Raw genomic sequence first — 115343 nt, forward strand, 5'->3', positions numbered from 1 at the left:
ACGTTACCGCAACAGACTCAAGACTCGCTTCAAATGCTGTGGTTAACAGCTTATTTGATGGGGCTTCCACCCACCGGACTATATACCCTTTGCTGGACGCACGGTCAGACCCCAATGTGGTCCAAAAGAACTGCCAGAGCAGTGCCATTTAAAAAGGAACAGAAAAAAGTGCCTCAAACATTGATGTAAGTATTATAGCAGGAACTCTGGCTTTTTTCTTCTCTCTTTCCACTCTATTTCCGATTTTATAATTCTTTTATAGATCTTTTAGCTCTGCTTTATCCTCTTTAGTTGTACTTCACAGAGTCAGACCCAGACGTTCACTCAATAGAACCATTTTATATTTATTCTAATCTTATCGTATTATATATTTACCTTTTATAAGGCGAAGGAGAATATAAACATAGCTGAATTCTCCTATCGCTTACTAAATCAATTTCTATTTTTTCTTCCCACTTGCCACTCTATATCCAGTTTCACAACTTCCTCGAAATCCGTAATATCGCTTCTCCCACTCACCTGCCACATACCAGTAATCCCTGGTTTTATCGCAAGTCGTGCTCGATGATGCAGTTCATACTTCTCCCATTCATCCAGTGTCGGTGGTCTTGTGCCTACCAGTGACATGTCTCCTTTTAGTACATTGAGGAATTGTGGAAATTCATCCAGGCTTGTTTTCCTAATAAAATTACCAATACCAGTCTTTTTTTCTCCATTTGGCAAGATTTTATTTCCTATTACACGTGGATCGAATTCCAGCTTAAACATCATACCGTCTTCAACTCTGTTGTCTTTCATCAGTTCTTTTTTCCGCTCCTCAGCATCCATGTACATGCTGCGGAATTTATACATCTTAAACTTCTTGCCGTTCTTTCCCACTCGAACCTGTGAGAAGAAAATCGGACCTGGCGACTGAATATAGATTGCAGGTGCCACAAATATGAAAATTATTCCTGTTAAAATACATCCTGCCAATCCACCTATAATATCCAGACTTCTCTTCATAACTGCCTGCTTCACAGTTGCATAGTTTATGCTGGTTGTCAATACTGTATAATCGCCCAGCTTCTCTACCAACTGCTTCTTTCCTATCGCATCTGCCATCTTTGCCAGATTTAAATGCACCGTCACACCTGTTTCTAACAGCTGATCTGCTAGCTTCTGTGGATAAGGGTATTTTTCAGAAATCACAAGAAAAACTTCATCAATCCATTCTCTGCAGACATAATTTGCCGCCTCTTCTTCATTTGCCAGAACAGGAATTCCTTCTATCTTTTGTCCTTTCATATCTTTGTCCACAAGCACAATTCCAACCAAATTAAATCGCTGGTAATTATGCTCCTGCATGCTGCGCACCACTTCAGCAGCAATATCACTGCTTGTAATAATCAGAAGTGAACGGTCGCCTCCATTTTCCATTCTTTTCTGCAAATGTTTCTTCCACAAAATCCTTGTCACATATGCAAATATTATATAGAACACAGCTGTAAAATACAAAACTGATCTGGAAAAAGAGGTTCCCTCTTGAATTGTAAATAAATATAAAACTGCCAGAAGCATTACCAGAATCACGTGTTTAACCGTCGCAGCCAGTTCCTGATAGTATCCCCGTCTCAATACGCCTTTTAAAGTCTCAAACAGAAATACCACAAAAAAATCGATAAATGTCAACATAAATGCCATATTTCTGTATAATAAATTCTTGTACGGATTTCCTATCCCATGACGACAAACATATGATAAAACGAATGCCAGATGCAGGCTGATTAAATCAATTAATATAAAATCAAAATGCTTCAGCCAACCTTTAGAACTTTTTCTATACATATTTTTCTTTTTCTTCTCTCCCTATTTTCATAAATCTATGTTTTCGCTATAGGTTATTCTACATAGTTCTACATAATTTGTCAATATTTTCTGTTTAAAACATTTCGTATTACTGAAAGCAAAGCATACAATAACTTTTTTCAGAGCATAAAAACAGCCGCCATTTCTGGCGGCTGCATTTTATTTCTAAATTACCGAATAATTATTCAGCATCTGCAACAACTGTGAAGAAAGCACCATCATCTAATGCAACTTCAAGAGTTTTGTTCTCTTTGTCAACGCTGATCGGATCAACGATCTGCCATTTCTTTGCATCTTCTTTGCTGTAAGCTACAAGCTGAATGTTCTCCATAGTATCTGTGATACTTGGAACAGAGATCTCAACTTCATATTTACCATCAGCATTCTTCTCTGCTTTGTCTGCATCAAGTACTTTGAATTCATCAAAACCTGTAACGAATTCTTTTCCGTCAAGTTTCTGAATGAGTTCATCGATAGCTGCTTTAACTTCTTCGTCTGTTGTCTCTTCTGAAAGAGTTTTCAGAACGTCAACGAAAGCAGCAACTTCCATTTTACCTTCGTTAACCTGTTTGAAAGCGTCAGCTACTGCCGGCAGTTCTGCCTGCAGATCAGCAAATCCTTCTGTTTCTTCGATCTTCTGAACAACTTCATAGATTGCAGACTGTTCAGCAGATACTGTAATTGCGCTTGTGCGGCTTCCTGCTGCACTGACACCTACAGTAGCACATCCTACTCCAAGGGCAGTTGCTAAAGCAAGTGTCATGAATTTCTTTGCAATTTTCATAATGCACCTCTCCTTTTGGATTATTTTTATATTGATAATCGTACAGGAAGTCTGTACGAATTATCTCTGAGTAACAATAACAGTACTAATGACTATTTATCACCATACAGTTTATTCCAAACCGGCTGTCTTCTAACCGGTTTATTGAATTTTCTCATAAAACATGGAAATAATCAAGTCCGACAGAGCATCTTTATCTACTTGATACTCATCAAAGTTCTTACCTTGCTTTCCCTCACCTGGTACAGTCTCTGTATCAGTGATGCCGTTTCCGGATGCTGTAAGCAACTTCGCAAATACATCATTTCCCATGTTTGTGACTGTATAGCTCTTAATACTGTCATAGAGGTCTGCCACAAATCCGGCATCCTCTCCTGCCTTCTCCTGCGCTTTCTGAATTAATGCCTGGAGATAGGTTTTCTGTCTCTCCTGACGGACCAGAGCACTCTGGGTTTTGTCAGTGTCTCGATATCGTACAAACTTTTCTGCGTTTTCACCTGTAATATTAACAACAGCACCCTCTTTAAATTCCGGATATGTATCTTCAAGGCTGTTGTCAGGCACTGTGATCTGAACTCCACCTACAAAGTCCGTAATCACCGGAATACCATCCATATTCATGGAGCAATATCCCTGAATCGGCAGTCCGTCCAGCAGATTGGATACTGCTGTCTTCATCAGTTCACAGCTTTTTTGCTTGCCATCACCAAATGCGTACTGTATATTGATGTGGTCTGTTGACTCTCCGAGACTTTTACCGGATGGATTGAAAACTTCAATCTCCGTCATAGAATCTCTTGGAATAAAGAGCACCTTAATTTCTTCTGTTGCCCTGTCCATGGAAACCACAAAAATCGCATCTGCCTGACCGGCATCTTCCTGTGTCTGATAGGTATCTACCGGATTTCTTGTATCAATTCCTAGAAATAAGTAGTTGCTGAGATGATCGTTATATTTATATGTCCCGCCCTTATATTCCACCGTGTCACTGCCTGATGTCTGGCTCGTTCGACTCTGGTCATCACTGTTCTTGCCGCTTGTCTTTTGGGATGCTGCTTTTGTCTGCATCATAAAATAATACCCGCCGCCCAAAACTGTAAGAACTATGATCAGGATAATTATCAGAATCATATAAATCTTTCGTTGTCTCGCAGCTTCTTTTGCTGTTTTTTTCATTTTCATTCCTTCAATCGTTTATTCAGCTCTGGCTGATATAGCCAAGCTCCTGCAATTTCTGGAACACTGCCTCTGCCATAGCCTGCTGTGCTTCATGAGTAGCAGACAGCTGCTGTGTCACATTTGCAAGACTGATATAATGTTCGCCCCACTTCTCGCTGAGCACCTGATCAAGTGCTTCAGAAGTCACGCTTCCATCCATAGGGCGTGTTCCCACAACAATGAACTGGTCTTTGTTCTGGAATGTATTTAAAATCTGTTCCTGCTGCTCAGCAAGCTCTGCAGGATCATGATTCCATCCGCCATAGTATCCCATGAAGATGACAGGTACACAGTCCATATCATTTCTGGTAGTCTGTTCTTCTGTAAGATCACGGATTCCTGTCTCTGTTACATTCAGCTGCGCACCATTTGCAGTCTGCTGATGTTTCGCAATATATCCCTGAAGAGTCTCATCACTTACACCGGCCATCTTCATCATGGAAAGTGTACCGCCGCCCTGAAGGGTCTTGTTGATCACTGTCAGGTTATATCCGTTGTCTGTCAGAAGTTTCTGAAGTACTGCCATGTAGGAATAGGTGTTGGATTCCTCACCATTGATCAGATCATCTCCCCAGCATACGACACCGGAAATTGTTCTCGGTGCTTCTGCTTCAGTAGTATCTTCTGCCTGTGCAGTCTCCTCTGCATCCTCTTCCCCGGCTGTGTCTTCTTTCTTCTTGCTCTTCTTTGTCTCACTGTTATCGGCATCTTCTGTATTCTCATCTTCGGAGGATGCCTTCTCTAACTGTGCAGCGTGTTCCTTTACTGCTTCATAATCTTCGATTCCGCTCTGCTGGTTACCTGCAAGTTCTGTCAGACGTTTGGCTTCTTCCTGCTCTGTATTATAGCTCATCACAAGAATTGTACCGAGAACCCCCACCAGGATAATACAGATAAAACCCAGCAAAATATTTGTCTTTTTCCCTTTTCTCTTCTTATTTCTGCTCACTTTTCCCAATTTTCCTTTACTGTTAATTATGGTTATGATATCACATCTAAACGATTATCAGACAGCGATATTATTTCTGGGACTCATCATCGCTTCTGCGATAGTATTCACCATAATGTTTGTAGTAAGAAGAGTAATATTTGTCGCCACTGGTGTCTATCTTATTCATAACAGCTCCCAGAACACGGCATCCGCTTCTCTCAAGCTGTGCAAATGCCTTCTGTGCATCTCTGTATCTGACGCTGCCTGGCTGGATCAGGAAGATTGCTCCATCACAGCATCTGCCGATTACCGCAGCATCGATTACAGTTCCGATCGGCGGTGTGTCAATCAGTATGTAATTGTAATATTCCCTGACTTCTTTCAGAAAAACCTTGAAAATGTTCTCGCTGAGAAGTCCTGAAGGGTTTGGTGCAGCCGGACCTCCGAATATAATGTCCATATTCTGGAAATTCGTCTCATAGATAATATCCTGCAGTCCTACCTGCCCACTGAGAAGTTGGGAAAGTCCTTTGACCTCTTCTTCTACTCCCAGTCGTCCTGCATAAGCAGTCTTTCTGATATCCGCATCCAGAAGAAGAACTTTCTTACCGATGCTTCCAAGCTCCTGTGCAAGGCTGAGTACTACATCACTCTTACCTTCATTTGGAAAGCAGCTTGTAACCAGAATTGTCTTTATGCTCTGACCGGACAGCTGGATATTTGTACGCAGCGTTTTAATCGCTTCGCTGTAGAAATAGTCCGGTTTTCTTTTATCTGTTAAGTTGAGTTTCTTCATTGCTCAGATTCCTCCATTACTCTAGCGACGCTTCTTGTTCTTCTTATTGCTCTTTGGTTTCTTGTTCTTCATGTTTACGTAGTCTTTTCTGTCAGGAACCTTGGCAAGTACAGAAACACCGAGATATTTCTCAATATCTTCTTCTGTCTTGATAGTATCATCCATTACAGCGTATACAACTACGATTGCCGCACATGCAAGAAATCCGAGTAAGAAGCCAATTACTGAGTTCTTCATTACACTTGGAGAAGTTCTCTCTGTAGCAATCTTACCAACTTCGATGATCTTAGGCGGAATAACCTCCATCTTGTCTCCGATATAGGATGAGGAAACATTCGCAATCTCATCTACGATCTTCTTAGCCATTGTAGAATCCGGATTATCAACAGTGATCTCAAGGATACGGGTATCTGTCGGATTATTAATCGTTACATCCTCTTTCAGATCCTCCGCTGTCATATCCAGGTTCAGATTTGTAACTACCTGTTCCAGTACAGGGGTACTTGTGATCAGTACTGTGTAATCACTTGTCAGACTGGCACCTAACTGCAGATCCGCCAGAGATGTCAGCGTGGTTTCCTTTGAGAGAACAAGCATACTGGATGTTGAACTGTAGATTGGTGTCATCAGGAACTGTGTACATGCAGCTCCGATACAGCCACCTATAAGAGCAACCATCAGTACCAGCAGAATTTTCTTTCTGAGTGCATGAAATATTTCCAGTAAATCAATTTCAACTTCATCGTCATTGACATCAAGTGCCTGCACCCTGCTGCTCTCAAATTTGCTGTTCAAATTGTCTAACATCTGATATTTTCCTTTTCCCTTTTTCATTGTAGTTTTTGTAATTATCCGACTGATTTATTTTACAGCAGACAGTTACAGTTTTACATAAACCGTATACATTTTACCGTAGTAAGTATAAAAAGTCAATTGCGAGTGACATTATTCTTTGAAATTCATTAAAATTCTTTAAAATCCGACCACAAAGTTAACTCGGTCAAAATCCATTAAAATTTATGATCTATGATTTTCTGCGGATTTCGAATGAAAAGCTGTTTCGCATAGTCTGTATCCATTTTCTTTATTACATAGCTATAGGCTTCCCCGATTCTGGAAATTCTTTTACTGCTGTCATGGCAGTCAGAACCTACAAAATGAACCAGGTCATTCTTCATCAGCTTCTGACAGTAGCGTTTTGTAAAAAAGCCGTCTTTTCCCACAATGCTGTCTGCATTGATCTGCATATAAGCTCCCATCTCTGTCAGTTCTTCTACAAAGTCCAGATCTGTACGGGTCGCTTCGTATCGTTCAATATGTGCAACAATGGGTCTGTACCCGCCGGAAAGCATTGCAGACAGGCGTTCTCTGATATAGGATGCCTCTGAATTGTGAGAGAATTCTACCAGCACATACCTGGAACCAGCCATGGTAGAAACTTTTTTCTCACGAAGCATAGGAAGCATCTCCATATTTGCATGAAATTCGCATCCGAGGTAAAGATGCAGATCTTTACTGATATCTGCTGCCGCCTCTTCTGCCAGACGGAATTGTCTCTGTACTTTTTCCAGAGGTGTCTCAAACATCCGGAAACGGAAATGAGGCGTCAGAATAATGTTTCTCACTCCCTGCTTATATTCCATCTCCAATAATTTTCTTGTTTCTTCAATATCCGCAGCTCCGTCATCCACTCCTGGCGCAATGTGGCAATGTATATCGAATATTCCTTCTTCGAGCATTCTTGTTATCCCTTCTGTCAACAAAACTGCCGGATATTCAGCAAGCAGCTTTCCATCCGGCAGTCTCTGTTATTCAACACAACTATTTTTGTTGTCTGTTATTATTCTTCTGTAGCTTCCTCAGCCGGTGCTTCAAGAGCTTTCATGCTCAGGCTGATCTTCTTGTCTTCGCCGTTGAAGTCAACAACTTTAGCTTCGATCTCCTGTCCGATTGACAGTACGTCTGCAGGTTTTGCAACGTGCTCTCTGGAAATCTGAGATACGTGAAGAAGTGCATCTACACCTGGTGCAAGTTCTACGAATGCGCCGAAGTCTGTCATACGTGCAACTTTACCTTTTACTACGTTTCCTACAGCGAAGTCCTCAGCTGCTGTGAGCCATGGATTTGCTTCCGGGAATTTGAGGGAAAGTGCAATCTTGTCTCCGTTGATCTCTTTGATAAGAACTTTAAGTGTTTCGCCAACTGTGAATACTTTCTTCGGGTTCTCTACTCTGCCCCAGGACATTTCGGAGATGTGAAGAAGTCCGTCAGCTCCGCCGAGATCGATGAATGCACCGAAATCTGTAACGTTCTTAACAGTTCCTTCAACTGTATCACCTACATGGATTTTCTCCATTAATTCTTTCTGTTTCTCTGCTTTCTCAGCAAGAAGAAGCTGCTTACGGTTACCGATGATGCGGCGTCTTCTCGGGTTGAATTCTGTGATTACGAATTCGATCTCCTGATCTGCATATTTGGAAAGGTCTTTCTCATATGTGTCGGATACGAGGCTTGCAGGAATGAATACTCTTGCTTCGTCTACGTTTACACAAAGTCCGCCATCGAGTACCTGAGTTACAGGAGCTTTTAATACTTCCTGATTCTCAAATGCTTCTTCAAGACGTTTGTTGCCTTTCTCTGCTGCCAGTCTCTTATAAGTAAGAGTTACCTGACCTTCTCCATCGTTTACTTTGAGAACTTTTGCTTCCATTGTGTCGCCAACGTGAACAGCATCAGTGAGTACAAGGCTTGCATCGTTAGAGTATTCGTTCTTTGTGATAATACCGTCTGCTTTATAACCGATATTCAGAATAATCTCATCTTCTTTTACATCGATGACAGTACCCTGTACAATCTCTCCATTTCTGATAGTTTTTACGGAATCTTCCAGCATCTGTTCAAAACTTAATTCTGACATGTTCTTGAACCTCCTCAATAATTTTGTTTGGGGTGGAAGCCCCTGCTGTAATACCTACATAACTACTGCATTGGAACATTTCAGAATCCAAGTCTACAGGTGTTTGTATATAGTAAGTATTTCCACATTCCTTTTTGCATATTTCAAACAGCTTTTGAGTATTGGAACTGTGCCGGCCGCCTACGACCAGCATAGTGTCTACCTCTCCGGCTATGTTTTTTGCTTCTCTCTGCCGTTCTTCGGTAGCATTACAAATAGTGTTTAAAATATTAAGAATATTTAAAACATTATTATCATACCTCTTTTTGCGGAGAATTTCAACTAAATCTTTAAATTTGTTGTAATTAAATGTCGTCTGGGACACAATACTTATTTTTTTCCCTTTCGGAGGCACAAATGCATCGGCTTCTTCCTGGTTTTTGATGACTGTGTACGGTCCCTGACACCATCCGCAGATTCCCTGTACTTCCGGATGGTCTTTGTCACCGATGATGACTACGTGGTTTCCGGCGAGACTTTCGCGCTCTACGATCCTGTGGATTTTCAGGACGAATGGACAGGTGACGTCTACGTATGAGATGCCTTTTTGTTTCAGTTTATCGTAGATTGACTTTCCTACGCCGTGGGAGCGGATCACTACGATGCCGTTCTGCTGATTGTTGTCCGGGGTGTCTAGGTCTGCTTCTGTGATGACCTTAACGCCTCTGGATTCCAGGTCTGCTACTACTTCTTCGTTGTGGATAATCGGCCCCAGGGTGAAGATTGGTTTCTGTTCGGTGTCGATGAGTTCGTAGACTTTGTCCACGGCTCTCTTAACTCCGAAGCAGAAGCCGGCTGTTTCGGCTACTTTTACTTTCATTATTTCTGCACTTTCTCCTTATAAACATCAAGGATTGCATTTACAACGTCGTCAATTCCCATCTCTGAAGAATCTACAAGCACCGCATCGTCTGCCTGTCTGAGAGGAGAAACTTCGCGGTTCATGTCGCGTTCGTCGCGCTCAATGATGTCCTTACGAATCTGGTCAAGGTCGAATGGTTCGCCTTTCTGCTCATACTCAAGGGCTCTTCTTCTGGCTCTGGTGTCAGCACTTGCTGTGAGATAGATTTTTACTTCAGCGTTCGGAAGGATCGTTGTGCCGATATCTCTTCCGTCCATAACGACGTCGTTCTTCTCTGCCAGAGTTCTCTGGAGTCTGAGAAGGTGGGCTCTTACGTTTGCGTTTGCAGAGCTCTTGGATGCCATATTTCCTACCTGCTCTGTGCGCAGCATGGAGTTGACGTTCTCGCCGTTTAAGATTACGATCTGTTCTCCGTTTTTGTATTCGATGGAGATATCTGCACCGGAACACTCTGCTTCGATTGCTTTCTGATCGTCTCCGTTTACTCCTTTGTTCAGAAGATATAAGGCCATTGCTCTGTACATGGCTCCTGTATCTACGTAGATAAATGATAATTCTTTCGCCACTTTTTTGGCGATGGTGCTCTTTCCTGCTCCTGCAGGTCCGTCGATGGCAATATTACATCCCATTTTCGCGGTTCCTCCTGTTTCTATTAATTACAGCAGTATTCTCTGCCTTTTAACTTTTAAGTTTTTAACCAATCACTGTATCGCCTGAGCAGCTAAATATGCGGTAGACCATGCGATCTGAAGGTTGTATCCGCCTGTCACTGCATCCAGATCCAGTACTTCGCCTGCGAAGTAGAGTCCTGAGATTTTCTTTGATTCCATTGTTCCCGGGTTTATTTCTTTTACGGAAACGCCGCCTTTGGTGATGATGGCTTCTTTGAATTCTCCCATGCCTGTGATAGTGAACGGGAAGGCTTTTACAAGATCAACGAAATGCTGACGTTCTTCTCTGGAGATATCATGGATTTTCTTCTCTGCCGGGATTCCGCCAAGTTCCAGCATTACCGGTGTCAGGGATGACGGGAAAAGTACTCCGATCACGTTCTTGAACTGTTTGTTCTGTCCTGTCTCGAATTCGCGCAGGATTCTGGCATCTAACTGTTCTTTGGTAAGAGCCGGTTTCAGGTCCAGGTATGCACAGAGTTCTCCGTTCTCTGCTTTCGCCAGTTTCGCTCCGATGTGGGCACTGGCAGAGAGAATCATCGGGCCTGTCACACCGAAATGGGTGAACATCATCTCGCCGAAATCTTCGTAGAGAACTTTCTTGCCGTTCTTTATGGTAAGTCCCGTATTCTTGAGGGAAAGTCCCTGGAGTTTCGGGATGTAGTCTTCTTTTGTCTTTAATGGGACTAAGGATGGGCTGATATCTGTGACTTTCAAGCCCAGTTCTCTTGCAAAACGGTATCCGTCCCCGGTGGAGCCTGTACTCTGGTAGGAGAAGCCGCCGGTGGCTACAATAACTGCATCACCCTCCATAAAGGTGCCATCCTCAAGAATGACTCCTGTGACCTTCTCCGCTTCCGGTTTCTTAACGATCTCTTTTACTGTAGTGTGCAGATGAACCTTCGCTCCGGCTTTCTTCAGTTCACGCTCCAGTGCACGGATGATGTCTGAGGAATGATCAGACTGTGGAAATACTCTGTTTCCCCTCTCTACTTTCAGAGGTACGCCTGCTTCCTCGAAAAAATTCATGACGTCCTGTGGACCGAATGAATAAAATCCGCTGTAGAGAAATTTCGGATTGCTCATGACTGCTGGGAAGAGTTCCTCTGTGTCGCAGGCGTTTGCTACGTTGCAGCGGCCTTTTCCGGTGATAAATACTTTCTTGCCGAGTTTTTCGTTTTTTTCTAATATATGAACTTCATGATGGTTGCGGGCTGCGAATACTCCCGCCATCATTCCGGCAGCGCCGCCGCCGATAATAAGTACTTTGCTCATGGAATGTTCCTTCCTGTATTTTTTGCGTTTATCCATACCCTGCTGACTGCTCCACTACGAAGAAGCTCCTGTCTTGTGGGTATTACATCTTTTTTATAATAACGCAAAGGAGCCTGCTTGCGCAAGCTCCTTTTTTCTTTTGTTACATATTTAATTAAACAGGATATGCTCCGTTCTTTTTGTCAGCTGCTTTCTCGTCAACTTTTGTTTTCTGAGCCTGACGATACTTGAAGAAGTCCATAGCTACCTGTGGGAACAGTGCGTATGTTAATACATCCTCATCCTGTTCTTTGTACTGGGCCATTTCACTCTCAAGTTTCTCAAGTTCGTTGTCAAGAAGGTCTGCCGGACGGCATGTGATCGGTTTCTCATCGCCGATGCACTTCTTCTGTACTTCCGGATTAAACGGTTTTACAGTTGCGCCGTATTTTCCTAACAAGATATCTTTTGTTTCTTTTGTAACCATTTTGTATCTCTCGCCCATAAGTACGTTGAATACAGCCTGTGTACCAACGATCTGGGAAGACGGAGTAACAAGTGGCGGTTCACCGAGGTCTTTACGTACACGCGGAACTTCCTCAAGAACATCGTAGAATTTGTCTTCTGCGTGCTGTTCTTTTAACTGGGAAGTCAGGTTGGAGAGCATACCGCCCGGTACCTGGTACAGTAAAGTCTTGATGTTAACACCAAGGTTCTTCGGATTAAGAAGTCCGCTGTCAAGAGCTTCGTCACGGATCGGACGGAAGTAGTCAGCGATCTCGGAGAGAAGTTTCTGGTCAAATCCTGTGTCGTATGGTGTATCCTTGAATGTCTCAACCATAACTTCTGTTGCAGGCTGGGATGTTCCCAGTGCGAATGGAGACATTGCTGTATCGATGATATCTACACCTGCTTCCACTGCTTTTAAGTAAGTCATGGAAGCTACACCGGATGTGTAATGTGTATGAAGGTCGATCGGGATGCTAACTGTTTCTTTTAATGCTGTAACAAGCTCTGTAGCTTTATTTGGAAGGAGAAGACCTGCCATATCTTTGATACAGATGGAATTAGCGCCCATATCTTCGATACGTTTTGCAATGTCTGTCCAGTATTCCAGTGTGTAAGCATCTCCTAATGTGTAGGAAAGAGCTACCTGTGCATGAGCCTTCTCTTTGTTTGCAGCGCTTACAGCTGTCTGAAGGTTACGAAGGTCATTGAGGCAGTCAAAAATACGGATGATGTCGATTCCGTTTGCAGCAGATTTCTGTACGAAGTATTCTACAACGTCATCTGCATATGGACGGTATCCAAGGATGTTCTGTCCACGGAAGAGCATCTGAAGTTTTGTGTTCTTAAAGCCGTCACGTAATTTACGAAGTCTTTCCCATGGATCTTCGTGAAGGAAACGAAGGGATGCATCGAATGTTGCACCACCCCAGCACTCTACTGCGTGATAGCCGACTTTGTCAAGTTTATCTACGATCGGAAGCATCTGTTCTGTGGTCATACGTGTTGCGATCTGAGACTGATGAGCATCACGAAGAATGGTTTCCACAATTTTAACAGGTTTTTTCTCTAATTCTGCCATTATTAAATCTCCTTTATAGTTTGTTTAATCGGATATTCGCAATCCGCTTCGCTACTTGCTCATAACCAAATAGCTGCTCCGCAGCTTATCAGAAGGAGTTGCACTCCTCCTGATACAAGCAAGATAGCTTGCTTGATTTGGTTATACTCCAAAAATAGCCATGAATGTTCCGGCTGCTACGGCTGTACCGATAACACCGGCAACGTTCGGACCCATTGCGTGCATCAGAAGGAAGTTTGTAGGATCTGCCTCTGCGCCGACTTTCTGGGATACACGGGCTGCCATAGGTACTGCGGATACACCTGCAGAACCGATCAGCGGATTGATCTTTCCATGAGTCAGTTTGCAGAGCAGTTTACCAAGCATACATCCGCCGAATGTACCGATTGCGAATGCAACAAGACCTAAAACTACGATCTTCAGAGTATCTGCGTTTAAGAATGCTTCTGCACTTGTGGAAGCACCTACGGATGTACCAAGAAGGATAACTACGATATACATCAGGGCATTGGAAGCTGTTTCTGTCAGCTGTTTTACAACGCCGCACTCTCTGAACAGGTTACCAAGCATGAGCATACCAACCAGCGGAGCTGTTGTAGGCAGGATCAGGCAGACAACGATTGTGATAACGATCGGGAAAAGAATCTTCTCCAGTTTGGAAACCGGACGAAGCTGATCCATTTTGATCTTACGTTCTTTCTCTGTTGTGCAGAGTTTCATAATAGGCGGCTGGATGATCGGAACCAGTGACATATAGGAATATGCTGCCACTGCGATCGGTCCCATCAATGCAGACTGTCCAAGTTTACCTGCAAGGAAAATAGAAGTCGGGCCGTCAGCACCACCGATGATGGAGATAGCTGCTGCTGCTTTTCCGTTGAATCCAAGGAAGATTGCAAGGAAGTAAGCTGCATAGATACCAAGCTGTGCCGCAGCACCCATCAGGAAGCTGATCGGGTTTGCGATAAGCGGACCGAAGTCTGTCATGGCACCTACACCCATGAAGATCAGGGATGGTAAGATACTCCACTCATCAAGGATGTAGAAATAATGAAGAAGTCCACCTACACCATTGGACATATCTTCCGGATTTGCCATAATGTCCGGATAGATATTTACAAGCAGCATACCGAATGCGATAGGAACAAGCAGAAGCGGCTCGAATCCTTTTTTGATAGCAAGGTAAAGGAATACGCAGGCTACTGCGATCATCAGGTAATTGCCCCATGTCAGATTGAAGAATGCTGTCTGATGAATCAGGTTGGACAATGTTTCTGTTACATAAGACATTTGACTACCTCCCGTCTTAGTTCATTGTTGCTAAAGTATCTCCGTTTTCTACAGAGGCACCTTCTGCAACATCAATGCTTGCGATAGTACCGTCCTGAGGAGCTACTACAGGGATTTCCATCTTCATGGATTCAAGAATAATTACGCTGTCTCCGGCTTTTACTGCCTGTCCAACGCTTGCTGCTACTTTAACAACTTTACCAGGTACGGAAGCAGTTACTTTTACTGCGCCTGCGCCTGCTGCAGGAGCTGCTGCTTTCGGAGCTGCTGCCGGTGCTGCTTTAGGTGCGGCCTTCGGAGCTGCTGCTGGTGCGGATACGCTTCCTGTTTCTTCAACAGTTACTTCATATGCTGTACCATTTACTGTAATTGTATAGCTTTTCATTTTAAAATCCTCCTAAATAAATAACAATTATTAGCGTTCATTACTTTCTCAGTAATGTAATCTACGATACGCAAAAATATTATCGGATGAACAGTGATTATCTTCTGTTTCTTTTTACTTTGCGGATGGAACGAACTACGAATCCGTCTGTTGTAGTTCCTTCTGCTGCTGCGATTGCTGCTGCGATAACAGCTACCAGTTCTCCGTCATCTGCAAGGTTCTCTTCTGCCTGTGCAGGTGCTGCCGCTGCGATTGCTGCTGCCTCTGCCTCTTTTGCAGCTTTGGCTGCTTTTGCTTCTGCTGCTTTCTTTGCTTCCGGATTCGGGATGAAACGGAACAGAGAAATCAGAAGACTTAATAAAATCAGCATTACGAATACAGTTCCAATACCCATCAGAGTATTAAGACCTGCTCTCTGAAGAGTCTTGCCCATACCATACTGTACATCTACAGTCATAGATGTCGGTGTTCCCTGTGAGTCAAAGACATATACAAAGTTTGCTTCTGCTTTCTCAAATTTAAGAGGAACAGTAACTGTGTACTGATCATCTTTGAAAACTACAGTAGCTTCACCATTGCTGTCCTTCTTTGCGCCAAGTTCATCCTTGGATGTCTGCCAGGACTGCATGGCACTTATTGTAAAGTCATTTCCTGAACTCATGTAATTCTCGATTTCTTCATCTTTAAGCTGGACAATGGTATCTGTCAGCCCCTCTGCTGTAGTTATCAGTGTGGACTTGACAGTATCATTAACCTCATCAGCGGCAAATACCGCAGAAGTGCTGCCGATCACCAGTGCAGCCATTACGAGAAATGTCATGAATACAGAAGTTATTTTTTTGATCATTTTCATATGCGTCACCCCGCTTAAATCGTTCCGTGTTTCTTGGACGGACGATCTTCCCTCTTTGTGAACAGCATCTCAAATGCACCGATTACATATTTTCTTGTGTCAGCCGGGCTGATCACAGTGTCAACATAGCCTCTTGCTGCTGCGGAAGCAACACCATTCTGAAGCTCTCTGTACTGAGCAGCTTTCTCATTCAGTTCAGCAGCATCTGCATCTGCGTACATGATCTTGGCTGCCAGGGAAGCATCCATCATACCGATCTCTGCGTTATCCCATGCATATACAAGGTCTGCACCGATAGATTTGCTGTTCATTGCCACGTAAGCTGTACCGTAAGCTTTGCCGATGATCACGTTTACCTTCGGAACTGTTGCGTCTGCGAATGCAGCTACCAGCTCACCTACGGATTTCGCCATCATCTTCTCGCTGCATAAAGTTGCCATGAAGCCTGTTGCGTTTGTAAGTGTAAGTACCGGAATGTCAAAAGCATCGCAGAATTTCACGAAGTCTGCTGCTTTTCTTGCACCTCTTGCGGAGATGCTTCCGTCAAATGTTTCTACTTTCTTGCCTTCTGCGTCGTATACTTCGCTTCTGTTTGCAACTGCACCGATGGTTGCTCCGTTTAAGCGGATAAAGCCTGTAACCATATCTTTGGCATAGTCTGCTTTTGTCTCGAAGAATTCGCCGTTGTCAGCGATCTGGGAAAGTGCGATTGCTGTATCACCTGCACAGTTTGCAAGTTCAGCGCATACACGGTTGAGATCATCTGTACACTCTGTGTAATTGTCTGTGTCTTCATTATTAGAAGGAAGAAGTGATACTAAAGAGCGGATCTGGCCAAGAACCTCTTCTTCTGTACCAACGCCATCGATCAGACCTGTTTCCTTGCTCTGGAACTCAGCTGCTGCTGTATCGCATTTGTCTGCGTTATTTCCTTCCAGTGCGTTCGGTGTGTTGATGAACATTTTTCCTTTTTTGGATTCGATAAATGTGAAGTCTGTCAGGGACGGGATAACTGCCATACCACCGCCGCATGTTCCGAAGATTGCTGTGATCTGCGGAATCACACCGGATGCCAGTGTCTGTTTCAGATAGATCTGTCCGAAAGCTTCCAGTGCATCTGTTGCTTCCTGAAGACGGATACCAGCACAGTCAACAAGTCCGATAACCGGAGCGCCTGTTTTCATTGCAAGATCATAAAGTCTTGTGATCTTCTTTGCATGCATTTCACCAACAGTACCGTTTAATACGGATGCATCCTGGCTGTATACATAAACCAGTTTGTCATCGATCACACCATATCCGGTGATAACACCGTCAGATGGTGCCTTGTTTGCAGTCATGTTGAAATCTGTGGATCTGGCTGTTACACCCTGTCCGATTTCGACAAAACTGTTTGCGTCAAGCAAAGAAGTAATTCTTGTGCCTGCTAAGCTTTGTGTTGCATTACTCATTCTTGTTTGCCCTCCATCTTTATGAGAATATTTAAAAGTTAACCCAAAAATTTAGCCGATTTTAATTTTACCTTTTCCGGCAGAAAATTTCAACATTTATTTGTCATTTTCGTTAAAAATATAGCAGAAAAATTTGTCAGGTTTCTCCAAATTTTGTTTTTTTGCGTATTTCTTCCTATTAAATAGAAGATATTACGGTTATTTTGCATTGTCCCGTATTTCACCCTCTCCTTTAAACCGGTACATCGTTTTCGAAATAACTATACCACTCGCTTGTTTGCGAATCCGATTGTACAGGTACAAAAGTCTCAGCGCAGCCCAGAGAAAAATACTATAGCCATGCCGGTTTGTCAGGTTTTTTACATGATGCAGCATGCGGTTATGAATGCTTTTCATTCAGTGCGTAGAAAACCATAGATGTTTTTTATTATATAGCACGAATTATCAATTAGATTTATGGATTATCCCGTTATATAATTAACACATCAAAGAAATTCAGGCCACAGCTAAAGCACTGAACAGTTATAGATCCAACAGAAAATTTCAGGAGGAAAGACGTAATGAAAAGCAATTACCAGCATATTTTCACACCACTCACAGTAAAAAATATGACTATCAAAAACCGTATTGTTATGATGCCTATGGGTACAAACTACGGTGAGCAGAATGGAGAAATGAGCTTTCTTCATATCAATTATTACAAAGAACGTGCCAAGGGCGGAACAGGACTGATCATTGTAGAGAACGCAAGTGTGGATTCTCCGCAGGGTTCCAACGGAACTACTCAGCTTCGTATTGACCACGACAACTATCTGCCGCGTCTGTACAAATTCTGTGAAGAGATTCACAAATATGGTACCTGTATTGCAATCCAGATCAACCACGCGGGTGCTTCCGCTGTTTCCGCACGTACAAATATGCAGTCTGTTTCCGCATCTGATGTTCCGTCCAAAGAAGGCGGAGAGATCCCGCGTCCGTTATCAGTGGAAGAAATCCATCACATTGTAAAGAAATACGGCGAGGCTGCAAAGAGAGCCCAGGCTGCTGGTTTTGACGCAGTAGAGATCCATGCGGGACATTCCTATCTGATCAGCCAGTTCCTCTCTCCTCTTACAAACAAACGTACAGATGAGTTCGGCGGATCTGTGGAAAACAGAACACGTTTCTGCCGTATGGTCATTGAAGAAGTAAGAAAACAGGTCGGACCTTTCTTCCCGATCATGCTCCGTCTCAGCGCAGATGAGCTGATGGAAGGCGGCAACACTCTTGAGGACACTCTTGAATATCTGGAATATGTTCAGGATGAAGTTGATATCTTCGATGTTTCCTGCGGTTTAAACGGTTCTATCCAGTATCAGATCGATGCCAACTACATGAAAGACGGATGGCGTTCCTATATGCCTAAAGCTGTCAGAGAGAAATTCGGCAAACCATGTATCTCCATGGGAAATATCCGTAACCCGAAGGTTGCCGAGCAGATCCTCGCTGACGGCGATGCAGACCTGATCGGTATGGGACGTGGTCTTATCGCAGAACCTGCATGGGTAAACAAAGTAGCTACAGGCAGAGAATGTGACCTTCGCAAATGTATCTCCTGTAACATCGGATGTGCAGGAAACAGAATCGGCTTTAACCGTCCGATCCGCTGTACTGTAAACCCGGCTGTTCTGGAAGGTGATGTTTATAAGAATCAGAAAGTGAACAAAAACTGTAACGTTGTAGTAATCGGAGGCGGTACTGCCGGACTGGAAGCTGCCTGTACAGCCGCAGAAGTAGGCTGTAACACCTTCCTTCTGGAAAAGGGTGAAACTCTTGGCGGTCTTGCTTCTGTGATCTCTAAGATTCCTGCAAAGAAGCGTCTGGCTGATTTCCCGAACTATCTGATTCACAGAGCAGAGCAGCTTGAGAATCTTTATATCTTCACAAACACAGAAGGAACACCGGAAAATATCCGCAAGTTCCATCCGAACCTGATCGTAAGCTCCACAGGTTCCGCACCACTGCTTCCTCCGATCAAAGGACTTCACGACCGCATTGACAAAGAAGGCAGCAAGGTCGCTTCTATCCTGGGAATGATTAATCACATCAATGATTATCCGGAAGATATGACAGGCAAGAAGGTTGTTGTTGTGGGCGGCGGCGCTGTTGGTCTTGATGTTGTGGAATTCTTTGCAGCAAGAAATGCTGAGATTTCTATCGTGGAGATGATGGATCAGATTGGACGTGACCTGGATCCTGTTACAAAGAATGACATGAAAGACCAGATGAAGAAACATCATGTGGCCCAGCTTACAAAGACAGCTCTTCAGGAAGTAAAAGACAGCTCTTTTCTTGTAAAAGATGCAGAAGGTGAACGTGAGCTTCCATTTGACTACGGATTCGTATGTCTTGGTATGAGAGCTCAGGGACAGCTTTTCGCAGAGCTTTCCGATGCTTTTGTTTCTGATGATGTTGAGATCCTGAACATCGGAGACAGCAAACGTGCAAGAAGGATCATCGACGGAACTCTGGAAGGAAGAAATATCCTTAATACACTGACTCAGATGGGATACCTTCAATAAAAACCTTTACAACAAAATACTTTACAACAAAATACAAAAGGGGATATTATAATGGCTGAAAGAATTACCGGACATACTGAATTAATCGGTCTGATGGCTTACCCGATCCGTCACTCCAGCTCTCCTGCAATGCAGAATGAGGCTTTTGCAAAACTCGGGTATGACTACGCTTACCTTGCTTTCGAGGTTGGCGCAGATGAAATTGAGGATGCAGTAAAAGCAATCCGTACTCTGAAAATGAGAGGATCCAATGTTTCCATGCCTAACAAAACTCTGGTTGGAAAATACCTGGATGAGCTTTCTCCTGCTGCAGAATTATGCGGTGCGGTTAACACAATCGTAAATGACAACGGCCATCTTACAGGTCATATCACTGACGGTATCGGATTTATGTCTGCCCTGAAAGATAATGATATTGACGTGATCGGAAAGAAAATGACCATCGTCGGTGCAGGTGGTGCTGCTACTGCTATCGAAATCCAGGCTGCTTTGGACGGCGTTGCTGAGATTACAATCTTCAACCGCAAGGATGAATTCTGGGATCGTGCAGTATCCACAGTAGAGAAGATCAACACAAAGACATCCTGCCATGCAGTTCTTTATGATCTGGCAGACCTTGATAAACTGAAAGCTGAGATGGATGACAGTTTTATCTTTGTCAATGCTACAGGTGTGGGAATGAAACCACTGGAGGGACAGTCCGTTGTTCCGGACAAATCTTACTTCCGTCCTGAGCTGGTCGTTATTGATGTTCCTTACTCTCCGCTGGAGACAAAGATGCGTTCCATGGCAAAAGAGGCAGGGTGCAAGACAATGAACGGTCTGGGAATGATGTTATTCCAGGGCTCTGCTGCATTTGAGTTATGGACAGGCGAACCAATGCCTATTGAACATATGAAAGAGATTCTTCACATCTCCTATGATGACTGATACCTGATGGTATCTTCAGTAATGATATCTTATATTGTGATGCAGAACAGATCATTTCACCGATCTTTCCACACATAATATTTGATATATACCGCTTTTCGGCGTACTGCAGGAGATGTACTGATATATTTACTCCGCGCAGAATGTGCATATCCTGCAGTTTGCTTTCAGGCGTGTATATGTATAGAATCAAAAGCCTGTTGATCAGGCTTATGTTACGGTTATTCTTATAATAGTTCTATGAAATACTGCGGATGCGGCTTATATTATAGCAAATCCCAGTCTACTGTTTATTGCTTTTTGCAATTAAACCAGAGGATTACCTGATTGGGTTAAAGCAAAGAATTTACCTGACCGGATTAGGTTCAGTATTTCACAGAACTTCCAATATAACAGAAAATATGAGGATAAACAGATGAACACAGTTCAGGTAAAAAACACTGTGATCGGTGAAGGCAGACCTAAAATCTGCGTTCCCATCGTAGGAAGAACAAAAACAGACATTCTCGAAGAAGCAAAAAAGATTACCACTCTTCCGGTTGATGTGGTTGAATGGCGTGTTGACTGGTTCGATGATGTCTTTGCTACTGAGAAAGTATTAGAGACCGCTAAAGAACTTCAGGAAGTTTTAAAAGACATTCCTGTTCTCCTTACATTCCGTACTTCTAAAGAGGGCGGTGAGAAGGATATCTCTGTAAGTGATTATGCTGCTTTAAATATTGCAACTGCACAGAGTGGTTATGTAGATTTAATTGATGTAGAAGCATTTACAGGCGATGATGTTGTAAAAACAATTATCAACGCTGCTCATGAGGCAGGTGTGAAAGTAATCGCTTCTAACCATGATTTCTTTAAGACTCCGGAGAAGGATGAGATTATCAGACGTCTTCGCATGATGCAGGATTTCGGTGCTGATATTCCGAAAATGGCAGTTATGCCGATTTGCAGGCAGGATGTTCTCACACTTCTCAGTGCTACTCTGGAAATGTCTGAGAAATATGCAGACCGCCCGATCATTACCATGTCCATGGCAGGAACAGGCGTTATCAGCCGCCTGACAGGTGAGACATTCGGTTCCGCTCTCACCTTCGGCGCTGCTTCCAAAGCTTCCGCACCGGGACAAATCGGTGTGAATGAATTAAAGCAGGTGCTGGATATTATTCACAGCAGTCTGTGATCTGTTGATGAATGATGTGATATCAGATGTTATTCTTGCCTATAGTCGCCTGGTATCACTCATATCCGGCAACAGATGATTGCTATCCCATGAGATATACGGCAAATAAATATTTGCTCAAATAATACTCCTTAAAATTCCCATGACAAAGAACCTGTCGAAACCTGACAGGTCCTTTGTTTTTATACTTTTTTCTGATCGATCATCAAATTCAGGATTGTAACATCTGTATCTTTCATTCCAACTCTTCCTACGTATCCCATATTTCGGATTGTATCCTCAACATTATCACGTACCAATCCCTCGCCTGCCTGAAAACAATGATCTGCATCCTCCAGAGCGTATGCCATAATTGCTGCATCTACTGCTGAAGCGATTTTAGCAGCACATGAAGACTTAGCTCCATCACATACAATGCCACTTGTATTTGCAAGAGCATTTGTGATTGTTTTAGATATTGCATTGTAATCACCACCGTTTAACCAGGATATGGCAGCTCCTGCTCCACATGCGGCACTTACTGCTCCACAGTAAGCTGACAGACTTCCAATATAAGTTTTCTGGTGAATCGCTATTAAGTTGCTTACAACCAGTGCACGATACATTTTCTCTTTAGAAACTTTAAGTTCTCTGGCGTATTCGATGACTGGTAGAGAACAGGTCATTCCCTGATTTCCGCTCCCGGAATTAATAACTACTGGCATAGAGCATCCATTCATTCTTGCATCAGATCCAGCTGCCGCCTTTGCTCTGGCACGTACTTTAACATCATCACCATATGCTCGAAGCAGGGTACGTCCCACTTCTGCTCCGTAATGATTACGCAGACCTTCTTCAGAAATTGCTGTATTCATGGCAATCTGGCGTCCTATGACTTCCTCTATCTCTTTTATATCCACAATTTCTGCAAACTCCAGAATATCTGCTACATTCAACAAATCTCTTTTATCCTGTTTTTTCTCTGTTTTTTTCTGCTGAAAGCCCCTCTTTTCCAACAGTATCTCATCGTCTTTTTTGATTAGGACAATATTCGTATGTTTATTTTCTATAACCACAACTGCTCTATGTCCATTTTGTGTAAGTTCTGCACGGATATAAAGATTCTCTACTCCTTCTTCAAGATAACATGTACAGAATTGTGTTTCGAGAAGTTTTGCTGTCTGAATGCGTTCAGTTTCTGTAATTCCTTCCAGTACTTCCAGTTTTCGTTCTGCCTGACCACCAACCATTCCAAGAACTGCAGCAGCTTCAATGCCCCTCATTCCTCCTGAATTTGGTACTGTAACACTTTTTACATTTTTTATTATATTTCCACTGCAATAAAGATTTAAATGTCCATCATATTTTTTATTTCCATCATCATCTGTTTTTATCACTTTTTCCAGCACAGAAGCTGCTGTTGCTGTTGCATATGCAATCGCAATAGGTTCCGTACATCCCAGAGCAGGAACAAGTTCTTCTCTGAGAATCTCCAGATAACTCTCATACACTTTTTTTTCCATGAATGCGCTCTCTCTTCTCCTAACTGTCAAGCAAAGTTCTTTACCATCTAATTTAGATGATATGTTTTTTCTTACGGCAGCATTTTTCCTGCTGCAAGATAAATTTCATACCATTCTTCACGGCTCAGAACAATATCGGATGCTTTACTTATATCCTGAATTCTTTTCAGATTTGTACTTCCTACAATTGTCTGGATTCCTGCAGGATGACGCATAATCCACGCAACTGCGATTGCATTCTGTGTTACCCCATATTTCTCTGCCAGACGATCTAACACATTATTCAGTTCCGGAAATTTCTCGTTTCCAATAAATATTCCTTCAAACATTCCATACTGGAACGGAGACCATGCCTGCAATGTCATTTTCTTCAGTCTTGCATACTCGATAATACCACCATCACGATTACATCCTGCATCATTATGTATGTTTACATTTAGTCCTGCATCAATAGTTGGACAGTGAACTGCTGAAAACTGTATCTGATTAATACAGATTTTTCCACCACAGTATTGATTTAATAATTCAATCTGCATCGGATTGTGATTGCTTACACCAAATGCTTTTACTTTTCCGCTTTTTTCCAGAATTTCAAATGCTTCTGCTACCTCTTCCGGCTCCATCAACGCATCTGGACGATGAAGAAGTAATATATCTACATAATCTGTTTTTAAACGTTTCAAACTTCCATCTACAGAATTCAGAATATATTCCTTTGAAAAATCATAACAGATACCCGGACGTATGGCACATTTTGTCTGAATCACCATCTTTTCACGCAACTGAGGTGTCAGCGCATTTCCAAATACCGTTTCGGCTTCTCCGCCTGCATAAATATCTGCATGATCAAAAAAGTTAATTCCACACTCCAGTGCTCCTTCAGTCAGACTCCTTACCGCTTTTTCATCAGATAAACCTGTAATTCTCATGCATCCAATTCCAATTCTTGATACATTGTTTATTTTGTCACTAATCTGAAACATTTTCATTTTTTGTATCCTCCTGTATTATACTTAATTTATGTATTTCTCTTTAGTTAACGTATTTCTTTTATTCTTTTGTCCAGTTTTTTAAGTGCAAAAACATATATTTTCACTGCATTCTTCAGATTTTCAAACAATTCCGCTTCATCTGCACAATGACAGTTTCCATGTCCTTTTGGAAGTCCGAGCCTGTCTAGATTTCGCTCCTGTCCAGGGCCAAATGCCACTGCATTGGGAATTTTCCTCGCATAAGTTCCTCCTCCCATAACAAACGGTCTGCCTTCAAGACCTGTAACCTCCCTCCATGCTTCCATCAGAGTCTGTATGAAAGGCTGTTCCGGATTCATATAATATGGTCTGCTGTCTTCAATACCAATGATGCGAATTCCTGATTTAGCAGCTTCTGTTTGCAGCTTCGGAAGAAAATCTTCTGTTTTTTTAGTAACTGGATAACGGATGTCAATCACTATTCTCAAATGTCCTTCGTGCAGAAATGCCTGACCTATATTGCATGTCAGTCTACCAGAACATTCATCAGAACAACAAATTTCTGTTTTTTCCCCATAACCGCCTTCTGAAAGTCTCTCCACAAATTCTAATGCTCTTTTTGTCTGTTTAGGAAAATTTTGCATTTTCAACTTTCCACAAAGTATACCTATTGCATTTTGAGTTCCATCCGGGAAAGCTGCATGTCCACTGATTCCCACTGCTGTTTCTTCGCTCTTTTGTCCTATTTTGTTCTCCGCAACCGCATGAGCAAAAGACGGCACGCTGTTAGGCGCAGTCCCTCCGTCAAATTCCAGAATCCCCTCTACTGCACTAACAGTTTCCATCAACACAATACAATGTCCTTTTTCTCCGCAACATACGGGAAATCCACAATCAGCAACAAAAGAATATTCCGGTGCTTTTTTGTATTTCAGATAATATTCTACATCTGTCATACCGCTTTCTTCTTGACATCCAAGAATCTGCCTTACTTTAATATTATTCAGAATTTCTTTTTCCCTGCAATATTTCATTGCATATAAAACAGCAACTGCAGGACCTTTATTATCCTGTACTCCACGCCCAATTAAATAGCCATCCTTTTCTGTACACGTATAGGGCGGATATATCCATCCTTTTCCTTCCGGAACTACGTCCAGATGATTCCATATTCCAATCTCAACATTCCCTTTGCCTGTAGCAATAGTCAGACAGTGTCCGTCTATATCTTCTGTCTCCATCTGTTCTCTCAATCCAAATGCTCGCATCTGTTCCAGTGCTTCCCTGCATTTTTTTCCATATGGTGCCCCCGGAATTGCATCCTGCTGATCAGCAATACTCGGGATTCTGATCAATGCTGCAATATCTTCTCGCATCTGATCTTCCTGTCTGGAGATCCATTGTTCTAATAATTCCATATCAAGCTGTGGCTTATTTTCTTCATTCCATTCAACTTTCCCTGGATTCATTTTCACTTCCTCCATTTTTCAGAAATATTCGGTATTTCTTTGGCGTCATTCCTGTTTCCTGCCGGAAAATACGTATAAATTGTGAGGTGTCGTTATAACCCGACATCAATGCAACATCTGTTACGGACCATCTCGCATCAGCCAGAAATTCCTTAGCATGACAAATCCGAATCATTCGCAGAAATGCAGAAAAACTAATTCCTTTCTTCTCAGCAAATAAATGGCTGATGTAACTCTGATTCATGAAAAATACATTTTCCGCAAGATTCCGGATTGTAATGTCCATATTGTAGTTATTGACTGCATATTCGCTCATCTTCTCCACAATGTCCATTCCCGTATTGGTCAACTCGTCTGATTGTTTCTGCGGCTGCATATGACAAATATTTTCCGCAATCCTCCTGAGATAGCTTTCAATCTCCAAAACAGAATCAAACTTCAAAAAACCTTCTGACAGATTGTCTAATTCTTTATCATGATTTTCCATTCGAATCGTTCTTCGGTATATAAGGATAATCTGTGAATACAAAAGTTCCAGACATTCTATTCGGATTGGGAGAACTTTCTCAATATCTTTAAAAAGTTTATCCAGCGTTGTCCCTGTTTTGCCTTCATTCCCTTCCTTTAGATATTGTTCCAGTTCTCTTTCTATTCCTTTTTCAAGGTAATATTCTGAAAAATCTTCCTGCTTTATTTCCTTCGCAAAAATCAGAGATTCCCCTTTGTAAATTCTGCTCTTTACTGCAGTAACCGCTTCTCTAAAAGCATCTAAAACAGAATCTTTTGCACCATACACATTACTGATTCCCATCTTAACCTGGGAATCCTCTTTCTCCAGCAGTTTTCTGATACGTCTCCAGAAAAACAGCATATCACCCTCCGGTTTTACAAGCAGTATCCACATATCCGGTTTCAATTCTACAAACCGAATCTTCGTCAGCATGATACTTCCGCAGCTTTCTTCCAATTCTGTAAGAAAGATTTCCTGTCTCGGCTTATCATGAAGAAACAGGAAAACACCTAGCTGATATTTCGAAAACACTCTTTCAAACATATTTTTCTCTATAAAACCGGAATATTTTGATTCCTGAATACTGTTCAAAATATATTGTGTTGCCATATCTTTTCTGGATAGCAAAGCTTCTTTTCGTTCTATTTTATGCTGAGTGACAAACTTATTCAGACATTCTGTCAGAGCCGTATCGTCAATTGGTTTCAGTAGATAATCTGAAGCTCCATTTACAATTGCACTGCGAGCATATTCAAAATCAGAGTAAGCACTCAGAATAATTACTTTTATTTCTAATTCATTATTGCGGATCTCCTGAAGAAGCTGTATCCCATCCATTTTAGGCATACGAATATCTGTCAAGACAAGTTCTGGTTTATATTTTTCGCAAAATTCCCAGCCTTCCTCTCCATTAGATGCCTCCGATATCTCAAAAAGTCCATCCTGATCATATTTTTTGATTTGTCTTATCATGGCTTTTCTTGCATAAAATTCATCTTCTACAACCAGCACCTTCACTTTTCATGATTCTCCTTTCGCCCGCAATATACTACTTCTACAGGATCAACCTTTTACAGATCCTGCTGTCAGTCCTTTGACTATGTATTTCTGTCCCATACAATAAATGATCAACATAGGCAACATAGCAAGTAAGTATGCCGTAAACGCCATTGTATAGTTAAAAGAATATTCTGTCTTAAAATTATACTGAAAAAGAGGAAGTGTCCAAATAGCCTGTGAACGGTTTAAAATTAGTAAAGGGAGCATAAAGTCATTCCAGATCCACAAAGTATCCATGATCAGCAACGTAGAAATCATAGGCTTTACCAGAGGAAGTACTATTTTTACATATGTCTGAAATACACTGCAACCGTCAATCTGTGCAGACTCCTCAATTTCGTAAGGAAGACCTCTGATATAATTTACAAACAGAAATACTCCCTGCGTCAGGCCAAATGCCGCATACAGAATAATCAGTCCCGCATGATTAAGCATATTTAACTTTGACATCATTTTGGTTACAGGCAACAATACTACCTGCGACGGAACAAATAACCCCATCATAATATAAAAATAAATTGTTTTGTAATACTTCCGGTTAAAGTTTCTTGCAATAGAATAAGAAACAGACGGAACAAAAATCAAAATCAAAATGATGGATATTACTGTTATTTTAAATGAATTTTTCAAAAAAATCCAGTAATTACTGTTAGTAAACAACTCAATATAATTTTCCAGATTCAGTTTTGAAGGAAGCGCAAAGAAATTTTTTCCGGCCTCCTCCAATGTTTTAAATGAGTTGATCAGCACCATCCAAAGAGGGCATAAAATCAGGAGTAATCCACCGATCAAAATAATATTTCTAAAAAAAAGCCATACTCTTTCGTCATTTCCTGCTTTTATCTTCATCAGTCCGTCCCTCCTTTACTTGTCAGTTTCAACTGCGTAAGTGAGAATATCGCAACAATCACAAATAATATACATGCTTCTGCATTTGCCATGGAAAATCGCATATTTTTAAACGCATCATTATATATCAGAATTCCTATTACTTCTGTTGCCCGGACAGGTCCACCTCCGGTAAGTGCGTACGGAAAATCAAATGAGGTAAATCCCTGTTTAATTGTAAGTATAAGATTTACTGTTACTGTTGGAAGCAAATAAGGAAATGTAACATACCTGAAACGCTGAAAAGCTGTGGCACCATCAATTTTGGCAGATTCATACTGCTCTTCTGGAATCTGCTGCAAACCGGCTATAAAGATTACCGTTGGCATCGCAACCGCCTGCCATATCTGTACAAATACAACTGCAGGCAACGCCGTATCTCCAGACATCAGAACGCTGTTAGATAACCAGGAAATTCCCAGTGCTTTCCCGATTACCGGAATCACTCGATAATAAATCTGATCCCAGATCAGTGCAATTGTAACACCACCAATCATTGCCGGAACAAAATACACGGATTTTACTAATGTCTTAAACTTTTTCAGTGAATTCAGTGAAATTGACAAAATCAGTGATATTACAATTACACCAATCACCAGCAATACACTGTAAATCACCGTTGTTTTTATAGCATTCCAAAAGTTCGGATTTTTGAGCAATATCTTATAATTCTTCCACCCGATAAAATTCATTTTCTGAGCCATTCCATCCCAGTCTGTAAAACTGTATCGAATACCATTGATTACAGATACCACATAAAAAAATGTATAAAGCACTACCGGTATCAGTGTAAACAGAAAAAACGTCACTCTGCCCGATAACTTTTTTCTTTTTGTATTATTCATATAGCACTCCTCTTAAAAGGCTTTGTTTATTATTATCAAATCCAGGTTCAAAAAAAGATTGCTGCCAATGAATCATTATTCTTACGCAGCAATCTTTTTTGAACGTATACGGTTTTTCTACATTGAGCCGTTTAATATTTTACTGTGCGCTTGAAATTTCAATTGATGCATCCATGTCTTTCATAACTGCATCTACATCTTTATTTGCCCAGAATCCCTGCACTACATTATAAAGGTCAGTAGTTACATTGTTATCAATTGTAGACGCCATCCAGTCATGTGTTTTTCCGGCATTAATCATATCTACCATAGGTTTGATTCCATCATCATTGCTTGTAACACCTGTGATACAGGATGGTGCACCGTCATTATCGCAGAATATCTGTGCATTTTCAGGATCAGCAAGATAAGAAAGGAATCTATATGCTGCATCTTTTTCCTTATCACTTGCCTGTGCAGATACACAAATTGCAGCATCAATACCGGATAAGCACTTAGTATCATCATAAGTATCATTTGGAAGTGGGAATACACCAATTTCCAGATTCGGGTTAATAGACTGGATAGTTCCTCTCGCATAAGAACCTGTAATCGTCATTGCATATTCACCATTTACAAAGTTTTCGTAACATGTTGTATCAGAAAGTGCCAGTGCATCTTCATTCGCATAGGAAAGAAGTGTGTTCATCTTTTCAAATACATTTTTAAATTCTTCGTCTCCTTCAATTTTTGCCTCTCCGGAAACAACTTTTCCGATAGTTTCCACACCATCCGGTGCCCATGCAACAGTTGCTGCCTGGAACAGATGTCCTACACGTCCCGGATCTTTTCCATGCATTCCAATAGGAGTAATTCCTGCCTCTTTTAACTTATCACATACTGCAGTAAACTCTTCCCATGTAGTCGGGATTTCTAATCCATTATCTTCAAAGGTCTTTTTGTTATAGTAAACTCCAATATAGTTTCGGCTGTAAGGAAGCGCATAATATCCACCATCTTCCTGTTTTGTCATTTCCAGTGCGGATTCATTGACGTTTTTTAGGAAATCCTGATCAGAAAGATCCTGTACATATCCATTGGCAACTTTCTGTTTAAACTGTGTCTGTGTTGGATAATCGGAAAAAATCACCGGAATATCACCAGAAGAAATTCTGGATGTAAGAACTGTTCCTGCATCCGGAACTGTATTCATTTCAATCTCTATATCTGAATTTTCTTTATTGAACTTATCAATAATCTCCTTATATCCCTTTTGAGGTCCTTCTTCTCCCTTCTGCTGAAAGAATTCAATTTTTAATGGTTCATCTGCCATTGCTGCTGTTGCAGGTAACATACATGCTGTCATTGCCATTGTTGCACAAAGTAATGCTGCCAAACTCTTCTTACCCATAATATATTTCTCCTTTTACTTTTTATTTCTTGTATGCATGTGCCGCTTCCACTGCTGTTTTAATCAGATCAAGGCTGATATTTTCGCCCTGAATCGTACAGTCAGCTCCTATCATAATTCCTTTTGTTCCAAACGCGTCCAAAATTCCTTTTACTTCTTCTCGGATTGCATCTTCAGAGCCATTCAATACATTACCCTTATTATTCATTCCACCAAGAATCGCGCTGCTGTAAAGTTCACGTCCCTGCTCCAGACTGAAATGATTATCTTTCACTGACCAATTAATCAAATCAGCCGGATAATTCTTAAACCATTCTACATGTGTTTCAAACTGATATTCCGGTTCACCGCAAATATGAAGAATATTATATTTCTCTGGCATTTCCTCTGCTACTTTTAAAATCTGAAGATCATATGGGCGCACAAGTTCTTCCCATTCATTTTTTTCAAATCTTCCGATTTCACCAAACTGTGCAGAATAATATATGCCATCTGCTCCTGCCTCCAGATATCCCTTTGTCCACTCTTCCAATGCATCTGCAATAATCTTAACACCAGCCGCAACTGCCTCTGGAGCTTCTTTACTGTATTTCATCAGAACATCATCACCAAAAGTCATAGATGCAGCTTTAAAAGGTCCAAACATTGTCTGGAAGATCAAAACATCTTTACCTGCTTCTTTTCTTATTCCTCTTATGATCTCTGCCATTTTTGCAAATTCTTCAGAGTCTGTTCCTTTTACCTGGATATGGTACCAGTCATCCGCGCAGGTTATCTTTCCAGAAATCGGATATGGGTAATCCTGCATAATTTTAATAATATCCATATCTGTAGTTCTGAATAATTTCATATGCTCATCAATCATCTGCTGCACTGTATAATCTGATTTATAATGAAACCAGAATCCAGCCGGAATCATATCCACCTGCTCTTTTTTCATTACTGCCAGTACACGCTCTTTCTTTGTCATCTTTCTCTAACCTCCAGAATTTTCTACTGTCTTCTACTTTGCAAAGTTCCCTGACCGTTGAAAACAGTATAATAAACTTCTTTTCAAAAAAATAGAAAGATTGTTTTATAAAAATAGAAAATTTCTTAGGATATTTTCTATTTTTTGTAAAAAATACATGTTATAATTCTTTAAAAATATTCTATCACAAATATCTGGAGGTTTTTATGAAAAAAATACATCAGTTATCTTTTCGTATGCAGATTTTTCTGTCATCACTTATTCTTGTTATTTTTCCAACGGTTCTTCTAAGCACAATAAATGCCATTTCAAAAACCAGTACAATTACTTCAGAATATAATACGTCTACTGCTGCAACACTGACGCAAATGAACCAGTCTCTTGATACGCTTCTTGAAAATGCACTAAAAATAGCAGATACTCCGCTTCTCAACGATGACGCACGTAAAGCCATGATAACTAATTACGAAAAAGATTATCTGTCATATGCTCAGGATTTCAATGTTTTTCGAAATTTAATGCGCCAAACAAATCAATTGAACAGTTCTATGCTTACCGTCTATTTTCAAAATAGATACGGTTACTCTTTTGAATACAATGTAAAGACATCGCAGCAGCGTCATACAATTGAATCTAATATGAAAAAATGGAAAAAACTAGCTGAAACTTCTAAAAACCGGACATATTTTGCCCCTCTGCAGACAGACTCCAGTACCGGACACAGTATTCTTCCAATGGTCAAAATTTTACTGGATAGATACGATTATCGGGAAACAGGACTATGTTATGCAGAAATAGATTTTACTCCAATTATGGAAATCCTATCTTCATCCTGCGAAACACAAAACACACTTTTAATCTATAATGCTGATAATAAACTTACATGCACAATTAATCTTGCATCTTTTTCAAAAGCAGATATATCTTCTTCTGTTTTGTCCAAACTTGAAGACTTCAGCAATACTCTAACTTCACAGGATGCAATCGATCAAAGTACTCTGAAGACATCTCTGGGGCAGTTTGTAATTAATGGATGCATTAATTACACTACCCAGTGGCATATTGTTCAGATTATAAGTAATGAAAAAATCACTCACACTTTTCATGACACTATCATCAGTTACCTGGGGATTTTTCTATTCTGCGCATTGCTTGGACTTATCCTAGCAATTTTCCTGTCCAGAATACTTACCCGTCCGGTTTCCAATCTATGTCATGAAATCGATATTTTGGATCCTTCCGATGGAGCACAGATTGATCTGAAATCCTGCGGTTCCAATCAGGAATTGTGTAAACTGATTGACAGCTTTAATGGAATGAGCCAACGTCTCTTTCTAAGTCTGAAACAAAATTATGAAATTCAGATTGCCGAACAACAAATGCGGGTCCAAATGTTGCAATTTCAGATAAATCATCATTTTCTCCATAATACTTTAAATGTTATCAAGTCACTTGCCGAAATTCATAATGTACCTGAGATTGAAACCATTGCTACCTGTATGTCTGAACTTGTACGGTATAATCTGGAAAAATTTCCTGTTGCAACTCTTCAGGAAGAACTCCAGCAGGTACAGCGCTATATGACTATCCAAAATATACGCTTTCCCGGAAAATTCTGCTATGATATTAATATCCCTCCGGAATTTCTGCAGATGAATCTTCCTGTATTTTTGTTCCAGCCACTTGTAGAAAATAGTGTGGAACATGGTTTTTCTAACAAAGAAAATGAATGTTATATCAGCATTTCCTGTCAACTTGAAAACGAATTACTTCATTTTCTGGTTGCTGATAACGGAAGCGGAATGTCGCCGGAACAATTAAAAGTTTTACAGGATTGCAACAAAACTTCTCCAAAAGGGCATCACTCCATCGGACTTGCAAATGTAAATCAAAGGTTACGCAGTTATTATGGAGAAGAATATGGGCTTTTGGTAGACAGTATACCTGGCGAAGGTACTATTATTGATATTGTACTGCCTTCCTCAGCCATTAATATAGAGCCTTCTTTTTTTCAACCTGAATTATCCAGAACCGTATCTTTGTCTCAGAATCCTTCACAATAATAAAAAAATACCAGCAAATAAAAGCTGGTATTTTTTAACAAAAATATCGAATTTCTCCAAAACGGTTTAACCACTCATCAATAATATCGGAACTATTGGCTTCTATCATTCTCATTAACCTTTTCAGTATCTTTTCCGGAATTTTAGAATTATTATTGCTGAGAATAGTTTTTCCAGTACTGGTAATCCATATTTTAGTAGCTATTGCACTGGCTCTTCCTTCTGATATCTGAACATAAATTGGTTCTAAGGGATCTCCTTCATTGGACCAAAAATAAATACTATATGGTCCAATCCTAAGAATTTGCGGCATTTAAAATGCCTCCTTCCTGCGAAAATTCAATAATAAGATGAGCATTATTTCTGATTAACTGCTTAAAATATGCCATCTCGGTATCGGAATATCCTTCAATATCCTCCCACCTATAATCAGGAAGCCAGCATGTAGCATTGTGGAATCCTCCAAATTCATCAGGAGTTTCTATATAGACTTTTACTTTCCCATCTGCTTTCATTTCCGAATGAGTAATTTCTGTATCATCATTCAATGTCATAAACGAATACATCATAATTGCATTCATCCCTTCTTCATTTAATTTACCTGATTATAGCACAGATTTCATTAATCATCTATGGTTTTTCTCAAAGGGGTTCCAGTTGGACAGAAAAATATTCAGTCCGAAGCCTACTGCCAGAGCCCATGCAGATGCCCATGCGGTTCCCTGAGTTGCGAGGACTGCTGCCATTACGCCTGCGATCATCTTGTCTCTGTCGCTCTTGCAATAATCCATACCAATTCTCGCACATACAAATGCCTGGAACATCAGAGTAATGGAAGATCCTACTCCAAAAATGGGGCGGAAGAAGCTTACTACCGGGATAATAAGCACGCTTAAAAATGTCGCCAGACGGAAAGAGGACATTCCTCCAAGAAGGGATTTCATTGCTTTCTTTCCTTCTTTGTATCTCATAGATACAGATACAGTCATCCCTACCCATAACGGACCGGAAAGTGGCGGAAATGGTGCAATGATGGAAAGAATCAGGTTTCTCAGACCGCTGATCATATTGGAACGGCTGGAATTGAAATCAATGTATTCATCATCACGAGCCTGCCGTGCTTCTGTAACCAGGGTTTCTGTTGTGACAAAATCACCAAATGCGATAACATAGCATACCAACGCAAGTGGTAAAGCCTTAATATACATAGAAAGCGGCGGGATACCCACACCAAAAATACTTACCTGATCAATAATCTCTTTAAACTGTGGAATCTTGATAAAAGTTCCGATCTCTAGACCTGGTTTGTCCAACTCTCCTACAAGAAGTCCCACCACCATAGCAATCAAGTACGGGAACAGATTTCCATATCTGGCAACCAGATCAAGGAATTTGTTTGTCTTTCTTTTCTCCTGATATTTGTCTGAGAAACTGATCAGGATCAGAAGTCCTACACCTGCCACAATTGCAAGTGGATATTTGTGCATGTTTCCGCCCTCTCCCAGCTGTCCTGCCATAACCGTAACAGGCGCTGCGAGGAGAATTCCACCTTTGACAGAATCGGGAACTGCGTGGACAAATTTATCTGCCAGTTTGGTCACACCCATGAAGATGAATACCAGACCTACCAGCATCTGTAATGCGATCATTGCCTGTATTCGCTCTTTTCCCATAGGGAAACCTTCCAGGAATACAATAGTTAATGGCAGTGTCGGTGTGATCCAGCCCGGTACGACCGGATCGCCCAGCAGACTGTGTAACAGGTAAAGAAATGTCTCAATGATTACACAGCTCCATGCCAGTTCATAAGGAAGCCCCAGATACTGCTCCAGATATGGAACAGCAGCCAGTGCCGTAACGCCCAGGATCAGACCCTGAATGAACTCAACAGATTCTATCTTATAGTGTATAAAAGGAAGTCTTATCTGAAATGGTCCAAAGGGGATGTAGGGCAGTTCATTTTCTCTTCTTTGCGCTCTTGTATGTGCCATACAATTTCTCCTTTAACATTATTTTGTTAGAATTTAGCAACTATTCAGCAACCTCCCGGGATAGCAGATTATTGAATATTTACAGAATATTTCTATATTTCAGCGTATGCTTTCTATCTTTTTTGTTAATTTTTAGACAATCGTCGCTTAAATGAAATCCAATCCGCTCAGAAACACATCCGAGCTGGGTTGGATTTCATTTCTCTCATGGGGTTAATTATTGACTTCTTATTTCAGCCACTATCGTCATAGCGTGTCTGAAATTGCTTTAATAAACTTGCTATATTTCTAAGCTTCTTTGTTTTTCTTTACAAAGATTGCAAGTAAAATACCTGCCACAGTAACACCTGCATTCAGAAGAAGGATCATTCTCGGGGCTCCTTCTCCGCCTACCTTAGTGATGTAGCTTGCAAGGCTTAAGATCGTGTAGTTAGCAATACTGGACGCGATCATTACCATGGAAGTTGCTGTCGCTTTGTTCTCCGGGAAGAACTCTGCAGTTGTGGAAGTAGCCAGCTGAAGAACACCGCCTGCTCCTGCAAAACCGATTGCAAATCCACCGATCAGACACATGGTCGGGCTCTGGATAAAGTAGCACAGTAACAGTGTGACAGTGGAAATTGCCGGATAAAGAATCAGGATGTTGATCTCTTTTAAACCTTTCTTGATAAGAACAGAGGAGCAAAGGATTGCTGCGAATGTTCCTATTGCATAGAAGGACTGGATCTTACCAGCCTGATCACTGGTCATTCCGTATAACATACCAAGTTCTTTGTTACAGTTTAGCCACAGCATAAATGTAGAAGAACTTGTAAATCCGATCAGGATCGCTGCCAGTGCAGCCGGTGTGATTTTTAATTTGCTCTTTGTCTTCTGTCCTGCGGCTGCTGTCTTGTTTCCTCTTTCCGGGAATGGGAGGAAAAGGATCAGGATACCATCGATAAAGATTGCAACACCTGCAACGATAAAGATCGTTCTGTAGGACATGTTTGCTGATGCGACAGCTCCGATCATATATGGCAGTAAGAACTGGCTGATACACATGGAGAATTTTGTAAACATGTTCGCTACGGAAGGATTATTTACATAAATTTCCATACAGGTCGGGCTTACGCAGGTATCCAAAAAGGAGTTTGCGATACCACCGATGATAGCAAATGCATAGGCAACACCCATGTTAGGTGCATAAGCGATTCCCATGAAATATGCTGTATAGCACAGAACACCAATGATACCGCTTAATCTACGTCCGAATTTATCAGAGAGAGGTCCGGAAAATGGCAGGGAAATCAGACGTCCAAGTCCCAGTGCTGCGATAACTGCTACAACACCGCTGATTTCAGATCCCCATGCTCCGGAAAGTTCCGGCTTGTACTGTCCCATAATGGACGCACCAAAACCGTGAATAAAATAAGTAAAGTACAACGCAATGGAAGTAACCACTAAATTTGTTTTCTTAGTCTTTCCCATTTCTAATTATTTCCCTTCGTTTTCCTTCTGAAACTTCTGGTATTCATCTGTAGGCATCTCAAGACCTGTGTAAAGTTTGTAAGCTGCAGCGCCCTGCCACAGAAGCATTCCTTTACCACCTACAGCAAGTTTTACGCCTGCTTCTTTTGCTTCTTTAACCATCTTTGTTTCTTCCGGATTGTATACACAATCAGCCACAACAAGGTTTGGATGGAACATAGACTTGTCAACCAGAGAAAGGTCATCGTGTGGTTTCATACCAGCCAGAGTACCGTTTGCAAGAATATCAGCGTTTGCGATCTCTTCTTTTAATTTATCCTGATCATCCAGACAATATACACTTACTTTGCAGTCCGGAACTTCTTTTGCAAGTTTTTCTGCTGTTCCTTTGGCTCTGTCAAGGAATGGATCATTCGGGTTGAAGATCGCGATGGATGCTGCTCCGTCAAGTGCGCACTGTACAGTAAGAGCTGTAGCAGCTCCGCCTGCTCCAAGAACTACCATCTTTTTACCTTTGATATCAACACCATTCTCTTTTAAGTTACGTACAAATCCGATACCGTCTGTGATATGTCCGATGAGTTTTCCGTCTTCGTTTACGATTGTGTTTACAGCGCCAACGATTCTTGCTGCCGGTGAAAGTTCATCCACACACTGAGCTACCTTATTCTTGCAAGGCATTGTTACATTTGCGCCTCTCATTTTGAACAGACGAATAGCATCTAATGCTGCCGGAACCTGATCTTCTTTGATGTCAAATGCCATGTAAGCATAGTCAAGGTTGTGATAACGGAAGCTGAAGTTGTACATTGCCGGTGATCCTGAATGTCCTACCGGGCTTCCGATGAGTGCCATTAATCCTGTTGTTCCTTTGATTCTCTGTTCCATTTCCTCTTGTTCCTCCTGAAATTTTCTTCTTGTTATCCAGATATACAAAAAGTATACCTGGATGTTTTTTCATTTGTTATCTGATTATAATGTAGAAGCTACTTCGTATGCTTCTTTTGTCGCATCGAGTGCTCTTCTTGCACGGATCGCATCACCGATCACATAAGTATCCGGTACAATTGTTTTGATTTCTTCGCCGAATGGATTGTAGTTTCTGAATCCCATGGAAAGGATAACAGAATCATATCCTCTGGACTCATGTCTCTGACCGTCGGCTGTCTCGTACTCTACGCCATCTTCATAGAATTTGCATACTTTTGCACCTGTGATTTCTTTGATTCCGTAATCTTCGAAGTCTTTCATCAGGTAAACTCTATGCTCGTGGATCACGTCTGCACCTACAGTATCTCTGAACTCGATAACTGTTACGTCATGGTTCTGCTCACCTAAGAATGCAGCTGTCTCACATCCAACCATTCCGCCGCCTACGACAAGAACTTTCTTACCTGCTGCTCTCTTACCATCAAGGAGATCAGATCCATGAATGATTGCAGGATTGTCGATTCCTTCAATCGGAAGGATCAGTGTTCTGGAACCGGAAGCAACAATTACGCTGTCTGGTTTTTCTTCCTTGATAAGATCCAGAGTTACTTCCTGATTCATTTTGATCGTTACGCCAGCTTTCTGACAGCGAACGATGTAGCTGCGGATCATGTTTGTGATGTCGCCTTTTCCCGGAGGATAAGCAGCCAGGCGCATATTTCCGCCAAGTTTATCACTTGCTTCATAAAGTGTTACCTGATGACCTTTTTCCTGTGCGATAAATGCAGCGCAAAGACCTGCAACACCGCCACCGATTACCATAACTTTCTTAGCTTTTTCTGCCGGAGCGATTCCCTCAGCTTCATGTCCAAGGAATGGGTTTACCAGACAGCAGATTGGATTTCCTGCATACATATTTGCAACACAGCCCTGAAGACATGCGATACATGGGATCATATCTTCCAGTCTTTCTTCCTGTGCTTTTAATGGCATATGTGGATCTGCAAGGCTCTGACGGCCGAAAGCAACCAGGTCGCAACGTCCTTCTTTTACCATTAATTCTGCAAACTGCGGTTCTGTATAACGTCCAACTGTGATTACCGGGATAGATACGGCACGTTTAATCTCTTCTACCTGAGAAGCGGAGAATCCACCATGTGTTACTGTCGGTGCCCACATAAATTCATCGCGGATATGAACGGCGCGAGATACATGGATCGCATCAAGTCCACATCCTTCCAGATATGCAGCGATTGCAGCGCTGTCATGCACATCAAGGCCACCCGGCACTTCATCACAGCTGTTGATTCTGGCAAGAACAGCGATCTTTCCTTCTGTCATCTTCTTAACTTCTTCAATGATCAGACGGGAGAAACGCATTCTGTTCTCAAAAGAACCGCCAAATTCATCCAGTCTTTTATTTGTTCTTGGGGAAAGGAAGGTACTTACCAGATATCCATGTGCCATATGGATTTCAACTGCGTCCACACCGGCTTCAATTGCTCTCTTTGCTGCAAGACCGTAGCCTTTTACCAGTTCATAAACTTCTTCTGTTGTAACTTCCTTCGGTGTGTCTCTGCCGCAGTCAGACGGAATGCTGGTTGCTGCCTCGATCGGTGCTCCTGCGTTCTTTGCGTTTCCTTCCGGGCCTGCATTCTGAAGCTGTACGGAAACCTTTGCCCCCTCTGCATGACAGGCATCTACTACCTTGCGGAAGCTTTCGATTGTGGAGTCATCATAAAGGCAAGGTTTACGCGGGCCGCCTTTTGCACCCTGATGTACAACTGTTGCTTCAATCGTGATCAGACCGAAACCACCTTTTGCTCTTTCGCGGTAATAAGCAACGGACTGGTCGCTCATGCTTCCGTCTGTGTTTGCGAAGTTGTTTCCCATTGGCGGAACTACGAAGCGGTTCTTTACTGTCATTGGACCGATGTTGATCGGCTGAAACATTGCGTTAAATTTCATGTAACCTTCTCCTTTTTCACTGGATTTTTTTATATTTTCGGTATTTTTATGTCAGATACTTACTGAAGTACTTCCGGCCATGCCTCTTCGAGTACTTTCTTTGTGTTTTCATAAGTATGATTTGCTGCGTATTCAAGTCCTTTTGCAAGGATTGCATCGCTGATAACCTCTACACCAATAGCGTTTGGTTTGATTCCTTTTGCTTTTACCATCTTAACAAAGTCTGCAGTGCATCCGATTCCTGTTCCAGGTGCCAGACGGTCATGCATGGATTCGTCTCTTAAGATTGTTGTTGCATATGGTCTTTCCCATACATCGTTGATCTGGATGGATACGATCTTGTCTGCCGGGATCTCTTCGATTACGGAAAGGTCGATCGGCTGATTTGCTCTTACCCAGTGCCATGTGTCCATGATCAGTTTTGCGTTTTCGCAGTCAGCTGCTTTTACAACTGCCCATCCTTTTTTCATATCCGGGATTCCACTATATGGCATTGGCTCTACACCAATGATATATTTTCCTGCTCTCTGGCATAATTCTCTTAATTTCTGAGCAGTATATTCTACAGAGTAGTTTTCCATCAGACCACAGTTAATCTGTTTTACGTCAAATAATTCACAGATATGGAAGCAAAGCTGTTCTTTGTATTTCTGCTCGTAAGAACGATGTTCTTCTGCCCACTGTACGATGTACTCAACCTCTGTTACTTTCATACCATGTTTGTCTAAGACAGCCAGAATGTCTTTGTCAAAAAGTCCTTCATTCAGCGCATCTACATAGGTTTCTGCACGAAGACCGATTCCTTCGTATCCGGCATTCTTTGCAGCGATGACCCTATCTTCAAATTTGCACTGATCTCCCAGTGTCCAGGAACTGATTGTAATTGGAAATTCTTTTGACATTTTTCGTCCTCCTCATAAAAATCGCATAATTTTATTACATATTTTGGAAATATTTTGTACCTTTTTGATATAAGCATTATATATCTTTGTTAAATATAAAACAAATTAGTTCTACCCTGTCAATCCATAGATTTTTTCAATACATCATGGTATAATATGCCAATATGACAAATACAGCGCGGACTATTTGTGCAAAAATAACTATATTTTCGGAGATTTTCATATGATCTAAAAAATATTAACCCGAAAATTTTTTTAATTATTTGCAGGTTACCGGGCACAATGTGAACAGTAGCCTTTACAGCAGCAGCGAATTACTGCTGTCAAAAAATTACATATGAAGAAAGGAGCATCTTTTTATGAATCTGTATCATCTGCGGTATTTTTCCACATTAGCTCATATCGAGCATTACACAAAAGCCGCTGATATTCTTGCGATCACCCAGCCTTCTTTGAGCTACGCGATCTCTACTCTGGAAGAGGAACTGGGCGTAAAACTATTTGAAAAAAATGGCAGAAATGTCACTCTTACCAAATACGGTAAGGTTTTCCTGAAAGATGTAGAAGAGATATTAAATCGTCTGGATTCTTCTGTAAACAATCTGAAGCTGGCAGGCAAAGGGGAAGGCTGTATCGATGTTGCATTCCTGCGTACACTGGGAATTGACTTTGTTCCGAAAATTATGCGGGGATTTCTTGAGACAAATCCGACGAAAAAGATCGATTTCAACCTATACTGTGACAAAGTTTTAACAGCTGATATTTTAAATGGGTTAAAAGAAAAGAAGTACGATCTTGGTTTCTGTTCCAAGATTGATAACGAGCCTCTGATCGAGTTTACACCTGTGGCCAGACAGGAGCTGGTCGTGATCGTGCCGCCGGATCATCCGCTGGCTGCGCAGGATGAGGTACGTCTGGAGGAAACGATTCCTTATAAGCAGATTATTTTTAAGAAACGAAGCGGACTGAGGCAGATTGTTGACGGACTGTTTAAATGTATCGGTCAGAGCCCTGATGTGTCGTATGAGATTGACGAGGATCAGGTTGCGGCCGGATTTGTGTCAAATGGATTCGGAATCTGTGTTGCACCGGATATTCCTATCCTGCAGTCTCTGAATGTAAAGATTCTTCCTCTTGTCTCTCCGAGCTGGCAGAGAAACTTCTATATGGCAATGCTGAAGGATGTTTATCATCCACCGGTTGTGGAAGCATTTAAGAAATATGTCATAGAACAGGCACAAGAGGAATGGGATTATAAGACAAGTTAGAATCAGATCAGGATTCCTGTTTATGGAATCCTGCATATCTATAAAAGATATAACTCTATAAAGTCAGAAATGGCATTTACAGGAAAGTTAATTAATTCCTGTAAATGCCATTTCTATTGTCTGTAGCTATTTCATATCTTTACAATATATCTGTTCATTTGTTATCGTGAGCTGCCCCTATTAACCGGATATGTCAAAATAACAGATTATTTTGAATAGCTATATTTATTTCTCATCCATAGCGCGAAGTCTGTGAACCAGTTCTTCACAGATTTCAAGCTCGCTCTTGCCATCTGTTTCGATGATAATGTCTGCTGCTGCCTCGTATTTTGCGCGACGTTTCTCCATCAGATCTGTGATGAACGGAACAGTCTTGTTGTTCTCGATCAGCGGACGGTCGTGGTTATCTTTGACACGGTCAAGGATTGTCTCTGGTTTCGCAGTAAGTAATACCACGCGGCCATTCTTCTTCATCTCAACTACGTTGCACTCTCTCATCGGAGTACCACCACCACAGGAGATTACTACATTGCTGCGAGACTGCATTTCGATAAGCAGGTTTGTTTCAAGGTCGCGGAAATACTGCTCGCCATATGTCTCAAAAATATCAGAAATACTCATTCCCTGTCTCTCGGCAATAATCTGATCCATCTCTACTATATCCATGGCAAATACTGTTTTAAGGAAATCGGAGATTGTAGACTTGCCTGCGCCCATAAATCCGATAAGTACGATGTTGTAGTTGAAAAGTTTTCTTGCCTGGATTCTCTTACTGTTGGTACGGATGCTGTCGAATACGTCTGCGACTTCATCCTTATGGCGTCTGCCTTCCATTCTCTTCTCCAGCCACTCTTTCTGCTTTGCTTCCTGCTCTGGCTGTAAGATCTGGAGTCCATTAGCCTCTTTGTATGCCATAATGTCCTCTACGATTCTGTTTCTCATAATAAGGGCATCCAGAATGATCTCATCACACTGTCCCAGGCTCTCTCTGAGTACTTCTAACTGATTCATATCTCTTTCCTCTGTCTTTCCTATGACAATTTACTTATTCTGCAAAATTGCCATAAACTTTTTCACGAACGGCTGATGTGTCACCAAACTATCAACTGGTTGATACATGAAATGCCGACTGTTAAGTTTTATTATATCAATGTTGCTTTTTCATAGCAACCCTTTAAATCATTAAATTGTTTCATTGATTCTATAGTTTTTTTCTATGAATTCAATAAATGATTCTATGGCAAGGCTCTGACCAGCTTTGGGATAAAATTGCGGCCCTGTGTGTGAATATATCCGATAATGTTTCCATCAAAAACTTTTGCTGCCTGTTTTGTACGTTTTATGCCTGTATTCAGGATATGAAGAGATTCCCTTACATACTTTAAGAAAATCTCTCCGTATTTATTATAGACATCCTTCTTCCTGAAATCAACCTGTTTTCGTTGTCTTTTTATCTCTTTTCCCTGCCTTTTCAGCTCTTTCATTAAGTTTTTTAATGGAAAAAATCGTGAAATACCTTTTCTGTATACCATTTAAAGCTGATCTTCTCTACAGATCTTTCCGCATAAACAGGATAGGAAGCGATCAGTTTTCCATCCAGATAATAAGCGATACGTCCCAGTTTCTCTCCTTTCAGAACCGGGGCGCTTACCTTCTGTGGAATTTCCGTCTTGCAGGTTACTGCCTCCCCTTTTTTGAGAAGTATTTCTTTTTCACGGTCCTCGGATGTTACGCTGCATTTACCCCTCAGATAGACTTTCTCACCTATATTCTGCATATTTTCCACCCCGTCTGTTACCAGAATCTTACTCGTATGTGGCTCCTGCCAGTAGGTTTCATAGTCATAATTATAGGCCCCGTAGCTTAGCAGTTTTTTTGTATCGCTCCATTTGTATGTTTTATGATTGGGCCATCCGCAGCCAAGAAGACTGACTACAAAAGTTTTCCCTTCCTCTTCCCAGGCGCACACATAGCAGTACCCTGCCTGAGAAGTATAGCCTGTTTTTCCTGCGAGAACACCGTCCATCATATCAAGCAGTGCATTGGCATTATGTACGGAGAAAGTCCGTTTTCCTGTGATTTCTGAAAAAGTGTAATCTCTGGTCTGGGAAATGTGCAGGAAAGTTTTATTTTTGATGGCATACCGCATGATCAGTGCCAGATCCTCTGCTGTCGTATGATGTTTGCCATTTTCGTCCTGCGCATCCAGACCGTTTGGCGTAATAAAGTACGTATCCTTACATCCAATCTGTTTTGCTTTTCGGTTCAGCATTCTGGCAAAGCCTTCCACTGTTCCTCCACAGTGTTCTGCGATGGCGACTGCTGTATCGTTGTGACTTTTCAGCATCAGAGAATATAAAAGATCCTCCAGATAGTACTGTTCTCCTTTCTGAAGTCCCAGCCTGACTTCCGGCTGGGAAGCTGCATTCTGGGAAACCTGTACATAATCGTCTCCCGGCGAACTCTCCAATGCCACAATACAGGTAAGTACTTTTGTTGTGCTGGCATTTGCAAGAGGTGTCTTTCCATCCTTTTCATAAAGCACTCTGCCGGAATCTCCATCCATCAAGACTGCCGATAATGCGTGTAGTTCTGACGGTTCCTCGATAGCCGGTGTCATATCTACCATCTGAGGTATCTTATTTTCTCCTCCTTGTACGGAAGCAGAAGTCTGTGTAAACAACAATACCGCCGTCACGATCGTGACAGCGGCAATATGTCTCATCCTCATATTCCACCTCACCTGCCTGGCATTTATTTATTAAATAACTTATGCCAACATGTCCGGAATATGACTAACCGATATGATATTTCATAAACGCCCGAATTATTTCGATATAATTGCCAATGTCTCAGCCATTATAGGTGCGATTCCATCGTGCGCTCAGATGATATGCACCTTCTCTTAAGGTATAAAGTTCCTTCAGATATTCTGCTGTTTCGGGGATTGCCTCCTGATACAGCCTCTTTAATTCAGGGATTGGCGCCTTTGCCTGTTCTACCGCCTCGGCGGTCATAAAGTGTTCGATTACGGAGCCGATGGATTTTCCTCCAAAGCTCAGGATTTTTCCAATGATTCTGCGTTTTCTTCCTTGGTCATCGCATACCATAAAGTTTGTAAGAATTTTCATCATTTTGACAGAAAGATAAATGTTTATGGTTTTTACAAGCGGAATAGCTCTGTGAATAACTTTTGCATATTCCATTTTCGGGACAATACCGCAAGCCGGGTAATAGTGGTCCGGATCTTTGCCGGTTTCTTCCATAAGCACACGATCAAATTCTTTCTCAAGAACGATATGAGGGACGACTCCTTCTGCGGCCATCTGGTTCACATATGGGTGGCATGCTGAGTCAAACATATAATGGCAGCCAAATCCCAGAAGATACGCAAGGAGCGCTTCATCATTGTTTCTGCGTACCTGGCGCATTCCTTCTTCGAAAAAGGCTCTTGCCTTCTCATGATGCATATCGATTCCAAACTGAGTAACCGGATTCTTTGAAACCATATAGTAGAACAGAATGTCCGGTCCATGCAGACCGATTCTGTAAAGATCTCCATGTCTGCGAATCAGCGCCTTCATATCTGACGGCAGTTTTTTGTATACTTCTTTTCCAAATAAATCGTGTGCATATGTGGTTGGCATAACCATCTTCTCCTTCCCGTATTTTCCTGAAATGCTATAATCTTAAATGTCCTTTGATACAGATAACCATGCCAGAGCGTATTCCCAAAATCATTCCTGTCGGTTAAACATCCAGTTTCAACTGGATTTCTTCTTCCGCCTCAGCCTTAAAGTCCTCAATCTGTACCGGATCGGGTACAGGCAGTGATTCCAGATCCTGAACGCCGAAACACCGCAGAAATTCTTCGGTAGTTCCAAATAATATCGGGCGCCCGGGGGCATCCAGTCTTCCAAGCTCTCTGACCAGACTGTATTCTACCAGCTTATTGATCGCGTGGTCACATTTTACCCCGCGGATCTTCTCGATCTCTACTTTTGTCACCGGCTGCTTGTATGCGATAATGGACAAGGTTTCCAGCATAACATCTGAGAGTGCCGGCTTCTGAGGATGCAGCGCAATATTGATCAGATATTCATAATATTCTTTTTTGGTACACATCTGAAAGGAATTTTCCAGTTCTATGATCTGGATTCCTCTGTTTTCTTCCTGATAGCGGTCCATCATATTGCGGATGATCCTTCCGGTTGTCTTCTCATCCACCCCGATGGCTTTGGCTATCCGGGGAAGTTCCACGGAACCGCCCATGGCAAAAAGTATCGCTTCGATAGCTGCTTCTGTCTCCTTAATCTTCACTCAGTCTTCCTCATTCCTTATCCTTTTGTTACGCATTTATCTTTTGCATACTGCGTATCCGTGCAGACACTGCCTGTATTTCTATTCCATTTTCTTACCCTTTCCTGTTACTCTTCTTCTGCAAATTCGGTAAGATTCTTCCAGGTATCCGGATCCGTCTGTACTTCTACAGAGATATCATCAAACAGTCCATCCTGCTCGACATGAATATGTCCCATTTTCATCAGCTCCAGTATCGACAGAAAAGTAACTATCACCTGTACTTTAGAACTCTGGCTTTCCAGAAGATTACGGAAACTGAACTTCCTGTGGGTACGCGCAAATTCTTTGATCTCGATCATCTTATCTGACAGGCTGACTTCTTCTTTTTCGATAGTTCCAAACTTGCTTCGAATCGGGTCAACCTTGTCCTCCTGTCTGCGGATGATCGATTTGTAGATAGCATTTAATTTCTCCAGTGTCAGTCCTGCCAGCAATTCTTTTGGATCTACCGGTTCTTTGTACTGCATGACCTCATCCGGCAGAGTTGGCTCTTTAAAAAATACATTGGCTGCATCATCCATTTTGTCTTTCAATTCATAAGACATGAATTTATACATCTTATATTCCAGAAGTTTCTCAACCAGTTCTGCACGTGGATCTTCCTCTTCGCCCTCTTCATTTACCTCTTTCGGGAGAAGCATTTTACACTTGATATCCAGAAGTGTAGCGGCCATGACCATGAACTCACTCATAACTCCTAAGTCTTCGCGTTCCATTGCATGGATATATTCCATATATTGGTCTGTGATCTCCACAATAGGAATATCATAAATATCTATTTTATTCTTTTCAATCAGATGTAACAGCAGGTCGAGCGGACCCTCAAAAACTTCCAGTTTTACCGGAATTCCCATACGAAAACACCTCTCATCTCAAATACGGTTTCAAATCTACAATCAGAACTTCTCTGGGATTATGAATTCTTACAGGAATCGTGTGTTCCCCGGCTCCGGCACTTACCAGCATGTGCTGACTGCCTCTGTGAAAATCCCCGCAGCAAAATGCAGGAAATGGCTGAAGCTGTGGAGAAAGCAGTCCTTTGTGTCTGTTCAGCCTCACAATTCCTCCATGATAATGTCCACTTAAAATAAGATCTGCTCCCCAGTCAAAATAAGTATCGCCGTATTTTGGACTATGCGCAAGCAGAATATTCAGTGAATCTTCAGAGGGTTCTCCAATCAGTTCTCTGACTTCCTCTGTGTGAAGTCTGGGAGAGAATGGTTTCTTGTAATAGATCAGCGGAATCTCCAGGCCATAAACGGTAATGCCGGTTTTTCCAACCTTTAATTTGCTGAAATCATTATGCAGAATTTCAACACCAGCTTCTCTCAGCTCATTTTCATACTCCTGATATTCCCCTGCAAACTCATTTTCTTCCGGGTTGCTCCGATACAGTTTATACTCGTGGTTTCCCAGTGCATAATAAACCGGATACTGCGCCGAAAATCTCTTCAAAAGTGATTCTGCCTTTTTCATAGACTCCGAATCATTTCTTACGATCATGTCCCCTGCGATAAGAATTCCATCCGGTCTGTATTTGTTGATTGTTTCGAGAAGCCGCTGATTATCAGGACCGAATTCCATACCGTGGAGATCTGCAATAACTGCGAATCGGACTCCTCTGGCATCTTTGATTTTCTCTGAATGAATCGTATAGTGTACGGTTCTGAATCTTTTCATCTGGTCTTTCCTTATTTCTCCTTATTTTCCAAATCCACAATTCGGGAAGGTACAGACATCACAATTCAGGCAGAGTCCGCCCTCTCCCAGCTGATTGATCTCTGATGCGGTGATTTCATCATCTGCCATCAGTCTTGGCAGTAACAGATCAAAAATCGTATTCTTCGCATACATCACGCATCCCGGAAGTCCCAGGATCGGAATCTGTTTTCCATCTTTCTCATAATAGGAAACTAGCATCATTGCCCCCGGAAGTACCGGTGCACCATAAGATACGATACGGGTTCCTGTCGCTTTGATCGCGCCAGGTGTTCTGTCATCCGGGTCAACACTCATGCCGCCGCTGCAGACTACAATATCTGCTCCATCCTCAATAAATTTCAGGATATCAGCTGTAATCTGTTCCATATCATCCCCTGGCGTTGTCTGTCCGAGAATCTCTGACGGAAATCTGGCAAATTTATCTTTCAGAACAGGGGTAAAGGTATCTGTGATCAGACCTTTCTGTACTTCGCTTCCTGTTGTCACGATTCCCACTTTTTTCTTCTTATATGGGAGAATAGAGAAAATCGGCTGGTCGCCTGCCACTTCTTTCGCGCGGTCCATTTTCTCTTTCTCGATTACTAACGGAATAATTCTGGTTCCTGCAAGCTTATCGCCTTTTTTTACCGAAAAATCTCCATGGCGGGACGCGATCATCATCTCTCCAAGTGAATTAACCGCAACCAATGCATCTCTGCGGATTTTAAGTACACCGTCAATGTCTGCGATCAGCTCAATCTTTCCTTCTTTGATATCAGATCCATGCATGGTATCTGAATCTCCGGCACAGATCTGATAAAGAATCTCTGCACCTTCGTTCTCGTGAAGGATTCCTTCCTTCTTCTCCCAGACATATAAGTGTTCTTTTCCCACAGAAAGTAAAAGAGGAATATCCTCTTCCCTGACAATGTGTCCTTTCTTAAAAAGCACCCCTTTTTTTACATCTTTGATAATCTGTGTGATGTCGTGGCACAAAATATGCCCCACTGCATCTTCTGTACGGATTTCTTTCATTGTATATACCTTCCTTTTTGTTTTTTGCCACCCGCAATACCCATTTGGATTTTATTATACATCCTGTCTATGTCTTTTGTCAAAGTTTTAAAAGCACTGTGTTACTGTTCACTCCGTTCCCAGTAACAACGCTTTTAAGAGCAGTACCGCGTAATGCAATACTGCTCTTAAATTACTCACTGCTATTTTACTGTAACTGGATTCCCCAGATCTTGCAGTCTCTGGTTCCAACGACCATATAATTATCATACACAGCCGGCGAAGCCTCGATGACGCCATCACTGATCGACACGGTATCCTCCAGTTTACCGGTCTTGCCATCCAGGAGACGGACATCACCGCTACTGTTACAATAAAGGACTTTTCCGCTCCCATCCTCGTTATAGACGCAGACCGGAGAGGACCATGCATAGGAAGAGGAATCCTCCCATACTTTGGAACCATCGGATTTTTTCAGGCAGGCAAGGACTCCGGATGCATTGTCAGAAGTCTTGGATACTGTCACATATATGTAATCGGAAAGTTCGTTCTTTCCACAGGCAATCGTGGACTGAACGCCACCGGATACGCCATCATCTGTATAGCATTGATAGTCTGTATGCCATACGATTTCTCCTGTCTCTGCATCGATCTTCCAGATTGGAATCGTCGCTGAATCATAGCTTCTCCAGCCAAGCCGGAAAGATGTGCTCACATACAGATACAGATGTCCATTTTCAATTTCCAGAACCGGTGTCGAGTTTGAATCATCAAGTGTATCCTGTCCCCATACAAGCTGCAGGGTATTTAAGTTCAGGCACATCAGATTTCCCCCGTTATCTGCCATAAATGCATAACCTTTATAAATCGCAGCACTATCTTCCATTCCGATCCAGAATGATTCTGTGCTGCTTCTGGTACCATAATAGCGCCATTTTACAGTCTTACCAGGGTTAATAGATAATGTGCCATTGTTCTGATCATAATTAGTATTCAGTTTGATCAGATATACGATTCCGTTTTCTCCAGGATAAATCAGGGTATCTGTCTCGGCATCTACAAGCGCCGATCCGTCAAAGAAACTCAGACTGCCGCGGAGCGAGAATTCATCATTATCTCCAAATGTATACATAACACTGCAATCCAGCAGGTTTACAACAAATACTCTTGCAGTTCCTTCGTTACTGTTGTATCCGGCACCGACATACATAATCGGATAGCCTCTCGGGTCCAGGGCACCTGCGCCTTTGAAAGTATATCCAAGATATAATGGATCGCGGGTTTTCTCTCCTGTTCTCAGATCCAGGAAATATACATATCCATCCATGCATGCATAGATCACCTCGACCAGATCATCGTCTGCCTTGGCTTTTTCTGTCATGTTCATATGAGCTTTCACTTCTTTTGGCCATTTTGCCATAAGCGGCTGTCCGGTCCATCCGCTTCCGGTCCAGACTGCACTGCCGGAAGAAAGAGAACCGGTATCTGCTGACCACAGTTTGTTTAATTTATAATTCGTCATATTTGCATATCCATATGTCGGATTATCACGGAAACTGTTTCCTCGGAATGTAACAATTCCATCTACATTTGTGTATTCCTGTCCTACATTAAATGTAATATCTTCATCCGGCTTATAGTCTGCAACATTTTCAAACAGGTTTCCATCCACTTCAATGTTTGTATAGCTGATGAGATTTTCCGGCTTCGTTGAATCTACGCAGTGCGGCTCAAAGAAGATTTCCTTACTCTCTTCCATTTCAACAAGGTCTTTTTCCTTCTTCGAACCTTTTGTTTTTTTAGTTCCTTTTGCTTTTTTTGCATTTGAGGACGATACTGCCTGTGCTTTGTCGCTGCCTGCTTTTGTACCAGATAAAAAGAGTCTGCTCCCTGCAAGCACAATCAATAATACAAGAATTATAATTCCACCGATTGTAATCTGTGGTTTCAGACGGAAACGCTTTCTTCTGCGTCTTTGTTTTCTTTTCTGTGTTTCTCGCTGCACTGTTGACTGAAGATATTCAGGTCTTGCAGATTTTTTCTTGTATCTGCTTTTCCTCAACTGTGATTTTCTTTTTTGATTCATACTTTTCCCTCAAAATTCATGTATATTCATATTCCAGAGTGTATTTAAAAAAGACTTTCTACAGGAATGATTTTTTCAAATGCTCTCTAAGACAGTTTATCATATATTGGCAGATAAAGTAAGGTGTCAATGTAAAAAAGCAGTTTATTGCCCATAAAAAATCACAATTTCTTCAGAAGTTCTTTCACGCAATCCAAATAGGTTGCCTGCCCTATTGTCCTGGCATAAAGAATCCGTACCCGGCCCAGCTCTTTTCCATCAGCAGAATAGATCATCTCTCCTGCCTGGCTTCCTTTCTTTAACGGTGCCTTTACCTCTCTGTGAATTCTCAGTTTCTTTTCTACTTTTCCAATAGTTTCCCCGTCTGTGTTCAGATATTGAAACTGCTTTTCATAAACTAACGGAACACTCTTCTCTTTTCCTTTTTTCACCGGAACTTCCGGTAAAGGCTGCATTTTTTCATCTATGTAAAGACTACATCTGGAGAAGCCATAATTCAGCATGGATGCCGCGTCCTTAAAACGCACCTTATAATCCGGTGCTGCCATCACCACCGCGATCAGAATAATCTTATTTCTTTTTGCCACTGCGCTGAGACAATATTTCGCCAGACTGGTGCTTCCTGTCTTTAAGCCCACACACCCGTCATAACTGCGAAGCAGCTTATTCGTATTTGTCAGTCCAAATTCTTTTGTTCCCTGTTTCGTCACATGTGTGATATTCTCCATCCATATGGAAGAATACTCCAGAATCTTTGGATACTTCGTAATCAGCTCTCTGCTCATAATCGCAATATCTCTGGCTGTTGTATAATGATTTGAAGAATCCGTCAGACCACAGCAATCTTCAAAATGTGTATTTTTCATTCCAAGTTCTGTTGCTCTTTCATTCATGTGGCGGACAAATTCCTGCTCACTCCCGCAGATATGTTCTGCCATCGCTACACTGGCATCATTTCCGGAAGCGATTACGATACATTTAATCAGCGTTTCTACTGTCTGGGTTTCGCCTTCTTCAAGAAATACCTGAGAACCACCCATGGATTTCGCATAGGCACTGGTAGTGACAATATCATCCAATTTCAGATTTCCCTTTTCCAGCGCATCAAAGATCAGAATCAGTGTCATGATCTTTGTAATACTGGCAGGGCTTCTCCTTGTATCCAAATCCTTCTGATAAATAACAGTTCCGGTCTGTGCCTCCATCAATACTCCGGATGGCGCCTGGATCAAATCGGCCGATTCCGTCTGCTGTCCGCTGTTCTCCTGTGTGGATTCATTTGCCGATTCATTCTGCCCTCTGGCAGTCAATGGCGTCAGAAGTATCGTAAAAGAAATAATCCATACACATATCACAGAAATCCACTTTTTTGCCATAATTTCTCTCCGGCATATTTATTCTATTTTATTATAAAGACCGTTTTATAAAAATATGCCAAAAGAGCTGTTGCCTTGCAAATTTTATTCGCCAAAGCAACAGCTCTTAAACTTTTTACAACATTGGTGCAAACGCGCGGAAAATATTCTGCATCATGCGCACCCCGATATTTCTGTTCAGACAAAATTCCAGTTCTACAGGATTGCAGTACTCCATTGTCTGCGTAAAGTCATCTTTAATGTCCTGCACAACTTTATTCTTATAAATCCATACGCCATCTTCAAAATGAAGATACAGACTTCGATAATCCAGATTGATCGTTCCCACCACGCCAATCTCATCATCACATACAAACGATTTCGCGTGGAGAAATCCCGGCTGATATTCATAGATTTTTACTCCTGCATCCAACAACTGTCTGTAATAAGACTGTGTCAGAAGAAATACCAGCTTCTTATCCGGAATTCCCGGTGTCATAATCCGCACATCAACTCCGCTCTTTGCTGCCAGGCAAAGTGCCGTCATCATTTCATTATCGATGATCAGATATGGGGTACAGATATATACGTATCGTTTGGCTTTGTTTATGATATTCAGATATACGTTTTCACCAACGATTTCTTCATCAAGAGGTGTATCACAGAATGGCTGGACAAATCCGTCACTTTCAAATTCTTCTTCGTGATATTTATGCGGAAAATATGCTTCGTAGTCGATACTCTCATCTGATCGTCCGACTACTGCCCACATATGAAGAAACATGGCGGTCATATTCCAGACTGCTTCACCTTTTAGCATAACTGCCGTATCTTTCCAGTGTCCGAAGCGTTCTTTCTGGTTGATATATTCATCTGCCAGATTGATTCCGCCGGTAAAACCTACCCAGCCGTCTATAATACAAAGCTTTCTGTGATCGCGGTTGTTCTGAATAATGTTCAATAATGGCCGGAACGGATTAAATACCTGACACTTAATTCCCTTTGCACGAAGTTCTTCATAGTATTTATGCGGCAATGTCGTAAGACAGCCAAATCCATCGTAAATCAGGCGCACATCCACACCCTCTGCTGCCTTTTCCTCAAGGATATGACGGATCGTTCGCCACATTACACCATCATTGATGATAAAATATTCAATAAAAATATATTTCTTTGCCTGTTTCAGTTCCTGTACAAGCACAGGAAACATATCATCTCCTACCTGGAAATATTCCGCGGTCGTATTCTCATGAACCGGAAATCTGGAAACATCCGAAATATATCGGGACTGGATCGCTGCTGACGGATCCAGCTCTTCCAGCTTCTGCCTTGTCTCCGGCCGGTCCCGCAGATATTCTCTGCTCTCTTCAATCCGCTGTTCAAAATGCTGCTGCATGATCGTCGCAATTCTGGAACGTCCAAACACAAAATACAGTACCACTCCAAGAATCGGCAGGATGAGGATGAGCATCGTCCACGCCAGCTTATATGACGGATTAATTTCTTTATTTAAAATCCAAAGTACAAGCACGACACCGACCAGTTTAATTACGATGTCCACATATCTGGAAAAAGCTGCCAGCCGCAATACCATCAAAAAGATCCAGCCAAGCTGTACAAGCATTGCCACTGCCACATAAAAAATTCTGTTAAAGAGAATCTTTGCCAGTTTCTTTAACAGTAACAGGATCCAGTTTTTCTTTTCTTTCAGTTTTTTGTTGTTCTCTGCCTTCAAGATTACTTCCTTCCCCTGATATCGTTAATAATTTCCTTTTTTTACACTTTCTAGAATAAATAGAAATTATTTTATCTTTCCCTATTATTTTTCTTTATTATGATAAAAATCCCTGACAAACTGCCAGGGATTTTTGCGCACAATTAATTATATTTACGTTTTCTTGCGGCTTCAGATTTCTTTTTACGACGAACGCTTGGTTTCTCGTAATGCTCTCTTTTGCGGATTTCCTGCTGAATTCCTGCTTTTGCGCAGCTTCTTTTGAATCTGCGAAGAGCGCTATCTAAAGTCTCGTTCTCTTTTACGATTACGTTTGACATAGACTCACACCTAACCTCCCTCCAGTTGTAGATTGTGCTAAAATACAACTGTCTGGGTATTTTTCTTGCACAAGTGATATTATATATCATTGTCAGTGGGTTCGTCAACATCTTTTTGGTTAATTTTTGCAGAAATTTTTGCAGAAATTTTATTTCAGCTGTCCTTCCAGGATTCCTGCTGCTGCATCTACAGCTTCCTGTGCCTTGGCCGGGTTCTTTCCGCCGGCCTGTGCCATGTTTGGACGACCGCCGCCGCCGCCACCTACGATAGCAGCTACCGCTTTGATCAGGTTACCTGCGTGAGCGCCTGCTTTCTGTGCAGCGTCTGTTGCCATAGCAAGAAGGTTTACTTTCTCTCCGTTTACTGCTGCCAGAAGGACAACACCTTCACCGAGTTTGTCTTTCAGCTGGTCTCCGAGGTCACGAAGTCCATTCATGTCAACTCCGTCTACTTTTGCAGCCAGAAGTTTTACGCCTTTGACTTCTACTACTTTATCCATAACATCTCCCAGAGCACCCTGAGCCAGTTTGCTCTTTAAGGATTCGTTTTCACTGGAAAGTGCTTTTACTTCTCCCTGAAGATGTCCAATCTTCTCTACGATCTCAGAAGGATTTGCTTTCAGAGCTTTTGCAGCTGCATAAAGCAGTTCTTCCTGTTTCTTATAATATTCCAGAACTCCGTTTCCTGTAAGAGCTTCGATACGGCGAACGCCTGCTGCGATACCGGATTCAGAAACGATCTTGAAGAGCATGATGGAGCTTGTGTTTGCTACGTGAGTACCACCGCAGAGTTCTTTGGAGAAATCGCCCATGGATACGACACGTACTTTCTGGTCGTATTTCTCACCAAACAGAGCCATTGCTCCGGATTTCTTTGCTTCTTCGATATCCATGACATCTGTATGAACTGCAAGACCAGCCTGGATTTCTTTGTTTACCAGCGCCTCAGTCTGTGCGATTTCTTCTGCTGTCATAGCCTGGAAGTGAGCAAAGTCGAAACGGAGTCTGTCTGGTGTTACCAGAGAACCTTTCTGTTCTACATGGCTTCCAAGTACAGTCTTTAATGCTTTCTGAAGAAGATGTGTTGCACTGTGGTTCTTCTCAGTGTCTCTTCTTGCAGCTTCGTTTACTTTCAGAGAAACAGTTTCTCCTGTGGAGATCATACCAGATTCCATATGTCCTACATGACCGAATTTGCCGCCACGGAGTTTGATGGTATCCTCTACTACGAATTTACCGTTTGCAGTCTCGATCACACCGGTATCTCCGACCTGACCACCCATTGTTGCATAGAATGGAGTCTGCTCTACGAAGATTGTTCCCTTCTGGCCTTCCATCAGAGAGTTTACGATCTCAGTCTCTGTTGTAAGAACAGTTACTTTGGAATCAAATGTAAGATAGTCATATCCTACAAATTCTGTTGTAACGTTAACATCGATATCATCATATACAGTTGCGTCAGCACCCATATAGTTAGTTACTTCTCGTGCGGAACGAGCTTTGTTTCTCTGCTCTTCCATGCATTTCTGGAAGCCATCTTCGTCAATGTCATATCCTTTTTCCTCGAGGATCTCTTTTGTAAGGTCCATCGGGAATCCGTAAGTATCATATAATTTGAATGCATTTTCGCCGGAAAGAGTTTTCTCTCCTGCTGTTGTCATTGCATCTTCCATCTCGCCAAGGATACGAAGACCCTGGTCGATGGTCTTATTGAACTGGTTCTCTTCGTTTGTAAGAACTTTGAAGATAAATTCTTTCTTCTCTTCCAGTTCCGGATATCCTGCCTTTGAACCGTTGATTACTTCTTCACTTAATTTGGCAAGGAATGGTCCTTCGATACCAAGAAGACGTCCATGACGTGCTGCACGACGGATCAGACGGCGAAGTACATATCCGCGGCCTTCGTTTGTAGGCATGATACCATCGGATATCATAAATGTTGCGGAACGGATATGGTCTGTGATCAGACGGATGGATACGTCATCATTGTAGTTCTTTTCATATTCTTTGCCGGAAATCTTGCATACAAGATTACGCAGGGAGCAGATGGTATCTACATCAAAGATAGAATCTACATCCTGAACAACAACTGCCAGACGTTCCAGTCCCATACCTGTATCGATATTCTTCTGTTTCAGGGTTGTATAGTTTCCGTTACCATCGTTCTCAAACTGGGTAAATACATTGTTCCATACTTCCATATAACGGTCGCAGTCGCAGCCTACTGTACAGCCTGGTTTACCGCAGCCATATTTTTCTCCACGATCATAGTAGATTTCAGAACATGGACCGCATGGACCTGCGCCGTGCTCCCAGAAGTTGTCTTCTTTTCCGAAACGGAAGATTCTGTCAGCCGGGATTCCGATTTCTTTGTTCCAGATATCGAATGCTTCATCATCCTCCTGATAAACAGACGGATAAAGACGGTTTGCGTCCAGTCCAACTACTTCTGTCAGGAATTCCCATGACCAGTGAATTGCTTCTGTTTTGAAATAATCACCAAAAGAGAAGTTACCAAGCATTTCGAAAAATGTACCGTGACGTGCAGTTTTACCTACGTTCTCGATATCACCTGTACGGATACATTTCTGGCAGGTACTTACTCTTGTTCTCGGCGGAATCTCTGCACCTGTAAAATATGGTTTCAGCGGAGCCATACCTGCATTGATCAGCAGAAGACTCTTATCTCCCTGTGGTACCAGGGAAAAGCTTTTCATTACCAGATGTCCTTTACTCTCCATAAAGTCGAGGAACATCTGACGAAGTTCGTTTACTCCGTATTTCTTCATAACCTTTTCCTCCTGAAATCGGATATGCAGACATTCTGCATATCCTGAGATTTATATATCATAATACTTTATGCATATCCCGCCCGGCGTTCATTCTTATCTATATAACGCTGCCAGATCATTCTATGCATTTTATTAACTGTATTATTTTGCAACAATCTTATTGAATTTCTTTTTGCCTTTCTTAAGCACTATACCATCTCCGGCAAGTGCATCTTTGGCAACTACATATTTCACATCTGTAATCTTCTCACCGTCGATGGAAACACCACCCTGCTCGATCGCGCGACGTCCTTCGGAACGTGTCGGAACCAGTCCTGTTTTTACAAGCATGGAGATCAGATCGATCGTTTCTTCTTCTGAGAAGTCCTCATCTGTAAGCTCTGTAGTCGGCATATGAGCAGTGTCAGCGCCGCCCGCGAAAAGTGCTCTTGCACCTTCCTGTGCTTTCTTTGCTTCTTCTTCGCCATGAACCAGATTTGTCAGTTCATATGCAAGGATTTCTTTTGCTTTGTTTAACTGGCTTCCTTCCCATTTTGCCATCTCATCGATCTGCTCTAATGGAAGGAATGTGAGGAGACGCATACATTTGATAACGTCTGCATCATCCACGTTTCTCCAGTACTGGTAGAAATCGAACGGAGAAGTTTTGTTCGGATCAAGCCATACAGCACCTGACTGAGTTTTACCCATCTTCTTACCTTCAGAGTTCAGAAGAAGTGTGATTGTCATTGCGTATGCATCTTTGCCAAGTTTACGACGAATCAGCTCTGTACCGCCAAGCATATTTGCCCACTGGTCATCTCCACCAAACTGCATGGTACAGCCATATTTCTGGTACAGCATGTAGAAATCGTAGCTCTGCATGATCATGTAGTTAAACTCAAGGAATGTCAGTCCACGTTCCATACGCTGTTTGTAGCATTCATGAGAAAGCATACGGTTTACAGAGAAATGTGGTCCAACATCACGAAGTACCTCTACGTAGTTTAAATTCATCAGCCAGTCAGCGTTGTTTACCATTAATGCTTTACCATCTGAGAAATCGATGAAACGCTCCATCTGTTTCTTAAAGCAGTCAATATTGTGCTGGATAGTTTCTACTGTCATCATTTTACGCATATCAGATCTTCCGGATGGGTCTCCGATCATACCTGTGCCACCGCCTAATAATGCGATTGGTCTGTTTCCAGCCATCTGCAGACGTTTCATCAGACAGAGTGCCATGAAATGTCCGACATGAAGGCTGTCTGCGGTCGGGTCAAAGCCAATGTAAAATGTAGCTTTTCCGTTATTTACCATTTCTTTGATTTCTTCTTCGTCTGTTACCTGGGCAATCAGACCACGGGCTTTCAGCTCGTCCCAAACTGTCATTGTTTGTTTCCTCCTCGTAATTACAATAATAAAACCCGGTCCTGTCCGTTTAGGACGAGAACCGGGTCCCGCGTTACCACCTAAATTCGCAGAAAACTCGCATTCTCTGCCTCTATAAGTAACCAATTGCAGCTTCTGTTATTTAACATAATCAGCAGTGCCCTGTTACTTAAGCATGTTAACGGATGCCACTCCGCTACAGCCTACTTACCTTCCAGTATATTGTTTCGCAAACAGGTTAATGTTATGAATCCAGGAACATTAACATTTCTTATCTGCGTAGTGTCGGTGTTCAGTGCAGAGCTCCGGGAGGTATTCACATAAGTTCCCCATGCGCCTCTCACCTGCCGGCTGCTCTCTGTATGCTTCCCTTACGTTACTCTTTCCCATCTGTGCTTTTTCATATCATATGGATTTCCAAAAGAACTATTATGAGTTATTATAAATTCTCTTTCAAATCCTTATATAATTGATGTCAGAGCCAAAAGGTCTTTTGCCTCTGACTTGATACTTGAAAGTATACAAACACAGATTTTATTTGTCAAGGAATTTCCTGTATATTCCGCCGTTATTTTATCAACTTAAAGCGTTAATTCGCCAGATATCAGCCGGAAATCCAGTCTACAAAGAACACATGTCCTTTATACTGCTCATACTCCAGTTTGCTGAAATTGAGGTTCTGTGCCTTAAATGCTGCCGGAGTCATAAAGAATTTGTAATTGAAATCCTTTGTTGTAAATCCTGGGAGTGATCTCTTCGTGCCACGATTTACGTAATCGTTAAACATTTCCATTGCTGCTTTTGCGGCTGCATAAGCATTTGTTCTGTCCTCAAACTGACCGTTCAGTCTCTTAAGCAGTGCACCGTCTGTAACGACCGCATACTGAGTTGGTTTTCCCTGATATACTACGTAACGAATCTGTGAAGGGAATTCCTTATACTCGTCAATCGTACAGTTTAATACGCAAAGGGCAACTGCTTCCATTCCAATCACACCCTGATCACCTGCCTCGGCGTCGCATACCGCTGCCAGCAGGTCAAGATCTGATACTGTTCCATCTGCAATTCCCGGATGCTGTATGAACTGCTTTTCCATATAATAGTATTTGCCATTCTTGGCGTCGTATACTTTAACGTAATTGCCGTCTATCGTATAGTTATCGGACGATGTCTTTGTCGCCACACCATTTGAATCAAACCGGTATGTAGTTCCATCAATAGCAGCAATCGTATCTGCCAGCATAACACCAGCGTCGTTAAAATAGTATTTCTTTCCATCCAGTGTCAGCCAGCCAGTCTTCGCTTTACCGTCTGATGGATCAAAATAATATTTCTTACTTCCAACCGTTCCGAAACCTTTCTGGTAGCGAACACCTGTTGACTTGGAAAAATAATAATAATCGTCATCTACTTTCTCCAGGCCCACATACATGATTCCATTGGAAGGTTTAAAATATCTGTAATTTCCGGCTGTGCTCTTTATCCATCCGGTGCACATACGCCCATTTGACTGGCTGAAATAACGTTTTTGCTCCTGTTTATTCTCTACCCAGCCCTTGGCCATGACACCGGAACCACTGTAAAAATAATACTTATAATTTTGAGAATCTGTCAGCCAGCCTCTTGTCATAAGTCCTGTTTTCTCATCAAAGTGGCGGGTGTTTCCTTTGGCATCTGTGATAAATCCTGTTACCATATATCCCGCACCACTGGTGAAGTATCTGACTATTTTCCCACTGGAATCTTTTGCCCAGCCTTTAAGCTGAACGCCGGTCGTCTTATTAAAGTAATATTTCTTGCCATTCAGTTCCAGCCATCCTTTTTGTTTGGAACCGTCTTTGTTTATGTAATAAGTCTTACCATTCTGAGTCACAAATCCTGTCTTTGTTGCCGCGGATACACTAAAACAGCCCAGTACAAGAACGGTTATTACCAAAAGGAGCAGATACTTTAACAATAGTTTCCCTTGTTTCTTCATTCTTATTCCCCGTTTCCTCTTTCTTTTTTACGTATTGTTTTACGTTTTAATTGGGTTATTGTTGCATTTCTTTCTCAATCATTACAGATTTGTTACGTGATATATTATATATGATTCTCATATTATTGTCAACTTGTGAAACTTTACCAAATATTTACTTCCCAGTAACACATTTCCACTCCTCACATATGATAAGAGTGTAAAGAAAATCTGGAGGATTTAACATGAGTGATTTAGCTGCTACAAATTGCGGTTGCGGAGAAGACAGAGGCGGATGTGGCTGTAACAATAACAATGGCTGCGGATGTGACAATGGATGTAATAACGGCTGGGGACTTTCCTGCGGAAATAATTCCTGCTGCAATATTCTTTGGATCATCATTCTTTTATGCCTGTGCGGAAATAATGGCTGGGGCTGCAACAATGGATGTGGTAACGGAGACAGCTGCTGGATCATTATCGTATTGCTTCTGCTGTGTGGCAATGGATGTGGCTGCGGCTGCTGATAATCATTATCTGCCGGCAGAGGGAAATTTCCCTCTGCCTTTTTCTTCTGTATTAGAAAGTACCTCTCTTCTGGTGGAATCAAATTTCAAATTGCAGCTATTTATGTCGCGGTCTGTTTTTTATATCTGAATATATTTTGTTTCTGCTGCTCTGTCTGTTTTTCTGTCTTTCCTTTTTTCTTACACATTCCAGATCTATCTCATAAAAGGCATTTCCTTCTATAACAAGCTTTTCTTTTTTTTCGTCAGATTCTGATTTCATTTTTTTGCTCCATTTTCCGATTTCTATAGTTTATTATATGTCAGAATCCTTTTCCCCGACATATTCTGTTAATAAAATCATATAATGGAAGCAGATATTATGAATGAGGAGCATATTTCCCAGACTCTGCTGGATCAGATGGTCAGTTCAGACCGCGGACAGATGATAAAAGCTGCCATTCCTTATCTCCCGCCAAAAGGCCAGCAGATTTTCTCTATCTATGAAAAAGCTGCTGAATTTCTCAATACCGTTTCTGTTTTTGGCAAGACAGGTTCCGGCAGTGATCTGTGTGCTATGAGTATGCCGGCACAGAGCCCTGTGGATACCATTAATGAGATCCGAAATTTCTGCTATGGTCCTAGCAGGGATAAATTAAATCAGATTGTGAATATGATGGCAATGATTCAGATGCTTCAGCTTATGAATCAGCCGGATAATAATCAAAAGGAGGAGTCAGATGAGTGACGACTGGCGCAATAACCCAAGACTTGCAGGTATGGACCGTTCCAAACTGGATATGCTGCAAAATCTCGCGGCACAGGGAAGTACCAAAGGAGTAAATGACATGATGCCTTTCCTGATGAACGCGGCGGCACAGGGAAAAAAGGGCGGGTTAAATTTTAATGCCGATGAAATTTCCGCAATCATAGATGTTCTTAAGATGGGAAAATCTCCGCAGGAAATACAAAAGCTTGATAAGGTGATCAATCTTATGAAAATGATGCATTGATTATCTGTACAACTATAAAAAGAGTACATTTAAGGAAATATTCATGTGTTTTTTATTTCCTCAATGTACTCTTTTCACACTCTTAATTCACAACATCCAGACAGTCCATCTTATCTTAATCAAGATGTCAGTTCTACCTGGTTTTTATTCACCGCACTCCAGCAGACTGTCGCGAATGAATGTCAACGCCTGAGCAACGGCCTGACCTCTGATGCGGCTTCTGTTGCCTGTAAAATGGAATTCTCTTGTAGTAGTTTTTCCGGCACAGCAACATCCCATAAATACTGTTCCTACCGGTGTCTCTTCTGTTCCGCCGCCAGGACCGGCAAGACCTGTAACGGAAAGGCAGACGTCAGTTTCAGCTGCTTTTGCACCGCCTTTTGCCATCTCTTTTGCACATTTTGCAGAAACAGCGCCTTCATTCTTTAATGTGCTCTTTTTTACCCCAAGACACTTTCTCTTTGCGCGATTTGTGTAGGTCACAAAGCCACACATCAACACTTCAGAAGCTCCTGGTACATTTACGATACGGGCTGCCACGGCTCCACCTGTGCAGGATTCTGCAAGAGATAAGGTCATATTTTTCTCTTTGAGAAGGTCTACGACTGCCTCTTCCAGTGTCTTCTCTTCTTTTGTTGCAAAGACATCCTTTCCAAAACGTTTCTTAAGTTCACGGACGATCGGCTTGATCATTTCTTTGCATTTTTTCTCATCTTCTGCTTTTGCAGTAATTCGAAGATGTACCTCTCCCGTCTTTGCATAAGGCGCAATCGTAGGATTTGTCTGCTTCTCGATCAGATCCTGGATTTCCTCTGCCACCTGACTTTCACCGATGCCACAGATTTTCACCATACGGGAATAAATAATCTCCGGCTGTTTCTTTCGCAGATATGGATATACGGATTCTTCAAACATTGGAACCATCTCATTCGGAGGTCCAGGAAGCAGGATCGCAGTTTTTCCTTTTTTCTCCATGATCAGTCCAGGAGCTGTTCCGTTGTGATTATCAAGAACGATAGAACCTTTCGGAACCATGGTCTGTTTATAGTTGTTCTTTGTAATGCGGCGCTGTGGATGATTTTTCTCATATTCTTTCAGATATGCTTCCATGAGTTCTTTGGTATGAAGATCTTCCACAAGCGGAAATCCCATTACCTCAGCTGTGATTTCTTTTGTCAGGTCATCTTCTGTCGGTCCAAGGCCTCCGGTAAGGATAATCACATCAGAGCGATCCAGAGCGGTTTTAATCACTCTTTTCATTCTGTCCGGGTTGTCACCAACTACAGACTGGTAATAAACTGCCAGACCAAGTTCTGCACATTTCTCTGACAGATATGCGCTGTTTGTGTTTACGATATTTCCAAGTAATATTTCTGTACCTACAGCAATTAGTTCTGTAACCATAATTATGCTTCCTTTCCGTCAGGGCAGGCCAATCAAAATCAGTCCTGCATAGACAGTACATTCTTATTCTGCCAGATATATGTGATCAGGGAAATAATGGTGAGTGCTACTGAAAGCCAGATGAAAATCTGTTCCAGAATATCAAATGCGCCTCCCAGATCGATCAGCAGTAAGATGATCATGATCATCTGAGATACTGTCTTGAATTTACCCCAGTAATTTGCTGCGATGACGATGCCGTTCTCAGCTGCGATCAGACGGAATCCGCTGATGATAAATTCTCTTCCTATAATAATGATAACGATCCACGCCGGGAGTTTGTCCAGTTCAATAAAGCAAATCATCGCAGAGCAGACAAGCAGTTTATCTGCAAGCGGATCCATAAATTTACCAAAGTTTGTTACCAGATTATATTTTCTGGCAAGCTTTCCATCAAACCAGTCTGTAACGCTGGCCACAACGAAAATAGCAAGGGATATATAGCGGTTCGCCTCGCCGCCCCAGTCTGTAAGCATAAACAGTACAAGAAATGGAACCAGGATCATTCTGGCTACTGTAAGTTTATTCGGTGTATTCATCTGCCAACTCTCCTATCAAATCATATTCCAGAGCACCGGTCACACGTACCTTTGCGAAATCTCCTGTCATCAGGAGTTCTCCTGTCTGCACAAAAATATAACCGTCAACCTTTGGTGCATCTCCATAAGTTCTTCCAATATATGCGCTCTCGTCTGCTACTTTTCCTTCGATCATCACAAGAAGTTCCTGTCCGATACGGTCTGTTCCTTTGTCATAGGAAATCTCCTGCTGGAGTTCCATAATCTCATCACGTCTCTCTTCCTTGACTTCCTCCGGAACCTGATCAGGCATTGTCGCAGCCGGTGTATCTTCTTCCGCAGAGTAAGTAAATACTCCCAGTCTGTCGAATTCCATCTCATCAACAAATCCCATCAGTTCTTCATGATCTTCCTGTGTCTCTCCAGGGAAACCAGAGATCAGAGTGGTGCGAAGCACAATGTCCGGGATTTCCTGGCGAAGTTTATTGACGATTGCCACCAGTTCTGCCTGTGTGGTTCTTCTTCCCATTCTCTTTAAGATGCGGTCGCTAGCGTGCTGAATCGGAAGGTCCAGATAATGACAGATTTTCTTTTCTTCTTTCATCGTCTGGATCAGTTCATCATAAATTTCTTCCGGATAGCAGTAGAGCACACGGATCCAGCGGATTCCCTTGATCTCACATAATTCTTTCAAAAGAACATGCAGGGATTTTTTTCCGTAAATATCGGTTCCGTATACGGTTGTCTCCTGTGCGACAAGAATCAGTTCTTTTACGCCTTCTTCCGCCATCTCTTTCGCCTGTTCTATCAGACGTTCCATCGGAACACTTCTGAATTTACCACGAAGTTTCGGAATGATGCAGTAAGTACAGTGTTTGTCACAGCCCTCTGCAATCTTAAGATATCCGAAATGTCCGCCTGTTGTCAGCACTCGTTTTCCAAGCTTCTCAGGAAGATAATCGATATCTTTAAATTCCTCGAAATGCTTTCCTTCCATTGCTTCGTTGATTGCTTTGAGGATATCTCCGTAAGAAGTAGTTCCAAGTACTGCATCTACTTCCGGTACTTCCTCAATAATCTCGTTTTTATAGCGCTGTGCCATACAGCCAGTTACGATAAGAACCTTACAGCTTCCGGCTTTCTTGTATTCTGCCATCTCAAGAATGGTATTGACACTTTCTTCTTTTGCGTCATTAATAAAGCAGCAGGTATTAACCACAATCGCCTCTGCTTCTGTTTCATCATCTACGATCTCAAACCCGTTGCCGGTAAGAAGTCCCAGCATTTCCTCTGAATCTACAAGGTTCTTGTCACAGCCTAATGATACGAATAATAATTTCATAAATTCTCCTATAAGAATGTGCCTGAAAATCCATCACTGTAATTCTCAGACACATTCATTTGACTCATCTATTGTGTTACCTGATCAGTTCTTTTCCAAACCAATCCTTTTTACAGATTATAATTTTTATAACTGTTATTGTATCCTTACAGTTATATTTATTCCTCTGTTGTTTCTTCAGTTGCTTCTGTTGCCAGAGCTTCTTCCGGGGCTTCAGCTGCTGCCTGAACCTCTTCTGTCTGAGCTGCTGTTTCTTCCTCTTCGTTCTCTTCCGGTGCAAGAATCTTTACTTTTCCTTTGTAAAGTTCATCGATTGCAACAGAAAGAGGTTTCTTACCTGCAGCACCCTCTACGAGCGGTTCAGATCCTGCGATGATCTGGCGTGCACGTTTACTTGCAGCAAGTACAAGGGAATAACGGCTGTTAAGGGACATTGTTGTATCGTCGTCCTCGCTGTTTGCATTGATTGCTTCAATTAATTCTGTATAAGACGGATGTATCATGTATTTTCTCCTTTCTTTTTAAGCGGCAAATACCGCGGGGTTATCTCTTCTCTGATAATACAGATATTGTTACTGTTCACTCTGTTCTCAGCAACACGTTTCCGGTTAATCTATTATTTCTGAAACGCTTTTGTCTGTTCCTGGATATCAGCGATAAACTCTGCATTTCTAAACGCTCTGGAATGCTCGCTTACGATGATCTGATGCAGATGGTCTACGCATTCCTCTACGGTATCGTTGACAAGGATATAATCATACTGCTCCATACCCTTTGCCTCTTCACCGGCTCTTGCAAGTCTGTCTGCGATCACCTGTGCAGTCTCTGTTCCTCTGCCTGTAAGACGTCGTTCCAGTTCCTCCACTGTCGGCGGAGTTACAAACACCAGAAGTGCTTCCGGTATTTTCTTCTTAATCTTCATTGCTCCCTGAATCTCGATTTCAAGGATCACGTTTCTGCCTGCCTGAAGCTGTTCCTCAACATAAGAGCGTGGAGTTCCGTAATAGTTCTCTACGTACTGGGCATATTCAAGCAACGCATCCTCTTCTATCAGCTTCTCAAATTCATCCCGTGTGCGGAAGAAATATTCTCTGCCGTCTTCTTCACCGGGACGGGGTTTTCTGGTCGTTGCGGAGACAGATAATGCATAGTCATCATATTTCTCCATAAGGCGTTTCATTACTGTGCCTTTTCCTGCGCCGGAAAATCCTGAAACCACTACTAAAATTCCTTTATTCATGGATCTCTCCCTTATCCTCATTATCATATATTTCCGCAAATCTCCGGGCGATCGTCTCCGGCTGCAATGCGCTGAGCACCAGATAATCATCGCTTGTGATGATCACTGCCTTTGTCTTTCTTCCCTGAGTTGCGTCAATCAGTGACCTGGTTCCCTTTATACTCTGCACCATTCGTTTTACAGGTGCCGCATCAGGGCTTACCACTGCCACGATTTTCTGTGAATTGACTACATTTCCAAAACCAATATTTATAAGTTTTGCCACTCTCTGTAACCTCTATTCTACATTCTGGATCTGTTCTCTGACTTTCTCGATCTCTGTCTTAAGATCAATCGCAATATTAGAAATCTCCAAATCACTTGATTTGGATAAGATCGTATTCGCTTCTCTGTTCATCTCCTGTGCCATAAAGTCAAGCTTGCGTCCGATGCCGTTCTTCTCTGTAGTCAGCATCTTCTTCATGTTCTTGATATGGCTGTGAAGACGTACAGTCTCTTCATCATTGCAGATCTTATCGGAGAACAGGATCACTTCTGCTGCGATTCTGTTGTCATCAATCTGTGTATCCTCGAGGAGTTCAGATACTTTTGCTTCCAGTTTGGCTCTGTAAGCATTTACTACTTCCGGAGAGCGGGCCTCTACACGTAAGACTTTCTCTTCAAGTCCATCCAGTTTCTCAATGAGATCTCTCTCGAGATTCTTGCCTTCTGATACACGTGTCTGGACAAATTTCTCACATGCTTCCCGAAGCGGCGGCTCGATAAAGCCCCAGAGCGCATCCTCATCAACAGACTGTTCTTCCATGACAAGTACTTCCGGATAGCGTGACAGGGTGCTGACTTTGACGTCGTAATCCAGGTCAAAGTCCTGTTTCATCTGTTTCAAACAGGTGATGTATTCGGTTGCGAGCTCTTTGTTGTATTTGAGGGCTCCGTTGTTCATTGTATAATCTTCATATGTGATGTATACATCAACTTTGCCTCTCTGGATGTAGGTTTTCATCAGGTTTCTGACGGCACCTTCCAGGAAGTTCAGTTTTCTGGGCATTTTGATGCTGAGGTCCAGATACCTGTGGTTTACAGATTTTAATTCGATGGTTATTTTTCTTTCATTGGTCACGACTTCTGCCCGGCCGAAACCAGTCATGCTTTTTATCATAGTTTTTCTCTCTTTGTCTGTCTTAATAGTGTCGAGGTACGTAATCTTGTTCTTGTTTACATACAGATTTATTATAGTTCATTATAGAGATGGAGTCAAACATTTTTTCGTTGATGGCGATAGGAAATGTGTGGTATACTGGTGGAAGGGACGCCGCAGGTGGGACGTAGGTGATATTTAAGTTTTATGTATTACCTGTAAATTATAAAATTGTTATCAGTCATATTGGGGACTGGGATTTTAATTATTGTGAGTATTATTTAAAAAGGAGTGTTTTTATATGGCTTTTGATGGGATTACGATTGCGGCTATGGTGAGGGAGCTGCATTTGAATTTAGATGGAGGACGGTTTAATAAGATTGCTCAGCCGGAGGCGGATGAGCTTTTGATTACTGGGAAGGGGGCGAATGGGCAGTGCAGGCTGCTGCTTTCGGCCAGTGCTTCTCTTCCGCTGATTTATTTTACTTCTAAGAATAAACCCAGTCCTATGACTGCACCTAATTTCTGTATGCTGTTGCGTAAGCATATCGGAAGTGCGAGGATTTCGGATATCAGGCAGCCGGGGATGGAGCGTGTGGTGATGTTTGAGTTGGAGCATCTGAATGAGCTGGGGGATCCTTGTAAGAAGGTGCTTATCATGGAGCTTATGGGTAAGCATAGTAATATTATTTTCTGTGATGATAAGAATATGATCCTGGATAGTATTAAGCATGTTTCTTCGCATATGAGTTCTGTGAGGGAGGTGCTTCCCGGGAGGGAGTATTTTATTCCGCAGACGCAGGATAAGCTGGATCCGCTGACTGTAAGTGAGGAGTTATTCCGTGAGGTTGTGTGCAGGAAACCTTGCAATATTTCCAAGGCAATCTATTCTTCTCTTACAGGAATCAGTCCTGTTGTTGCGGAGGAGGTTTGTTTCCGGGCTTCTGTGGATGGAAGTGAGGCTGCACAGGCTTTGGATGAGACTGCACAGGTGCATTTGTATCATACATTCTGCAGGTTGATGGATCAGGTAAAGGAGGGGGATTTTTCTCCGAATATTATTTATCGTGGAGAGGAGCCTGTGGAGTATGGGGTGTTTGCTTTCCAGCAGTACGGTCCGGAGTATCATTCTGTAGAGTTTGACAGTGTTTCTGAGATGCTGGAGACTTATTATGCGACTAAGAATACTCTGACTCGTATTCATCAGAAGTCTTCGGATTTAAGAAGGATCGTGCAGACTGCTCTGGAGCGTAACCGTAAGAAGCTTACCTTACAGGAGAAGCAGATGAAGGATACCGCGAAGAAGGATAAGTATAAGGTTTACGGGGAGTTGATTAATACTTATGGGTATGGACTTGAGGATGGATGTAAGTCGTTTAAGGCTTTGAATTATTATACGAATGAAGAGATTACGATTCCTCTTGATCCTACTATGACTCCGGCGGAGAATTCCAAGAAGTATTTTGATAAGTATGGAAAGCTGAAGCGTACGGAGGAGGCTTTGACGGAGCAGATTGCGGATACGAAAAGTGAGATTGAGCATCTGGAATCTGTTTCTAATGCTTTGGATATTGCTCTGGCTGAGAGTGATCTGGCGCAGATTAAGGAAGAATTGATGGAATATGGCTATATTAAGAAGCATTATGACCGAAAGAAAGGACAGAAGGTTCAGAGTAAGTCAAAACCGTTCCATTATGTGACTGAAGATGGTTATGATATTTATGTGGGAAAAAATAACTTCCAGAATGATGAGCTTACTTTTAAGTTTGCTACGGGAAATGACTGGTGGTTCCATGCTAAGAAAATGGCTGGATCTCATGTTGTTGTGAAGTCTAAGGATGGGGAGCTTCCGGATCATATTTTTGAGATTGCGGGACAGCTTGCTGCTTATTATTCCAAAGGACGTACCGCCCCTAAGGTGGAAATCGATTATATCCAGAAGAAGCAGGTGAAAAAGCCTGCAGGGGCAAAGCCCGGATTCGTGGTTTATTATACAAATTATTCGCTGATGGCTGAGCCGTCATTAAAGGGAGTCAGGGAAGTCTGACCACCCTGCCATTATATGATATCAGGGTCAAAAGGTCAAAAAGTCGTTCGTGCTTGCACGATAAGACTTTTGAACTTGGGACCCGCCAAACATGAGAAAGTAGCGATTTACGTAGTAAATCAGCGGATTTCGAATGTTTGAGAATTGCGGGAGCTGCTTTGCAGCGGAGCAATTCGTAGATATCAAGTTAGGGGCAAAATGCCTTTTGACCCTAACATCATTATATAACAATAATTAAGGAGAATTTCTTTTTATGAGTATTTTGAATGTAGAACATCTGACACATGGTTTCGGAGACAGGGCGATTTTTAATGATGTGTCTTTCCGCCTGTTAAAGGGCGAGCATATTGGACTGGTTGGTGCCAACGGGGAAGGTAAATCTACTTTCTTTAATATTGTAACCGGAAAGCTGATGCCGGATGAGGGTAAGATTGAATGGGCAAAGAACGTACGTGTCGGCTATCTGGACCAGCATTCTGTCCTTTCTCAAGGCATGTCCATCCGTGACGTGCTGAAATCTGCGTTCTCTTATCTCTTTGAGATGGAGGAAAGGATGAATGAAATCTGTGACTCTCTTGGCACTGCTTCTCCTGAGGAGATGGATACTCTGATGGAGGAGCTGGGAACTATTCAGGATACCCTTACCATGCATGATTTCTATGTGATCGATGCAAAGGTGGAGGAAGTTGCCAGAGCTCTGGGGCTTCTGGATATCGGACTGGAACGTGATGTTACAGATCTGAGCGGCGGTCAGAGAACCAAAGTTCTGCTTGGCAAGCTGCTTCTGGAGAAACCGGATATCCTGCTTCTGGACGAGCCTACCAACTATCTGGATGAGGAACATATTGAATGGCTGAAGCGTTATCTGCAGGATTATGAGAATGCATTTATCCTTATCTCCCACGATATTCCGTTTCTGAATTCTGTTATCAATCTGGTTTATCATATGGAGAATCAGGAACTGAACCGTTATGTCGGGGATTATGATCATTTCCAGGAAGTGTATGAGGTGAAGAAGGCTCAGCTTGAGGCTGCTTACAGACGCCAGCAGCAGGAAATCAGTGAACTGAAGGATTTCGTCGCAAGAAATAAGGCAAGGGTTTCTACAAGAAACATGGCAATGTCCAGACAGAAGAAACTGGATAAGATGGATGTGATCGAGCTTGCTGCCGAGAAGCCGAAGCCGGAATTTCATTTTAAATATGGACGTACTCCAGGGAAATATATCTTCGAGACGAAAGATCTGGTTATTGGTTATAATGAACCTCTTTCCAGACCTGTTACTCTCTCTATGGAAAGAGGAAATAAGATTGCGCTGGTTGGTGCAAACGGTATCGGTAAGACTACTTTATTGAAGAGTATTCTGGGATTGATTCCGTCTCTGAAGGGTTCCTGCGAACTTGGTGAGAATCTTCAGATCGGATATTTTGAACAGGAAGTCAAAGGTGATAATAAGACTACCTGTATCGACGAGATCTGGGCAGAGTTTCCGTCTTATACTCAGTATGAGGTTCGGTCTGCACTTGCAAAATGCGGTCTGACTACCAAGCATATTGAAAGTCAGGTACGTGTACTGAGTGGCGGGGAGCAGGCAAAAGTGCGTCTGTGTAAGCTGGTGAATAAAGAGACGAACATTCTGCTTCTGGACGAGCCTACCAATCATCTGGATGTGGATGCAAAAGAAGCTTTGAAGCAGGCATTGATCGAATATAAGGGAAGCATTCTCCTGATCTGCCACGAACCGGAGTTTTACCGTGATGTGGTTTCCCAGGTATGGGACTGCAGTAAATGGACTACAAAAGTATTATAATAAATGGGGTAAATGTACTGACAGGTTAACTTTTGAAATGTCACTTATTGGTACATGAAGGGTTATTACAAATGAGTAAAGCAAAAACTGTGGATCTGACTTCCGGTCCGATCCTGAAAACTCTGGCAGAGCTGGCTCTGCCTATCATGATTTCTTCCATGCTGGGAACAGCATACAGTATCATGGATATGGCATGGATCGGACTGCTTGGTGCGAAGGCGGTTGCAGGCGTGGGAGTAGGCGGAATGTATGTCTGGCTCTCCCAGGGTCTTGCATCCCTGTCAAGAATGGGCGGACAGGTAAATACAGCCCAGGCATGCGGGCGCAAAGATTATGACCAGGCACGTTCCTATGCTGCCGGTTCTCTGCAGCTCACTGCACTGTCCGGCATTTTGTTTGCTGCTGTCTGCGTTATTTTCATACAGCCTCTGCTGGGATTTTTTAATCTGACCGACGCAGAAACTTATACTGCTGCCAGATCTTATACATTGATCACCTGTGGGCTGATCCTTTTTTCTTATCTGAATCTGACGCTGACCGGACTCTCAACTGCACAGGGAGATTCCCGCACTCCCCTGCTTGCAAACTTTATCGGGCTTGCCGGAAATATGATCCTGGATCCACTGCTGATCCTTGGCATCGGACCTTTCCCGAGGCTGGAGGTTGCCGGAGCCGCTATTGCGACAGTAAGTTCACAGATTCTGGTTTTTGTGGTGATGGTTCTGCGTATCCGGCATTCCAGACTGGAGCCAAATGTTTTACAGCATCTGAATCTGCTGTCTGTTTTTCCAAAAGAATATTATAAGCACATCTTCAGAATCGGATTTCCCACAGCTATACAGGGAAGCATTTACTGCTTCATCTCCATGGTCCTGACCCGTATGGTTTCCGGTTATGGTGCTGCCGCTATTGCAACACAGCGTGTTGGCGGACAGATTGAATCTGTATCCTGGAATACTGCAGATGGTTTTGCTTCAGCATTGAATGCTTTTATTGCCCAAAACTACGGTGCACGAAAAAAAGGCCGTATCCGTAAAGGTTACAGTCTGTCATTTCGCGTCCTCACAATTTGGGGCCTGTTTGTCACTGCAGCTTTTGTCTTTCTTCCGGAGCCAATTGCAAGATTATTTTTCCACGAAAGAGAAGCGTTGGACACTGCTGTCAATTATCTGGTCATTATCGGATTCAGTGAAGTCTTTATGTCCATTGAGCTGATGACAGTGGGCGCATTATCAGGACTTGGACGCACCAGATTATCCAGTGTGATCAGTGTGATCCTGACAGGCTCACGAATCCCGCTGGCATTAATCCTGACACATGCGGGAATGGGATTAAATGGTATATGGTGGGCACTTACGATCTCTTCCATTGTGAAGGGAATCGTGTTTACGCTGACATTCCGGCATATCAGCAGGCGGTTACCTGAGGAACGCTCCTATAGCAATCCTCGTAAATAATGCATTTAAGGTTCGGTCATTTTTTCGGCAATTGTGTCCGGAACTTTTATCAGTCCCAATTTCCAGAAAATAGCATATATGTATGAAATCCCGCGGATATTTCCCAGTTTTTTGGGACCCGGAATTTCTTCAGAAATCTGTCTGGCATGTTGAAATGCAAGCACTACGCTGCTCCATGCCAGACTTTTGCTGTTCTCCCTGCGGTTTACCCATAGTTCTTTCGTTAATTCACCGTTTCTTCCTGTCTTCAGGCTATAATAAAAAGGAAGCCCGGATGCTGTATAAAATGGAAAGTTTTGAAAAGCTACTATTGCCTGCCAGAGATTTTCTTCTGTGCAGACGTTTTTTAAGTTTTCTATTGCATTTATTCTTTGATCATTTCTTTCATTTATCATAGTTTTATATCGAATTTTGTCGAATCCTTTCGATTTATTACTCATTATAATCAATGGCAGTTATATAAATACCATAAGTAAAAAGAGGACTGTTCAGAAAAGTTTCTGCCGGTCCTCTTTTTACTGTTTCTATTTTATTGTTCTTTATATTTATTTATCTGTATGATCGTGTGGTATATTATTTCGCAACAAAGTTTACGATCTTATTCGGTACATAGATTTCTTTAACGAGGTTCTTGCCTTCCAGGAAGGAAGCAATTCTCTCGTCTGCTTTGGCGATTTCGAATGCTTTTTCTTTTTCGCATCCGTTAGGGATTACGATTGTTCCTCTTACTTTACCATTAACCTGTACACCGATCTCAACGGTCTTGGCAATTGTTTTACCTTCATCGTATTTCGGCCATTCGGAAACTGCCAGTAAGCCTTCGCCTCCAATGAATTCCCAGATTTCTTCGCAGATATGTGGTGCAAATGGGCTGAGCAATTTTATAAAGATGGTAAGGTCATCTTTGCTCAAGTGTCTTTCTGCTGTGATCTCATTAAGGAGTGTCATCAGGCTGGCGATCGCTGTATTAAATTTCAGGTTCTCGATATCAGAAGAAACTTTCTTGATGGTACGGTGGAGTTTCATCTCCAGTTCATCAGATACGGATTCTTCAGAAAGGATATCTGTCAGCCCTGCAACACGGTCCAGGAACTTCTTACAGCCCTTTACAGAGTTCTCGCTCCATGGAGTAGCTGCCCCATAGTCACCCATAAACAGTACATAGGTACGAAGAGTATCTGCACCGTATTCTTCTACAATATCCAGCGGGTCAACTACATTACCCTTGGATTTACTCATTTTATCTCCGTCCGGTCCGAGGATCAGTCCCTGGATGGAACGTTTTGCGTATGGTTCCGGTGTATTTACTACGCCAAGATCATACAGGAAATGATGCCAGAATCTGGAGTAGATCATATGTCTGGTAACATGTTCCATACCACCATTGTACCAGTCAACAGGCATCCAGTATTTCAGTTTGTCCATATCTGCCAGTGCATTTGCATTGTGCGGATCTGTGTATCTTAAGAAATACCAGGAAGAACCTGCCCACTGAGGCATGGTATCTGTCTCACGCTTCGCTGCAGCACCACATTTCGGGCATGTGCAGTTTACGAAAGAATCAATCTTTGCAAGCGGAGACTGTCCGTCTTCACCTGGCTCGAAGTCCTTTACATCCGGCAGACGCAGCGGAAGTTCATTCTCCGGAACTGCTACAACACCACAGTTCGGGCAATGAATAAGCGGGATTGGCTCGCCCCAGTATCTCTGGCGGTTGAATGCCCAGTCTTTCATCTTATACTGAACACCGGCTTTACCGATTCCTTTTTTCTCCAGTTCTTCCAGCATACGCTCAATAGAATCTTTCTTCTTTGCATATCCGTTCAGGAAATCGGAATTTACCATTTCACCGTCACCTGTATAGGCTTCTTTGGAAATATCTCCACCTTTGATAACTTCGATAATGTCGATGCCGAATTTCTTCGCGAAATCATAGTCACGCTGATCGTGAGCAGGTACTGCCATGATAGCACCTGTACCATATCCCATCATTACGTAGTCAGCAATGTAAATCGGGATTTTCTTACCGTTAACCGGGTTGATTCCCTCAAGTCCCTGGATTCTCACACCTGTTTTATCTTTTACAAGCTGAGTTCTCTCAAACTCTGTTTTCTTTGCACACTCATTACGATATGCAGTAATCTCGTCCATGTTTGTGACTTTATCTGCATATTTGTCAATGATCGGATGTTCCGGTGCGATTACCATGAATGTTACACCAAACAGGGTATCCGGTCTGGTTGTATAGATTTCAAGTTTCTCGTCGATTCCGTCAACGTCGAAGTTAACGAAAGCACCTTTTGATTTTCCGATCCAGTGAATCTGCTGCTGTTTTACATTATCCGGATAATCTACATCTTTCAGACCTTCCAGAAGCTTATCTGCATACTGGGTGATTCTTAAATACCATACATCTTTGGATTTCTGAACAACATCGCTGTGACAGATATCACATTTACCGCCCTGGCTGTCCTCATTGGAAAGGACTACTTTACAGTGCGGGCAGTAGTTAACCAGTGTTCTGTCTCTGAATACAAGACCTTTTTCAAACATTTTCAAAAAAATCCACTGTGTCCATTTGTAGTAGTCTTCATCTGTTGTATCGATCACACGGTTCCAGTCAAAAGAGAATCCAACTTTCTTTAACTGATTGGAAAATCTCTTGATGTTCTCATCTGTGATGATACGTGGATGTGTTCCGGTCTTTACTGCGTAGTTCTCAGTCGGGAGACCGAATGCATCAAATCCGATCGGGAAAAGTACATTATAGCCTTCCATACGACGTTTTCTGGAAATAACCTCCAGACTGGAATATGCTTTGATATGTCCTACGTGCATACCTGCACCACTTGGATATGGAAACTCTACCAGGCCATAGAACTTAGGTTTATCGCTGTTATCTTTGGCTTCGAAGACTTTACTTTCTTCCCATTTCGCCTGCCACTTAGGCTCGATCTTTTTAAACAAGTATTTCATCTCTATACTTCCTCCAACATTTTGCTGTATGTGAACTACCCGGCAACAGAGTTACCATGGCATCTGACTCAAGACGAGATACCGTCTTTTCAGGGTGCGTCCATGACACCACTACTGTTTGCTCCACTGGGCTACACAGCTACTTTTATTATTTCCGGCGGTTTCAGTCCGATTATGGACATCTTATCCTAAAAATTTATTTTAATTCAACAAAGGCTGTTTGTCAATGTAACGTTTCGCAGTATCGAGTGTTTTTGCTTTAAAAATGGCACTTATTTCGCATTTTCGAGTAATACACTACGAGTTCTGTCAACAAAACGTAAAAAACAGGACATTCCGCATCTCTGCAAAATGTCCTGCCGTTTTTATTTCTTAACTATATTTTAATTCCTGCGCTGACACAAATTACTGCTCTGTCAGTAATTACCCTTTTTTATTCTTCCGCTTTATCTACCTTGCTTGCTCTGGCTTCAATTTCTTTTGCCTGAATATCTCCAGGAGCCTGCTCGTAGCGTGCAAATTCATAGGAGAATTCTCCGCTTCCACCTGTCATAGAACGAAGATCTGTGGAATATCCATAAATCTCAAGCTGTGGAACATCTGCCTCAATAATGGTATTGCCCTGATGATCAGGAGTCATACCAAGAACACGGCCACGACGTTTGTTCAGGTCACCCATAACATCACCGGTAAATTTATCCGGAACAGTTACTTTCATAGATACGATTGGCTCTAAGAGTATAGGTGATGCATCCATAAAGCCTTTCTTAAATGCAAGAATCGTTGCCATCTTGAATGCCATTTCTGAGGAGTCTACCGGATGATAAGATCCATCATATAAGGTAGCTTTCACACCAACTACAGGATATGCAGCCAGAGGTCCTTTTAATACGCATTCCTGAAGCCCTTTCTCAACTGCCGGGAAGTAGTTCTTCGGAACTGCACCACCAACTACAACCTGTTCAAATTCATAAGGTGTCTCCAGATCGCCTGATGGCTCGAAACGCATCTTAACATGTCCATACTGTCCATGTCCACCGGACTGTTTCTTATGTTTGCCTTCTACATCTGCATTCTTACGGATCGTCTCACGGAACGGAACCTTCGGTTTGCTCAGCTCAACATCTACTTTGTAGCGTTCTTTTAATTTATTCATAACGATATCGAGATGCTGATCACCGATACCATAGATAAGGCTCTGACGGTTTGCACTGTCATTTACTACACGAAGTGTTTTGTCTTCACTCATCATCTTCGCAAGTGCCTGGGAAATCTTATCCTCATCACCTTTCTTCACTGCTTTAAATCTCTTGCAGGTATATGGTGTGGAAAGGAGTGCCTTCGGATAAAGAATCGGATTTGCTTTTGTCGCAAGGCTGTCACCAGTCTGTACGCTGTTTAATTTGGCAATTGCACCAATATCACCGGCATGAAGTTCCGGAACCTCGATCGGTTTGGATCCTTCAAGTACATATAATTTATTCAGACGTTCTTCTTCGCCTTTCTCTACGTTTAATAAAGTGTCATCGGATTTGATAACACCGGAGCATACTTTAATAAGAGAATATTTGCCAAGGAACGGGTCTGCAATTGTTTTCCACACATATGCGGATTTCACTTTCGTGAAGTCGTAGTTTGCTTCAAAGATCTCATTTGTCTTCTGAGCGATTCCGTTGCAGGAACGTTTGTCCGGACTTGGGAAATATCCGCAGATGTCATCCAGAAGATTGGATACACCGCGAAGATTGATTGGTGAGCCCATGCATACAGGTACGATAGATGCCTCCTGTACGTTCATTGCAAGCGCCGCGGAAACCTCTGTCACTGAGAAAGTATCTCCTTCGAAGTAACGATCCATGAATTCCTCGCTGGTCTCTGCAACAGATTCCATAAGGATATCATGATATTTCTCCAGATATTCATCCAGGTATTCAGGAATCGGGCATTCCTCTTTCTTACCTTTATCTATGTATTTACGTCCTGCCTGTTTTACAACGTTTACATATCCTACGAATTTACCGTCTTCACGGATTGGGAAATGAAGCGGTGCGATCTTCTTGCCATAGAGTTCTGTGAGCTGCTCTACTACTTTACGATAGCTGACATCATCTACGTCCATGTCAGTTACAAAGATCATTCTCGGAAGTTTATATTTCTCGCATAAATTCCATGCTTTCTGTGTTCCGACCTGAACACCGGCTTTACCGGAAACTACAATGATTGCTGCATCTGCTGCACTTACTGCTTCTTCTACTTCACCTACGAAATCGAAATATCCGGGAGTATCCAGCACATTGATCTTTACCTTATCCCATGGTACCGGAATCAATGTGGTAGAAATGGAAAAATGTCTCTTAATCTCTTCTTTGTCATAATCGCTGACAGTATTTCCGTCCTCTACTCTTCCGAGACGGTTTGTCATTCCTGCTAAGTAAGCCATTGCTTCGGCCAGTGTAGTCTTGCCAGCGCCCCCATGACCTAAAAGGACTACATTTCTAATTCGGTCAGTTCTAAATACATCCATGTTGCGTACCTCCCTGTTTGTCTGTTATGTTGTCGCTGCTTATAACGCCCGCAGCAACGATATGGCTATATATTACTAAATTTTTTTGTATTTTTCAAGTATTTTATGAAATTTTAACATCTTTTTTTGTGAACTCTTTGTATTTTCATAAGCATTTTATATATTTTCAGTAATTTTTACAGATTTTAGCTGTGTAATTTGGCACAAATGTAATATCAGACGTATACAAGATTTTTATGTACTATTTATCTCTGGCAAAAAGTAAATGGATATTGTTCACTTCGTGCACAGTAATAGTAAACGTCTGACACTCTCATAAGCCCGTTTACTCTGTCGCTTTAAATTATTTATGTATAAAAGTCTCTCAACGAATTGACTTTTCAAATTATATCCTTTAAAATAGAAAAATATGATATGCAAATCGTATGAATTCACGCTGTATGTCTCTGGTTTTTTGGTATGAATATGTCAAAACGCCCCGCGAAATAGCAGCGTATGAACAGTAACAAAAAAAGCTATTTGAAAGGATGCAAGAAACCACTATGAAAACCATCGGTTTTATCGGTCTCGGACTGATTGGCGGTTCAATCGCCAAGGCCATCCGGAAATACCACGAAGATTACCGTATCCTCGCCTATGACCAGGATCGGGAAACACTTGCCACAGCAGTCAGCAGTAATATGATCGATGCCGTCTGTGAAGAACACGACGAGCGTTTCAAAGGCTGTGATTATATTTTCCTGTGTACACCTGTAGAATATAATGTAAAGTATCTGGAATATTTTAAAGAGAATATCGGTCCTGACACCATCATCACAGATGTCGGAAGTGTCAAGGGCATTATCCATAAAGAAGTTGAGCGCCTTGGCATGGAATCCCGTTTTATCGGCGGCCATCCAATGGCAGGTTCGGAGAAAACCGGATTCGAGGCTTCCAGTGACCGCCTGATTGAGAATGCTTATTATATCATCACTCCCGGCGGCGAAGTGCCATTAGAGAAACTGACTGACTTTACAGAAATGATTTCTTCCCTTGGAGCAATCCCTATGGTTCTTACAAGTGAAGAACATGATTTTATCACTGCCGGAGTCAGCCATCTTCCTCATATCATCGCTTCTGCACTGGTAAATCTTGTCAGCATGCTGGACAGCGACCAGGAATATATGAAAACGATCGCAGCCGGAGGTTTCCGCGACATCACACGTATCGCCTCCTCCTCTCCGATTATGTGGGAACAGATCTGCGTGGAAAACAACCAGAATATTTCCAATGTTCTGGACGACTATATCCGTCTGCTGGTGCAGATCCGTTGTTTTGTAGATAATAAAGACTCCAAGAGTCTGTATCAGATGTTTGCACACTCCAGAGATTATCGTGACTCCATCGATGTTGTGGACAATGGACTGCTCAAGAAAGCATATGTCCTGTATCTGGACATTGCTGATGAAGCCGGAGGAATTGCCACTATCGCAACTATTCTGGCTATGGAGAAGATCAGTATCAAGAATATCGGAATTATCCATAACCGTGAATTTGAGGAAGGTGTTCTTAAAATCGAATTCTATGACGGAACAGCTATGGAAAAGGGTGCTGCACTTCTTAAGAAACGAAATTATATCGTATACGAACGTTAAATAACTACATCAATTGAACAGGATACAGATTTGAATGTACAAACAGATAAATAGTGTAGTTATTTCAAACAGTGTATTGGCCGCTTGATATTCAGGCAAAATATTATAAAACAGGCAGGAGTCAAACATGGAAATCAAAAAACAGACACACCTCTCAGGAGAGCTGACTGTACCAGGTGATAAATCTATCTCCCACCGTGCGGTTATGTTCGGTTCTCTTGCACAGGGTACGACAAAAATCACACATTTTCTGGAAGGAGCAGACTGTCTTTCTACTATCTCCTGTTTCCAGAATATGGGAATTGATATTGAGCGAAATGCTTCAGAAATTCTGGTGCATGGAAAAGGCCTTCATGGGCTGAGCGCGCCATCTGAAATTCTGGACGTAGGAAACAGTGGAACTACCACAAGACTTATCTCCGGAATTCTGGCCGGACAGGCTTTTACCAGTGAATTAAACGGAGATGCTTCTATCCAGTCCCGTCCAATGAAGCGTATCATGACTCCTCTTCTTTCTATGGGAGCTGATATCGTAAGTCTCAAAGACAATGGCTGCGCACCTTTACGTATTACAGGTAAACCTTTGCATGCCACTCATTATCAGTCTCCGGTTGCTTCCGCACAGGTAAAATCCTGCGTACTTCTTGCAGGAATGTATGCAGACGGCATTACCAGCGTTACCGAACCGGTGCTGTCAAGAAATCATACTGAGATTATGCTGAATTATTTCGGAGCAAAGGTATCTTCTGCGGGAACAACCGCTTCCATCGAACCGGAACCAGTGTTAAACGGACGTGAAATTAAAGTGCCTGGAGATATCTCTTCCGCTGCGTATTTTATTGCGGCAGGACTTCTCACACCAGGAAGCGAGATTCTTCTTAAAAATGTAGGAATCAACCCTACCAGAGATGGTATGCTGCGTGTATGCAAAGCTATGGGAGCTGACATTACATTATTAAATGCAAGTACCGAAGGTGAACCTACTGCAGACCTTCTGATCCGCACCAGCAGCCTTCACGGAACCACTGTTGAGGGAGAAATTATTCCGACATTGATCGATGAGATTCCAATGATTGCCGTTATGGCCGCTTTTGCAGAGGGGACTACCGTCATTAAGGATGCGCAGGAACTGAAGGTTAAAGAATCTGACCGTATCGCAGTTGTAACAGAAGGACTGAAACGTATGGGTGCTGACATTCAGCCGACTGATGACGGAATGATCATTCATGGCGGTAAACCACTTCATGGTGCAGAGATCAACTCTTATCTCGATCACCGAATCGCTATGTCCTTTGCTGTGGCAGGAACAATCTGTGATGGTACACTCACAATTAAGGATGGCGACTGTGTTAAGATCTCCTATCCAGAATTTTATGAGGATTTGTATTCTCTTGGGAAATAATTTATAAGTAATTTTATACCATAACTCCCAACGAATGTTTTTGTTCAAACATTGTTGGGAGTTTTTATTGTATAAAACGGGAATACTTTTTTCTTTTTAGTACATACTTATCATTAGATAAACAATACTGTCATTTCCAAAATTTGTTATTTTGCATCTTGTAAACAAATTATTAAAATGAAATTTTGTATTTTTATTAATACTTGAGATTTTTTATCCAAAATACCCTTTTCTTTTTTCAGAAAATCATTTATAATGTGCCTCGTAGCATTGTTATTATTTTAACAACATAATATTTTTACGGTAATTATATTCAGATGCAAGCAAGTCCCCACCCACTGCTTATTGCTCTTCGCAATTGAAGCAGGAGACTTACTTGATTCAGTTAAAATACTGTATCTGATATATACCCGAACAGAGAGGAGCTAACTATTTATGAAAATTTTATTTTACGGCACTAAAAATTACGACGAGGAATTTTTCGAAAAGCTTCTTCCTTCCTATCCAGGTATTGAAATTAAATTTACAGAAGCAAATATTCACGAAGAAACTGCATCCCTTGCTCATGGCTATGAAGCCATCTGCGCTTTCGTAAACGCAGATCTGGGCACTCAGGTAATCGAAGGACTTAACGCACAGGGCGTAAAACTGATTCTTATGCGCTGCGCCGGATACAATAATGTAGATCTGGAAACTGCTCACAAATACGGTATAAAAGTTCTGCGTGTTCCGGGATATTCTCCGGAGGCTGTTGCAGAACATGCAATGGCACTTGCTCTCACAGCAAACCGCCACACACATAAAGCATACATCAAATGCCGCGAAAACAACTTCGCATTAAGCGGTCTGATGGGCGTAAACTTCTATCAGAAAACAGCCGGTATCATCGGTACAGGTAAAATCGGACAGGCAATGGCAAAAATCTGCAAGGGCTTTGGCATGAGAGTTATCGCTTACGATCTTTATCCGAATAAAAACCTTGATTATCTGGAATATGTATCTCTGGATGAGCTTCTTACAACCAGTGATCTGATCAGTCTTCACTGCCCTCTTACTAAGGAAACCAAGCATCTCATTAATGAAAAAACTATTTCTAAGATGAAAGATGGCGTGATTCTTGTAAATACTTCCCGTGGTGGTCTGATCAAAACAGAGGATTTGATTTCCGGAATCCGCGATCATAAATTCTTTGCAGTTGGTCTTGATGTTTATGAGGAAGAAACTGATTTTGTGTTTGAGGATATGTCCGAGCGTATCCTGCAGAGTTCTATCACTCAGCGTCTTCTTTCCTTCCCGAATGTAGTCATGACTTCTCATCAGGGATTCTTTACACGCGAAGCACTGGATAACATCGCAGAAACCACTCTGGAAAATGCAAAGGCATTTATGAATGGGGAAGAACTGAAAAACGAAGTTTTTTCTTAATTTGACGGAGTTTTCTTCAACAGAAATCAGGCAGGTATCTGCAATTGAAGCAGGAAGTTTACCTGATTCAAGTCAATCGGATATTCGCAATCCGCTTTCGCTACTTGCTCATAACCGAATAACTGCTTCGCAGTTTATCAGGAGGGGCTTGTACCCCTCCTGATACAAGTAAGTCCCCACCCACTGCTTATTGCTCTTCGCAACCTCCGCAGGGGACTTACTTGATTCGGTTAAATATTTACTTCTTCTAACGAAAAAAGCACTCCCACGAGTGCTTTTTTCATAAATCGTCAATCGGATATTCACAATCCACTTCCGCTGCTTGCTTATTATAAGCGGAAAATGATGTAGTATTCCTGACTATTTTGAAGTTTTTGTTGTATCTGAGGATGCAGCATCTTTTGCTGTATTTTCTGTTGTATTTTCTGTTTTCGCAGCATCTGCTGTCTCTGCGCTATCTGCATTTTCATCCTCAGGTTCGTCAATCTGCTTCATATCTTCATCAGAAGTGTCCGCATCCATTTCATTGAGTTCTTCTTCTGTCAGCGGCTGAAGGTCATCCTGATAGATTTCTTTGTTCGTAATATCATCTTCTGACTTTTTTCCACAACCGGCCAGGCCGATAGATGCAAGAAGCATACCTGTAATTATCATGTATCTAAATTTCTTCATTCTATTCATCCTTTCATCTTTAATTTAACTGCCAGTTCTTTTATCTCCTGTATCATATCATCCCTGTCTCTGACCGGCACTTTATCTGTACGGTTTACATACACCGTTCCCAGACTCTCACAGCTCATCTGGCGAAGCAGCATTTCTGCTGTGCTCTCTGCTTTCTCTCTTGGTCCGATACTTCCTGCAGCCAGAAGAACAGCTCCTGTTTTTTTCTTCGGAACCGGTTCTTCCTTACGGATATATCTGGCGCTGAAATAGGTCTGCAGCCTGCTCATCACTGCAAGAAGCATGCCCGTAACTTCTTCAAAATATACAGGGGAGGCAATAATAATGTGATCACATTCCTCAATATAGGAAAGAATCTCCTGCCACTCATCTTTAACCGCACATCCCGCATGGTCAAAACACCATCTGCAATCTATACACGGACGGATCTGTGCCCTGTATGCATCAACTACTTTGTACTCTCCGCCGAGATTTTCCTGCAATGTCCGAATCATATATGCAGTTTCGCCGTTTTTCCTCGGTGAACCATTAAAAATCAATGTTTTCATCCCTGTTTTTCCTCATATTCTTTCCTGAGAAGTGCAATCTCACGCGCCCACCCCTCATCATCGTTCGGTGTTTCCAGAATAAACGGAACGCCCTTTGTCGCGGGATGATTAATCACACGCACAAGTGCTTCCAGTCCAATCTCGCCTTCCCCGAGTCTGGCATGACGGTCTTTGTGACTGCCAAGACCATTCATACTGTCATTTAAATGAATCGCTTTCAGTCTGTCAAGACCGATAATCTGGTCAAACTCAGTAAATACCCCGTCAAGATCACTGACGATATCATATCCTCCATCCCAGACATGACAGGTATCCAGACAGACGCCCAGTTTCTCTTTCAGTTCCACCTGGTCAATAATCTGGCGCAGTTCCTGAAAGTTTCTTCCTACCTCGCTGCCCTTTCCTGACATTGTCTCAAGAAGAACTGTCGTGCTCTGTTCTTTTGTAAGAACTTCATTCAGGATTTCCGCGATTTTGGCAATTCCTGTTTCTGCCCCCTGGCCTACGTGGCTGCCCGGATGAAAATTGTAATAATTTCCCGGTGTCAGTTCCAGGCGTTTCAGATCATCCGCCATTGTCTCTCTGGCGAACTCTCTCAGATTCTCCTTAGCAGCACAGCAATTCATCACATATGGCGCATGTGCTACCAGCTTGCCGAAATGATTTTCCTGCTCCAACTGTAAAAATGCCTGTACATCTTGCGGATTAATCTCTTTTGCCTTTCCCCCTCTTGGATTTCTTGTAAAAAATGCAAAAGTGTTGCCGCCATTTGCAAGCATCTGTTTTCCCATCGCCAGATATCCTTTGGATGAGCTTGTGTGATTTCCTATATATAACATATCCCATTCCTCTGTCTGTAATATTTATGTAACCTTTTGTCATAGTATTATAACAAAAATGTGGTTTTATGAAAAGACTTATTTGTTGACGATTCTGTGAATTCTCTATATACTTCTTATATAATTTAACCATTCAGTAATCCATTATTCACACAAAATTTTCATATGAATATATCTGTTTTTGTGAAATATAAATTCAGATTCTTATTTCACCTCACAGAGTTTTCCAATGATTTGACCAAATCAAGTAAGTCCCCTGCTTCAATTGCGAAGAGCAATAAGCAGTGGGTGGGGACTTGCTTGTATCAGAAGGGGTACAAGCCCCTTCTGATAAACTGCGAAGCAGTTATTTGGTTATGAGCAAGTAGCGAAAGCGGATTGCGAATATCCGATTGACTTCCTTAACTGTACGGATACTGAATAGACCACTGTTTTTTCATTTTTCAGTAATCTGAATGTCCTTATCACTCATAAGAAAGCGAGAATACATATGAATCCTAAATCTAAAAGACCACAGGGCAAAACCTCGACATCCCGCAGAAAAAATATCTACAGAAAATCAAAATATTATCAGGAAAGACGGCAGAAACTACTGATTGCAGCCGGAATCGGCATTTTTGTTCTGGTTTTTATACTGCTTCTGGCAGGAATCCGCGGATGCAGCAACTATATACATTCACGGAAAACCGCTTCCAAAAATGCTGTATCAATGAATGTCTCTTCGGACAGCAGCAAATCCGCTTCTTCGGCTTCTAATCCTTCTGAATCTGATACAGCGTCAGATTCTACCGTAGATTCGCCTGTATCTCTGACTCTCAGTGTTGTAGGTGACTGTACCCTTGGGACAGATGAGACATTTGATTATGACACCAGTTTAAACGCTTACTATGAAAATTATGGTGCCGATTATTTCCTGCAGAATGTAAAGAGCATTTTCTCTGCAGATGATCTGACGATTGCGAATTTCGAAGGAACACTTACTGACTCAACCGAACGTGAAGATAAAACATTTGCTTTCAAAGCACCTGCCTCTTATGCTTCTATTTTGACAAGTGGTTCTGTTGAAGCGGTAAATACTGCCAATAACCACAGCCATGACTACGGAGATCAGAGTTTCGAAGACACACTCACCGCATTGGATAATGCAGGAATCGTACATTTCGGATATGATGAAACCGCCGTAATGGATATAAAGGGCGTTAAGGTCGGATTAGTCGGCATCTATGAACTGAATGACCACCTTGGCAGAGAACAGCAGTTAAAAGATAATATTGCGAAAGTAAAAGCTGATGGTGCACAGCTAATCGTAGTTATTTTCCACTGGGGAAATGAGACCGAAACCGTCCCGGACAGCAACCAGACCACCCTTGGACGCCTGGCCATTGATGAAGGTGCCGATCTTGTATGCGGACATCACCCTCATGTTCTTCAGGGCATTGAAACCTATAAGGGTAAAAATATCGTGTACAGTCTTGGAAACTTCTGCTTCGGTGGAAACAGTTCTCCAAGCGATATGGACACCATGATCTATCAGCAGACCTTTACCATTGATTCTGACGGCGTCAAAGATGATAATGTGACTAATATTATTCCATGCTCTATTTCTTCCGCAGCGTATGAAGGTTACAATAACTATCAGCCAACTCCTGCCGAGGGCGACGAAGCTACACGAATTTTGAATAAGATCAATGAACGAAGCTCATGGATTTCTACTGCGGAAGGTACTACCTTTACTGCAAAATATAATAGCAGCACAACAGGAAATAATACAGATAGTGCTAATTCTTCTGATAATAACACAGTTGATATGAATTAGACGCCAAAAGCCGGGAAGTCTTTTCAGATTTCTCGGCTTTCTTTATGTATTTCATATTATCCATTATATAATATGAAATATTTTTATGTTGATATTATATTATTATCATTGCATCTCCAAAAGAGAAAAATCTATATCTTTCCTGTACTGCCGTCTCATAGGCACGCATGATATTCTCCTTGCCTGCCAGTGCAGATACCAGCATCAGAAGTGTGGACTCCGGCAGATGGAAATTTGTAATCAGTCCATCAATCATCTTGAATTTATATCCCGGATAAATGAAAATCTCTGTCCAGCCGCTTCCTGATCTCAGGATTCCATCTTCTCCTGTTGCGGATTCCAGAGTTCTGCAGCTCGTGGTTCCTACGGAAATAACACGTTTTCCTGCTTTCTTTGTATCGTTGATCAGCTTCGCCTGATCTTCTTCTACAATATAGAATTCAGAATGCATATGGTGGCTTTCCACATCATCAACCTTTACAGGGCGGAAAGTTCCAAGGCCTACATGGAGAGTCACATGGGCGATATTCACGCCTTTTTCTTTCACCTTTTCCAGCAATTCCTTTGTAAAATGCAATCCTGCGGTCGGTGCTGCTGCGGATCCTTCATTCTTTGCGTAAACAGTCTGATAACGGTTCTTGTCTTTCAGTTTATGAGTAATATATGGTGGCAGAGGCATTTCTCCAAGCTGATCCAGAATCTCCTCAAAGATTCCTTCATAATGGAACTGAATCAGGCGGTTTCCCTCTTCCACAACATCAATGATCTCACCCTTTAAAATTCCATTTCCAAATGTGATCTTCGCTCCCGGACGTGCTTTCTTTCCAGGTTTTACCAGACATTCCCAGATATCGTTTTCTTTTCTCTTCAGAAGCAGGATCTCAATCAGTGCTCCTGTCTCTTCTTTATGTCCGTATAAACGGGCAGGGATTACCTTTGTATCATTGATAACCAGGCAGTCGCCCTCTTCCAGATAATCCAATACATCTGTAAAATGACGGTGTTCAATGCTTCCATCCTGTAAAGACAGATGCATCAGTCTGGATGAACTTCTGTCCTCCAGAGGATCCTGAGCAATCAGTTCCTGAGGAAGATCATAATAAAAATCTGCTGTTTTCATTTTGTCTGCTCCTCTTCTTCCTTCCACTGTTTCCTTAACTGGCGCACATAATTCCATTCTTTATTGGTCAGATCCGCCTTCTTTAAAAGATCCGGGCGTCTCTTTGCCGTACGGTAAACAGACTGCTCCCTGCGCCATTTCTCTATATTTGCATGATGACCGGACATCAGAACCTCCGGCACCTTTTTCCCATGCCATTCTTCCGGGCGGCTGTACTGCGGATATTCCAGAAGATTTCCCGCAAAAGATTCTGTCTCACCGGATTCCTGATTATTCAGCACTCCCGGAACCATTCTGGAAATAGAATCCATCATGACCATAGCCGGAAGTTCCCCGCCTGTAAGCACATAATCTCCGATAGATACATAATCTGTCACGATTTCCTCCAGAACACGTTCGTCGATTCCTTCATAGTGTCCACAGAGGAATACCAGATCTTCCTCCTGCGCCATCTCGCGTGCCATTGCCTGATTAAATACCTGTCCCTGAGGAGTCAGATATACAACCCTCGGCCGCTTTGCTGTGCGTTTGGCAATCGCCTCATATGCGAGATAAACCGGTTCTGCCTGCATCAGCATCCCGGCGCCGCCGCCATAAGTATAGTCATCCACTTTCTGATGTTTATTAAACGCATAATCGCGGATATTCACTGCTTCCAGTGTCAGGAGACCTTTTGTAATGGCACGTCCGGTAATACTCGTGTTCATACCATTTTCAATCATCTCCGGAAACAGGGTCAAAACATGAAAATTCATTTATATTAATCCTTTCATCAGATGAATGGTCATTACATTCTTCTCCACATCCACATCAAGAATACACTCCTTGATCGCTGGAAGAAGAACCTCCGCACCTTTCGTGTCCTCTACTACATAGACATCATTGGCACCAGTCTCCATTACATCTTTCAAAGTTCCGAATTTGCTTCCATCTTCGAGAACAACATCCATTCCGATCAGGTCTGCAATATAATACTCATCATCTTCCAGCTCCTGTGCTTCTTCTCTCGGAACCCAGAGTTCTCTTTTCTTATACATCTCTATATCATTAATATTGTCAATTCCCTTGAATTTCAGAATTACAAGGTTCTTGAAATACTTAACATTCTCAATTTCAAGCTTTCTTTTCTCTCTGCCAGTGTCAAGCAGAACATATTCCAGATCCAGAAATCTGTCTGCATCTGTGGTTGGATATACCTTTACTTCTCCGCGTACTCCGTGTGTCGTAGTGATCACACCAACTTTTAATAAATCTTCCATCTGCTCTCCCATTTTTTCATAATAAACCCAAATCAGGAGCCATGGGATGTTCCACAGCTCCTGACCCTATTTTCATTGCAGAATATCTACAATCACTTTTTTGCTGCTTTTTGAAGAAGCCGCTTTGACTACAGTGCGGATTGCTTTCGCAATTCTTCCCTGACGTCCGATAACCTTACCCATATCAGCAGGTCCGACCTTCAGCTCAACGATAATTGCGTCTTCCTTTTCTGTCTCAGTAACAACCACTTCATCCGGATTTTCAACAAGAGATTTTGCAATTACTTCCACTAATTCTTTCATTACATACCTCCCTGACCCGTCCCCTACGGACGCTGCAGAAATACCTTATCTGGTAAATCTGAATTATTTTTCGATTCCGGCATCTTTGAGGATTTTTGCTACAACATCTGTAGGCTGAGCTCCTGCTGCAAGCCATTTCTTAGCTGCTTCTTCGTTTACTGTTACAGCGCTTGGCTCAAGGTTTGGATCATATGTTCCGATTTCTTCGATACATCTTCCATCACGTTTGCAACGGGAATCTGCAACTACGATTCTATAAAAAGGTGCTTTCTTCTGTCCCATTCTTCTTAATCTGATTTTAACTGCCATTGTTTCATTTCCTCCATTAAATTAAAATATATTGTTTTCTTATGTTTGCAATTACTGCCCGTTTCAGGCAGTAACTTTTTATGTCAAAGCGTTATTCGCTTCGCTAACTTCTCAAATAGCTGCTGTTCACTTCGTGCCCGGCAACCTTAACTTACAGTCCGAACGGAAGTTTGAATCCGCCGCCACGCTTACCGGCTTTACCGCCCATAAGGCCAGGCATCTGTTTCATCATCTTCTTACTCTGTTCAAACTGCTTCACCAGACGGTTTACTTCGGAGACATCAACTCCTGCGCCTCTGGCAATACGGTTCTTTCTGGAAATATTCAGGATTGACGGATTGCTTCTCTCCTGAGGTGTCATAGAAAGGATGATTGACTTGGTTCTGTCCATCGCTTTCTCATCGATCATTCCCTCGATGTCCTTCATCTTGCCGCCCATTCCTGGAAGCATGTTCAGGATACTGCCGATACCGCCCATCTTATTCATCTGTTCCATACTGGTAAGATAATCGTTGAAGTCAAAGTCCATTTTCTTTAACTTCTTCTGCATGTCCTGTGCCTGTTCTTTATCAATAGAAGCTTCCGCTTTCTCGATCAGACTCATGACATCACCCATACCAAGGATTCTGGAAGCCATACGTTCCGGATAGAACTGTTCCAGATCAGAAAGCTTCTCGCCCATACCTACATATAAAATAGGTTTACCGGTTACTGCCTTGATAGAAAGGGCTGCACCACCTCGGGTATCACCATCCATCTTCGTAAGAATGACACCGTCGATTCCTACCTTATCAGCAAATGTGCTAGCCACATTTACCGCATCCTGTCCTGTCATCGCATCTACGATCAGGATTGTTGCATCTACATGAATATTCTCTTTAATATCTGCAAGCTCCTGCATCATATCCTCGTCGACATGAAGACGACCGGCTGTATCGATAAGCACCACATTCTGCTGATTCGCTTTCGCATGCTCGATTGCTGCTTTCGCAATATCCACAGGTTTCTGCTTATCTCCCATGGAAAATACTTCCACGCCCTGTTTCTCACCATTGACCTGCAGCTGTGTGATAGCCGCCGGACGGTAAACATCACAGGCAACCAAGAGAGGTTTCTTACCTTTGGACTTCAGCTTGCCTGCAAGCTTCGCAACTGTGGTGGTCTTACCTGCACCCTGCAGACCTGCCATCATGAACACTGTGATCTCATTTCCCGGACGAAGAGGCAACTCTGTTGTCTCACTTCCCATAAGTTTCACAAGTTCATCATTTACAATCTTGATCACCATCTGGCCCGGATTCAGACCGCTCATAACGTCCTGTCCGATTGCCTGCTCCTGTACAGATTTGGTAAACTGCTTCACAACCTTAAAGTTTACGTCAGCCTCTAACAGGGCCATCTTTACTTCCTTAAGAGCAAGCTTAACGTCCTCCTCTGTCAGGCGGCCCTTGCTTCGCAACTTCTTAAATACATTCTGCAGTTTATCAGTCAAGCTCTCAAATGCCATATGTTATAACTCCTCTAAAATCTCATTGGAAATATTTGCAATTTCATCGGAATGATATTCCTGGGCAAGTACACGGATCTGCTTCACCTGTGCCCGTATATTCAGGAATTTCTCTACAAGATGGAGCTTCTGTTCATATTCCTCAAGGGTCTTATTGCATCTCTTGATCATATCATGCACACCCTGTCTGCTGATGCCCAGATCCTCTGCGACTTCACTCAGCGAATAATCCTCCAGCACCACGCTCTCATAAACCTGCTGCTGTCTCTCTGTCAGAAGTTCTCCATAAAAATCATATAAATAACCTTGCTCTACAAACTTCTCCATCTGTAATCACCTTGACTATCTTAACCTATTTCAGGTACGGTGTCAAGCATTTTCTCTTGACGAACTAAATTTTATCTTGTTTTGTCTTGTGTTATCCTGCGTAAAATCAACACTTCTCTGATTTGCCATCTTTTTTGTCTTACTCCGTCTCGTGTCGTCTTTGTCACAAAATTTGTCACAGAAATTGTCACAAAAAGGCCAGAAAAAAAGGCGCCATTACAGCACCTTTATCGTCTTTATCACCTCTTCCTGTTTTCGCTTTTTCTCCTCTGTCAGATGTGCATAAGTGTCAATTGTCACAGATGTTGATGCATGCCCCAGAATCTCACTGACAGCCTTAACATCAGCTCCGGCAGAATATGCCAATGTAGTATATGTATGTCTTGCCATGTGAGGACAAAAGTTTTCAAGCTTCTCTTCTCCATTTTCCTCTGCTTCTTCGTTGTATGATTCTATGATTCGGTTAATCAGATTTAAGAATCCAGGTTCATTCCAGACACGCCCAACAGAATTTGCAAATACAATGTCTGATACCTGCCTCCTGATGTTTCCGGAATCATCTACAAAAGGAATTGACATCGTAGGACCTGCATTCCTCATTTTTTCTTTCAGAAGCATTTTTCGTACCTCATTATTCATCGGAATCGTTCTGACTGATGTTCTGCTCTTCGGAGAAGCCAACGCCATAGTAAAACCGAAGTCTTTTTTCCGGTAACGGTTGACCGTCTTATCAATGGTAAGCATATTATTTTTAAAATCTACGTTATCCCATGTAAGCCCGGCAAGCTCTCCTATCCTTACTCCTGTATTAAATAAGAAAATAAATTCTGGATAAGCATAAGAATACTGGGGACTTGTCTTTACATAATCCATAAACAGTTTTATCTGATCTGATTCTATTGCTGTACGTTTCTTTGCTCCTGTCTGAGGTATCTGGAGATTTCTGGCCGGATTCTTCAGTATCACATCTTCATCCACTGCACATTCAAATACTGCATTTAAACAGCTTTTTAAATTCGTCATGGTAGAAGTTTTCTTTCCATCCTTAATCATTCCATTGACGATTTTCTGGCAGTCCACCTTTTCAATCTTACAGATTGGCTTCTTGCCTATTGTTTTTCTAATATATGTATTGTAATAGGATTTATAGTTGGTGCAGGTTGTCGCTTTACGCCCGCTCTTGGCAAATGTCTCAAACCAATAATCAAAATACTGATTTAATGTCTCTTTTGCTTTCTTTGTGTTGAACCTTGCCCCTTTATCAATCTTACATAACAAATCATTCTCCTGCTTACGGAGATCTGCCAGACTGGCAGCTGTAATTGTCACACGCTCTCCATCAACCATTTTACGGAACATATATCGCTGATTCTTTTCATCGTAGTATTCACCTACGCGGAGGTTTCTACCTTTAATGTCTTTTCTCGCCATAGTAATACCTTTCTTATATTAAGGCAGGGCAGCAGTCCGCCGCCCCTCTGATTATCCCAACAATCTTAAAACATAAGCATGAATTACTTTCAGCCAGTGAAGATTATTACATTTCTGAATCAGTTTAATAGTTTCTTCTTTGTAATCCATATCAATTTCCCCTGTTCTTTAATACTCTGGCAATGAATCTATAGAAGAATTCAAGCAGACTGTCATCATTTACCTTCTGTAATATCTCAATAGTTTCTTTCTTGTAATCCATATTAGTACCCCCACTGCTTCTTAAATGAGACAATTACGTTATACAAAAATTTCAGAAATTTCTCGCTCTGGATTTCATTCAGAAAATTTTCAATTTCTTTTTTATAATCCATGTTATGCCTCCGCCACTTTCACATTATCTTTAATCCGCTTTACCATCAGATAATTAGCAAGGTTATGTACTCTTTTGAGATCTTCCAGATCATTCATCATTAAAGCATCTATAATCAGCCAGAAACGCTCCTGATCTTCCTCTGATAATTCCATAAAGGCTTCATTGCTGGAACAAGCTATCCGAAAGAGTTCTGCCAGCTCATAGATGTGCTGTAATGATCTTCTATCTTTGTTAGCCTGGACAACGTCCATTATTGCCTTTCTGCAAGGGACCTGAGTTAAATTACACTTCTCCATTGTTTTCTGCCTCCTGTTCCTTTTTAATCTGCTGGTTATAGCATCCTCTAACAAATCCAAAAGCTAAGTCTAATAGTTCTACATCATCCATCCTTAACGCCATACTAATAATGTCTGACTGTCTGGACAGTACTCGAACCTGCTCACGACACACATTCCAACTTTCTTCCCAGTCTTTCGCTTCTTCCTTTGCTTCCTCGAGCTGTTTCTTGAGATCTGCGATAATCTCTGTTGCAAGAGCTGTGCTTACTTCTTCTGTCTCCTGTGCCGGAACACCTATGGCCTGCATCACTTCTGTTTCTTCTGATGTTCTCAATGTTTTTTCTTTACTCATGCTTCATTCTCCTCTCGTTCTAATTCGTGTACATAATCACATACTTTAGCAGATATAAATCCACTCAAAAAAATTACAAGAACGTCCATTACTGATATCATACTTTCGTTCCTTTCTTTTGTTGTCTGAGGGGAATGAGTATGTTATAATACGCACAGCCCCTCAATTTTGATCGTTTGTCGGGCTACTTTGCCTTTATCAGAGTTGCCGCTCTGGTAAGGGCTTTTTATTAAATTGTTTCTACCTGAGACTTTCCAAAGAAACTTGCCTTGTATTCTGCGCCGTCTCCCCTGCTTCCCCAGATAAGAGAACATCCGAATAATGCTGATGCTCCATGCTTTACCTTATAACCAAGCTCTTTCCACTTAGCAAAGGTATTGGTTTCCTCTGTGATTCCTGCTGCATGTTTCGCATCTTCGATTCTCTTTGCATTGATTTCTTCTGCCTTTGCAGATAACCATGCTCTGTGAAGTGCTTCTGCAAAGCTGATATTCTTTGTCTTGCGGTAAACTTTCCATGCTTTCAACATGATCTTTGATAAGTTGTACTTCATGTTCTTATCCCTCCTTTTATCGGAATTCCCAACAGCCCCGGCAGGTCTTAAAGCTATCTAAGGTTTCTCGACCGTCTCATTATCCCCTTACCCTTGCCCGGTGTTATGTAAGTGTCTTTGGTACATCTTACTATCACTTCATTTTCACTCTTCGCTGTTGTTCTGTTCCCTTGAACTGATTATAGTATACTATGTACGTAGTTACCTGTCTATTGACTTTTTTTACAAATATGTACGTAGTTTTTTGTATCTTTTTACTATGTACACAGTTTCATCTTTTTGATATAATTTTGAAGTATTAAAATCAACTATAGGGAGAGAGAGATTTGAAAAAAATCACAACATTTTACATTCACCACAAAGTCACAGCATTTTTTACGGCTTTATGGCTTATTTTTATGGTTTACATTACAATTACTGGTTTTCAGAAAGACAGTTCACATATTATAGCCGGACTTGTTGCTACTTTAGTTATATTTGTTCCTGGTGCCGTAATAATAGCTCTTGTATGCACCATTATTTCTTCTATAGTCAGAACTTTTTCAGGAATCATCAAAACAAATTCTACTGATTCTAATGACGTAGAACCAATTATTCCGTCATATAGCAAAAGTGATTATGCTTCTGAATCCGCTTCTGAACCAGAAGACACTGTTGAATCTTATGTATCACCAGAACCACAAATTCCTGTCTACGATACAATGGAAGGACACGACTTCGAATATTATTGTGCTGAGCTGCTCAAAAATAATGGTTTCTACAATGTTAGTGTTACACAAGGTAGTGGAGATCAGGGAATCGATGTTCTTGCCGAGAAAGGCGGTGTAAAATATGGCATACAGTGCAAATGTTATTCTTCTGATATCGGAAACAAAGCAGTGCAAGAAGCCTTTTCCGGATGTAGATATTATAATTGCCATGTTCCAGTAGTAATGACAAATCGCTATTTCACCAGACAAGCAAAAGATCTTGCCCAGAAAACAAACGTTCTTTTATGGGATAGAGACATTTTAAATAAATACATACAAGTATCTCAAGGAGGAAATCTCTAATGCCTGAAATTTCAACTAAAGCCAAATATGATATCGAATATGCAAAAAATAAACTTAAACGTATTCCTCTTGATGTCCAAAAGGAAAAATACGAAGAAATCAAAGCCGCTGCGACTGCTGCCGGAGAATCCGTAAACGGTTATATCAAAAAAGCAGTTGATCAACGGATGGAACGTGACAACGCATAACTAATATTATTCACGAAAGGATGTGCTCTCATGGCAAAACGTTTATACACCTATGATGATATTATGAATCTGCCTGATTTTATCCGGGTAGAATTGATTGACGGTGTAATTCAAACAGATGACTGGACAAATCTGGAGGTTGATGAGGAAGTCTTTCAGAATCCACCATCCGAAGATCGTCACGTCACCTATCGCCTTTCCATCGTAAAAAAATAAAACAATACCTGATATTTTACTGTTCTATTTGCATAGGAGGATTCCATGAGCCTTTTCAATAAAATTAAAAGTGTTTTCAATTCATCATCCGATGATGTTCCTGATGCTCAAACCATCTATTTCAAAAATGGAGAGATGTACAAAGTATATCCCACTGATAAAGAAAGCTGGTACGATGCCAGATATCTGGTTTCAGATGGAGTAAAATATGATCTGGAGAATCTGGACGATTTAAAGCGCATTCCTGTACCAAAATTCCCAGCACATCAAAATATAATGGATGGATATGGCGTTACTGGAAATTTAGATTATGTTTTAAGGATGAAAGCCGGAAGCTTTTATAATCGCAAAGATAAAATAAGATGTTCAGCCTGTTTATGGAAATGTACTGAATTAATGTTTGCTCATCCTTTTTTATCTTGGGACGAAAGCCACTTTTACCGGATAGTACAATGGCACGTAGAAATGGGAATGTTTGACGAAGCTGACAAGGCTGAGAAATATATATATTCTGTACTTGATCATGATGCAAACTATCAGCAATTGATCAATCATATAAAAGATAATCCTGAGTACATAAAACAGCAGGAAGCATTTCATAAGAAAAATTTGATGCGTAAAGAATACTATCATATTTTTTATGAATTACCTGAACTAGCTCCCAAATCTTTTAGCGCTTATAGTAGAATGAAAAATGCTCAAACAAAAAATTTTCTCAAACTTAAAGATCAAGCAATAAAACATGGGATTTCGATAAGCTAGAACTGAATACAGTATATTTATCCAGGCAGCCAGTAGAGCGGCTGTGGTTCCCCTGATCCTGAGCCTTGACAGGAGGGGATGCTTATGAGCGATTACGAGATATTTATGATAATCCTGACAACAGCCAGCTTAATTGTATCTATCCTTACATACACACATAAGAAATAGCCGCCCTGCTCTCTGGTAAAGAATAGGCGGCTACGTCTTAAACATATATCTTGCCAGGACGGGGAACCTTGACTTCCCTTACTGGCTGTCTTGATAAGTATATTATATGCCAGTCCCCAGAATTTGTCAATTTCCATTTGCCCACACTCTCATCTGCTGCCGCTTCGCCTATTCAATTTATTGGGATCCTTCTCAGCATTTCCTTTATGTTTTCCACACCTTTCATTTCTTTGTAATAATCGTCTATTTCTCTTTATTCTACCTTACCCTATACAAATATACCCTTGCACTGTTTCCATCCATTTTCGCCTTGTTTTATGCCTGTACTCTGGGCAAATAAAACATTTCACGCCGTACACTGTAAATACCGCATAGCTTCCAGCCGATTCTTGCAGTCCTGGTAAATATCTTTGTAATTACGTCCTGCTGCCATGCCAGTTCTTAAAGTATGCGCTATCAGATGTTCCACCAATGACAGATCATCTAACTGACTTCCGGCAGCAGTTGTCTTGTCAGTGATTCCTACACTCTTATATGCCAGTCTGGTATAATTGCTGTAATAGTGATCTGCGTGAGTGCTTCCCTGCGCTCTGGCATATTCCACAAATTCCTTGATAACATCCGTCTCTGTTCTTCTGGTGATCCTCTCTTCCTGATCTGCTACCTGATAAGCAGCAGTATTCTTTTCATAAACAAGTCTTTCCATCCGATTGAACGCATCAATATACTTCCATTTCCAGGCATCTGCCTCTTTTCCAGTAAAGCCAAATGCCAGGAACACAAAGCCATCTTTATTCAACAAATACTTTTTATTATATTTTCCGGAAGCATCTTTATACTTAGATGGCTTGATGCACTGAACGCAATTTTGCGTTGAGTCATTTGCCAATAAATTCTCTATTGCTCTAATGACATCTGAATGCCTTTTTCCAAATTTCTCCGCTACCTGTAAACTATCACATACTGCCTGTTCATTTTTAAGATATACTAAATCGTCTATAACAACGCTCCTTTCCGCTCTGCAATTATTTTTCCGAGCTATATAAGCCAATACTTCAAGTTTTTTCAAGTTCTATTTCGGAAATAACTGTACTGTTATGGGGCTACATATAAAAAATCTCAACATTTCTCAACAACCATGAGTAAATATGTTATTGCTTTTCGGCTATATATGCTAAAACACCATCATAATGCTGTTTCTCACCGCTTCCTCACCGCTTTAATTCCATTTCTCACGGGTTCGTCACGGCTTTGTGCGGCTTTCCTGCGGCTTCATTATCAATAACAGGAATCCTCAAAATAATGGATGCCCCTTTTTATAACTTTTCACTGCTTCCTCACTGCTTCAATCAGACCAATACCGTAAAAATCAGTAATAACGCATGACCGTAAATGACCGTATTTCTCATAATAGGTCTTTTATTGGACCGTAGGTTCGGCAGCAGGATTTTTATTAAATACCGGCATCATCTCTTCTCTCTGTTTTATCGGCTCATTTAGCCTTTTTATTCCCTTACTCCTACAACTTTACCTTAGTTGCATTACAATTGATTTTTACTCTGTTTTATTCCTGTACTCCTTTATTTTCAGACACATTACGTCTCATCCGTTCTCCCATCTGCTGACGCTGTTCCTCTGTATACTGTTTCGGAGGAGAAATCCGGATCCAGGCTACCGGAACATGAGCACAAATACTTCCGTCCTCATTATCCGCAATAATCTGACAATCATCAGGATGTTTCTCTGACAGCTTGCGGATTACTGACTTATACCGGCCCTGAGAGAATGTTAATGTTGCTTTAGTACCATTAGTCATAAATTCAATTGCATTTTCGTTACATCCATTCATAAAAATCTCCTTTTTTGTTTTGTTCGTGTATTGTTCATGTTCGCTCTGTTCGCTCTTTGTTTACTGACTCATTAAAAGGTCATTTCTCGGGGTTCGCTCGGAGTTCGATAACATCTGAGTGCATTTTCTCGAAGTTCGTTCGAAGTTCATTTTGGAATCATGTGCCAGACTTTTAGGGACTCCGAAATCTCTGAATAGTCACCCGCGCGTTATCGTGTTACAAAATTCCCTACATTTTTTCATCTATATGCCGATAAATGTTAAGTTTTGTTAAGTTCTGCACCTCTATATCCGAAAAATATAAGGTTTTTTTAGGTTTTACCTATACATACAAAAATGTTAGCTTTTGTTAGGTTCCATGATCCTATACAGAAAAATCATGAGGTTTTCTGATGTTTCCATGGAAAGCCTCTGCCTATATGAGCCAAAATACTAAGTTTTACTAGGCAATCAAAGTACTAAAAAATACTAAGATTTCGGATATATATGCTAAAACCTTATCATTTCTTATCAGTCTGCTTCCTTACTATATCCTCTGAAACTCCACGTTTTTCCAAGATGTATTCCCTATACAGAGAAACAGACGGTTTTGACAGGTTGCCGATCCGAGAAGATGTTAATATTTGCTAATATTTTCGGCTATATATGCTGAAATCGTAGGTTTCCGTAAGTTCTCCCCTATATAGAGTGATATGCGGGGTTTTGTCAGGTTCTGCCAGCATCGTCTACTACCAATCTACTGTTTTCACCAGTAAATCAAATTCATGAAGTGCTTTCCGCTTATAACCATAAAAATCATTTTCAGTGCATGGAAGTTCACATGAATTGCTGTTTTTGAATATCTGGCGATATCCCACGCTTTCTGTAAAACTCTTTACCAGATGCGAAGCAAGAAAGTCATTTGCTCTGTTGCATGCTTCGATTACTAAAGAATAATACTGTTTATCTTTTACCATTTCTTTGAGTTCTGCTGCCCGTCCCGGCGTAATCCCATAATCTTTCAATTTCATTTTTCTGATGCTCATTGGTATAGAGTCCTCCTGTCCTGTTTGTGGTATAATAGCTTACAGAAAGACTCACCCCTTTTATACGGTCCTGCGTCAGTTACTTTGACTGATGTAGGACTTTTGCTTTGCGCTCCAGATCTGACGCAACATTGCACAAGATATCCCGGCACAACTGGCAATTATATTGCGATTCTATTTCGTGAAGATCATCTACCAGCTTTGACCAGTATGTATCATCCTGCGGATTCCCCGGCGGGTAATGTTCTCTGTATGCTCGCCAGGCAGCAGTGAATATGTCATAAATCGGCTTTAATTCCTTTGTGTTATCCACTTTACTCCTCCGGCATGATATAAACTTTTTCTCCTGCTGCATACTTTTGAAACATATCATTCAACACTTCTTTTGCACGTTCTGGACTCGCATATTCTGCAATGCCAAAATCACCCTCACAAATACGATTCTTGCTCACGCAACTGATATACGTCATTTTAAAATTTAAAACTCGTGTTTTATCCTGTGTCATAATTTTCATGATTAGTATCCTTTCCGGCGGATTACCGCCTATAATTATCGTTTCCCCTATGATTAAGTTACTCCTCTGTATATTTCACTAATTCAGCTCCAAACAAAACTGAATCAACATATATTTTTACAACGTTTCCTGCTTTATTTACAAGCTTCATAGTTACATTCAGCCCCCCTTGAATCTGATTTCACTTCATCTACTGTAAATCCTTTCAAACTTTCTAAATCAGCTACTGAATATACCGACTGTTTCTTTAATTTTTTTGACATATATTTTTCCCTTTCCGGCGGTAAACCGCCTATAAAATCCATTACAAAATCCAACTACAGACTACAACTACAATCGTTCCAAAGAGTTTAAAGGTTTCTTTATATACCCTTATATCCCTATATTATTATCTTTTATATATTTCTTTTTATAGAATGTAGTATTTGTAGAATATGTAGAAACACTTGTAAATACTGAATTTAAGCGAACTACATTCATTCTACAAACTTCACTACAATCCATAAAAACAACCGCAAAATTACTTAATCAAACGGAAGCTCCATTTGTTCTTGCTCTGAAACAACAACAAACTCAGAATTTTCAGATTCCTCTTCTGTAGTTTTCATTGCTATTTTTCTGAAGCCTCGTTGTTGTCCATATCCATCAAATTTACGTGGGGTTTTAAGCCTTTCCCATCCCGGTATTTTAGCAACGATATTATTTATTTCTGATGCCTGCCAATTTTTTGGTGGTATGGTTTCCTTTAATGCTTCGAACCATATTTCTCTAGCACACACCTGAGTTTTTCCTTCCAAATAGTCCAGAATAATTCCACGCTTGCCATCATCTGCCATATTTGCCTCTTGAAGTTCTTTAGCCTGCTGCATACAGTTTTCCGGAAGTATCAATTCTGGATCTTCGTTTTTCCAAATATGCACTGCTTCCGCCCATGCCTGTTTTATATCGTCCATAACTTCTGGTGTAAAAAGGCTCTTAGATGTTTTTGTAAAGCCTGTGTGAATAATAAGAAAACGCCTGTTTCCTGTTTCATCCTGCAAAAAATCATCTTTATTAGTGGTTCCAGCAAATACACACTGTCTATAAAACGTGTCTGCTCGCCTTTCATAAGGAATCCTGTATTTGTCCTGCGTAGCTGTCAGAAAACGCTTTACGCTCTCCACACCGCCCGCCGTCCTTGCCAATGATTTAAGCTCTGCCAGCTCAATAATCCATGATCCGGTAAGTGACTGCACTGCTTTATCTGAATCCAAACTATCCAACGAATCATTGAACCATAAATCATCCAAAGCCATCAATTTCAGAAACGTACTCTTGCCAATGCCCTGTGACCCCTGTAAAATGATTGTATAATCAAATTTACTTCCGGGTTTATACACTCTTGAAACAGCTCCTAACATCCATAAGCGCATTACCTGGTATGTATAATCAGAATCCTCTGCTCCAAGATATTCCGGCAGCAGGCTTCTTATATGCTCTTTTCCATCCCATGTAAGGGAATCCAGTAATTCTCTTACTGGGTGGAATTTATTCCGCATAGAAACATTTTTCAATGCATCTGCAAAGTCCTGTCGGCTTTTAAGCCCATAATCAGCCTGTATCAGTGAAAACAGTGCTGAATCATCATGACTACTCCATGCTCTGCAATTATTCTCATTTTCCCATGGTACACTACCATATAGGTAAGGTTGTTGTGCAAACTCATTAAGGCGGATTTTCCCGGCGAAACGGCTGTCTTTATCCATAACGATTTCAAAATTATGTACAAGCTGTTTTACGCTTTTTACATTTCCATCTTCATCATAGTTGCAGTCGAGGAATTTAAAGACTAATGCCGGACCTCCAACTACTTCGTCCTTGCTTTTTTGTGTTACAGTTCGTTTTTTACCTGTATCCTGCTTCTGATCTTGCTGAACATCTGTGCAAATGCTCTCTGTATCATCAACATTCCTTATTAAATTTTCAAATTCTTCAACAGTATGTCCCTCTTCAAAATAATCAGTTATATCTGCTTTTGGCGTATCGGGCATCGGAACAATTATCTTTACACTCTTAGAAATTCCTTTTAAATCTTTTTCAATAGCAGCTGCCAGTTTCTTCCCTGGAGCATCATTATCAGCCAGAATGACAACTTCAGCATCCGTACACAGTTCTGATACGTTCTTATTCCAATCATTAGCCCCGCCACATGAAAAAGCAGTATAGCCTTTCTTTACCAGTGTATTAACGTCCTTTTCACCCTCAGGTATAAAAATCGGTTCGTTTCTTTCAATGGCTTCTTTTATTCGTGGAACACTTCCGAATATTGCATTGAATTCCTTTTTGTTCCTTCCTTTCAAGCCATATTCAAACCGCCCATCCTTAAGTATTCCGAAAAGCATTTTCTTACCTTCAAGGCGTATTTTTGTGTAAGCATATTCGCCGTTAATAGATACGTAATTGTATACAGCCTCAATCTTTCTTTTCTCTCGGCTTTCTATGTACATTCGCCAGCATTCCTCTGCTGGCCTACTTTCACTAAATAAGTCTTCCATTTTTAATCCTGCTGCCAGTACAACACTTTCAGAGCTGCAACCCGCATGGCATTTTAATAAAGTCCTACCATTATTCCCTTGCGTAATCGTCAAACTGGCTTCCTTATCAGGATGCGCCGGACAGAGTGCTTGTACCTTTCCATTGCCATATTTCTTCACTTGAAAATGTGATAAGATTTCCTCATAGGTCAAATATTATCACCTTCCCATTCCTTCAATAATTCTCTTGCACTTTCCAGAGTTTTCAATGTATTTTCACCTCTATTCTCTAAAGTACGAATAAATTTTCGGATTTCCATCGTGTCTCCTGCTGCAGGAAGATAATATCCTCCAGGCGGAGTTGTGTTTGATAATATGACTTTGCCAGCCTTGCGTTCTGCTTCGATCTGTTTTTGAAGCATCCGAACACTGGAAAAATGGCATTTCACAGTAAGATACTCCGGTGTCAGCGCATTTTCTTTGCCCGGCAGCAGGTTTTCATATACTCCCATAGAATCACCGCCTTACTCAGAAATACTGTCTATAAAAGCATCTACTTTTGAAAAATTAATCAGATAACATTTTCCTACTTTTATTTCAGCTCCTGCCTCTTTTGCGATATTTCTCATAGTAGTTCTACCAACGCCATATCTTGCACACGCCTGTTCAATACGTCCGGCTTTGGATTCAATTCCAAATTCATTGTTTGTAATTCTTCTTTTCATAAAATTTTATTCCTTTCTACCACTTCATCATTGTCTATGTGGTTCTTTTATGATATTATTATAGCATAGATGTTAATAAAATTAACAGTATTTATGGTTCACATGTTAATTAACTTAACATTTCTAAATCATTCTAATATTGCTTAAATCATCTTTAAAATAAACAAAAATGGAGGAAATTAACATGAACATTAACATTGAATGTGGACAGCGCCTAAAAAAGTGCAGGCTTCTCTCAGGATATACCCAAGAAGCTTTAGGAAACAGAGCAAACTATAAAAAAGAAACGGTCTGTATGTTTGAAAGAGGTAAACGTAAGCTTTCTGTAGATGCAGCTAATAATTTCGCTGAAGTTTTACATGTTCGTGCAGATTATTTGCTTTGTAGAGATGATAATATTTTTCCCGAAGAAAAAACTAAATCTAATACCACTAATTATCAAAAAGCTAATTGTTTCGATACCTTACTTAATTTTTATAATTATGAACTATACGAGATACCAGAAAACGAAGATGAAGCTTCCGGAATAAGTACGCTTAATGCCCCAATGAGATTAAGCAAAGGATTTATCATAAAAAGCCCTCAAAACAAATTATTTTATTGTCCAAATAACTTATTAGATGAATTAATCGAAGATGTTATGGATTATGCTTTAATGCGGCTTGATAAACGATTATTACCCCAGTGCCATGAACCAAACGATAGCGAACTAGAGGCAGCTGGCCTAACCCCTGAAGGTGCTTATGTGCCCCCAACATTATCATTAAGGCATTTAAAAATACCTGATTTAAACTTTCTACGAGAATCTTCACATTCTTCAACCGAAAACAAAAATAATAACTCAAATGATTATACAGAAGAATAAAACACTAAAAAGCACCCAATACCAATTAAGGCGTTGAGTGCTTTTATCGTATATTCCACTATTCTATTTTCATATCTAAAAATCTTTCAACTACAAGATACACTTAACAATACTCTTGAGGCAGCAGCAGACTTGCCACTACACTCGCAATTACTGCATGTGCTGTTACTACAAAACCATTAAATACCATAGGCATCACCCTTTCTAAGAAAGTCTGGCACGCTACATGTGTAGGTGCATACAAATAAACTGCATACAAAATACTGTCTATGACGATCATAACAATGGCTAAGTCAAGTCTGCCCCCAGAGTCTTTTGCTCCCTCAAAAGTATTGTTTAATTATTATATACGATACAGTACCAAATCTTTCTGGGTTCCCTTTTCATTAGGCTGCATCAAACAGTTTCACCCCTTCCTTCTTTACATTCGCATAAAATGGGTATACATCAACCCAGTTCTGGAAATGCTGTTGGCTTTTTGCTATCGGTTTAATATCAAGGTCATGATCCATATTGAAATCAAAAGTTTCTCCTGACAATTCATGGCGATACTGTTTAATATCTATGTCTGACAAGTCCAGGAGAATCATTATATCTATATCAGAATCTGCCTTATAATCTCCCCTTGCATAGGATCCATATAAAATTACTGTCTTTAAATGACTTCCATATATCTTCCGTAATATTTCGGTATACTGATCCAACAATATTTTTATTGTTACCGGCATAATGTTTTCTCCTTTCCTGCTTCGATACTTTTTTCTTTATTATAACCGAACCACCATATCTTTTCTACTGCTTTCTCACACTGTAAATTCATATTTTTCCAGCATTTGTCACAAGATTGTCACAGACTCCTGCCAATATGCCCGGAAAAGCGCGTATTTACGGCATTCTTTCAAAATTAATATCAAGCATTTTCTCTTGACAAAGTTATTTTTTCATTCTGCCTTGTCTTCCAGAAATTTAATCTCAATTATTATAGTAACACTCACTTTAATTTGCTGTTGCAGCCATACACTCCAACCGTTATAATCAGTGCATGGGTGCTACCATACAACGGTAGGCGGTTAGTCCTTCAGCAGAGGGACTGTGACCCTCTGATTACATAGAAACCCGTACGGGAATTCACCGGAAAGGAGGGCTAAGCCAATGAGTATTTTAGATTTTATCACAGTAGTAAGCTTCGGCTTAACTTGTTTTAGTATCGGATACACATTCGGTAAAGATAATCACAAAGCACAAAAATAGCCGCCCCAGTCTGGTAAACTAAGCGGCAATTTTTGTCTAATTTTATATCGGACTAACCGTCTATCGGTAGCACTCTTTTTCTATAATCATATTATCACGCTTCCATAGAAATGTCAAAATTTTTCTTTATCTTTAATTTTTACAAGCCCTTGGTGAAATGACGCTTTTACAAGCCATCTCCCCTCAGAAGATTGCAGCATACATTCAACACCCAGCGCAGAAAAATCTTTTGTTTCGTGTGCATTTGCAGGGTTCTTAGATATTCTAAGCCGTCAGAAATCTGCGTTATGAGCAATCTGAGACACTGTCTGAGCGCAGCGAGTTTGGCTCAGATTGCTCATGCTTTTAGCAGATTTCTGACGGCTTAGAATATCTTAGGACCCGAAACCGCACACGAAACAAAAGATTTTTCTGCGCGTCCCTCTTTGAGTAAAAAAACAAACCCCAGAGTCCACATCTGAACCCCAGGGTTTCCCATTCCAATATTCACTTGTCAATTACAGACTAGGACGAATCACCTTCGGTCTGCATCCTGCATCCTCAAGCGCCTTCACAATCTCATTCTTATGATCCGTACCAAACGCCTCCAGCGTAATCTTAAGCTCCACAGCCGCATTTCTGTTCGTACTTACAAACTGGTTATGATCCAGCTTAATAACATTACCCTGTGCCTTCGCAATCACACTGGCCACACGAACCAGTTCACCCGGCTTATCCGGAATCAGAACAGACACAGTAAAGATTCTGTCTCTCTGGATCAGACCATGCTGAACAACAGAAGACATCGTGATAACGTCCATATTTCCACCACTTAAGATAGAAACAACCTTCTTACCCTTCACATCCAGATGACGAAGCGCTGCCACTGTCAGAAGACCGGAATTCTCAACAATCATCTTATGATTCTCAACCATGTCAAGGAAAGCAACGATCAGCTCATCATCCTCAATCGTGATAATATCATCCAGATTCTTCTGGATATACGGGAAAATCTTCTTTCCAGGAGTCTGTACAGCAGTACCATCAGCAATCGTATTTACATGAGGAAGAGTCACAACCTCACCCTTCTTCAGAGAAGCCTTCATACATGCTGCACCGGCCGGCTCAACACCGATTACTTTGATATGTGGATTCAAAAGTTTCGCAAGTGTGGAAACACCTGTTGCAAGTCCGCCTCCACCGATCGGAACCAGGATATAATCAACAAGTGGAAGCTCCTGAACGATTTCCATTGCGATCGTACCCTGTCCTGTTGCAACTGCCAGATCATCAAACGGATGGATAAATGTATATCCCTCTTTCTCGGCAAGCTCCAGTGCATGTGCACATGCCTCATCATATACATCGCCATGCAGAATAACCTCTGCACCATAGCTCTTTGTTCTCTCAACCTTGATCAGCGGAGTAGTTGTAGGCATAACGATCACTGCCTTTACTCCATATTTATGAGCTGCATAGGCAACACCCTGCGCATGATTTCCTGCAGATGCAGTGATCAGCCCTTTATTTCTCTCTTCATCTGAAAGTGTGCTGATCTTATAATAAGCTCCACGAACCTTGTATGCACCTGTACGCTGCATATTCTCCGGTTTCAGATAAACTTTGTTTCCTGTAAGATCACTGAAGTAGCTGCTTTTGATCAGCTTTGTTTCCTGTGTGACCTGTTTTACGATCTCTGATGCCTGTTCAAAACTCTCTAATGTAAGCATGTTGTTCCTCCATTTTTTCAGTCGTAATTTTGAGCGTCCGGGGTTTCTTTATGGTCCACATCAAACAACGCATTTACAAATGCATCTGCATCGAATTTCTGAAGATCGTCAATACTTTCTCCTACGCCAATGTACTTCACCGGTATATCAAGCTCGGACTGGATTGCAACTGCAATACCACCTTTGGCAGTTCCATCCAGCTTGGTAAGGATGATACCGTTGACATTTGCGACCTCCGCAAACTGTCTCGCCTGTGCAAGAGCATTCTGTCCGGTGGTACCATCCAGTACTACCAGTGTCTCCAGATATGCATCCGGATACTCTCTCTCCAGAATCTTGTATATTTTGCGAAGTTCTTCCATAAGGTTCTTTTTATTATGAAGACGTCCTGCTGTGTCGCACAGAAGTACGTCCGCATTTCTTGCTTTGGCAGCTGCCACCGCATCATAGATTACAGATGCCGGATCCGCGCCTGCCTGACCACCAATGATCTCTACGCCTGCGCGGTGCGCCCACTCAGTCAGCTGTTCTCCGGCTGCTGCACGAAATGTATCGGCTGCCGCAAGAACTACTTTCTTACCCTGATCCTTTAACTTGCCCGCAAGCTTTCCTACAGAGGTAGTCTTTCCAACACCATTGACACCGATCACGAGGACTACAGATTTACGATTCTCAAATTCATACTCTGTACTGTCCACGCGCATCTGATCCTTAATCTCATTGATCAGAAGCTGCTTACATTCCATCGGCTCCTTAATGCGACGCTCGGAAACCTCTTTCTTTAAATTCTCAATAATAGAAGTGGTTGCATTAATTCCGATATCTCCCATGATCAGAATCTCTTCCAGTTCTTCATAGAAGTCATCATCAATGCTGGAAAATCCACTGAAAATACTGTCAAATCCGGCTACGATATTGTCTCTGGTCTTTGTCAGTCCACTGACCAGACGTTTAAAAAAACCTTTCTTTTCTTCTGCCATGATACTCCTCCTGTTACTGGGTAAGCTGGTTCTCTACTAAGTCAACAGAAACCAGTGTCGATACCCCTTTTTCCTGCATGGTAATTCCATAAAGCCGGTCTGCGGCGTTCATAGTTCCACGTCTATGGGTTATTATAATAAATTGTGTGTTTTTCGTCAACTTCTGTAAATATCCGGCAAAACGTCCTACGTTGGAATCATCAAGCGCAGCCTCGATTTCATCCAGAAGGCAGAACGGTGACGGTTTCAGATTCTGAATTGCGAAAAGAAGAGCGATTGCTGTAAGTGCTTTCTCTCCACCGGAAAGCTGCATCATATTCTGCAGTTTCTTTCCAGGCGGCTGGGAAATGATCTTAATCCCGGCCTCCAGGATATCAGCCTCCTCATCAAGCTCCAGCGTTCCTTTTCCGCCTCCAAAAAGCTCTTTGAATGCTTTGTCAAATTCCTTCTGGATTTCGCCAAACTTCTCTGTAAACTGCTTGCGCATTCCCTCGTCAAGCTCCTGAATGATCTGTTCCAGGGTTTTCTCCGCTGTAACCAGATCCTCATACTGACCGGAAAGAAATGTGTGACGTTCCAGAAGTTCTTTGTAATCCTCTATCGCATTTACATTGACTGGTCCGAGCCTTCTGATATCATCTTTGATCTGAGCTGCCTGTTTCTTCATCTCTGAAAGGTCTGTCAGTTCCTCTTTTCTGTAAGAAAGAGCATTATTCGGGGTAATCTCATACTCTGACCACATATAAGCGATCCGTTCCTCCCTGCTCTCTTCCAGCTTCTCCATCTGCCCCTGCAGACGGTAGCATTCTTTATCCAGAAGCCCGATCTGGCCGGACAGATAATCTCTTTTCTCAAAGAATTCTTTATGCCGGGAGTTTCTGCTTTCTTTTTCTTTCTGCAGATTTTCCAGCTGTTCCTTTGACTGTCTCTCGTGCAGGTCTGATTCTTTTGCCTCTTTCTTAAGCTGTGTAATCATCTGCTGCTTCTTTTCCATCTCTTCACTGCTATGAGCAAGAGACTCATAGATTCCGTCTTTCTCGGTTTGCAGAGCCTTCACTTCTGATCTCAGTCGGCTTAAGTTTTCCTGGTCAAATTTCTCTTTCTGATCAAGGGTGGATGACTGAAGACGAATCTCTTCCAGACCTTTGGAAACCTTTCCTTCTTCCTCTTTCCACTCGTCCAGTTCTGACTGCTTTGTTTCGATAAAACTCTCCAGTTCTTTTTCATCCTGTTTAGAACTTTCCAGTTCCTGCGTGATTCGTTCGTGATCCTGTCTGATCTCCATAACCTGGCGTTTGATTTCTGCCTGGTCTCTGTTAATCTGATCATATCCACTTCGGATTTCTTCTGCCTTTTTCTCCTGCTGTTTAATATTCATTCTGGCAGTATTCTGCTCGATATATTTCTGGCGGAGTTTCTCCTGAAATTCTGCAATCGTGTCACGGATCATATTTCTCTGATTACGATTTTCTTCAATCGCTTTCTGCATTTCCGCAAGATTATTCTTCAGCTGGCTTACTTTTGTTTCCAGCTCTTCGATCTCACGACGTCTTCCAAGCAGGTTGCTGTTATTTCTGAACGCACCACCTGTCATGGAACCACCCGGACTTAAGGATTCACCCTCTGTGGTAACCATTCTCAGACTGTGTCTGTATTTCCTTCCAATTATAATCGCATGGTCAATATTGTCAACTACCAGCACTCTTCCGAGAAGAAACTTCGTAATCTGCTGATACTGTGGCGCTGTGGTCACAAGTTCACTGGCAATACCGATAACGCCCGGCTCTCTCAGTGCCTCTCTCGGGGTAAATTCTCCTCTTGGACTGATACTGCTCATAGGCAGGAAGGTAGCACGTCCATAACGGTTCTTCTTCAGAAACTCAATCAGTGTTTTCGCCGTCTGTTCATTGTCTGTAACAATGTTCTGGATGCTTCCGCCCAATGCAGTCTCAATCGCGATCTCATAATCTTTGTTTACCTGGATCAGATCCGCAACAACGCCCTGGATTCCCGGAACCCGCTCTTTCTGTTCCATGACTCTTCGGATACTGTTTCCATAACCATCATAGCGCTCTGTGATATTCTTAAGTGATTCCAGACGGGAAGCCTCTCTGTGATATGCAGTCTGCCCCATTTCCATCTGAGCGTTCTGTTCTTTCAGTTTCCCCTGAATCTGTTCCGCGCTCTGACTGAGATGTTCACATTCCTCATTCATAGACTGAATCTGCTCTGTGATCTCGTCATATTGTTTCTGCGCTTTGGAAAGAATCGTCTGCTGCTCTTCCTCTTCACTTTTTAATCTGAGGATTCGCTGGCTGATCTCCGCTTTACGGATATCCGCCTGCTCCATCATTGCGTCAAATCTCTGAGCCTTGCCTTTTGTGTTTGCACGGCTGTTGAGTATTTCAATGATTTCATTCTTACCATCCTCCACTTCCTGCGTACAGGCCTCGATGTTCTCCTGCGCTGTCTTTAACTTCTCTTCTTCCTCAGAAAGTTTCGTGCGGACTGTCTTTAACTGCGCATAAATATCTGCTCTCTCTTCTTCCAGTTTTTTCTGCGAAGAAGTTCTTACGGAAAGTTCCTCCTCAATCGTCTGAAGGCGTCCCTTGTAATGCTCCTCATTCTGCGCACCTGCAAGGATCTGCTCATTTAATACATTTACCTGGCCTTCCAGCTGCTGTTTATGAATTGCCTGTTCCTGACCGGAAATACGCAGTGCATCCATTTTTTCATTTAAATCTTCCAGTTCCTGTTCCAGACGCTCATATTCAACCTTCGTCTGATCATAGGATTTCTGGGTATCTTTTAACTGATTCTGTGCGATAGCAAGTTTCTCTTCCAGTTCTTTCAGCGCCTGTGCCGTATTCGCAAACTCCATCAGGAACATATTTACATCCAGTTCTTTCAGCGTTTCCCTTTTTGCAAGGTAAATTCTGGCTGTCTCAGACTGCTTCTCCAACGGTCCCAGCTGTCTGGTAAGTTCTGAAAGGATGTCGGTCACTCGCACCAGATTCTGACGTTCTTCCTCCAGCTTCTTGATCGTGGTATTCTTTCTTCTTTTAAATTTAACAATACCTGCTGCCTCATCAAAAAGCTCTCTTCGTTCTTCCGGCTTTCCGCTTAAGATCCTGTCGATCTGGCCCTGTCCGATAATCGAATAACCTTCTTTGCCAATACCGGTATCATAGAACATCTCGTTGATATCCTTCAATCGGCAGGCACTTCCATTGATCTTATATTCACTCTCACCGGAACGGTAAAGTCTTCTGGTAACTGTAACTTCATTAAAATCAACCGGGAGTTTATGATCGGAATTGTCCAGCGTGATAGCCACCGACGCATAGCTTAAAGGTTTCCTTGTCTCTGTACCGGAGAAAATAACATCCTGCATATTTCCTCCTCGTAAAGACTTGGCACTCTGTTCACCCAGAACCCATCTCACCGCATCGCCAACATTGCTCTTCCCACTTCCATTCGGGCCTACAATGCCGGTAATTCCATTATGAAATTCAAAATTGATCTTCTGGGCAAACGATTTAAACCCCTGTACCTCTATATTCTTTAAATACATAATTCTCCTGTATATTATTACTGCTCACTTCGTGTGTTACTGTTCACTCCGTGCACAGTAACTTTCGCGTTCAGTAATTATTTATTTCTTAAGCACGCGGATTGCCTGATAAGCCGCGGCCTGCTCTGCTGCTTTCTTGGTATGACCGCTTCCCTGTCCCATTACTTTACCGTTTACTCTTGCATCTACAGTAAAGTTTTTGTTGTGATCCGGTCCTTCTTCTTTTATCAGAACGTATTCTACCGGCTGAGTTCCCTTTTCCTGCACGATTTCCTGCAGGATGGTCTTGCTATCATAAAAGAGCTGTTTGTGTTCAATATCATTCAGGATAAAATTCAGCACAAACTCCTTTGCACTAGCAAAACCACCATCCAGATAAATAGCTCCCAATAAAGCTTCTGTCGCATCAGATACGATAGAATCCCTGTTTCTTCCGCCTGTCATATCTTCTCCTTTTCCAAGAAGCAGAAACTGTGGAAGTCCGAATTCTCTTGCACAATAGGCAAGACTTGGCTCACATACAAGGCTGGCTCTCTTTTTAGTCAGTTCACCCTCCGGAACCTGGGTAAATTTGGCATACAGAAAATCACTGCTGATCAGCTCCAGAACAGCATCTCCCAGAAACTCCAGTCTCTCGTTACATCCCAGCTTACCAAGCTTCTTCTCATTTGCATAAGAACTGTGTGTCAGCGCCTGTGTAAGATAATGCTTATTTTTGAAATGATATCCGATAATCTCTTCTAATTCTTCTGTTTTTTTGTTCATTCCTTTAACCCTCTCCATACGAGTGGGGCTGTCACCGGACAACCCCATCCTTATTTCATCTTTTATTTGATCGCGCGGAGCGCTTCAATAGCGTCACCCACTGTCTGGATCTGCTCTACCGCTTCGTTCTCAAGTTCAATGTCATATTCCTCTTCAATTCCCATGATGATCTGAAAAATATCAAGAGAATCCGCACCCAGATCATCTACAAACGTAGTATCTGCGGTGATCGAATCGGCATCAATGTTTAAGACCTCTGCGATGATCGCTTTTATCTTTTCCAGTTCCATGTACAACACCCTCCTTCCTGTTTCATATTTTTCTTTTTTCATTTATTATCAAATCTTATAGAAAATCTGTTTCTGTCTTAGCTTTTGGTATTTCTTCTTTGTCTTCCAGAATACGCTCAGCAATCTTTTCGTTGATTTTCTCCTGTTTGAACTGTACACACTGGAAAATACCATGCTTGATTTCAATGGCTTTAGCACTTCCATGAGTCTTTACTACCAGTCCCTTCAGCCCGAGAAGCGGTGCTCCGCCGTATTCACTTGCATCGAAGGATTTCAGAGTCTCTTTTAATGCCGGTTTTACCAGAAGTGCTCCGACTTTACTTCTGAGGCTGGTCATCATTCCCTCTTTAATCTTGTGGACCAGGGCAGAACCAACTCCCTCATATAATTTCAGAATTACATTTCCTACAAACGCCTCACATACAACTACATCCGCATATCCTGCCGGGATATCTCTGGCTTCGATACTGCCAATGAAGTTAATGCTCTTACATTCTTTCAGAAGCGGGAATGTCTCTTTTACAAGTGCATTTCCCTTCTCTTCTTCTGCTCCGTTATTTACGATTGCAACTCGTGGGTTCTTAATGCCAACAACATTCTCCATATAAATAGAACCCATCTTCGCAAACTGTACCAGATGCGATGGACGTGCATCCACATTTGCTCCACAGTCGATCAGCAGGGATACTCCGTCGAGCGTAGGAATCAGCGGCGCAAGCGGTGGTCTCTCCACGCCTTTACTTCTTCCTACCAGCACCTGTCCGCCTACTAAAACAGCGCCTGTGCTTCCAGAAGAAACAAAAGCATCTGCTTCCTGTTTCTTAACCATATTCAATCCAACAACGATTGATGAATCCTTTTTCTTACGGATTGCAAAAACAGGCGGCTCTGCTGTCTCAATCACTTCTGAAGCGTTGACAACCTCGATCTGCTCCTTCGGATATCCGGAGTATTTCGCCAGCTCTTTCTCAATTACTTCCTGCTTTCCTGTAAGTATTACTTTTATGTCCTGTCTCTCTGTCACAGCTTCCACTGCAGCCTTGACCGGCTCTACCGGGGCATTGTCCCCGCCCATTGCGTCTACCACAACTCTGACCTGTTCTGCCATATCTATATCTCCTGTTAACTTTCTAATACTGTTCATTTGAATTATTTACACACTACTCATAATCTGTATGATACTAAAGAAACATCCGCAAAGTCAATAGAATCTGAAAAGTTTCTCTCTTCTACTTCCGTTACTGTTCACTCCGTTCTCAGTAACGTAGCCAAAATTCATTCCAGATTGCCTGCGGCAATGGAATTTTGGCTTGTATGTCTCGGGATTTTGGCATATTTATGCCAAAACACCTCGCGGGATAGTGGTGTGTGAACAGTAATCTACTTCTCATTCTTCTGCGCTTCGATTTTCTCTGCCAAATCATTAAGGTAAACCCAACGGTCCATCTTCTCATCCAGATCTGCCTGCGTCTTCTCTTTCTGCTCCATAATCTCACGAAGCTTCATAGAATTAGTTGCATTCGCCTCCATATCCTTATCAAGCTTCTCCAGCAGTTCCTCCAAAGCAGCGATATCATCATCAATCGTCTCAAATTCCCTCTGCTCTTTATAGGTAAACTTCAGTTTCTGAGGACGATTCTGCTTCCAGTCTGACTGCGCCGCTTTCTTCTTTTCAACATCAACAACCGCGCCCGAACCATCAGATACTGTTACTCCCTTCCTTGCCAGAGCTTCTGTATAATCCGTATATCCGCCCTCGTACTGCGTCAGATGTCCATCCCCTTCAAAAGCAAAGATCCTGTCCACAATATTATCCAGAAAATATCTGTCATGAGACACCGCGATTACAATCCCCGCAAAAGAATCCAGATAATCCTCCAGAATTGTCAATGTCGGAATATCCAGATCATTGCTCGGCTCATCCAGGAGCAGCACATTCGGTGCCTCCATCAGAACCTTCAACAGGTACAGACGCCTCTTCTCCCCGCCAGACAACTTAGCAATCGGCGCATACTGCATCGCAGAATCAAACAAAAATCTCTCCAGCATCATAGTCGCAGATATCTTACCATCTCTGGTCGGAATATATTCCGCAACATCTCGAATATAATCAATCACACGCTGATTCGTATCCATATCCGGAACTTCCTGCGCAAAATAGCCGATACGGATCGTCTCACCAATCTCCACCTCACCCGCGTCCGGCTGCACCACTCCATCTATAATCTTAATCAACGTCGACTTTCCACATCCATTCGGACCAATGATACCCAGACG

Annotated in this window: 109 protein-coding genes (1 of these 109 running past the window's edge); 21 read left to right on the plus strand and 88 right to left on the minus strand. The window is 41.8% G+C overall.

The window, feature by feature from the left end:
- Positions 1-189 (plus strand): hypothetical protein (locus WKT11_RS04975; protein WP_340282975.1); only part of this gene is annotated, 189 nt, incomplete at its 5' end.
- 243 nt (positions 190-432) lie between these two features.
- Here WKT11_RS04975 and WKT11_RS04980 read toward each other — a convergent pair.
- From WKT11_RS04980 to WKT11_RS05055, 16 genes are all read right to left on the minus strand, one after another.
- The gene (locus WKT11_RS04980) at positions 433-1827 is read right to left on the minus strand and encodes a sugar transferase (protein WP_340282977.1); all 1395 of its coding nucleotides are present in this window, start codon (positions 1825-1827) and stop codon (positions 433-435) included.
- Between the two features lie 202 nt (positions 1828-2029).
- Positions 2030-2632, minus strand: coding sequence for a hypothetical protein (locus tag WKT11_RS04985; protein WP_118516889.1), 603 nt, complete (start codon positions 2630-2632; stop codon positions 2030-2032).
- A gap of 141 nt (positions 2633-2773) precedes the next feature.
- Positions 2774-3814 carry an LCP family protein gene (locus WKT11_RS04990; RefSeq protein ID WP_340282980.1) on the minus strand — a complete coding sequence of 347 codons (1041 nt, stop codon included), beginning with the start codon at positions 3812-3814 and terminating at the stop codon, positions 2774-2776.
- 16 nt (positions 3815-3830) lie between these two features.
- Positions 3831-4799, minus strand: coding sequence for a hypothetical protein (locus tag WKT11_RS04995; RefSeq protein WP_340282982.1), 969 nt, complete (start codon positions 4797-4799; stop codon positions 3831-3833).
- 70 nt (positions 4800-4869) lie between these two features.
- A complete protein-coding gene (locus WKT11_RS05000; RefSeq protein WP_117674816.1) occupies positions 4870-5577 on the minus strand; it encodes a polysaccharide biosynthesis tyrosine autokinase in 708 nt (235 codons plus the stop codon).
- A 21-nt stretch (positions 5578-5598) separates the two neighbouring features.
- Positions 5599-6384, minus strand: a complete 786-nt coding sequence (locus WKT11_RS05005) for a YveK family protein (protein ID WP_055152482.1) — start codon at positions 6382-6384, stop codon at positions 5599-5601.
- A gap of 203 nt (positions 6385-6587) precedes the next feature.
- The gene (locus WKT11_RS05010; RefSeq protein ID WP_119250929.1) at positions 6588-7316 is read right to left on the minus strand and encodes a CpsB/CapC family capsule biosynthesis tyrosine phosphatase; all 729 of its coding nucleotides are present in this window, start codon (positions 7314-7316) and stop codon (positions 6588-6590) included.
- Between the two features lie 101 nt (positions 7317-7417).
- The gene (gene rpsA, locus WKT11_RS05015) at positions 7418-8494 is read right to left on the minus strand and encodes a 30S ribosomal protein S1 (RefSeq protein WP_055152445.1); all 1077 of its coding nucleotides are present in this window, start codon (positions 8492-8494) and stop codon (positions 7418-7420) included.
- The gene (gene ispH, locus WKT11_RS05020; RefSeq protein WP_117674814.1) at positions 8475-9353 is read right to left on the minus strand and encodes a 4-hydroxy-3-methylbut-2-enyl diphosphate reductase; all 879 of its coding nucleotides are present in this window, start codon (positions 9351-9353) and stop codon (positions 8475-8477) included. Before ispH ends, rpsA begins: the two co-directional genes overlap by 20 nt.
- Positions 9353-10024, minus strand: coding sequence for a (d)CMP kinase (gene cmk / locus WKT11_RS05025; protein ID WP_118570926.1), 672 nt, complete (start codon positions 10022-10024; stop codon positions 9353-9355). Before cmk ends, ispH begins: the two co-directional genes overlap by 1 nt.
- Before the next feature lie 72 nt (positions 10025-10096).
- The gene (locus WKT11_RS05030; RefSeq protein ID WP_117674812.1) at positions 10097-11341 is read right to left on the minus strand and encodes an NAD(P)/FAD-dependent oxidoreductase; all 1245 of its coding nucleotides are present in this window, start codon (positions 11339-11341) and stop codon (positions 10097-10099) included.
- Between the two features lie 154 nt (positions 11342-11495).
- Positions 11496-12908: an oxaloacetate decarboxylase subunit alpha gene (locus tag WKT11_RS05035; protein WP_117674811.1), complete on the minus strand. Its 1413-nt coding sequence runs from the start codon at positions 12906-12908 to the stop codon at positions 11496-11498.
- 141 nt (positions 12909-13049) lie between these two features.
- Positions 13050-14198, minus strand: a complete 1149-nt coding sequence (locus WKT11_RS05040) for a sodium ion-translocating decarboxylase subunit beta (RefSeq protein WP_008704466.1) — start codon at positions 14196-14198, stop codon at positions 13050-13052.
- Positions 14199-14214: 16 nt separating this feature from the next.
- Complete coding sequence (locus tag WKT11_RS05045) at positions 14215-14583, minus strand: biotin/lipoyl-containing protein (RefSeq protein ID WP_022381146.1); 369 nt, start codon at positions 14581-14583, stop codon at positions 14215-14217.
- Positions 14584-14680: 97 nt separating this feature from the next.
- Entirely contained in the window at positions 14681-15436 is a 756-nt protein-coding gene (locus tag WKT11_RS05050) for an OadG family transporter subunit (protein WP_243009823.1), read from the minus strand.
- Positions 15437-15450: 14 nt separating this feature from the next.
- Positions 15451-16887 (minus strand): acyl-CoA carboxylase subunit beta, encoded by a 1437-nt coding sequence (locus WKT11_RS05055; protein WP_117843921.1) that lies wholly within the window; start codon positions 16885-16887, stop codon positions 15451-15453.
- Between the two features lie 560 nt (positions 16888-17447).
- On the opposite strand from WKT11_RS05055, the gene WKT11_RS05060 reads away from it, so the two are divergent.
- From WKT11_RS05060 to aroD, 3 genes are all read left to right on the plus strand, one after another.
- On the plus strand, positions 17448-19448 hold the full coding sequence (locus tag WKT11_RS05060; protein WP_340283008.1) for an oxidoreductase: 2001 nt from the start codon (positions 17448-17450) through the stop codon (positions 19446-19448).
- Between the two features lie 51 nt (positions 19449-19499).
- Positions 19500-20378 (plus strand): shikimate dehydrogenase, encoded by an 879-nt coding sequence (locus WKT11_RS05065; protein ID WP_117674808.1) that lies wholly within the window; start codon positions 19500-19502, stop codon positions 20376-20378.
- A 415-nt stretch (positions 20379-20793) separates the two neighbouring features.
- A complete protein-coding gene (aroD, locus tag WKT11_RS05070; protein ID WP_340283011.1) occupies positions 20794-21555 on the plus strand; it encodes a type I 3-dehydroquinate dehydratase in 762 nt (253 codons plus the stop codon).
- Positions 21556-21737: 182 nt separating this feature from the next.
- Here the strand turns inward: aroD and WKT11_RS05075 are convergent, their stop codons facing one another.
- The 8 genes from WKT11_RS05075 to WKT11_RS05110 all read right to left on the minus strand — a co-directional run bounded on the left by WKT11_RS05075 (position 21738) and on the right by WKT11_RS05110 (position 31160).
- Positions 21738-23057, minus strand: a complete 1320-nt coding sequence (locus WKT11_RS05075; RefSeq protein WP_117674806.1) for an L-cysteine desulfidase family protein — start codon at positions 23055-23057, stop codon at positions 21738-21740.
- Between the two features lie 71 nt (positions 23058-23128).
- Positions 23129-24046, minus strand: a complete 918-nt coding sequence (locus WKT11_RS05080; protein WP_340283014.1) for an aldo/keto reductase — start codon at positions 24044-24046, stop codon at positions 23129-23131.
- Between the two features lie 47 nt (positions 24047-24093).
- Positions 24094-25497 carry a M20/M25/M40 family metallo-hydrolase gene (locus WKT11_RS05085; protein WP_117674804.1) on the minus strand — a complete coding sequence of 468 codons (1404 nt, stop codon included), beginning with the start codon at positions 25495-25497 and terminating at the stop codon, positions 24094-24096.
- Positions 25478-27025: a response regulator gene (locus tag WKT11_RS05090; protein WP_117674803.1), complete on the minus strand. Its 1548-nt coding sequence runs from the start codon at positions 27023-27025 to the stop codon at positions 25478-25480. Before WKT11_RS05090 ends, WKT11_RS05085 begins: the two co-directional genes overlap by 20 nt.
- A 45-nt stretch (positions 27026-27070) precedes the next feature.
- Complete coding sequence (locus tag WKT11_RS05095) at positions 27071-27916, minus strand: carbohydrate ABC transporter permease (protein WP_029676922.1); 846 nt, start codon at positions 27914-27916, stop codon at positions 27071-27073.
- Positions 27916-28800, minus strand: a complete 885-nt coding sequence (locus WKT11_RS05100; protein ID WP_008704485.1) for a carbohydrate ABC transporter permease — start codon at positions 28798-28800, stop codon at positions 27916-27918. Before WKT11_RS05100 ends, WKT11_RS05095 begins: the two co-directional genes overlap by 1 nt.
- A 139-nt stretch (positions 28801-28939) precedes the next feature.
- Complete coding sequence (locus tag WKT11_RS05105; RefSeq protein ID WP_242986720.1) at positions 28940-30190, minus strand: ABC transporter substrate-binding protein; 1251 nt, start codon at positions 30188-30190, stop codon at positions 28940-28942.
- Positions 30191-30212: 22 nt separating this feature from the next.
- Positions 30213-31160, minus strand: a complete 948-nt coding sequence (locus tag WKT11_RS05110; protein WP_117674802.1) for a uroporphyrinogen decarboxylase family protein — start codon at positions 31158-31160, stop codon at positions 30213-30215.
- A gap of 206 nt (positions 31161-31366) precedes the next feature.
- Here WKT11_RS05110 and WKT11_RS05115 point away from each other — a divergent pair, with 206 nt between their 5' ends.
- On the plus strand, positions 31367-33223 hold the full coding sequence (locus tag WKT11_RS05115) for a sensor histidine kinase (protein WP_117674801.1): 1857 nt from the start codon (positions 31367-31369) through the stop codon (positions 33221-33223).
- 34 nt (positions 33224-33257) lie between these two features.
- Here the strand turns inward: WKT11_RS05115 and WKT11_RS05120 are convergent, their stop codons facing one another.
- The 7 genes from WKT11_RS05120 to WKT11_RS05150 form a co-directional block, all read right to left on the minus strand.
- A complete protein-coding gene (locus WKT11_RS05120) occupies positions 33258-33536 on the minus strand; it encodes a DUF4160 domain-containing protein (RefSeq protein WP_117674800.1) in 279 nt (92 codons plus the stop codon).
- Positions 33520-33792, minus strand: a complete 273-nt coding sequence (locus tag WKT11_RS05125; RefSeq protein ID WP_117674849.1) for a hypothetical protein — start codon at positions 33790-33792, stop codon at positions 33520-33522. The genes WKT11_RS05120 and WKT11_RS05125 overlap by 17 nt, the downstream gene beginning before the upstream one ends.
- A 57-nt stretch (positions 33793-33849) precedes the next feature.
- Positions 33850-35214, minus strand: coding sequence for a hypothetical protein (locus WKT11_RS05130; RefSeq protein ID WP_117674799.1), 1365 nt, complete (start codon positions 35212-35214; stop codon positions 33850-33852).
- 288 nt (positions 35215-35502) lie between these two features.
- Positions 35503-36684, minus strand: a complete 1182-nt coding sequence (locus WKT11_RS05135; RefSeq protein ID WP_117674798.1) for an MFS transporter — start codon at positions 36682-36684, stop codon at positions 35503-35505.
- A gap of 6 nt (positions 36685-36690) precedes the next feature.
- A complete protein-coding gene (aroE, locus tag WKT11_RS05140; protein ID WP_117674797.1) occupies positions 36691-37572 on the minus strand; it encodes a shikimate dehydrogenase in 882 nt (293 codons plus the stop codon).
- Between the two features lie 84 nt (positions 37573-37656).
- Positions 37657-39582, minus strand: a complete 1926-nt coding sequence (locus WKT11_RS05145) for an oxidoreductase (RefSeq protein WP_117674796.1) — start codon at positions 39580-39582, stop codon at positions 37657-37659.
- 59 nt (positions 39583-39641) lie between these two features.
- A complete protein-coding gene (locus tag WKT11_RS05150; RefSeq protein WP_117674795.1) occupies positions 39642-40484 on the minus strand; it encodes a sugar phosphate isomerase/epimerase family protein in 843 nt (280 codons plus the stop codon).
- A 359-nt stretch (positions 40485-40843) separates the two neighbouring features.
- On the opposite strand from WKT11_RS05150, the gene WKT11_RS05155 reads away from it, so the two are divergent.
- On the plus strand, positions 40844-41752 hold the full coding sequence (locus WKT11_RS05155; RefSeq protein WP_340283036.1) for a LysR family transcriptional regulator: 909 nt from the start codon (positions 40844-40846) through the stop codon (positions 41750-41752).
- 225 nt (positions 41753-41977) lie between these two features.
- Here the strand turns inward: WKT11_RS05155 and WKT11_RS05160 are convergent, their stop codons facing one another.
- The 15 genes from WKT11_RS05160 to WKT11_RS05230 all read right to left on the minus strand — a co-directional run bounded on the left by WKT11_RS05160 (position 41978) and on the right by WKT11_RS05230 (position 60466).
- Entirely contained in the window at positions 41978-42763 is a 786-nt protein-coding gene (locus WKT11_RS05160; RefSeq protein WP_117674793.1) for a shikimate kinase, read from the minus strand.
- Between the two features lie 224 nt (positions 42764-42987).
- Complete coding sequence (locus tag WKT11_RS05165; RefSeq protein WP_147348955.1) at positions 42988-43236, minus strand: hypothetical protein; 249 nt, start codon at positions 43234-43236, stop codon at positions 42988-42990.
- Positions 43237-43244: 8 nt separating this feature from the next.
- Positions 43245-44477, minus strand: a complete 1233-nt coding sequence (locus WKT11_RS05170) for a D-alanyl-D-alanine carboxypeptidase family protein (protein ID WP_117674791.1) — start codon at positions 44475-44477, stop codon at positions 43245-43247.
- Between the two features lie 127 nt (positions 44478-44604).
- Positions 44605-45399: a zinc dependent phospholipase C family protein gene (locus WKT11_RS05175; RefSeq protein ID WP_178413998.1), complete on the minus strand. Its 795-nt coding sequence runs from the start codon at positions 45397-45399 to the stop codon at positions 44605-44607.
- Between the two features lie 103 nt (positions 45400-45502).
- The gene (gene scpB / locus WKT11_RS05180; RefSeq protein WP_117674789.1) at positions 45503-46072 is read right to left on the minus strand and encodes an SMC-Scp complex subunit ScpB; all 570 of its coding nucleotides are present in this window, start codon (positions 46070-46072) and stop codon (positions 45503-45505) included.
- A gap of 107 nt (positions 46073-46179) precedes the next feature.
- Entirely contained in the window at positions 46180-46968 is a 789-nt protein-coding gene (locus WKT11_RS05185) for a segregation and condensation protein A (protein ID WP_117674788.1), read from the minus strand.
- Between the two features lie 13 nt (positions 46969-46981).
- Positions 46982-47794 (minus strand): metallophosphoesterase, encoded by an 813-nt coding sequence (locus WKT11_RS05190; RefSeq protein ID WP_117674787.1) that lies wholly within the window; start codon positions 47792-47794, stop codon positions 46982-46984.
- 21 nt (positions 47795-47815) lie between these two features.
- Positions 47816-48850 carry a molybdopterin-binding protein gene (locus tag WKT11_RS05195; RefSeq protein ID WP_117674786.1) on the minus strand — a complete coding sequence of 345 codons (1035 nt, stop codon included), beginning with the start codon at positions 48848-48850 and terminating at the stop codon, positions 47816-47818.
- Positions 48851-49037: 187 nt separating this feature from the next.
- Positions 49038-50915 (minus strand): outer membrane protein assembly factor BamB family protein, encoded by a 1878-nt coding sequence (locus WKT11_RS05200; protein ID WP_117674785.1) that lies wholly within the window; start codon positions 50913-50915, stop codon positions 49038-49040.
- A gap of 161 nt (positions 50916-51076) precedes the next feature.
- Complete coding sequence (locus WKT11_RS05205) at positions 51077-52291, minus strand: D-alanyl-D-alanine carboxypeptidase family protein (protein WP_117674784.1); 1215 nt, start codon at positions 52289-52291, stop codon at positions 51077-51079.
- Positions 52292-52406: 115 nt separating this feature from the next.
- Positions 52407-53894, minus strand: a complete 1488-nt coding sequence (cls, locus tag WKT11_RS05210; RefSeq protein WP_178414003.1) for a cardiolipin synthase — start codon at positions 53892-53894, stop codon at positions 52407-52409.
- A 254-nt stretch (positions 53895-54148) separates the two neighbouring features.
- Positions 54149-54325 (minus strand): 30S ribosomal protein S21, encoded by a 177-nt coding sequence (gene rpsU / locus WKT11_RS05215; RefSeq protein ID WP_004222305.1) that lies wholly within the window; start codon positions 54323-54325, stop codon positions 54149-54151.
- Between the two features lie 149 nt (positions 54326-54474).
- Positions 54475-57114, minus strand: coding sequence for an alanine--tRNA ligase (alaS, locus tag WKT11_RS05220; protein WP_117674783.1), 2640 nt, complete (start codon positions 57112-57114; stop codon positions 54475-54477).
- A 144-nt stretch (positions 57115-57258) separates the two neighbouring features.
- Positions 57259-58488, minus strand: a complete 1230-nt coding sequence (gene tyrS / locus WKT11_RS05225; RefSeq protein WP_117674782.1) for a tyrosine--tRNA ligase — start codon at positions 58486-58488, stop codon at positions 57259-57261.
- A 604-nt stretch (positions 58489-59092) separates the two neighbouring features.
- On the minus strand, positions 59093-60466 hold the full coding sequence (locus tag WKT11_RS05230; protein WP_242986719.1) for a cell wall hydrolase: 1374 nt from the start codon (positions 60464-60466) through the stop codon (positions 59093-59095).
- Positions 60467-60690: 224 nt separating this feature from the next.
- Between WKT11_RS05230 and WKT11_RS05235 the strand changes: the two genes are divergently transcribed.
- The 3 genes from WKT11_RS05235 (at position 60691) to WKT11_RS05245 (ending at position 61964) form a co-directional block, all read left to right on the plus strand.
- Complete coding sequence (locus WKT11_RS05235) at positions 60691-60972, plus strand: hypothetical protein (protein ID WP_117674781.1); 282 nt, start codon at positions 60691-60693, stop codon at positions 60970-60972.
- Between the two features lie 361 nt (positions 60973-61333).
- Positions 61334-61699, plus strand: a complete 366-nt coding sequence (locus WKT11_RS05240; RefSeq protein ID WP_117674780.1) for a hypothetical protein — start codon at positions 61334-61336, stop codon at positions 61697-61699.
- Complete coding sequence (locus WKT11_RS05245; protein ID WP_117674779.1) at positions 61692-61964, plus strand: hypothetical protein; 273 nt, start codon at positions 61692-61694, stop codon at positions 61962-61964. Before WKT11_RS05240 ends, WKT11_RS05245 begins: the two co-directional genes overlap by 8 nt.
- Before the next feature lie 144 nt (positions 61965-62108).
- On the opposite strand, the gene WKT11_RS05250 is transcribed toward WKT11_RS05245, so the two are convergent.
- The 7 genes from WKT11_RS05250 to WKT11_RS05280 all read right to left on the minus strand — a co-directional run bounded on the left by WKT11_RS05250 (position 62109) and on the right by WKT11_RS05280 (position 67666).
- Entirely contained in the window at positions 62109-63368 is a 1260-nt protein-coding gene (locus WKT11_RS05250; RefSeq protein ID WP_117674778.1) for a competence/damage-inducible protein A, read from the minus strand.
- A gap of 38 nt (positions 63369-63406) precedes the next feature.
- Positions 63407-63946 carry a CDP-diacylglycerol--glycerol-3-phosphate 3-phosphatidyltransferase gene (gene pgsA, locus WKT11_RS05255; RefSeq protein ID WP_117674777.1) on the minus strand — a complete coding sequence of 180 codons (540 nt, stop codon included), beginning with the start codon at positions 63944-63946 and terminating at the stop codon, positions 63407-63409.
- Positions 63930-65267 carry a 30S ribosomal protein S12 methylthiotransferase RimO gene (gene rimO, locus WKT11_RS05260; RefSeq protein ID WP_117674776.1) on the minus strand — a complete coding sequence of 446 codons (1338 nt, stop codon included), beginning with the start codon at positions 65265-65267 and terminating at the stop codon, positions 63930-63932. Before rimO ends, pgsA begins: the two co-directional genes overlap by 17 nt.
- A gap of 158 nt (positions 65268-65425) precedes the next feature.
- Complete coding sequence (rpoZ, locus tag WKT11_RS05265) at positions 65426-65770, minus strand: DNA-directed RNA polymerase subunit omega (RefSeq protein ID WP_117674775.1); 345 nt, start codon at positions 65768-65770, stop codon at positions 65426-65428.
- Positions 65771-65883: 113 nt separating this feature from the next.
- Entirely contained in the window at positions 65884-66507 is a 624-nt protein-coding gene (gene gmk, locus WKT11_RS05270; RefSeq protein WP_117674774.1) for a guanylate kinase, read from the minus strand.
- Positions 66500-66772 (minus strand): DUF370 domain-containing protein, encoded by a 273-nt coding sequence (locus WKT11_RS05275; RefSeq protein ID WP_117674773.1) that lies wholly within the window; start codon positions 66770-66772, stop codon positions 66500-66502. The genes gmk and WKT11_RS05275 overlap by 8 nt, the downstream gene beginning before the upstream one ends.
- A gap of 12 nt (positions 66773-66784) precedes the next feature.
- Positions 66785-67666, minus strand: coding sequence for a YicC/YloC family endoribonuclease (locus WKT11_RS05280; RefSeq protein WP_117674772.1), 882 nt, complete (start codon positions 67664-67666; stop codon positions 66785-66787).
- A 280-nt stretch (positions 67667-67946) separates the two neighbouring features.
- Here WKT11_RS05280 and WKT11_RS05285 point away from each other — a divergent pair, with 280 nt between their 5' ends.
- From WKT11_RS05285 to WKT11_RS05295, 3 genes are all read left to right on the plus strand, one after another.
- Positions 67947-69692 (plus strand): Rqc2 family fibronectin-binding protein, encoded by a 1746-nt coding sequence (locus WKT11_RS05285; protein ID WP_117674771.1) that lies wholly within the window; start codon positions 67947-67949, stop codon positions 69690-69692.
- A gap of 253 nt (positions 69693-69945) precedes the next feature.
- Positions 69946-71502, plus strand: coding sequence for an ABC-F family ATP-binding cassette domain-containing protein (locus WKT11_RS05290; RefSeq protein WP_026650392.1), 1557 nt, complete (start codon positions 69946-69948; stop codon positions 71500-71502).
- Positions 71503-71573: 71 nt separating this feature from the next.
- Complete coding sequence (locus tag WKT11_RS05295; RefSeq protein ID WP_117674770.1) at positions 71574-72959, plus strand: MATE family efflux transporter; 1386 nt, start codon at positions 71574-71576, stop codon at positions 72957-72959.
- A gap of 5 nt (positions 72960-72964) precedes the next feature.
- Here the strand turns inward: WKT11_RS05295 and WKT11_RS05300 are convergent, their stop codons facing one another.
- From WKT11_RS05300 to WKT11_RS05310, 3 genes are all read right to left on the minus strand, one after another.
- Positions 72965-73354 (minus strand): hypothetical protein, encoded by a 390-nt coding sequence (locus tag WKT11_RS05300; protein ID WP_117674769.1) that lies wholly within the window; start codon positions 73352-73354, stop codon positions 72965-72967.
- A 178-nt stretch (positions 73355-73532) separates the two neighbouring features.
- The gene (leuS, locus tag WKT11_RS05305; RefSeq protein WP_117674768.1) at positions 73533-75935 is read right to left on the minus strand and encodes a leucine--tRNA ligase; all 2403 of its coding nucleotides are present in this window, start codon (positions 75933-75935) and stop codon (positions 73533-73535) included.
- Positions 75936-76368: 433 nt separating this feature from the next.
- Positions 76369-78459 carry an elongation factor G gene (locus tag WKT11_RS05310; protein ID WP_117674767.1) on the minus strand — a complete coding sequence of 697 codons (2091 nt, stop codon included), beginning with the start codon at positions 78457-78459 and terminating at the stop codon, positions 76369-76371.
- Positions 78460-79001: 542 nt separating this feature from the next.
- On the opposite strand from WKT11_RS05310, the gene WKT11_RS05315 reads away from it, so the two are divergent.
- The 3 genes from WKT11_RS05315 to WKT11_RS05325 all read left to right on the plus strand — a co-directional run bounded on the left by WKT11_RS05315 (position 79002) and on the right by WKT11_RS05325 (position 82920).
- The gene (locus WKT11_RS05315; RefSeq protein WP_117674766.1) at positions 79002-80093 is read left to right on the plus strand and encodes a prephenate dehydrogenase; all 1092 of its coding nucleotides are present in this window, start codon (positions 79002-79004) and stop codon (positions 80091-80093) included.
- 127 nt (positions 80094-80220) lie between these two features.
- Positions 80221-81495 carry a 3-phosphoshikimate 1-carboxyvinyltransferase gene (gene aroA, locus WKT11_RS05320; protein WP_117674765.1) on the plus strand — a complete coding sequence of 425 codons (1275 nt, stop codon included), beginning with the start codon at positions 80221-80223 and terminating at the stop codon, positions 81493-81495.
- 435 nt (positions 81496-81930) lie between these two features.
- Positions 81931-82920, plus strand: coding sequence for a 2-hydroxyacid dehydrogenase (locus tag WKT11_RS05325; RefSeq protein WP_117674764.1), 990 nt, complete (start codon positions 81931-81933; stop codon positions 82918-82920).
- A gap of 360 nt (positions 82921-83280) precedes the next feature.
- Here the strand turns inward: WKT11_RS05325 and WKT11_RS05330 are convergent, their stop codons facing one another.
- The 3 genes from WKT11_RS05330 to WKT11_RS05340 are packed head-to-tail and all read right to left on the minus strand — an operon-like array spanning position 83281 to position 84988.
- Positions 83281-83592 (minus strand): hypothetical protein, encoded by a 312-nt coding sequence (locus WKT11_RS05330; protein WP_147324763.1) that lies wholly within the window; start codon positions 83590-83592, stop codon positions 83281-83283.
- A 5-nt stretch (positions 83593-83597) separates the two neighbouring features.
- Positions 83598-84149 carry a flavodoxin family protein gene (locus WKT11_RS05335; protein WP_117674762.1) on the minus strand — a complete coding sequence of 184 codons (552 nt, stop codon included), beginning with the start codon at positions 84147-84149 and terminating at the stop codon, positions 83598-83600.
- Positions 84146-84988 carry a deoxyribonuclease IV gene (locus tag WKT11_RS05340; protein ID WP_117674761.1) on the minus strand — a complete coding sequence of 281 codons (843 nt, stop codon included), beginning with the start codon at positions 84986-84988 and terminating at the stop codon, positions 84146-84148. The genes WKT11_RS05335 and WKT11_RS05340 overlap by 4 nt, the downstream gene beginning before the upstream one ends.
- A 490-nt stretch (positions 84989-85478) precedes the next feature.
- On the opposite strand from WKT11_RS05340, the gene WKT11_RS05345 reads away from it, so the two are divergent.
- On the plus strand, positions 85479-86804 hold the full coding sequence (locus WKT11_RS05345) for a CapA family protein (RefSeq protein WP_117674760.1): 1326 nt from the start codon (positions 85479-85481) through the stop codon (positions 86802-86804).
- Positions 86805-86898: 94 nt separating this feature from the next.
- Here the strand turns inward: WKT11_RS05345 and queA are convergent, their stop codons facing one another.
- The 11 genes from queA to WKT11_RS05400 form a co-directional block, all read right to left on the minus strand.
- On the minus strand, positions 86899-87924 hold the full coding sequence (gene queA, locus WKT11_RS05350; protein WP_117674759.1) for a tRNA preQ1(34) S-adenosylmethionine ribosyltransferase-isomerase QueA: 1026 nt from the start codon (positions 87922-87924) through the stop codon (positions 86899-86901).
- Positions 87921-88679 carry a tRNA (guanosine(37)-N1)-methyltransferase TrmD gene (gene trmD / locus WKT11_RS05355; RefSeq protein WP_117674758.1) on the minus strand — a complete coding sequence of 253 codons (759 nt, stop codon included), beginning with the start codon at positions 88677-88679 and terminating at the stop codon, positions 87921-87923. Before trmD ends, queA begins: the two co-directional genes overlap by 4 nt.
- Positions 88680-89183: a ribosome maturation factor RimM gene (gene rimM, locus WKT11_RS05360; protein ID WP_117674757.1), complete on the minus strand. Its 504-nt coding sequence runs from the start codon at positions 89181-89183 to the stop codon at positions 88680-88682.
- Between the two features lie 72 nt (positions 89184-89255).
- Complete coding sequence (locus WKT11_RS05365) at positions 89256-89486, minus strand: KH domain-containing protein (protein WP_008704683.1); 231 nt, start codon at positions 89484-89486, stop codon at positions 89256-89258.
- A 63-nt stretch (positions 89487-89549) separates the two neighbouring features.
- A complete protein-coding gene (rpsP, locus tag WKT11_RS05370; RefSeq protein WP_117674756.1) occupies positions 89550-89795 on the minus strand; it encodes a 30S ribosomal protein S16 in 246 nt (81 codons plus the stop codon).
- A 151-nt stretch (positions 89796-89946) separates the two neighbouring features.
- The gene (gene ffh, locus WKT11_RS05375) at positions 89947-91302 is read right to left on the minus strand and encodes a signal recognition particle protein (protein ID WP_117674755.1); all 1356 of its coding nucleotides are present in this window, start codon (positions 91300-91302) and stop codon (positions 89947-89949) included.
- Positions 91303-91305: 3 nt separating this feature from the next.
- Complete coding sequence (gene ylxM / locus WKT11_RS05380; protein WP_117674754.1) at positions 91306-91629, minus strand: YlxM family DNA-binding protein; 324 nt, start codon at positions 91627-91629, stop codon at positions 91306-91308.
- 216 nt (positions 91630-91845) lie between these two features.
- Entirely contained in the window at positions 91846-93060 is a 1215-nt protein-coding gene (locus tag WKT11_RS05385) for a tyrosine-type recombinase/integrase (protein ID WP_340283065.1), read from the minus strand.
- 375 nt (positions 93061-93435) lie between these two features.
- Entirely contained in the window at positions 93436-93732 is a 297-nt protein-coding gene (locus WKT11_RS05390) for a hypothetical protein (protein WP_118616862.1), read from the minus strand.
- Positions 93719-94066, minus strand: a complete 348-nt coding sequence (locus WKT11_RS05395) for a hypothetical protein (RefSeq protein ID WP_340283070.1) — start codon at positions 94064-94066, stop codon at positions 93719-93721. Before WKT11_RS05395 ends, WKT11_RS05390 begins: the two co-directional genes overlap by 14 nt.
- Positions 94067-94295: 229 nt before the next feature.
- A complete protein-coding gene (locus tag WKT11_RS05400; RefSeq protein ID WP_118616863.1) occupies positions 94296-94619 on the minus strand; it encodes a hypothetical protein in 324 nt (107 codons plus the stop codon).
- Positions 94620-94945: 326 nt separating this feature from the next.
- Between WKT11_RS05400 and WKT11_RS05405 the strand changes: the two genes are divergently transcribed.
- Genes WKT11_RS05405 through WKT11_RS05420 form a run of 4 tightly spaced genes read left to right on the plus strand, consistent with a single transcriptional unit; the run spans position 94946 to position 96837 of the window.
- Complete coding sequence (locus WKT11_RS05405; protein WP_340283072.1) at positions 94946-95671, plus strand: restriction endonuclease; 726 nt, start codon at positions 94946-94948, stop codon at positions 95669-95671.
- Complete coding sequence (locus tag WKT11_RS05410) at positions 95671-95859, plus strand: hypothetical protein (RefSeq protein WP_118046005.1); 189 nt, start codon at positions 95671-95673, stop codon at positions 95857-95859. The genes WKT11_RS05405 and WKT11_RS05410 overlap by 1 nt, the downstream gene beginning before the upstream one ends.
- A gap of 30 nt (positions 95860-95889) precedes the next feature.
- Positions 95890-96075 (plus strand): hypothetical protein, encoded by a 186-nt coding sequence (locus WKT11_RS05415; RefSeq protein ID WP_195565633.1) that lies wholly within the window; start codon positions 95890-95892, stop codon positions 96073-96075.
- Between the two features lie 45 nt (positions 96076-96120).
- Positions 96121-96837, plus strand: coding sequence for a hypothetical protein (locus WKT11_RS05420; protein WP_340283080.1), 717 nt, complete (start codon positions 96121-96123; stop codon positions 96835-96837).
- A gap of 514 nt (positions 96838-97351) precedes the next feature.
- On the opposite strand, the gene WKT11_RS05425 is transcribed toward WKT11_RS05420, so the two are convergent.
- From WKT11_RS05425 to WKT11_RS05465, 9 genes are all read right to left on the minus strand, one after another.
- Positions 97352-98074 (minus strand): Rha family transcriptional regulator, encoded by a 723-nt coding sequence (locus tag WKT11_RS05425; protein WP_340283081.1) that lies wholly within the window; start codon positions 98072-98074, stop codon positions 97352-97354.
- Between the two features lie 495 nt (positions 98075-98569).
- Entirely contained in the window at positions 98570-98854 is a 285-nt protein-coding gene (locus WKT11_RS05430; protein WP_178703850.1) for a hypothetical protein, read from the minus strand.
- Between the two features lie 728 nt (positions 98855-99582).
- Positions 99583-99879 carry a hypothetical protein gene (locus WKT11_RS05435; protein ID WP_340283086.1) on the minus strand — a complete coding sequence of 99 codons (297 nt, stop codon included), beginning with the start codon at positions 99877-99879 and terminating at the stop codon, positions 99583-99585.
- A 79-nt stretch (positions 99880-99958) separates the two neighbouring features.
- Entirely contained in the window at positions 99959-100192 is a 234-nt protein-coding gene (locus WKT11_RS05440) for a hypothetical protein (protein ID WP_196002465.1), read from the minus strand.
- A 1-nt stretch (position 100193) separates the two neighbouring features.
- Complete coding sequence (locus WKT11_RS05445; RefSeq protein ID WP_340283092.1) at positions 100194-100394, minus strand: hypothetical protein; 201 nt, start codon at positions 100392-100394, stop codon at positions 100194-100196.
- 134 nt (positions 100395-100528) lie between these two features.
- Positions 100529-100657, minus strand: coding sequence for a hypothetical protein (locus tag WKT11_RS05450; protein ID WP_340283094.1), 129 nt, complete (start codon positions 100655-100657; stop codon positions 100529-100531).
- A 261-nt stretch (positions 100658-100918) separates the two neighbouring features.
- On the minus strand, positions 100919-102928 hold the full coding sequence (locus WKT11_RS05455) for a VapE domain-containing protein (protein ID WP_340283096.1): 2010 nt from the start codon (positions 102926-102928) through the stop codon (positions 100919-100921).
- 188 nt (positions 102929-103116) lie between these two features.
- Positions 103117-103419, minus strand: a complete 303-nt coding sequence (locus WKT11_RS05460) for a hypothetical protein (protein ID WP_300334959.1) — start codon at positions 103417-103419, stop codon at positions 103117-103119.
- A gap of 12 nt (positions 103420-103431) precedes the next feature.
- Positions 103432-103632: a DUF6462 family protein gene (locus WKT11_RS05465; protein ID WP_340283101.1), complete on the minus strand. Its 201-nt coding sequence runs from the start codon at positions 103630-103632 to the stop codon at positions 103432-103434.
- 184 nt (positions 103633-103816) lie between these two features.
- Between WKT11_RS05465 and WKT11_RS05470 the strand changes: the two genes are divergently transcribed.
- Complete coding sequence (locus WKT11_RS05470) at positions 103817-104497, plus strand: helix-turn-helix domain-containing protein (RefSeq protein ID WP_340283103.1); 681 nt, start codon at positions 103817-103819, stop codon at positions 104495-104497.
- Between the two features lie 103 nt (positions 104498-104600).
- On the opposite strand, the gene WKT11_RS05475 is transcribed toward WKT11_RS05470, so the two are convergent.
- The 9 genes from WKT11_RS05475 to WKT11_RS05515 all read right to left on the minus strand — a co-directional run.
- A complete protein-coding gene (locus WKT11_RS05475; protein ID WP_340283105.1) occupies positions 104601-104777 on the minus strand; it encodes a hypothetical protein in 177 nt (58 codons plus the stop codon).
- A gap of 106 nt (positions 104778-104883) precedes the next feature.
- Positions 104884-105225, minus strand: a complete 342-nt coding sequence (locus WKT11_RS05480) for a nucleotidyltransferase domain-containing protein (protein ID WP_025576915.1) — start codon at positions 105223-105225, stop codon at positions 104884-104886.
- A gap of 1020 nt (positions 105226-106245) precedes the next feature.
- A complete protein-coding gene (gene ilvA / locus WKT11_RS05485) occupies positions 106246-107457 on the minus strand; it encodes a threonine ammonia-lyase (protein WP_117843894.1) in 1212 nt (403 codons plus the stop codon).
- Between the two features lie 17 nt (positions 107458-107474).
- Positions 107475-108437, minus strand: a complete 963-nt coding sequence (ftsY, locus tag WKT11_RS05490) for a signal recognition particle-docking protein FtsY (protein ID WP_117674751.1) — start codon at positions 108435-108437, stop codon at positions 107475-107477.
- 13 nt (positions 108438-108450) lie between these two features.
- Positions 108451-112011 (minus strand): chromosome segregation protein SMC, encoded by a 3561-nt coding sequence (gene smc, locus WKT11_RS05495; RefSeq protein ID WP_340283110.1) that lies wholly within the window; start codon positions 112009-112011, stop codon positions 108451-108453.
- 81 nt (positions 112012-112092) lie between these two features.
- A complete protein-coding gene (gene rnc, locus WKT11_RS05500; RefSeq protein ID WP_117674749.1) occupies positions 112093-112776 on the minus strand; it encodes a ribonuclease III in 684 nt (227 codons plus the stop codon).
- A 62-nt stretch (positions 112777-112838) separates the two neighbouring features.
- Positions 112839-113066: an acyl carrier protein gene (gene acpP / locus WKT11_RS05505; RefSeq protein WP_117674748.1), complete on the minus strand. Its 228-nt coding sequence runs from the start codon at positions 113064-113066 to the stop codon at positions 112839-112841.
- Between the two features lie 55 nt (positions 113067-113121).
- Positions 113122-114174 carry a phosphate acyltransferase PlsX gene (plsX, locus tag WKT11_RS05510; RefSeq protein WP_117674747.1) on the minus strand — a complete coding sequence of 351 codons (1053 nt, stop codon included), beginning with the start codon at positions 114172-114174 and terminating at the stop codon, positions 113122-113124.
- 272 nt (positions 114175-114446) lie between these two features.
- On the minus strand, positions 114447-115343 hold the final stretch of the coding sequence (locus tag WKT11_RS05515) for an ABC-F family ATP-binding cassette domain-containing protein (RefSeq protein WP_340283113.1). It continues 921 nt past the right edge of the window; the window shows 897 of its 1818 coding nt (coding positions 922-1818); its start codon lies off the right edge, out of view — the gene reads right to left on this strand; the stop codon is at positions 114447-114449.

It is taken from the genome of Blautia sp. HCN-1074 (assembly GCF_037890165.1).
Classification (GTDB): domain Bacteria; phylum Bacillota; class Clostridia; order Lachnospirales; family Lachnospiraceae; genus Blautia_A.

Excerpts from the sequence above, each read along its gene's own strand:
- WKT11_RS05315 (WP_117674766.1), top strand. The coding sequence starts at position 79,002 with ATGAAAACCATCGGTTTTATCGGTCTCGGACTGATTGGCGGTTCAATC.
- WKT11_RS04980 (WP_340282977.1), bottom strand. The coding sequence starts at position 1,827 with ATGTATAGAAAAAGTTCTAAAGGTTGGCTGAAGCATTTTGATTTTATA.
- WKT11_RS05465 (WP_340283101.1), bottom strand. The coding sequence starts at position 103,632 with ATGAAAAGAAGAATTACAAACAATGAATTTGGAATTGAATCCAAAGCC.
- WKT11_RS05030 (WP_117674812.1), bottom strand. The coding sequence starts at position 11,341 with ATGAGCAAAGTACTTATTATCGGCGGCGGCGCTGCCGGAATGATGGCG.
- plsX (WP_117674747.1), bottom strand. The coding sequence starts at position 114,174 with ATGGCAGAACAGGTCAGAGTTGTGGTAGACGCAATGGGCGGGGACAAT.
- WKT11_RS05410 (WP_118046005.1), top strand. The coding sequence starts at position 95,671 with ATGCCTGAAATTTCAACTAAAGCCAAATATGATATCGAATATGCAAAA.
- WKT11_RS05160 (WP_117674793.1), bottom strand. The coding sequence starts at position 42,763 with ATGAATCAGTTAGAAGTACTCAGAGAGAGCCTGGGACAGTGTGATGAG.
- aroA (WP_117674765.1), top strand. The coding sequence starts at position 80,221 with ATGGAAATCAAAAAACAGACACACCTCTCAGGAGAGCTGACTGTACCA.
- WKT11_RS05080 (WP_340283014.1), bottom strand. The coding sequence starts at position 24,046 with ATGAAAATGTTTCAGATTAGTGACAAAATAAACAATGTATCAAGAATT.
- WKT11_RS05125 (WP_117674849.1), bottom strand. The coding sequence starts at position 33,792 with ATGATGTATTCGTTTATGACATTGAATGATGATACAGAAATTACTCAT.
- WKT11_RS05295 (WP_117674770.1), top strand. The coding sequence starts at position 71,574 with ATGAGTAAAGCAAAAACTGTGGATCTGACTTCCGGTCCGATCCTGAAA.
- WKT11_RS05390 (WP_118616862.1), bottom strand. The coding sequence starts at position 93,732 with ATGGAGAAGTGTAATTTAACTCAGGTCCCTTGCAGAAAGGCAATAATG.
- WKT11_RS05190 (WP_117674787.1), bottom strand. The coding sequence starts at position 47,794 with ATGAAAAGATTCAGAACCGTACACTATACGATTCATTCAGAGAAAATC.
- WKT11_RS05245 (WP_117674779.1), top strand. The coding sequence starts at position 61,692 with ATGAGTGACGACTGGCGCAATAACCCAAGACTTGCAGGTATGGACCGT.
- WKT11_RS05115 (WP_117674801.1), top strand. The coding sequence starts at position 31,367 with ATGAAAAAAATACATCAGTTATCTTTTCGTATGCAGATTTTTCTGTCA.
- WKT11_RS05385 (WP_340283065.1), bottom strand. The coding sequence starts at position 93,060 with ATGGCGAGAAAAGACATTAAAGGTAGAAACCTCCGCGTAGGTGAATAC.
- trmD (WP_117674758.1), bottom strand. The coding sequence starts at position 88,679 with ATGAATTTTCATGTTTTGACCCTGTTTCCGGAGATGATTGAAAATGGT.
- WKT11_RS05185 (WP_117674788.1), bottom strand. The coding sequence starts at position 46,968 with ATGGGAATTCCGGTAAAACTGGAAGTTTTTGAGGGTCCGCTCGACCTG.
- WKT11_RS05100 (WP_008704485.1), bottom strand. The coding sequence starts at position 28,800 with ATGAATAATACAAAAAGAAAAAAGTTATCGGGCAGAGTGACGTTTTTT.
- WKT11_RS05285 (WP_117674771.1), top strand. The coding sequence starts at position 67,947 with ATGGCTTTTGATGGGATTACGATTGCGGCTATGGTGAGGGAGCTGCAT.
- ilvA (WP_117843894.1), bottom strand. The coding sequence starts at position 107,457 with ATGCTTACATTAGAGAGTTTTGAACAGGCATCAGAGATCGTAAAACAG.
- gmk (WP_117674774.1), bottom strand. The coding sequence starts at position 66,507 with ATGAATAAAGGAATTTTAGTAGTGGTTTCAGGATTTTCCGGCGCAGGA.
- WKT11_RS05065 (WP_117674808.1), top strand. The coding sequence starts at position 19,500 with ATGGCTGAAAGAATTACCGGACATACTGAATTAATCGGTCTGATGGCT.
- WKT11_RS05335 (WP_117674762.1), bottom strand. The coding sequence starts at position 84,149 with ATGAAAACATTGATTTTTAATGGTTCACCGAGGAAAAACGGCGAAACT.
- WKT11_RS05130 (WP_117674799.1), bottom strand. The coding sequence starts at position 35,214 with ATGGCACATACAAGAGCGCAAAGAAGAGAAAATGAACTGCCCTACATC.
- WKT11_RS05400 (WP_118616863.1), bottom strand. The coding sequence starts at position 94,619 with ATGAAGTACAACTTATCAAAGATCATGTTGAAAGCATGGAAAGTTTAC.
- WKT11_RS05165 (WP_147348955.1), bottom strand. The coding sequence starts at position 43,236 with ATGAAAGAGCTGAAAAGGCAGGGAAAAGAGATAAAAAGACAACGAAAA.
- WKT11_RS05040 (WP_008704466.1), bottom strand. The coding sequence starts at position 14,198 with ATGTCTTATGTAACAGAAACATTGTCCAACCTGATTCATCAGACAGCA.
- WKT11_RS05365 (WP_008704683.1), bottom strand. The coding sequence starts at position 89,486 with ATGAAAGAATTAGTGGAAGTAATTGCAAAATCTCTTGTTGAAAATCCG.
- WKT11_RS05000 (WP_117674816.1), bottom strand. The coding sequence starts at position 5,577 with ATGAAGAAACTCAACTTAACAGATAAAAGAAAACCGGACTATTTCTAC.
- WKT11_RS05480 (WP_025576915.1), bottom strand. The coding sequence starts at position 105,225 with ATGCCGGTAACAATAAAAATATTGTTGGATCAGTATACCGAAATATTA.
- WKT11_RS05330 (WP_147324763.1), bottom strand. The coding sequence starts at position 83,592 with ATGAAGAAATTTAGATACATGATAATTACAGGTATGCTTCTTGCATCT.
- WKT11_RS05450 (WP_340283094.1), bottom strand. The coding sequence starts at position 100,657 with ATGTCAAAAAAATTAAAGAAACAGTCGGTATATTCAGTAGCTGATTTA.
- ylxM (WP_117674754.1), bottom strand. The coding sequence starts at position 91,629 with ATGGAGAAGTTTGTAGAGCAAGGTTATTTATATGATTTTTATGGAGAA.
- WKT11_RS05415 (WP_195565633.1), top strand. The coding sequence starts at position 95,890 with ATGGCAAAACGTTTATACACCTATGATGATATTATGAATCTGCCTGAT.
- pgsA (WP_117674777.1), bottom strand. The coding sequence starts at position 63,946 with ATGAATACACCGAATAAACTTACAGTAGCCAGAATGATCCTGGTTCCA.
- WKT11_RS05205 (WP_117674784.1), bottom strand. The coding sequence starts at position 52,291 with ATGGCAAAAAAGTGGATTTCTGTGATATGTGTATGGATTATTTCTTTT.
- WKT11_RS04990 (WP_340282980.1), bottom strand. The coding sequence starts at position 3,814 with ATGAAAATGAAAAAAACAGCAAAAGAAGCTGCGAGACAACGAAAGATT.
- WKT11_RS05175 (WP_178413998.1), bottom strand. The coding sequence starts at position 45,399 with ATGCCAACCACATATGCACACGATTTATTTGGAAAAGAAGTATACAAA.
- rpsU (WP_004222305.1), bottom strand. The coding sequence starts at position 54,325 with ATGTCAAACGTAATCGTAAAAGAGAACGAGACTTTAGATAGCGCTCTT.
- cmk (WP_118570926.1), bottom strand. The coding sequence starts at position 10,024 with ATGGGATGTAATATTGCCATCGACGGACCTGCAGGAGCAGGAAAGAGC.
- WKT11_RS05290 (WP_026650392.1), top strand. The coding sequence starts at position 69,946 with ATGAGTATTTTGAATGTAGAACATCTGACACATGGTTTCGGAGACAGG.
- WKT11_RS05340 (WP_117674761.1), bottom strand. The coding sequence starts at position 84,988 with ATGTTATATATAGGAAATCACACAAGCTCATCCAAAGGATATCTGGCG.
- WKT11_RS05460 (WP_300334959.1), bottom strand. The coding sequence starts at position 103,419 with ATGGGAGTATATGAAAACCTGCTGCCGGGCAAAGAAAATGCGCTGACA.
- rpoZ (WP_117674775.1), bottom strand. The coding sequence starts at position 65,770 with ATGATACATCCGTCTTATACAGAATTAATTGAAGCAATCAATGCAAAC.
- rpsA (WP_055152445.1), bottom strand. The coding sequence starts at position 8,494 with ATGTCAGAATTAAGTTTTGAACAGATGCTGGAAGATTCCGTAAAAACT.
- WKT11_RS05280 (WP_117674772.1), bottom strand. The coding sequence starts at position 67,666 with ATGATAAAAAGCATGACTGGTTTCGGCCGGGCAGAAGTCGTGACCAAT.
- WKT11_RS05110 (WP_117674802.1), bottom strand. The coding sequence starts at position 31,160 with ATGACAAAGAAAGAGCGTGTACTGGCAGTAATGAAAAAAGAGCAGGTG.
- aroE (WP_117674797.1), bottom strand. The coding sequence starts at position 37,572 with ATGGAACAGAGAATCAAAGGAACAACAGGATTAATGGCACTCATCGGA.
- WKT11_RS05395 (WP_340283070.1), bottom strand. The coding sequence starts at position 94,066 with ATGAGTAAAGAAAAAACATTGAGAACATCAGAAGAAACAGAAGTGATG.
- WKT11_RS05085 (WP_117674804.1), bottom strand. The coding sequence starts at position 25,497 with ATGAATCCAGGGAAAGTTGAATGGAATGAAGAAAATAAGCCACAGCTT.
- WKT11_RS05195 (WP_117674786.1), bottom strand. The coding sequence starts at position 48,850 with ATGAAAGAAATCCGTACAGAAGATGCAGTGGGGCATATTTTGTGCCAC.
- WKT11_RS05475 (WP_340283105.1), bottom strand. The coding sequence starts at position 104,777 with ATGATCGTCATAGACAGTATTTTGTATGCAGTTTATTTGTATGCACCT.
- WKT11_RS05420 (WP_340283080.1), top strand. The coding sequence starts at position 96,121 with ATGAGCCTTTTCAATAAAATTAAAAGTGTTTTCAATTCATCATCCGAT.
- ftsY (WP_117674751.1), bottom strand. The coding sequence starts at position 108,437 with ATGGCAGAAGAAAAGAAAGGTTTTTTTAAACGTCTGGTCAGTGGACTG.
- WKT11_RS05310 (WP_117674767.1), bottom strand. The coding sequence starts at position 78,459 with ATGGATGTATTTAGAACTGACCGAATTAGAAATGTAGTCCTTTTAGGT.
- ispH (WP_117674814.1), bottom strand. The coding sequence starts at position 9,353 with ATGAAAGTAAAAGTAGCCGAAACAGCCGGCTTCTGCTTCGGAGTTAAG.
- WKT11_RS05050 (WP_243009823.1), bottom strand. The coding sequence starts at position 15,436 with ATGAAAATGATCAAAAAAATAACTTCTGTATTCATGACATTTCTCGTA.
- WKT11_RS05445 (WP_340283092.1), bottom strand. The coding sequence starts at position 100,394 with ATGAAAATTATGACACAGGATAAAACACGAGTTTTAAATTTTAAAATG.
- WKT11_RS05120 (WP_117674800.1), bottom strand. The coding sequence starts at position 33,536 with ATGCCGCAAATTCTTAGGATTGGACCATATAGTATTTATTTTTGGTCC.
- queA (WP_117674759.1), bottom strand. The coding sequence starts at position 87,924 with ATGAAAACAGCAGATTTTTATTATGATCTTCCTCAGGAACTGATTGCT.
- WKT11_RS05455 (WP_340283096.1), bottom strand. The coding sequence starts at position 102,928 with ATGGAAGACTTATTTAGTGAAAGTAGGCCAGCAGAGGAATGCTGGCGA.
- WKT11_RS05055 (WP_117843921.1), bottom strand. The coding sequence starts at position 16,887 with ATGAGTAATGCAACACAAAGCTTAGCAGGCACAAGAATTACTTCTTTG.
- WKT11_RS05095 (WP_029676922.1), bottom strand. The coding sequence starts at position 27,916 with ATGAAGATAAAAGCAGGAAATGACGAAAGAGTATGGCTTTTTTTTAGA.
- WKT11_RS05060 (WP_340283008.1), top strand. The coding sequence starts at position 17,448 with ATGAAAAGCAATTACCAGCATATTTTCACACCACTCACAGTAAAAAAT.
- WKT11_RS05075 (WP_117674806.1), bottom strand. The coding sequence starts at position 23,057 with ATGGAAAAAAAAGTGTATGAGAGTTATCTGGAGATTCTCAGAGAAGAA.
- cls (WP_178414003.1), bottom strand. The coding sequence starts at position 53,894 with ATGCTTGTACAGCTTGGCTGGATCTTTTTGATGGTATTGCGGCTGGCA.
- smc (WP_340283110.1), bottom strand. The coding sequence starts at position 112,011 with ATGTATTTAAAGAATATAGAGGTACAGGGGTTTAAATCGTTTGCCCAG.
- WKT11_RS04985 (WP_118516889.1), bottom strand. The coding sequence starts at position 2,632 with ATGAAAATTGCAAAGAAATTCATGACACTTGCTTTAGCAACTGCCCTT.
- WKT11_RS05045 (WP_022381146.1), bottom strand. The coding sequence starts at position 14,583 with ATGAAAAGCTATACAATTACAGTAAATGGTACAGCATATGAAGTAACT.
- WKT11_RS05170 (WP_117674791.1), bottom strand. The coding sequence starts at position 44,477 with ATGAGACATATTGCCGCTGTCACGATCGTGACGGCGGTATTGTTGTTT.
- WKT11_RS05035 (WP_117674811.1), bottom strand. The coding sequence starts at position 12,908 with ATGGCAGAATTAGAGAAAAAACCTGTTAAAATTGTGGAAACCATTCTT.
- rpsP (WP_117674756.1), bottom strand. The coding sequence starts at position 89,795 with ATGGCAGTTAAAATCAGATTAAGAAGAATGGGACAGAAGAAAGCACCT.
- rimO (WP_117674776.1), bottom strand. The coding sequence starts at position 65,267 with ATGAAATTATTATTCGTATCATTAGGCTGTGACAAGAACCTTGTAGAT.
- WKT11_RS05300 (WP_117674769.1), bottom strand. The coding sequence starts at position 73,354 with ATGATAAATGAAAGAAATGATCAAAGAATAAATGCAATAGAAAACTTA.
- tyrS (WP_117674782.1), bottom strand. The coding sequence starts at position 58,488 with ATGACAGTTTGGGACGAGCTGAAAGCCCGTGGTCTGATTGCCCAGGTA.
- WKT11_RS05470 (WP_340283103.1), top strand. The coding sequence starts at position 103,817 with ATGAACATTAACATTGAATGTGGACAGCGCCTAAAAAAGTGCAGGCTT.
- rimM (WP_117674757.1), bottom strand. The coding sequence starts at position 89,183 with ATGGAAGATTTATTAAAAGTTGGTGTGATCACTACGACACACGGAGTA.
- WKT11_RS05325 (WP_117674764.1), top strand. The coding sequence starts at position 81,931 with ATGAAAATTTTATTTTACGGCACTAAAAATTACGACGAGGAATTTTTC.
- WKT11_RS05105 (WP_242986720.1), bottom strand. The coding sequence starts at position 30,190 with ATGGGTAAGAAGAGTTTGGCAGCATTACTTTGTGCAACAATGGCAATG.
- WKT11_RS05155 (WP_340283036.1), top strand. The coding sequence starts at position 40,844 with ATGAATCTGTATCATCTGCGGTATTTTTCCACATTAGCTCATATCGAG.
- WKT11_RS05435 (WP_340283086.1), bottom strand. The coding sequence starts at position 99,879 with ATGAGCATCAGAAAAATGAAATTGAAAGATTATGGGATTACGCCGGGA.
- rnc (WP_117674749.1), bottom strand. The coding sequence starts at position 112,776 with ATGAACAAAAAAACAGAAGAATTAGAAGAGATTATCGGATATCATTTC.
- WKT11_RS05145 (WP_117674796.1), bottom strand. The coding sequence starts at position 39,582 with ATGAAATTTAACGCAATGTTTCAGCCGATCAACATCGGTCCAATGACA.
- aroD (WP_340283011.1), top strand. The coding sequence starts at position 20,794 with ATGAACACAGTTCAGGTAAAAAACACTGTGATCGGTGAAGGCAGACCT.
- WKT11_RS05200 (WP_117674785.1), bottom strand. The coding sequence starts at position 50,915 with ATGAATCAAAAAAGAAAATCACAGTTGAGGAAAAGCAGATACAAGAAA.
- WKT11_RS05230 (WP_242986719.1), bottom strand. The coding sequence starts at position 60,466 with ATGAAGAAACAAGGGAAACTATTGTTAAAGTATCTGCTCCTTTTGGTA.
- WKT11_RS05010 (WP_119250929.1), bottom strand. The coding sequence starts at position 7,316 with ATGCTCGAAGAAGGAATATTCGATATACATTGCCACATTGCGCCAGGA.
- ffh (WP_117674755.1), bottom strand. The coding sequence starts at position 91,302 with ATGGCATTTGAGAGCTTGACTGATAAACTGCAGAATGTATTTAAGAAG.
- leuS (WP_117674768.1), bottom strand. The coding sequence starts at position 75,935 with ATGAAATACTTGTTTAAAAAGATCGAGCCTAAGTGGCAGGCGAAATGG.
- WKT11_RS05240 (WP_117674780.1), top strand. The coding sequence starts at position 61,334 with ATGAATGAGGAGCATATTTCCCAGACTCTGCTGGATCAGATGGTCAGT.
- acpP (WP_117674748.1), bottom strand. The coding sequence starts at position 113,066 with ATGGAACTGGAAAAGATAAAAGCGATCATCGCAGAGGTCTTAAACATT.
- alaS (WP_117674783.1), bottom strand. The coding sequence starts at position 57,114 with ATGAAGAAATACGGAGTAAACGAACTTCGTCAGATGTTCCTCGACTTT.
- WKT11_RS05430 (WP_178703850.1), bottom strand. The coding sequence starts at position 98,854 with ATGAATGGATGTAACGAAAATGCAATTGAATTTATGACTAATGGTACT.
- WKT11_RS05005 (WP_055152482.1), bottom strand. The coding sequence starts at position 6,384 with ATGTTAGACAATTTGAACAGCAAATTTGAGAGCAGCAGGGTGCAGGCA.
- WKT11_RS05235 (WP_117674781.1), top strand. The coding sequence starts at position 60,691 with ATGAGTGATTTAGCTGCTACAAATTGCGGTTGCGGAGAAGACAGAGGC.
- WKT11_RS05250 (WP_117674778.1), bottom strand. The coding sequence starts at position 63,368 with ATGGTTACAGAACTAATTGCTGTAGGTACAGAAATATTACTTGGAAAT.
- WKT11_RS05345 (WP_117674760.1), top strand. The coding sequence starts at position 85,479 with ATGAATCCTAAATCTAAAAGACCACAGGGCAAAACCTCGACATCCCGC.
- WKT11_RS05135 (WP_117674798.1), bottom strand. The coding sequence starts at position 36,684 with ATGGGAAAGACTAAGAAAACAAATTTAGTGGTTACTTCCATTGCGTTG.
- WKT11_RS05150 (WP_117674795.1), bottom strand. The coding sequence starts at position 40,484 with ATGTCAAAAGAATTTCCAATTACAATCAGTTCCTGGACACTGGGAGAT.